General features: G+C 73.5%; 107 protein-coding genes, 1 tRNA gene, 2 pseudogenes and 1 riboswitch (2 of these 111 running past the window's edge). Of the genes and pseudogenes, 53 read left to right on the top strand and 57 right to left on the bottom strand.

Annotated elements, in window-relative coordinates:
- The 5 genes from AB0L74_RS08220 to AB0L74_RS08200 all read right to left on the bottom strand — a co-directional run.
- On the bottom strand, positions 1-1,590 hold the 5' portion of the coding sequence (locus tag AB0L74_RS08220; protein WP_365647171.1) for a biotin carboxylase N-terminal domain-containing protein. The gene continues 261 nt to the left of window position 1, outside the view; 1,590 of the gene's 1,851 nt are visible here — the first part of the coding sequence; it begins with the start codon at positions 1,588-1,590; its stop codon lies beyond the left edge, outside the window.
- A gap of 8 nt (positions 1,591-1,598) precedes the next feature.
- On the bottom strand, positions 1,599-3,197 hold the full coding sequence (locus tag AB0L74_RS08215) for a carboxyl transferase domain-containing protein (RefSeq protein ID WP_365647168.1): 1,599 nt from the start codon (positions 3,195-3,197) through the stop codon (positions 1,599-1,601).
- Positions 3,194-4,876, bottom strand: a complete 1,683-nt coding sequence (locus tag AB0L74_RS08210) for an acyclic terpene utilization AtuA family protein (protein WP_365647165.1) — start codon at positions 4,874-4,876, stop codon at positions 3,194-3,196. Before AB0L74_RS08210 ends, AB0L74_RS08215 begins: the two co-directional genes overlap by 4 nt.
- Entirely contained in the window at positions 4,873-5,667 is a 795-nt protein-coding gene (locus tag AB0L74_RS08205) for a TIGR03084 family metal-binding protein (RefSeq protein WP_365647162.1), read from the bottom strand. The genes AB0L74_RS08210 and AB0L74_RS08205 overlap by 4 nt, the downstream gene beginning before the upstream one ends.
- 240 nt (positions 5,668-5,907) lie before the next feature.
- Positions 5,908-6,900, bottom strand: a complete 993-nt coding sequence (locus tag AB0L74_RS08200) for a DJ-1/PfpI family protein (RefSeq protein WP_365647159.1) — start codon at positions 6,898-6,900, stop codon at positions 5,908-5,910.
- A gap of 162 nt (positions 6,901-7,062) precedes the next feature.
- Here AB0L74_RS08200 and AB0L74_RS08195 point away from each other — a divergent pair, with 162 nt between their 5' ends.
- Together AB0L74_RS08195 and AB0L74_RS08190 are read left to right on the top strand one after the other, a co-directional pair.
- Positions 7,063-7,653 carry a cysteine hydrolase family protein gene (locus AB0L74_RS08195; protein WP_365647156.1) on the top strand — a complete coding sequence of 197 codons (591 nt, stop codon included), beginning with the start codon at positions 7,063-7,065 and terminating at the stop codon, positions 7,651-7,653.
- A 1,114-nt stretch (positions 7,654-8,767) separates the two neighbouring features.
- Positions 8,768-9,937, top strand: a complete 1,170-nt coding sequence (locus tag AB0L74_RS08190; RefSeq protein ID WP_365647153.1) for a hypothetical protein — start codon at positions 8,768-8,770, stop codon at positions 9,935-9,937.
- 93 nt (positions 9,938-10,030) lie between these two features.
- Here the strand turns inward: AB0L74_RS08190 and AB0L74_RS08185 are convergent, their stop codons facing one another.
- Positions 10,031-10,720, bottom strand: coding sequence for a TetR/AcrR family transcriptional regulator (locus AB0L74_RS08185; protein WP_365647150.1), 690 nt, complete (start codon positions 10,718-10,720; stop codon positions 10,031-10,033).
- Between the two features lie 154 nt (positions 10,721-10,874).
- On the opposite strand from AB0L74_RS08185, the gene AB0L74_RS08180 reads away from it, so the two are divergent.
- Complete coding sequence (locus AB0L74_RS08180) at positions 10,875-11,825, top strand: MBL fold metallo-hydrolase (protein WP_365647147.1); 951 nt, start codon at positions 10,875-10,877, stop codon at positions 11,823-11,825.
- Between the two features lie 97 nt (positions 11,826-11,922).
- Here the strand turns inward: AB0L74_RS08180 and AB0L74_RS08175 are convergent, their stop codons facing one another.
- Positions 11,923-12,765 carry an EamA family transporter gene (locus AB0L74_RS08175; protein ID WP_365647509.1) on the bottom strand — a complete coding sequence of 281 codons (843 nt, stop codon included), beginning with the start codon at positions 12,763-12,765 and terminating at the stop codon, positions 11,923-11,925.
- Positions 12,766-13,128: 363 nt separating this feature from the next.
- Positions 13,129-16,017, bottom strand: coding sequence for an FAD-binding and (Fe-S)-binding domain-containing protein (locus AB0L74_RS08170; protein ID WP_365647145.1), 2,889 nt, complete (start codon positions 16,015-16,017; stop codon positions 13,129-13,131).
- Between the two features lie 141 nt (positions 16,018-16,158).
- Here AB0L74_RS08170 and serC point away from each other — a divergent pair, with 141 nt between their 5' ends.
- Complete coding sequence (gene serC / locus AB0L74_RS08165; protein WP_365647142.1) at positions 16,159-17,277, top strand: phosphoserine transaminase; 1,119 nt, start codon at positions 16,159-16,161, stop codon at positions 17,275-17,277.
- On the opposite strand, the gene AB0L74_RS08160 is transcribed toward serC, so the two are convergent.
- Entirely contained in the window at positions 17,256-17,825 is a 570-nt protein-coding gene (locus AB0L74_RS08160; RefSeq protein ID WP_365647139.1) for a DUF5753 domain-containing protein, read from the bottom strand. The two genes, serC and AB0L74_RS08160, sit on opposite strands and share 22 nt — an antisense overlap.
- Here AB0L74_RS08160 and AB0L74_RS08155 point away from each other — a divergent pair.
- Positions 17,814-18,110, top strand: coding sequence for an ATP-binding protein (locus AB0L74_RS08155; protein WP_365647136.1), 297 nt, complete (start codon positions 17,814-17,816; stop codon positions 18,108-18,110). The genes AB0L74_RS08160 and AB0L74_RS08155 overlap by 12 nt on opposite strands.
- Positions 18,111-18,475: 365 nt before the next feature.
- Here AB0L74_RS08155 and AB0L74_RS08150 read toward each other — a convergent pair whose 3' ends face one another.
- On the bottom strand, positions 18,476-19,324 hold the full coding sequence (locus tag AB0L74_RS08150) for a helix-turn-helix transcriptional regulator (RefSeq protein ID WP_365647134.1): 849 nt from the start codon (positions 19,322-19,324) through the stop codon (positions 18,476-18,478).
- Positions 19,325-19,343: 19 nt separating this feature from the next.
- Positions 19,344-20,111 carry a DUF6879 family protein gene (locus AB0L74_RS08145; protein ID WP_365647131.1) on the bottom strand — a complete coding sequence of 256 codons (768 nt, stop codon included), beginning with the start codon at positions 20,109-20,111 and terminating at the stop codon, positions 19,344-19,346.
- 197 nt (positions 20,112-20,308) lie between these two features.
- Between AB0L74_RS08145 and AB0L74_RS08140 the strand changes: the two genes are divergently transcribed.
- Together AB0L74_RS08140 and AB0L74_RS08135 are read left to right on the top strand one after the other, a co-directional pair.
- Positions 20,309-20,542: a DUF397 domain-containing protein gene (locus tag AB0L74_RS08140; RefSeq protein ID WP_365647129.1), complete on the top strand. Its 234-nt coding sequence runs from the start codon at positions 20,309-20,311 to the stop codon at positions 20,540-20,542.
- Between the two features lie 79 nt (positions 20,543-20,621).
- Positions 20,622-21,092, top strand: a complete 471-nt coding sequence (locus AB0L74_RS08135) for a hypothetical protein (RefSeq protein ID WP_365647126.1) — start codon at positions 20,622-20,624, stop codon at positions 21,090-21,092.
- A gap of 80 nt (positions 21,093-21,172) precedes the next feature.
- Here AB0L74_RS08135 and AB0L74_RS08130 read toward each other — a convergent pair whose 3' ends face one another.
- On the bottom strand, positions 21,173-22,162 hold the full coding sequence (locus tag AB0L74_RS08130; RefSeq protein ID WP_365647123.1) for a WD40 repeat domain-containing protein: 990 nt from the start codon (positions 22,160-22,162) through the stop codon (positions 21,173-21,175).
- Between the two features lie 87 nt (positions 22,163-22,249).
- Here AB0L74_RS08130 and AB0L74_RS08125 point away from each other — a divergent pair, with 87 nt between their 5' ends.
- Entirely contained in the window at positions 22,250-22,924 is a 675-nt protein-coding gene (locus AB0L74_RS08125; protein ID WP_365647120.1) for a GDSL-type esterase/lipase family protein, read from the top strand.
- On the opposite strand, the gene AB0L74_RS08120 is transcribed toward AB0L74_RS08125, so the two are convergent.
- Positions 22,912-23,688, bottom strand: coding sequence for an aminoglycoside adenylyltransferase family protein (locus AB0L74_RS08120; RefSeq protein WP_365647117.1), 777 nt, complete (start codon positions 23,686-23,688; stop codon positions 22,912-22,914). The two genes, AB0L74_RS08125 and AB0L74_RS08120, sit on opposite strands and share 13 nt — an antisense overlap.
- Before the next feature lie 229 nt (positions 23,689-23,917).
- On the opposite strand from AB0L74_RS08120, the gene AB0L74_RS08115 reads away from it, so the two are divergent.
- Positions 23,918-24,913, top strand: a complete 996-nt coding sequence (locus AB0L74_RS08115; RefSeq protein WP_365647114.1) for an aldo/keto reductase — start codon at positions 23,918-23,920, stop codon at positions 24,911-24,913.
- A gap of 158 nt (positions 24,914-25,071) precedes the next feature.
- Here AB0L74_RS08115 and thpR read toward each other — a convergent pair whose 3' ends face one another.
- The gene (thpR, locus tag AB0L74_RS08110) at positions 25,072-25,644 is read right to left on the bottom strand and encodes an RNA 2',3'-cyclic phosphodiesterase (protein ID WP_365647112.1); all 573 of its coding nucleotides are present in this window, start codon (positions 25,642-25,644) and stop codon (positions 25,072-25,074) included.
- Between the two features lie 116 nt (positions 25,645-25,760).
- Here thpR and AB0L74_RS08105 point away from each other — a divergent pair.
- Positions 25,761-26,356 (top strand): annotated as a pseudogene (locus tag AB0L74_RS08105) (Uma2 family endonuclease).
- A 76-nt stretch (positions 26,357-26,432) separates the two neighbouring features.
- On the opposite strand, the gene AB0L74_RS08100 reads toward AB0L74_RS08105, so the two are convergent.
- Both AB0L74_RS08100 and AB0L74_RS08095 read right to left on the bottom strand, forming a co-directional pair.
- The gene (locus tag AB0L74_RS08100; RefSeq protein ID WP_365647109.1) at positions 26,433-27,767 is read right to left on the bottom strand and encodes an MFS transporter; all 1,335 of its coding nucleotides are present in this window, start codon (positions 27,765-27,767) and stop codon (positions 26,433-26,435) included.
- Between the two features lie 26 nt (positions 27,768-27,793).
- Positions 27,794-28,231, bottom strand: a complete 438-nt coding sequence (locus AB0L74_RS08095) for a MarR family transcriptional regulator (protein WP_029382077.1) — start codon at positions 28,229-28,231, stop codon at positions 27,794-27,796.
- A 154-nt stretch (positions 28,232-28,385) separates the two neighbouring features.
- Between AB0L74_RS08095 and AB0L74_RS08090 the strand changes: the two genes are divergently transcribed.
- Entirely contained in the window at positions 28,386-28,568 is a 183-nt protein-coding gene (locus tag AB0L74_RS08090; protein ID WP_365647507.1) for a ribbon-helix-helix protein, CopG family, read from the top strand.
- 62 nt (positions 28,569-28,630) lie between these two features.
- Here AB0L74_RS08090 and AB0L74_RS08085 read toward each other — a convergent pair whose 3' ends face one another.
- A complete protein-coding gene (locus AB0L74_RS08085) occupies positions 28,631-30,082 on the bottom strand; it encodes an NCS2 family permease (RefSeq protein ID WP_365647106.1) in 1,452 nt (483 codons plus the stop codon).
- A 200-nt stretch (positions 30,083-30,282) separates the two neighbouring features.
- Between AB0L74_RS08085 and AB0L74_RS08080 the strand changes: the two genes are divergently transcribed.
- The gene (locus AB0L74_RS08080; RefSeq protein WP_365647103.1) at positions 30,283-30,558 is read left to right on the top strand and encodes a DUF2530 domain-containing protein; all 276 of its coding nucleotides are present in this window, start codon (positions 30,283-30,285) and stop codon (positions 30,556-30,558) included.
- 140 nt (positions 30,559-30,698) lie between these two features.
- A complete protein-coding gene (locus AB0L74_RS08075) occupies positions 30,699-33,092 on the top strand; it encodes an HAD-IC family P-type ATPase (RefSeq protein WP_365647100.1) in 2,394 nt (797 codons plus the stop codon).
- A gap of 12 nt (positions 33,093-33,104) precedes the next feature.
- Here AB0L74_RS08075 and AB0L74_RS08070 read toward each other — a convergent pair whose 3' ends face one another.
- The 3 genes from AB0L74_RS08070 to AB0L74_RS08060 form a co-directional block, all read right to left on the bottom strand.
- On the bottom strand, positions 33,105-33,878 hold the full coding sequence (locus AB0L74_RS08070; RefSeq protein WP_365647097.1) for a calcium-binding protein: 774 nt from the start codon (positions 33,876-33,878) through the stop codon (positions 33,105-33,107).
- Positions 33,879-34,066: 188 nt separating this feature from the next.
- Positions 34,067-37,216, bottom strand: a complete 3,150-nt coding sequence (locus AB0L74_RS08065) for a molecular chaperone Hsp90 (protein WP_365647094.1) — start codon at positions 37,214-37,216, stop codon at positions 34,067-34,069.
- Between the two features lie 189 nt (positions 37,217-37,405).
- A complete protein-coding gene (locus AB0L74_RS08060) occupies positions 37,406-38,320 on the bottom strand; it encodes a DUF3027 domain-containing protein (RefSeq protein ID WP_365647091.1) in 915 nt (304 codons plus the stop codon).
- A gap of 335 nt (positions 38,321-38,655) precedes the next feature.
- On the opposite strand from AB0L74_RS08060, the gene AB0L74_RS08055 reads away from it, so the two are divergent.
- From AB0L74_RS08055 to AB0L74_RS08040, 4 genes are read left to right on the top strand one after another with little or no spacing between them, the layout of a single operon-like run.
- Complete coding sequence (locus AB0L74_RS08055; RefSeq protein WP_365647088.1) at positions 38,656-40,041, top strand: MFS transporter; 1,386 nt, start codon at positions 38,656-38,658, stop codon at positions 40,039-40,041.
- Positions 40,042-40,100: 59 nt separating this feature from the next.
- A complete protein-coding gene (locus AB0L74_RS08050) occupies positions 40,101-40,589 on the top strand; it encodes a DUF2771 domain-containing protein (protein WP_365647085.1) in 489 nt (162 codons plus the stop codon).
- Positions 40,590-40,612: 23 nt separating this feature from the next.
- Positions 40,613-41,308, top strand: a complete 696-nt coding sequence (locus AB0L74_RS08045; protein ID WP_365647082.1) for a futalosine hydrolase — start codon at positions 40,613-40,615, stop codon at positions 41,306-41,308.
- On the top strand, positions 41,298-42,191 hold the full coding sequence (locus AB0L74_RS08040; protein WP_365647079.1) for a 1,4-dihydroxy-6-naphthoate synthase: 894 nt from the start codon (positions 41,298-41,300) through the stop codon (positions 42,189-42,191). Before AB0L74_RS08045 ends, AB0L74_RS08040 begins: the two co-directional genes overlap by 11 nt.
- A gap of 74 nt (positions 42,192-42,265) precedes the next feature.
- Here the strand turns inward: AB0L74_RS08040 and AB0L74_RS08035 are convergent, their stop codons facing one another.
- Entirely contained in the window at positions 42,266-42,649 is a 384-nt protein-coding gene (locus tag AB0L74_RS08035) for a cold-shock protein (RefSeq protein ID WP_365647076.1), read from the bottom strand.
- A 184-nt stretch (positions 42,650-42,833) separates the two neighbouring features.
- Between AB0L74_RS08035 and AB0L74_RS08030 the strand changes: the two genes are divergently transcribed.
- The gene (locus AB0L74_RS08030) at positions 42,834-43,106 is read left to right on the top strand and encodes a hypothetical protein (protein WP_365647073.1); all 273 of its coding nucleotides are present in this window, start codon (positions 42,834-42,836) and stop codon (positions 43,104-43,106) included.
- Here AB0L74_RS08030 and AB0L74_RS08025 read toward each other — a convergent pair.
- Together AB0L74_RS08025 and AB0L74_RS08020 are read right to left on the bottom strand one after the other, a co-directional pair.
- Positions 43,061-43,717 carry a haloacid dehalogenase-like hydrolase gene (locus AB0L74_RS08025; protein WP_365647070.1) on the bottom strand — a complete coding sequence of 219 codons (657 nt, stop codon included), beginning with the start codon at positions 43,715-43,717 and terminating at the stop codon, positions 43,061-43,063. The genes AB0L74_RS08030 and AB0L74_RS08025 overlap by 46 nt on opposite strands.
- A gap of 174 nt (positions 43,718-43,891) precedes the next feature.
- Positions 43,892-45,004, bottom strand: coding sequence for a hypothetical protein (locus tag AB0L74_RS08020; protein ID WP_365647067.1), 1,113 nt, complete (start codon positions 45,002-45,004; stop codon positions 43,892-43,894).
- Between the two features lie 138 nt (positions 45,005-45,142).
- On the opposite strand from AB0L74_RS08020, the gene AB0L74_RS08015 reads away from it, so the two are divergent.
- From AB0L74_RS08015 to AB0L74_RS08005, 3 genes are all read left to right on the top strand, one after another.
- The gene (locus AB0L74_RS08015) at positions 45,143-47,683 is read left to right on the top strand and encodes a helicase C-terminal domain-containing protein (protein ID WP_365647064.1); all 2,541 of its coding nucleotides are present in this window, start codon (positions 45,143-45,145) and stop codon (positions 47,681-47,683) included.
- Positions 47,684-47,897: 214 nt separating this feature from the next.
- Positions 47,898-48,026, top strand: a complete 129-nt coding sequence (locus AB0L74_RS08010) for a hypothetical protein (RefSeq protein ID WP_365647061.1) — start codon at positions 47,898-47,900, stop codon at positions 48,024-48,026.
- A gap of 115 nt (positions 48,027-48,141) precedes the next feature.
- Positions 48,142-48,372: a hypothetical protein gene (locus tag AB0L74_RS08005; protein ID WP_365647058.1), complete on the top strand. Its 231-nt coding sequence runs from the start codon at positions 48,142-48,144 to the stop codon at positions 48,370-48,372.
- On the opposite strand, the gene istB is transcribed toward AB0L74_RS08005, so the two are convergent.
- Complete coding sequence (gene istB / locus AB0L74_RS08000) at positions 48,350-49,600, bottom strand: IS21-like element helper ATPase IstB (protein ID WP_365647055.1); 1,251 nt, start codon at positions 49,598-49,600, stop codon at positions 48,350-48,352. The two genes, AB0L74_RS08005 and istB, sit on opposite strands and share 23 nt — an antisense overlap.
- Before the next feature lie 170 nt (positions 49,601-49,770).
- On the opposite strand from istB, the gene AB0L74_RS07995 reads away from it, so the two are divergent.
- Positions 49,771-51,414 carry a DNA repair helicase XPB gene (locus AB0L74_RS07995; protein WP_365647052.1) on the top strand — a complete coding sequence of 548 codons (1,644 nt, stop codon included), beginning with the start codon at positions 49,771-49,773 and terminating at the stop codon, positions 51,412-51,414.
- Positions 51,415-51,929: 515 nt separating this feature from the next.
- Positions 51,930-53,894: a UvrD-helicase domain-containing protein gene (locus AB0L74_RS07990; RefSeq protein WP_365647504.1), complete on the top strand. Its 1,965-nt coding sequence runs from the start codon at positions 51,930-51,932 to the stop codon at positions 53,892-53,894.
- A 107-nt stretch (positions 53,895-54,001) separates the two neighbouring features.
- On the opposite strand, the gene AB0L74_RS07985 is transcribed toward AB0L74_RS07990, so the two are convergent.
- The 5 genes and pseudogenes from AB0L74_RS07985 to AB0L74_RS07965 form a co-directional block, all read right to left on the bottom strand.
- Positions 54,002-54,691, bottom strand: coding sequence for a copper homeostasis protein CutC (locus tag AB0L74_RS07985; protein WP_365647049.1), 690 nt, complete (start codon positions 54,689-54,691; stop codon positions 54,002-54,004).
- A gap of 163 nt (positions 54,692-54,854) precedes the next feature.
- Complete coding sequence (locus tag AB0L74_RS07980) at positions 54,855-55,532, bottom strand: maleylpyruvate isomerase family mycothiol-dependent enzyme (RefSeq protein WP_365647047.1); 678 nt, start codon at positions 55,530-55,532, stop codon at positions 54,855-54,857.
- A gap of 143 nt (positions 55,533-55,675) precedes the next feature.
- Complete coding sequence (locus AB0L74_RS07975; RefSeq protein WP_365647044.1) at positions 55,676-55,879, bottom strand: DUF397 domain-containing protein; 204 nt, start codon at positions 55,877-55,879, stop codon at positions 55,676-55,678.
- A 191-nt stretch (positions 55,880-56,070) separates the two neighbouring features.
- On the bottom strand, positions 56,071-56,274 hold the full coding sequence (locus tag AB0L74_RS07970; RefSeq protein WP_365647041.1) for a DUF397 domain-containing protein: 204 nt from the start codon (positions 56,272-56,274) through the stop codon (positions 56,071-56,073).
- Positions 56,271-57,113: pseudogene (locus AB0L74_RS07965) on the bottom strand (helix-turn-helix transcriptional regulator). Before AB0L74_RS07965 ends, AB0L74_RS07970 begins: the two are co-directional and overlap by 4 nt.
- A gap of 109 nt (positions 57,114-57,222) precedes the next feature.
- Here AB0L74_RS07965 and AB0L74_RS07960 point away from each other — a divergent pair.
- Both AB0L74_RS07960 and AB0L74_RS07955 read left to right on the top strand, forming a co-directional pair.
- Positions 57,223-57,723, top strand: a complete 501-nt coding sequence (locus AB0L74_RS07960; protein WP_365647038.1) for an ATP-binding protein — start codon at positions 57,223-57,225, stop codon at positions 57,721-57,723.
- A 59-nt stretch (positions 57,724-57,782) separates the two neighbouring features.
- Positions 57,783-58,430 carry a hypothetical protein gene (locus AB0L74_RS07955; RefSeq protein WP_365647035.1) on the top strand — a complete coding sequence of 216 codons (648 nt, stop codon included), beginning with the start codon at positions 57,783-57,785 and terminating at the stop codon, positions 58,428-58,430.
- Positions 58,431-58,458: 28 nt separating this feature from the next.
- On the opposite strand, the gene AB0L74_RS07950 is transcribed toward AB0L74_RS07955, so the two are convergent.
- Positions 58,459-58,905, bottom strand: a complete 447-nt coding sequence (locus tag AB0L74_RS07950; RefSeq protein ID WP_365647032.1) for a helix-turn-helix transcriptional regulator — start codon at positions 58,903-58,905, stop codon at positions 58,459-58,461.
- Between the two features lie 162 nt (positions 58,906-59,067).
- Here AB0L74_RS07950 and AB0L74_RS07945 point away from each other — a divergent pair, with 162 nt between their 5' ends.
- Positions 59,068-60,135: a GNAT family N-acetyltransferase gene (locus AB0L74_RS07945; protein ID WP_365647029.1), complete on the top strand. Its 1,068-nt coding sequence runs from the start codon at positions 59,068-59,070 to the stop codon at positions 60,133-60,135.
- Here the strand turns inward: AB0L74_RS07945 and AB0L74_RS07940 are convergent.
- Positions 60,117-60,395, bottom strand: coding sequence for a DUF4031 domain-containing protein (locus AB0L74_RS07940; RefSeq protein ID WP_365647026.1), 279 nt, complete (start codon positions 60,393-60,395; stop codon positions 60,117-60,119). The two genes, AB0L74_RS07945 and AB0L74_RS07940, sit on opposite strands and share 19 nt — an antisense overlap.
- A gap of 7 nt (positions 60,396-60,402) precedes the next feature.
- On the bottom strand, positions 60,403-60,786 hold the full coding sequence (locus AB0L74_RS07935) for a hypothetical protein (RefSeq protein WP_365647023.1): 384 nt from the start codon (positions 60,784-60,786) through the stop codon (positions 60,403-60,405).
- A 55-nt stretch (positions 60,787-60,841) separates the two neighbouring features.
- Here AB0L74_RS07935 and AB0L74_RS07930 point away from each other — a divergent pair, with 55 nt between their 5' ends.
- The 4 genes from AB0L74_RS07930 to AB0L74_RS07915 all read left to right on the top strand — a co-directional run bounded on the left by AB0L74_RS07930 (position 60,842) and on the right by AB0L74_RS07915 (position 64,885).
- The gene (locus AB0L74_RS07930) at positions 60,842-61,789 is read left to right on the top strand and encodes a MurR/RpiR family transcriptional regulator (protein ID WP_365647020.1); all 948 of its coding nucleotides are present in this window, start codon (positions 60,842-60,844) and stop codon (positions 61,787-61,789) included.
- 145 nt (positions 61,790-61,934) lie between these two features.
- Positions 61,935-62,870, top strand: coding sequence for an N-acetylmuramic acid 6-phosphate etherase (murQ, locus tag AB0L74_RS07925; protein ID WP_365647017.1), 936 nt, complete (start codon positions 61,935-61,937; stop codon positions 62,868-62,870).
- A gap of 16 nt (positions 62,871-62,886) precedes the next feature.
- Positions 62,887-64,374: a PTS transporter subunit EIIC gene (locus AB0L74_RS07920; protein WP_365647014.1), complete on the top strand. Its 1,488-nt coding sequence runs from the start codon at positions 62,887-62,889 to the stop codon at positions 64,372-64,374.
- Positions 64,322-64,885, top strand: coding sequence for a hypothetical protein (locus AB0L74_RS07915; RefSeq protein ID WP_365647012.1), 564 nt, complete (start codon positions 64,322-64,324; stop codon positions 64,883-64,885). The genes AB0L74_RS07920 and AB0L74_RS07915 overlap by 53 nt, the downstream gene beginning before the upstream one ends.
- 21 nt (positions 64,886-64,906) lie before the next feature.
- Here AB0L74_RS07915 and AB0L74_RS07910 read toward each other — a convergent pair whose 3' ends face one another.
- Positions 64,907-65,386, bottom strand: a complete 480-nt coding sequence (locus tag AB0L74_RS07910) for a carboxymuconolactone decarboxylase family protein (RefSeq protein ID WP_365647010.1) — start codon at positions 65,384-65,386, stop codon at positions 64,907-64,909.
- A gap of 231 nt (positions 65,387-65,617) precedes the next feature.
- On the opposite strand from AB0L74_RS07910, the gene AB0L74_RS07905 reads away from it, so the two are divergent.
- Positions 65,618-66,115 carry a DUF2975 domain-containing protein gene (locus AB0L74_RS07905; protein WP_365647007.1) on the top strand — a complete coding sequence of 166 codons (498 nt, stop codon included), beginning with the start codon at positions 65,618-65,620 and terminating at the stop codon, positions 66,113-66,115.
- Complete coding sequence (locus tag AB0L74_RS07900; RefSeq protein WP_365647004.1) at positions 66,115-66,336, top strand: helix-turn-helix transcriptional regulator; 222 nt, start codon at positions 66,115-66,117, stop codon at positions 66,334-66,336. Before AB0L74_RS07905 ends, AB0L74_RS07900 begins: the two co-directional genes overlap by 1 nt.
- A gap of 61 nt (positions 66,337-66,397) precedes the next feature.
- Here the strand turns inward: AB0L74_RS07900 and AB0L74_RS07895 are convergent, their stop codons facing one another.
- From AB0L74_RS07895 to thrC, 6 genes are all read right to left on the bottom strand, one after another.
- On the bottom strand, positions 66,398-66,787 hold the full coding sequence (locus AB0L74_RS07895; protein WP_365647001.1) for a hypothetical protein: 390 nt from the start codon (positions 66,785-66,787) through the stop codon (positions 66,398-66,400).
- A 289-nt stretch (positions 66,788-67,076) separates the two neighbouring features.
- Positions 67,077-68,207, bottom strand: a complete 1,131-nt coding sequence (locus tag AB0L74_RS07890; protein ID WP_365646998.1) for an NADH:flavin oxidoreductase — start codon at positions 68,205-68,207, stop codon at positions 67,077-67,079.
- 240 nt (positions 68,208-68,447) lie between these two features.
- Positions 68,448-70,070, bottom strand: a complete 1,623-nt coding sequence (groL, locus tag AB0L74_RS07885; protein ID WP_365646995.1) for a chaperonin GroEL — start codon at positions 70,068-70,070, stop codon at positions 68,448-68,450.
- A gap of 329 nt (positions 70,071-70,399) precedes the next feature.
- A complete protein-coding gene (locus AB0L74_RS07880; protein ID WP_004986573.1) occupies positions 70,400-70,603 on the bottom strand; it encodes a cold-shock protein in 204 nt (67 codons plus the stop codon).
- Positions 70,604-71,065: 462 nt separating this feature from the next.
- Positions 71,066-71,341, bottom strand: coding sequence for a MoaD/ThiS family protein (locus AB0L74_RS07875; protein WP_029387398.1), 276 nt, complete (start codon positions 71,339-71,341; stop codon positions 71,066-71,068).
- 61 nt (positions 71,342-71,402) lie between these two features.
- Positions 71,403-72,683 (bottom strand): threonine synthase, encoded by a 1,281-nt coding sequence (gene thrC, locus AB0L74_RS07870; RefSeq protein WP_365646992.1) that lies wholly within the window; start codon positions 72,681-72,683, stop codon positions 71,403-71,405.
- An 18-nt stretch (positions 72,684-72,701) separates the two neighbouring features.
- Positions 72,702-72,843: riboswitch (SAM riboswitch) on the bottom strand.
- Between the two features lie 246 nt (positions 72,844-73,089).
- On the opposite strand from thrC, the gene AB0L74_RS07865 reads away from it, so the two are divergent.
- Complete coding sequence (locus tag AB0L74_RS07865) at positions 73,090-74,061, top strand: glucosyl-3-phosphoglycerate synthase (protein ID WP_365646989.1); 972 nt, start codon at positions 73,090-73,092, stop codon at positions 74,059-74,061.
- A gap of 189 nt (positions 74,062-74,250) precedes the next feature.
- Positions 74,251-75,639 (top strand): trehalose-6-phosphate synthase, encoded by a 1,389-nt coding sequence (locus AB0L74_RS07860; RefSeq protein WP_365646987.1) that lies wholly within the window; start codon positions 74,251-74,253, stop codon positions 75,637-75,639.
- 85 nt (positions 75,640-75,724) lie between these two features.
- Here the strand turns inward: AB0L74_RS07860 and otsB are convergent, their stop codons facing one another.
- The 3 genes from otsB to AB0L74_RS07845 all read right to left on the bottom strand — a co-directional run bounded on the left by otsB (position 75,725) and on the right by AB0L74_RS07845 (position 78,262).
- The gene (gene otsB, locus AB0L74_RS07855) at positions 75,725-76,606 is read right to left on the bottom strand and encodes a trehalose-phosphatase (protein ID WP_365646984.1); all 882 of its coding nucleotides are present in this window, start codon (positions 76,604-76,606) and stop codon (positions 75,725-75,727) included.
- Positions 76,607-76,659: 53 nt separating this feature from the next.
- A complete protein-coding gene (locus AB0L74_RS07850) occupies positions 76,660-76,956 on the bottom strand; it encodes a DUF3263 domain-containing protein (protein ID WP_365646981.1) in 297 nt (98 codons plus the stop codon).
- Between the two features lie 76 nt (positions 76,957-77,032).
- Positions 77,033-78,262 carry an extracellular solute-binding protein gene (locus tag AB0L74_RS07845; protein WP_365646978.1) on the bottom strand — a complete coding sequence of 410 codons (1,230 nt, stop codon included), beginning with the start codon at positions 78,260-78,262 and terminating at the stop codon, positions 77,033-77,035.
- Between the two features lie 188 nt (positions 78,263-78,450).
- Here AB0L74_RS07845 and AB0L74_RS07840 point away from each other — a divergent pair, with 188 nt between their 5' ends.
- The 3 genes from AB0L74_RS07840 (at position 78,451) to AB0L74_RS07830 (ending at position 81,606) form a co-directional block, all read left to right on the top strand.
- Positions 78,451-79,398, top strand: a complete 948-nt coding sequence (locus AB0L74_RS07840; protein ID WP_365646975.1) for an ROK family protein — start codon at positions 78,451-78,453, stop codon at positions 79,396-79,398.
- Complete coding sequence (gene nagA, locus AB0L74_RS07835) at positions 79,398-80,543, top strand: N-acetylglucosamine-6-phosphate deacetylase (RefSeq protein ID WP_365646972.1); 1,146 nt, start codon at positions 79,398-79,400, stop codon at positions 80,541-80,543. The genes AB0L74_RS07840 and nagA overlap by 1 nt, the downstream gene beginning before the upstream one ends.
- 133 nt (positions 80,544-80,676) lie before the next feature.
- On the top strand, positions 80,677-81,606 hold the full coding sequence (locus AB0L74_RS07830) for a 1-phosphofructokinase family hexose kinase (RefSeq protein ID WP_365646969.1): 930 nt from the start codon (positions 80,677-80,679) through the stop codon (positions 81,604-81,606).
- Positions 81,607-81,665: 59 nt separating this feature from the next.
- Here AB0L74_RS07830 and AB0L74_RS07825 read toward each other — a convergent pair whose 3' ends face one another.
- Complete coding sequence (locus tag AB0L74_RS07825) at positions 81,666-82,649, bottom strand: carbohydrate-binding protein (RefSeq protein ID WP_365646966.1); 984 nt, start codon at positions 82,647-82,649, stop codon at positions 81,666-81,668.
- Between the two features lie 119 nt (positions 82,650-82,768).
- Positions 82,769-84,430, bottom strand: a complete 1,662-nt coding sequence (gene cdgB / locus AB0L74_RS07820) for a diguanylate cyclase CdgB (RefSeq protein WP_365646963.1) — start codon at positions 84,428-84,430, stop codon at positions 82,769-82,771.
- Positions 84,431-84,839: 409 nt separating this feature from the next.
- Between cdgB and AB0L74_RS07815 the strand changes: the two genes are divergently transcribed.
- The gene (locus tag AB0L74_RS07815; RefSeq protein ID WP_365647501.1) at positions 84,840-85,358 is read left to right on the top strand and encodes a flavin reductase family protein; all 519 of its coding nucleotides are present in this window, start codon (positions 84,840-84,842) and stop codon (positions 85,356-85,358) included.
- A 59-nt stretch (positions 85,359-85,417) separates the two neighbouring features.
- Positions 85,418-85,885: a GNAT family N-acetyltransferase gene (locus AB0L74_RS07810; RefSeq protein WP_365647498.1), complete on the top strand. Its 468-nt coding sequence runs from the start codon at positions 85,418-85,420 to the stop codon at positions 85,883-85,885.
- 9 nt (positions 85,886-85,894) lie between these two features.
- Here AB0L74_RS07810 and arfB read toward each other — a convergent pair whose 3' ends face one another.
- Positions 85,895-86,332, bottom strand: a complete 438-nt coding sequence (gene arfB, locus AB0L74_RS07805; RefSeq protein ID WP_365646960.1) for an alternative ribosome rescue aminoacyl-tRNA hydrolase ArfB — start codon at positions 86,330-86,332, stop codon at positions 85,895-85,897.
- A gap of 180 nt (positions 86,333-86,512) precedes the next feature.
- Here arfB and AB0L74_RS07800 point away from each other — a divergent pair, with 180 nt between their 5' ends.
- Positions 86,513-87,088: a TerD family protein gene (locus tag AB0L74_RS07800; RefSeq protein WP_365646957.1), complete on the top strand. Its 576-nt coding sequence runs from the start codon at positions 86,513-86,515 to the stop codon at positions 87,086-87,088.
- A 61-nt stretch (positions 87,089-87,149) separates the two neighbouring features.
- Here AB0L74_RS07800 and AB0L74_RS07795 read toward each other — a convergent pair whose 3' ends face one another.
- Positions 87,150-88,565 (bottom strand): M1 family metallopeptidase, encoded by a 1,416-nt coding sequence (locus tag AB0L74_RS07795; RefSeq protein WP_365646955.1) that lies wholly within the window; start codon positions 88,563-88,565, stop codon positions 87,150-87,152.
- 231 nt (positions 88,566-88,796) lie between these two features.
- Here AB0L74_RS07795 and AB0L74_RS07790 point away from each other — a divergent pair, with 231 nt between their 5' ends.
- The 3 genes from AB0L74_RS07790 (at position 88,797) to AB0L74_RS07780 (ending at position 91,385) form a co-directional block, all read left to right on the top strand.
- Positions 88,797-90,002, top strand: coding sequence for a histidine kinase (locus tag AB0L74_RS07790; protein WP_365647495.1), 1,206 nt, complete (start codon positions 88,797-88,799; stop codon positions 90,000-90,002).
- The gene (locus tag AB0L74_RS07785; protein ID WP_365646952.1) at positions 89,999-90,637 is read left to right on the top strand and encodes a response regulator transcription factor; all 639 of its coding nucleotides are present in this window, start codon (positions 89,999-90,001) and stop codon (positions 90,635-90,637) included. The genes AB0L74_RS07790 and AB0L74_RS07785 overlap by 4 nt, the downstream gene beginning before the upstream one ends.
- 247 nt (positions 90,638-90,884) lie before the next feature.
- Positions 90,885-91,385 (top strand): hypothetical protein, encoded by a 501-nt coding sequence (locus tag AB0L74_RS07780; protein ID WP_365646949.1) that lies wholly within the window; start codon positions 90,885-90,887, stop codon positions 91,383-91,385.
- Between the two features lie 124 nt (positions 91,386-91,509).
- On the opposite strand, the gene AB0L74_RS07775 is transcribed toward AB0L74_RS07780, so the two are convergent.
- Positions 91,510-92,208, bottom strand: a complete 699-nt coding sequence (locus AB0L74_RS07775; protein ID WP_365646947.1) for a pentapeptide repeat-containing protein — start codon at positions 92,206-92,208, stop codon at positions 91,510-91,512.
- A gap of 194 nt (positions 92,209-92,402) precedes the next feature.
- On the opposite strand from AB0L74_RS07775, the gene AB0L74_RS07770 reads away from it, so the two are divergent.
- From AB0L74_RS07770 to AB0L74_RS07755, 4 genes are all read left to right on the top strand, one after another.
- Positions 92,403-93,383, top strand: a complete 981-nt coding sequence (locus AB0L74_RS07770) for a zinc-binding dehydrogenase (protein WP_365646944.1) — start codon at positions 92,403-92,405, stop codon at positions 93,381-93,383.
- A gap of 54 nt (positions 93,384-93,437) precedes the next feature.
- Entirely contained in the window at positions 93,438-94,940 is a 1,503-nt protein-coding gene (locus AB0L74_RS07765; protein WP_365646941.1) for an MFS transporter, read from the top strand.
- 205 nt (positions 94,941-95,145) lie between these two features.
- The gene (locus AB0L74_RS07760) at positions 95,146-96,036 is read left to right on the top strand and encodes an aminoglycoside phosphotransferase family protein (RefSeq protein WP_365646939.1); all 891 of its coding nucleotides are present in this window, start codon (positions 95,146-95,148) and stop codon (positions 96,034-96,036) included.
- Between the two features lie 9 nt (positions 96,037-96,045).
- The gene (locus tag AB0L74_RS07755) at positions 96,046-96,525 is read left to right on the top strand and encodes a GNAT family N-acetyltransferase (RefSeq protein ID WP_365646936.1); all 480 of its coding nucleotides are present in this window, start codon (positions 96,046-96,048) and stop codon (positions 96,523-96,525) included.
- A gap of 43 nt (positions 96,526-96,568) precedes the next feature.
- Here the strand turns inward: AB0L74_RS07755 and AB0L74_RS07750 are convergent.
- Positions 96,569-96,642: transfer RNA gene (locus AB0L74_RS07750), tRNA-Thr, on the bottom strand.
- 92 nt (positions 96,643-96,734) lie between these two features.
- A complete protein-coding gene (locus tag AB0L74_RS07745) occupies positions 96,735-97,145 on the bottom strand; it encodes a DUF3224 domain-containing protein (RefSeq protein ID WP_365646933.1) in 411 nt (136 codons plus the stop codon).
- Between the two features lie 116 nt (positions 97,146-97,261).
- Between AB0L74_RS07745 and AB0L74_RS07740 the strand changes: the two genes are divergently transcribed.
- The 4 genes from AB0L74_RS07740 to AB0L74_RS07725 all read left to right on the top strand — a co-directional run bounded on the left by AB0L74_RS07740 (position 97,262) and on the right by AB0L74_RS07725 (position 101,009).
- Positions 97,262-98,257, top strand: a complete 996-nt coding sequence (locus AB0L74_RS07740; RefSeq protein ID WP_365646930.1) for a WYL domain-containing protein — start codon at positions 97,262-97,264, stop codon at positions 98,255-98,257.
- A 200-nt stretch (positions 98,258-98,457) separates the two neighbouring features.
- The gene (ugpC, locus tag AB0L74_RS07735) at positions 98,458-99,546 is read left to right on the top strand and encodes a sn-glycerol-3-phosphate ABC transporter ATP-binding protein UgpC (RefSeq protein ID WP_365646927.1); all 1,089 of its coding nucleotides are present in this window, start codon (positions 98,458-98,460) and stop codon (positions 99,544-99,546) included.
- Between the two features lie 227 nt (positions 99,547-99,773).
- Positions 99,774-100,229 carry a hypothetical protein gene (locus AB0L74_RS07730; protein ID WP_365646924.1) on the top strand — a complete coding sequence of 152 codons (456 nt, stop codon included), beginning with the start codon at positions 99,774-99,776 and terminating at the stop codon, positions 100,227-100,229.
- A 48-nt stretch (positions 100,230-100,277) separates the two neighbouring features.
- A complete protein-coding gene (locus tag AB0L74_RS07725; RefSeq protein ID WP_365646921.1) occupies positions 100,278-101,009 on the top strand; it encodes a nucleotidyltransferase family protein in 732 nt (243 codons plus the stop codon).
- A gap of 88 nt (positions 101,010-101,097) precedes the next feature.
- Here the strand turns inward: AB0L74_RS07725 and AB0L74_RS07720 are convergent, their stop codons facing one another.
- The 6 genes from AB0L74_RS07720 to AB0L74_RS07695 form a co-directional block, all read right to left on the bottom strand.
- Complete coding sequence (locus AB0L74_RS07720) at positions 101,098-102,861, bottom strand: DoxX family membrane protein (protein WP_365646918.1); 1,764 nt, start codon at positions 102,859-102,861, stop codon at positions 101,098-101,100.
- Between the two features lie 150 nt (positions 102,862-103,011).
- The gene (gene rlmB, locus AB0L74_RS07715; RefSeq protein ID WP_365646915.1) at positions 103,012-103,953 is read right to left on the bottom strand and encodes a 23S rRNA (guanosine(2251)-2'-O)-methyltransferase RlmB; all 942 of its coding nucleotides are present in this window, start codon (positions 103,951-103,953) and stop codon (positions 103,012-103,014) included.
- An 89-nt stretch (positions 103,954-104,042) separates the two neighbouring features.
- Entirely contained in the window at positions 104,043-105,443 is a 1,401-nt protein-coding gene (cysS, locus tag AB0L74_RS07710) for a cysteine--tRNA ligase (protein WP_365646912.1), read from the bottom strand.
- A 167-nt stretch (positions 105,444-105,610) separates the two neighbouring features.
- Complete coding sequence (gene ispF / locus AB0L74_RS07705; protein WP_365646910.1) at positions 105,611-106,114, bottom strand: 2-C-methyl-D-erythritol 2,4-cyclodiphosphate synthase; 504 nt, start codon at positions 106,112-106,114, stop codon at positions 105,611-105,613.
- Positions 106,104-106,856, bottom strand: a complete 753-nt coding sequence (gene ispD / locus AB0L74_RS07700; RefSeq protein WP_365646908.1) for a 2-C-methyl-D-erythritol 4-phosphate cytidylyltransferase — start codon at positions 106,854-106,856, stop codon at positions 106,104-106,106. Before ispD ends, ispF begins: the two co-directional genes overlap by 11 nt.
- A 255-nt stretch (positions 106,857-107,111) precedes the next feature.
- Positions 107,112-107,594 carry a CarD family transcriptional regulator gene (locus AB0L74_RS07695; RefSeq protein ID WP_003953493.1) on the bottom strand — a complete coding sequence of 161 codons (483 nt, stop codon included), beginning with the start codon at positions 107,592-107,594 and terminating at the stop codon, positions 107,112-107,114.
- Positions 107,595-108,260: 666 nt separating this feature from the next.
- On the opposite strand from AB0L74_RS07695, the gene AB0L74_RS07690 reads away from it, so the two are divergent.
- A complete protein-coding gene (locus AB0L74_RS07690) occupies positions 108,261-108,950 on the top strand; it encodes a DUF461 domain-containing protein (RefSeq protein ID WP_365646905.1) in 690 nt (229 codons plus the stop codon).
- A 174-nt stretch (positions 108,951-109,124) separates the two neighbouring features.
- Here AB0L74_RS07690 and AB0L74_RS07685 read toward each other — a convergent pair whose 3' ends face one another.
- Both AB0L74_RS07685 and AB0L74_RS07680 read right to left on the bottom strand, forming a co-directional pair.
- Positions 109,125-109,805, bottom strand: coding sequence for a response regulator transcription factor (locus AB0L74_RS07685; RefSeq protein ID WP_030734890.1), 681 nt, complete (start codon positions 109,803-109,805; stop codon positions 109,125-109,127).
- Positions 109,802-111,130 carry an ATP-binding protein gene (locus AB0L74_RS07680; RefSeq protein ID WP_365646902.1) on the bottom strand — a complete coding sequence of 443 codons (1,329 nt, stop codon included), beginning with the start codon at positions 111,128-111,130 and terminating at the stop codon, positions 109,802-109,804. The genes AB0L74_RS07685 and AB0L74_RS07680 overlap by 4 nt, the downstream gene beginning before the upstream one ends.
- A 202-nt stretch (positions 111,131-111,332) precedes the next feature.
- Between AB0L74_RS07680 and phoU the strand changes: the two genes are divergently transcribed.
- A protein-coding gene (gene phoU, locus AB0L74_RS07675; protein ID WP_365646899.1) for a phosphate signaling complex protein PhoU crosses the window boundary here: on the top strand, positions 111,333-111,756 show its 5' portion. It continues 278 nt past the right edge of the window; only the first 424 of its 702 coding nucleotides appear in the window; it begins with the start codon at positions 111,333-111,335; its stop codon lies beyond the right edge, outside the window.

The following is a 111,756-nucleotide window of genomic DNA, read 5'->3' as shown; positions in this document are numbered from 1 at the left end:
GGCGGTCAGGGCGGTGGCGTTCACGTACACGCGGTCGCCGTAGCGGGCCACCTCGTAGCTGCGGCGGACGCCGTCGGTTTCGAGGACGACCAGGCCGGGGGCGGTGCGCACGACCCGTACGCCGTCGGCCTCCGGGCCCGTGCGGGTGTGCCGGTAGCGCACCTCGTGTTCCCCGTCCGCCATGGCGTATCGCTTGGTCTGCGGCTGTGAGGGCAGGTTGCGCCAGCCGCCGAAGCGGGAGCGGCCGCAGGCGTCGGCGAGGGCGGCGGCCAGGGGGGCGTGCGGGTCGGGCTCGGGCCGGGTCAGGGCGGCCAGGTGGCGGCCGTAGAAGCCGGTGTCCATGCGGCCGGAGACGAACTCCTCGTGGCGCAGGGAGCGCACGAGCAGGTCGCGGTTGGTGACCGGCCCGTGGATCACCGCCCGTTCCAGGGCGCCGGCCAGGGCGCGGATCGCCTCCGCGCGCGTGGGGGCGTGGGCGACGGCCTTGGCGAGCAGCGGGTCGTAGTGGACGCCGATGTCGTCGCCGTCGGCGTAGCCGGTGTCCAGGCGGACGGTGCCGGGGACGGCGAGGCGGTGCAGGCGGCCGGTCCGCGGGGCCCAGCCGCGGGCGGGGTCCTCGGCGTAGAGGCGGGCCTCGACGGCGTGGCCCCGGGCGGGCGGGGGCCCGGCGGCCAGGGCGTGTCCTTCGGCGACGCGGATCTGCTCGGCGACGAGGTCGACGCCGTACACCGCCTCGGTGACGGGGTGTTCGACCTGGAGGCGGGTGTTCATCTCCAGGAAGTGGGCGCGGGCGCCGGCGACCAGGAACTCCACGGTTCCGGCGCCGGTGTAGCCGACGGCGCGGGCGGCGCGTTCGGCCACCGTGCGCAGTTCCCGCGTGAGCTCCTCGGTCAGTCCCGGGGCGGGGGCCTCCTCGATCACCTTCTGGTGGCGGCGCTGGAGGGAGCAGTCCCGGGTGCCGAGCGTCCACACGGTGCCGTGGGTGTCGGCGAGGATCTGCACCTCGACGTGGCGGCCGCGCTCGACGTAGGGCTCGGTGAACACCTCGCCGTCGCCGAAGGCGCTCGCCGCCTCCGCGCGGGCGGCGGCCAGTTCGGCGTCGAGGTCGGCGAGGCGCCGTACGACGCGCATGCCGCGCCCGCCGCCGCCCGCGGCGGCCTTGACCAGCACCGGCAGGTCGGCCTCGGTGACCTCCTTCACCGGCTTCATGGGCTCGATGCCCAGCAGCCGTTTGGCGCGGGTCTTGGACGCCATCGCCTCGATCGCCTCCGGGGGCGGCCCGATCCAGGTCAGGCCCGCGTCCTGGACGGCGCGCGCGAAGCCGGCGTTCTCGGAGAGGAAGCCGTAGCCGGGGTGCACGGCGTCCGCCCCGGCGGCGAGCGCCGCCGCCACCAGCGCCTCGCCGCGCAGGTAGGTCTCGGCGGGTGTCGCGCCCGGCAGCCGGACCGCCGCGTCGGCCACGCGCGCGTGCAGGGCGTTCTCGTCGGGGTCGGAGTGGACGGCGACGGTGCGGATGCCCAGCGTGCGGCAGGTGCGGAAGATCCGGCAGGCGATCTCGCCCCGGTTGGCGACGAGCACGGTGGTGATCACGGGTTCCCTCACATCCGGAAGACGCCGAAGCCGCCGCGCGCGCCCCGGTAGGGCGCGGTGTGGACGGCGGACAGGCACAGGCCGAGGACGGTGCGGGTGTCGCGCGGGTCGATGACGCCGTCGTCGTACAGCCGCCCGGACAGGAACGCCGGCAGCGACTCGGTCTCGATCTGCCGCTCGACCAGGGCGCGCAGGGCGGCGTCGGCCTCGTCGTCGTACGGCTGTCCCCTGGCCGCCGCCGACTGGCGGGCGACGAGGGACAGCACGCCCGCGAGCTGCTGCGGGCCCATGACGGCGGACTTGGCGCTGGGCCAGGCGAACAGGAAGCGCGGGTCGTAGGCCCGCCCGCACATGCCGTAGTGGCCCGCCCCGTAGGAGGCGCCCATGAGGACGGAGAGGTGGGGGACCGTCGAGTTCGCGACCGCGTTGATCATCATGGCGCCGTGTTTGACGATGCCGCCCTGCTCGTAGTCCTTGCCGACCATGTAGCCGGTGGTGTTGTGCAGGAACAGCAGCGGGATGCCGCGCTGGTTGGCGAGCTGGATGAACTGGGCGGCCTTCTGCGACTCCTCGCTGAACAGCACCCCGCGCGCGTTGGCGAGGACGCCGACCGGGTAGCCGTGCAGCGCCGCCCAGCCGGTGACCAGGCTCGTCCCGTACAGGGATTTGAACTCGTCGAAGTCGGAGGCGTCGACGATCCGGGCGATGACCTCGCGCGGGTCGAAAGGGGTGCGCAGATCGCCGGGGACGACGCCCAGCAGCTCCTCGGCGTCGTACCGGGGCGGCTCGGCGGGCCCGGGATCCGGATACGCCTTGCGGTGGTTGAGGCGGGCGACGACCCGGCGGGCCTGGCGCAGCGCGTCCGGCTCGTCGACGGCGAAGTGGTCGGCGAGGCCGGACACGCGCGCGTGCATCTCGGCGCCGCCGAGGGACTCGTCGTCGCTCTCCTCGCCGGTGGCCATCTTCACCAGCGGCGGCCCGCCGAGGAAGACCTTCGCCCGCTCCCTGACCATGATCACGTGGTCGGACATGCCGGGGATGTAGGCGCCGCCGGCCGTGGAGTTGCCGAAGACGACGGCGATGGTCGGGATCCCGGCGGCGGACAGCCTCGTCAGGTCCCGGAAGATCGCGCCGCCGGGGATGAAGATCTCCTTCTGCGACGGCAGGTCGGCGCCGCCGGACTCCACGAGGCTAACGCAGGGCAGCCGGTTGGCGAGGGCGATGTCGTTGGCGCGCAGGGCCTTCTTCAGCGACCAGGGGTTGCTGGCGCCGCCCCGCACGGTGGGGTCGTTGGCGGTGATGAGGCACTCGACGCCCTCGACGACGCCGATGCCGGTGACCAGGGAGGCGCCCACGGCGTACTCGCTGCCCCAGGCGGCCAGCGGCGACAGTTCCAGGAACGGGGTGTCGGGGTCGAGCAGCAGCTCGACGCGTTCGCGGGCGAGGAGCTTGCCGCGCCGCCGGTGCCGCTCGACGTACTTCTCGCCGCCGCCCGCGAGCGCCTTCGCGTGCTCGGCGTCGAGGCCGGCGAGCTTGGCGAGCATGGCCTCGCGGTTGGCCCGGTACGCGGGGGAGGCGGTGTCCAGGGCGGAGGACAGGACCGTCACAGCAGCACCTCCGGGATGTCCAGCCGGCGGGAGCGCAGCCATTCGCCGAGCGCCTTGGCCTGCGGATCGAAGCGGGCCCGCGCGGCGGCGCCGTCGCCGAGGAGGCCCCCGACGAGGAAGTTCAGCGCGCGCAGGTCGGGCAGCGCGTGCCGGGTGACCGGCAGGTCGCGGGCCTCGGGGACGAGCTCCCGGAACCGCTCGGCCGTCAGCTCGTGGGCGAGCCACCGCCAGGCGTCCTCCGTACGGGCCCACACTCCGACGTTGGCGTCCCCGCCCTTGTCCCCGCTGCGCGCCCCGGCGACCAGCCCGAGGGGGGCGCGCCGCCGCGGGCCCGGCGGCAGCGGCTCGGGCGGCGGCGGCTCCGGTACGGCGGCCAGGGCGGCCGTGGCGGGGGGCGGGGCCACGGGGACGCGGCGGCCGTCGGGCAGGACGGCCACCTGGCCGACGGTGTCCTGGGGGACGTACGCGGCCTCGAACACCCCGTAGGGGTCGCCCTTGCCGGGCGGAGCGAGCAGATGGAAGCCGGGGTAGCCGGCCAGGGCCAGTTCGACGGCGGCCCCGCTCACCGCCCGCCCGGCGATGTGCTGGTCGGGGTCGCGGACGACGAGCCGCAGCAGGGCGGCGGCGGTCTCCTCGGTCGGCGCGTCCGGCCGGTCGGTGCGCACCAGCTCCCAGCGGGTCTCGGCGGGCGGCGCCTTGGCCAGCGCGTCGGCCATCTGCTCCCGCACCAGCGCGGCCTTTTCCTCGATGCGCAGCCCGGTGAGGACGAAGGTGATCTCGTTGCGGAAGCCGCCGAACCGGTTGACACCGACCTTCAGCGCGGGCGGCGGCGGCTCGCCGCGCACGCCGTCGATCCGTACCCGGTCGGGCCCCTGCGGGGTGAGCCGTACGGTGTCCAGCCGGGCGGTGACGTCGGGTCCCGCGTACCGGGCGCCGTCCGTCTCGTACAGCAGCTGGGCGGTCACCGTGCCGGGGTCGACGAAGCCGCCGGTGCCGTCGTGCTTGGTGATGACGCTGCTGCCGTCGGCGTGGAGCTCGGCGAGCGGGAAGCCGGGGTGGCGCAGCTCGCCGGGCCGCTCGTGGAAGAAGGCGTAGTTGCCGCCGGTGGCCTGCGCCCCGCACTCCAGCACGTGCCCGGCGACGACGGCGCCCGCGAGCCGGTCGTGATCCGCCGGGCCCCAGCCGAAGTGGGCGGCGGCGGGCCCGGTGACCAGGGCGGCGTCGGTGACCCGCCCGGTGACCACGACGTCGGCGCCGGCGCGCAGGCAGGCGGCGATGCCGAACCCGCCGAGGTAGGCGTGCGCGGCCAGGCTGCCGGGGTGGCGGGCGGTGAGGTCGTCGCCCTCGACGTGCGCGACCCGGACCGGGATCCCGAGCCGGTCGGCCAGCTTCCGCACGGCGTCCGCGAGTCCGGCCGGGTTGAGCCCGCCCGCGTTGGTGACGATCCGCACCCCGCGCTCGTGGGCGAGCCCCAGGCACTCCTCCAGCTGCCGCGGGAAGGTGCGGGCGTATCCGGCGGCGGGGTCCTTCAGCCGGTCCCGGGCCAGGACGAGCATGGTGAGCTCGGCGAGGTAGTCCCCGGTGAGGACGTCCAGCGGGCCGCCGGTGAGCATCTCGCGCATCGCGTCGAAGCGGTCGCCGTAGAAGCCGGAGGCGTTGCCGACGCGCAGCACCGTCATGGCGCTGCCCCCTTCGGCGGGCGGCCGGTGCCGGGCGGGCCCGCGAACGCCTGGGCGAGGTCCAGCCAGCGGTCGGCGTCCGGCCCGTGGGCGCGCAGGGCGAGGTCGGCGCGGTGGGCGCGCCGGGTGACCAGCAGGCAGAAGTCGAGCACGGGGCCGGTGACGCGCTGGGGGGCGCCCTCGGGCCCGTACGTCCATCTCTCGCCGCCAGGCCCGGTGAGTTCGACGCGGAAGGGGTCGGCGGGCGGGGTGCGGCCGTGTGTCCGGAAGGCGTGGTCGCGGGCCCGCACCCCGAGGCGGGCCACGTGCCGCAGCCGGGCGGTGGTCGCCCGCCGCACCCCGAGGGCGTCGGCGATGTCGCGGCCGTGGGCCCAGGTCTCCATGAGCCGGCCGGTCGCCATGGACGCGGCCGACATGGGCGGCCCGTACCAGGGGAAGCGGGCGCCGGGGGCGCGGGCGCGCAGCGCCTCGTCCAGGGCCGCCCGTCCCGTGCGCCAGGCGGAGAGCAGCGCGGCGGGCGGGAGCGCGGCGCCCTCCTCGGCGCCCTCGTCCACGAAGGAGTCCGGGGCGGCGAGGGCCCGGTCGGCCAGGGCGCGGAAGCCGTCCTGGTCGGTGACGGCGACCAGGGCCGCGCGGTCGGTCCAGGCGAGATGCGCGATCTGGTGGGCGATGGTCCAGCGGGGGGCGGGGGTGGGCAGCGCCCACCGCTCGAGGCTCAAGTCGGCGACGAGCTCGTCGAGTTCGCGGCTTTCCTCACGTAAGTCGTCGAGCACGGGGGTGGGCTCGGGCATGGGGGGAGCATGGCAGCGGGGGGAGAAACAAGCAAGCGTGCTTGCATGAATTGGCGGGATGGGTGTCCACCGGTGGTCGCCGTGCGTCCGTCGGTGGTCGCCGTGCGTCCGTCGGGGCCGCCGTGCGTCCGTCGGGGCCGCCGTGTGTCCGCCCGGGGCCACCGTGTGTCCGCCCGGGGCCGCCGTGTGTCCCTCGGGCGTCGGGGCCCCTGGGTGCGTTCCCCGGAGGCCCCGCGGCCGTCACCCGGGCACGGCCCGGAACCGGCGCCGGTACTCGGTCGGGGTCGTGTCGAGTCTGCGGCGGAAGGCGCGGATGAGGGTGTCCGTCGTGCCGAAACCGCACAGGCTCACGATGCGTTCGAGGGTGGCGTCGGTGGACTCGAGCTGGTTGCGCGCCATTTCGACCCGGGCCGACTCGATGTAGGCGCTCGGGGTCATGCCGAGTTCCGCCTTGAAGATGCGGGTGACCTGCCGCTCGCCCAGGTGCGCGTAGGCGGCGAGGTCCGCGACGGTGATCGGCTCGCCGATGCGGCGCATGATGTAGTGCCGGAGGTCCTCCACCCGCCGGGTCGTGGAGACGGGCTCCAGGGGAACGCTGAACTGGCTCTGGCCGCTGGGCCGCTTGAGGTACATCACGAGCTGCCGGGCGACCCGCAGGGCGACGGCCTCGCCGAAGTCGTCGGCGACCAGGGCGAGGGACAGGTCGAGGCAGGCGCTGATGCCCGCGCCGGTCCAGACGTCCCCTTCGCGGATGAAGATGGGGTCGGCGTCGACCTCCACCTCCGGGTGGTCGGCGGCCAGTTGCTGCGCGGTCGACCAGTGGGTGGTGGCGCGCTTGCCGTCGAGCAGTCCGGCGGCGGCGAGGATGTGCGCCCCGACGCAGACGGACGTGACCCTGCGGGTCCGGCCGGCGAGCTTCTTCACCCAGGCGACCACCGCGGGGTCGGTGAGGGCGTGGACGCGGCGCCGGCTGTCGATCTCGACCGAGCCGGGCACCAGAAGGGTGTCGATGCTCCGCCCGGCCACCTCCTCGAAGGTGGCGTCGGGCAGGACCCGCACCCCGGCCGAGGTGGTGACCGGATCCAGCGTTTCGGCGGCCAGGACGACCTGGTAGCCCGTCTCGTCCTCCGTCTCCCGCGCCACGAGGGAGAACACCTCCGGCGGTCCGGTGACGTCGAGCAGGTCGACCCCCTCGAACAGCACGATGACGATGAGACGCCTGACGGTGCCCATGAATCCCCCCTGGCCGAGCCCACACCGATGTCCGGATGTGCAGGTTAGATGACATTGCCGACGCCCTGGGCGGGCCGTAGGTTTCTGGACGTGGCCCTCACCGCGCGGAGGGCCGCGAACCGAGCCGAACCTTGGCACGCACATCCTGTGGGGGGAAATTCCATGGCCACGACGACTCTTCGGGCACTCAACGGCTTCGACGAGACGCCCGCCTCGCTCGCCGACTCGACCCTGATCCTGGTCGACTACCAGAACACCTACGTCGGTGGCGTGATGGAGCTGGACGGCTGGCAGGCCGCGCTCGACTCCGCCGCCGAGCTGCTGGGCCGCGCCCGGGAGGCCGGCGCGAAGGTCATCCACGTCATCAACGACGGCGGCGAGGGCACCCCGTACGACATCCGGGCCGAGATCGGCCAGATCCACCCGAGCGTGGCCCCGGTCGAGGGCGAGCCGGTCGTCGTGAAGACGGTCCCGAACGGGTTCGTCGACACCGACCTCGGTGAGCGCGTGGACGCCGCCGGCAACAAGGACGTCATCGTCATGGGCTTCATGACGCACATGTGCGTGCTGTTCACCACGCAGGGCGCGTTCCTGCGGGGCAACCGGCCCACCGTCGTCGCCGACGCCTGCGCCACCCGCCCCCTGCCCGCCACCGGTGCCGAGCTGCCCGCCTCCCAGATCCACGACGGCGCGCTCGCGACCATCCGCGACCTCTACGGTGTCGTCGTCGAGTCCGGCAAGTCCCTCGTCTGACCGCCGGGCCGGATGATCCGGCCCTCGGGGACCGTCCGTCCGGTCCATTCGGTCCGTCCGGTCCATTCGGTCCATTCGGTCCGTCCGGCTTGGAGTCCCGCACGCCGTGGCGGCGGCCCGCTCGCCGTGCGGTGGCGGGCCCGTGTCCCCTTCGCATCGCGGACGGCAGCCGCCGCGGCCCCTGACGGCCGCCGCGCGGACGCGTCCGTGACGACGGCCGGTCGCCGCCCGCGCGGTGACCGATCACCGCCCGGGTCCGTCACCGGCCACGGGCGGCGCACCGCTGCGCCGGCCACCGGCCGGTCACCGGTCCCGCACCCCTGCCCGCCCGGACACCGGCGGCAGTACCCGCGGCCCCGCCGCGCCCTGGTCCCGCCCGGACCGCGGCCGCGCGGTGCCTCTCCCCCGCCCCACCGCGCCCGTGCGCGGTGGGGGTCCTCTCCGCATCGCCCGCCGCACGACCGGCGGGCGGGCGGCCCCGGCAGCCCCGTCGCGGCTGCCCCGGCAGCGGCAGGCCGGATTCCCGCCCCACACCGCCGGCTGTGCCCGGCGGTCCTCGGGAGTCCGCTCGTACCCACACCCCCGCGGCCGGAGTTCCTTCTCCGTCCCTGACGGCCGTACCCCGCCTCGGCGGGCGGCGGTCCGTCGGACGGGCCCCGTCTCCTCCCCCCTTGTCGGCGGATGTTCCGCGTGCGCAGGAGACGGCTCACCTTCACGTCGCCGCAATGGCTCCGCCTCGTCGCGCTCGCACCGCGGCAGGCCGTCGGCCGGTCCCGTCCGCCCCGGCGCTCGTCACCGAGCTCCGCGCGCGGCAGGCCGTGCCGTCGCCGCCCGCCTCCCGGTCGTGCCGTGACACGGGCGCGTCCTCACCCAGAGGACCGTCCCGCGGGGCGGCCCCGGCACGGGCTCGTCCTCACCGGGACGCCCGGGCGCGGGGCGGCCCCGGCACGCCCGCGGATCCGCGGCCCGCTCCGTGACCTCGCGGTGCCCTGTCGCGCGCCGTCCAGCGCCCCGCCCAGCGCGGGAGGACACCGCACGCACCGTGCCCGGCACCCGGATCTTCTCGACGCCTTCCCGCAGAGCGGAGAACGGCGCCTTCACCGAAAGGCTGAACATGACCACGCGCAGAGGTTTCCTCGGCACGGCCACCGCCGCCGGAGCCGTGACCTTCCTCGGAAGCTCCACGGCCACCGCCGTGACCGCCGGTACGACCGGCACGGAACCGGTGGGGACCGCGGTGGAGAACGCGCGCGAATCCATCCTCGCGGTCAACCGCGGCATGCGGGCGAACTACGCCGTGCTGAAGTCCGACCTGATCAAGCACCTGAGCCCCGTCGTCGTCGTGCAGAACGACGCCAGGGGCGGCAAGTTCACCCTCATCTACAACGGAACGCAGGAATCCGCGAACCCCGTCTCCCCGGTCTTCGAGCTGGCGAAGTCGATCAGCCACGTGCCGCTCGGCATCTTCTCGACCATCGCCCCGTACCTGAGCGACAAGGTCCCGAACCTCCCCAACGCCGACCGGATCGACCCGCACGACCTGAAGATGGTCGCCTTCAAGGGGACCGGCACCACCGACTGGATCACGCCGCTCAAGAACTTCGCCGCCAACCTCACCGTCGCGCGCGGGAACCTCAAGGACGCGGCCCTGCCCGCGGAGATGGTGACCTCGTGCGGTCAACTGCTTGACGCGGCGCTGAAGTTCGTCGACACCTCGGTGGCGAGCAAGTCGTTTGACATGAAGTCGTTCGAGGACTTCTCCGGGAGCGTCTACCCCAACATCCGCACCAACATGAAGTACGCGGCCGACGCCCAGATCGCCGGTGTGCAGCAGATCATGAAGAAGTGGCGTGCCCAGATCGGCGAGGAGGAGTGGAAGGACCTGTACACCGTCGTCATCTCGCAGTGGACGACGTCCGTCCTCAACCAGAACACGATCATCATCAAGCCGTGCATGAACCCGGCCAAGGTGGACACCCACCTGATCGACCTGCCGGCCGTCGAGCCGCCCGCGGACCCGATCTTCGTCGCCCTGGACAACCTCGCCCGGATCGTGCAGGACAACATCGCGGCCGAGATGGTCTTCCCCGTGGACCACGTGGTCGCGGACGCGCTCAAGGGCCAGCAGGACCTGCTCTCCGACGAGATCATGGACCAGCTCGGCGGGACGGCGCCCGGTGCGCTGACATCCTCCGCGACGGCCTCGGGGCTCGCCGCCACCTCGGGCCTGGCCGCGTCCGGCGCCGAGGCCTGCCCCTTCCACCAGAAGGTCGCGCGGGCGTGACCCCCGGCCTCCCCGTCCGGGCGGACGCGCGCCGGCATCCGGCTCCGGGCGGGGAGGCCGCCCCATGTCTTCTCTCCGTCTCCGCTGTCTCCCTCACTCCTCCGGAGACGGGGGCGACGGCCGCAGCGCGCGGGCCAGGCGGTCGAGTTCGGCGCCCTCCACGGCGGCCGTGCCGGTGAGGGTGCCGACGAGTGCCTGGGCGAGGACGGTCGCGGTGCCGATCCGCGTGTCCTCCCGCTCGTCGCCGGTGACCTTCCCGATCACCGCGTCCCGCACCGACCGCGAGATGTCGGGGCCGCCGAACGGCTCGGGGAAGGACAGCGCCATCACGCACACGCCCACGTTGGCGGAGAGGATCGACCGGGCGGCCAGCTCCGGGGTCGTCCGCAGCCGCCCGGCGTCCCGGCACCGCTCCACGGCCGACCGGAGCAGGGCCTGCGCCTCCCCGATCGCCTGGGGCCTGGCGTCCGCCGTCGGCGTGAACATCAGCCGGTACAGGTGCGGGTTGGCCAGGGCGAACGCGACGTGGCTGTCCCAGGCCGTGCGCAGGTCCGCCACCGGGTCGTCGGTGAGCGGATTGCGCCGCTTGTTGGCGAGGAAGCGCTGGAAGCCGAGGTCGGCCACCGCCGTGAGCAGCCCCTGCTTGTCGCCGAACTGGCGGTAGATCTCCGGCATGCCGACCCCGGCCCGGTCACAGATCGCCCGGGTCGAGATCGCCAGCGCGTCCTTGGTGGCGAGGAGTTCCGCGGTGGCGTCCAGGATGCGCTCTCGTGCCGTCGACATGCCCCCACGATAACACCGCTCGATAGCAACGCTAACAGCCCTGACCTGCGAATATATCGAGAGGAGAAGCCCACCGGGACAGCGTCACGTTATCACCGCTTACGAACCGTGTTAGCGTTGCACACATCTTCGTAGCGAGAGAGTGGGTACTCCTGTGAACCGTTCGACGTTCCTCCGCGCCGCCTCGGCCGCCGTCGCCACCGCCGCGAGCGTGGCCCTTCTCGCCGCCTGCGGGGGCGAGGACTCCGCGGACGGCGGGGACAAGGCCGCCGCCGGGACGGCCGAGCCCAAGGCGGCCGCCGGCTCCGCGTCCCCGGCCGCGGCGGGCGGCTTCACCGCCACGCACGTGGGCGGGCCGACCACGATCCTGGAGATCGCCGGCGCGCGGCTGCTGCTCGACCCGACCTTCGACCAGCCCAAGAAGTACAAGAGCGGCCTGGAGAAGACGCAGGCTCCCGCGTTCGGCCCCGACCGGCTCGGGAAGATCGACGCCGTGCTGCTCTCCCACGACCAGCATGACGACAACCTCGACGACGCGGGCCGCGAGCTGCTGAAGGACGTACCCGTCGTCCTCTCCACGCCCGGCGCGCACAAGCGGCTCGGCGACCACGTCACGGGCATGAAGAACTGGCAGACCGAGGAGCTGAAGACCGCGCGCGGCACCATCGTGGTCACGGCCGTGCCCGCCCTGCACGGCCCCGACGGGGTGGACCGCGGCGCGGACGGCGAGGTGACCGGCTTCGTGCTGAGCGGCGAGGGCGTCCCCACCACCTACATCTCCGGTGACAACGCCTCGGTCAAGGTGGCCAAGCAGGTCGGCGACCGGGTCAAGAAGGAGATCGGCCCCATCGACACGGCCGTCCTCTTCGCCGGTGCCGCCCGCACCCCCGCCATCCTCGACAACGCCCCGCTGACCCTCACGTCGAAGAACGCCGCCCTGGTGGCGAAGGACCTCGCCCCCCGCCGGGTGGTCGCGGTGCACACCGACAGCTGGAACATCTACTCCGAGGACATGAAGTCCCTGGAGAAGGCGTTCCAGGACCAGGGCATCGCGGACAAGCTGGTCTCCCTGGAGCCGAACGGCACCCCGAAGAAGCTCTCCTGACCGGACGGCGCGGCGGGCGACGCGAAGCCGTCCCGACCGGGCGGCGCCGCGAGGGGCCCGAAGCCGTCCCGGCCGGACGACACCGCGGGGGACGCGGTTACGGCTTCCCCCCGCCGCCGCGCACCTGCGTCCGCACCGCCCCCATGCTCGCCGCCACGACCAGCGCGATGGCGGCGGTCTCGGGGGCGGTCAGGGCCTGGTCGAGCACGAGGAAGCCGGCCATGGCGGCGAGGGCCGGCTCCAGGCTCATGAGGACGGCGAAGGTGGAGGCGGGCAGGCGCCGCAGCGCGAGCAGTTCGAGGGTGTAGGGCAGGACGGACGAGAGCAGGGCGACCGCGCCGCCGAGCGCGAGCGTCACCGGGTCCACCAGCCTGGCCCCGGACTCGGCGATGCCGAGCGGCAGGAACAGGACCGCCCCGACCGCCATGGCGAGGGCGAGCCCGTCGGCCTGCGGGAAGCGGCGGCCGGTCCGCGCGCTGAAGACGATGTACGCCGCCCACATCGCGCCCGCGCCCAGCGCGAACGCCGCACCGGCCGGGTCGAGGCCGGAGAAGTCACCGCCGCCGAGGAGGGCCACCCCGGCGAGGGCGAGGGCCGCCCAGACGAGGTTGACCGCGCGGCGGGAGGCGAAGACGGACAGCGCGAGCGGGCCGAGCACCTCCAGGGTGACGGCCGGCCCCATCGGGATGCGGGCCACGGCCTGGTAGAAGAGGCCGTTCATCGCGGCCATGGCGATCCCGAAGACGATCACCGTGCCCCAGTCGGCGCGGGAGTGGCCGCGCAGCCGGGGGCGGCAGACGAGCAGCAGGACGACGGCGGCCACCAGCAGGCGGAGCGTGACGATGCCGAGCGCCCCGGCCCGTGGCATCAGCGTCACCGCCAGCGCGCCGCCGAACTGCACCGAGACCCCGCCGGCGAGGACCAGGCCGACCGACCCCAGGGCGCCCCGGCGGCCGGGAGAGCCGCCCGGCGCGGACGCCGCGCGGTCGGCGGCGCCCGCTGCCGCGAGCTCCGGGACGGGGACGACCGGTGGCGGGGTGCCGGGGGTGGCGCTGGGGCTGCTCACGGGACCTTCCGGGGCTGGTGGCTGTGGCTGTGGTTCCGACGGGGCGGCCGTCGTGACGGCCTCTTGGGCCCGCACGACGGCCGTACGTTCATCTCACTGTACTGCCTAGTCCATACCACTGGACTCGGACAGGTGCGTACACCTCTTATGCCACTGTCATGGCCGGGCCGGGCACCTGTCAACGGACATTCCCCGGCCGTGCGGGGAGACGAGCGCGCCGCACGGCGCCGACCGCCCTCAGCCCCGCTCCCCATCGTCCCGCTCCCCGCGCTCCAGCGCCTCCGCCAGCACCTCCGCCAGGTGCCGCCCCCGCACCCCGGCAAGCTGCTCCAGCTGGGTCCGGCAGGAGAAGCCGTCGGCGAGGACCACCGCCCCGTCCGGAGCGCCGCGCACCGCGGGCAGCAACCGCTCCTCCGCGCAGGCGGCCGACACCGCGAAGTGGCCCCGCTCGAAGCCGAAGTTCCCGGCGAGACCGCAGCAGCCGCCGCTCAGCTCGCCGGTCAGCCCCGCGGCAGCGCGCAGGCGGCGGTCGGCCGCGTCGCCGAGGACCGCGTGCTGGTGGCAGTGGGTCTGGCCGGTGACGGGACGGCCGACGGTCGGCGGCGCCCAGCCGGGGGCGTGGCGCTCGAGCGCCTCGGCGAAGGTGAGGACCCGGGCGGCGAGGCGGGCGGCCCGCGGGTCGTCCGGCAGCAGCTCCGGCAGGTCGGTGCGCAGGGCGGCGGCGCAGCTCGGCTCCAGGACGACGACGGGGGCGCCGGCGTCCAGCACCGGCTCCATCAGGTCGAGGGTGCGGCGCATGACCGCGCGGGCCCGGTCCAGCTGGCCCGTGGAGACGTACGTCAGCCCGCAGCAGACCCGGCCCCGGCGGGCCGTCAGCAGACCGGCCGCCGACCGGGACGCGCCGTCCCCGACGCCCCGGCCGCGCGTCCGCAGCGTCGGCGGCAGCACCACCCGCAGCCCGGCCGCCCGCAGCACCCGCACGGCGGCCCGGCCCACGGACGGCGACAGATGCTCGGTGAACGTGTCGGGCCACAGCACGACCAGCTCTCCGGGGCCCTGGCCGCCCGCCGCCCCGCGCCGGCGCCACCACCGGCTGAAGGTCTCCCCCGCCGGCCGCGGAATCTCCCGTTCGGCCGCGATGCCGCCGAGCCGCTTGGCCACCGCGGCCAGCGGGCGCACGGAGGCCAGCGCGCCGGCCACCGGCCCCGTGCGCGTACGAGCCGCCCACCGCAGCCACAGCGGCAGCCATCCCATCACGTAGTGCGCGGCGGGGCGGCGGCGCCCGGCGTAGTGGTGGTGCAGGAACTCCGCCTTGTAGGTGGCCATGTCGACCCCGGCCGGGCAGTCCGACCGGCACCCCTTGCAGGACAGGCACAGATCGAGCGCGTCCCGCACCTCCGCCGACCGCCATCCGTCGGTGACCAGCTCCCCGGCCAGCATCTCGTGCAGCAGCCGGGCCCGCCCGCGCGTGGAGTGCGCCTCCTCGCCCGTCACCCGGAAGGACGGGCACATGACGGCGGGCCCGGACACCGACGCCGTACGGCACTTGGCGACGCCGACGCAGCGGCGGACCGCCGCGGAGAAGTCACCGCCGTCGGCCGGGTAGCCGAAGGCGACGTCGACCGGCTCGCGCGGCAGGACCGAGAAGCGCAGTCCGGTGTCGAGCGGCGCGGGACGCACCAGCATCCCGGGGTTGAGCAGGTCGTCCGGGTCCCAGACGCCCTTGGCCCGCTCGAACAGGGCGACCATCCCGGCGCCGTACATCCGCGGCAGCAGCTCGGCCCGCGCCTGCCCGTCGCCGTGCTCCCCGGACAGCGAGCCGCCGTGCGCCACCACCAGCTCGGCGAGCTCCTCCGAGAAGCTCCGGAAACGGCCGATCCCCGCCTCGGTCAGCAGGTCGAAGTCGATACGGACGTGGATGCAGCCGTCCCCGAAGTGCCCGTACGGCGTCCCCCGCAGGCCGTGGGCGGCGAGCAGGCCCCGGAAGTCGCGCAGGTACGCGCCGAGCCGGGCGGGCGGCACCGCGCAGTCCTCCCAGCCCGGCCAGGCCTCGGAACCGTCCGGCATACGCGTCGCCGTACCGGCGGCGTCCTCCCGGATCCGCCACAGCGCCCGCTGCTCCCCGGGGTCGGTGACCACGAGCGAGTCGACGACACCGGCCGCCCGCACCACGGCCTGCGCCCGCGCGCGGGCCTCCCCGGCCGTCTCCCCGCCCGTCTCCACGAACAGCCAGGCCCCGCCGCGCGGCAGCCCGGCCGCCGACGGCACCAGATCGGCCGCCATGCCCTCCACCGTCAGCGGCTCCAGCGGCAGCAACCCGGCCGCCGCCTCGGCCGCCGCGCTCTCGTCGCCGTACCCCAGCACCGCCAGCGCCCGCGCGCGCGGGGCCTCGACCAGCCGCACGACCGCCTCCGTCAGCACCCCGAGGGTGCCCTCGGAGCCGCAGAAGGAACGGGCGACGTCCGCGCCCCGCTCCGGCAGCAGCGCGTCCAGCGCGTACCCGGAGATACGGCGGGGCAGCTCGGGGAAGCCGGTGCGCAGCCGCGCCAGGTCACCGTCCACCAGCTCTCGCAGCCCCTGAGGCGCCCCGGCCCAGCCACGCCCCGGCCGCAGCCGCGCCCCGCGCGCGGTGAGCACCGTCAGCTCCCGCACGTTGTCCGCCGTCGTGCCCCAGGCCACCGAGTGGGAGCCGCAGGAGTTGTTGCCGATCATCCCGCCGAGGGTGCACCGGCTGTGGGTGGAGGGATCGGGCCCGAAGCGCAGCCCGTGCGGCGCGGCGGCCTCCTGGAGCCGGTCCAGGACCACCCCCGGCTGGACGACGGCCGTGCGCGCCTCCGCGTCGAGCGACACCACCCGGTTCATGTGCCGGGTGAAGTCCAGGACCACCCCCGTGCCCGTGGCCTGCCCCGCGATCGACGTACCCCCGCCCCGCGCCACCACCGGCACCCCGTGTGCCCGGCACACCTCCAGCGCCGCCGCCACGTCGTCGGCGTCGCGCGGCGCGACCACCCCCAGCGGGACCCGCCGGTAGTTGGACGCGTCCATCGTCGTCAGCGCCCGGGAGGCGACGTCGAAGGCGACCTCGCCCCGGACGGCCCCGCGCAGTGCTGCCTCCAGTTCGGTCATGCGTCCAGGATGCATCCGACCACTGACAGTGACGATGACTCCGATGGCGTTGTAGATCTTCACAAGTCCACACGGCGGAGAACTCGTCTCATCGAACGGACACGTTTCCGTGCGGTTTCTCCGACCCGATACGCTCCGCTCGTGGCTGAGATCCAGATTCCTGCTGACATCAAGCCCGCGGACGGTCGGTTCGGCGCGGGTCCCTCCAAAGTGCGGACGGAAGCGCTGCAGGCGCTGGCCGCCACCGGCACATCCCTGATGGGCACCTCCCACCGCCAGGCCCCGGTCAAGAACCTGGTCGGCAGCGTGCGCGAGGGCATCCGCGAGCTGTTCCAGCTCCCCGACGGCTACGAGGTGGTCCTCGGCAACGGCGGCTCCACCGCGTTCTGGGACGTCGCGACCCACGGCCTGATCGAGAACAAGTCGCAGCACCTCAGCTTCGGCGAGTTCAGCTCGAAGTTCGCCAAGGCCGCCAAGCTGGCGCCGTGGCTTGCCGAGCCCACCGTCGTCTCCGCCGACCCGGGCACGCACCCTCAGGCGCGCGCCGAGGCGGGCGTCGACGTCTACGCGCTGACCCACAACGAGACCTCCACCGGCGTCGCCATGCCGGTCAAGCGCGTGGCCGGCGCCGACGAGGGCGCTCTCGTCCTGGTCGACGCCACCTCGGGCGCGGGCGGTCTGCCGGTCGACATCGCCGAGACCGACGTCTACTACTTCGCCCCGCAGAAGTCCTTCGCCTCCGACGGCGGCCTGTGGATCGGCGTCTTCTCCCCTGCCGCCATCGAGCGCGCCGAGCGGATCCACGCCTCCGGCCGCCACGTCCCGGAGTTCTTCTCGCTCCCCACGGCGATCGACAACTCCCGCAAGAACCAGACGTACAACACCCCGGCCCTCGCCACGCTCTTCCTCCTCGACGAGCAGCTGAAGTGGCTCAACGGCCAGGGCGGCCTGGACTGGTCCGTCCGCCGCACGGCGACCTCCGCGCGCACCCTGTACGGCTGGGCCGAGGACGTGAAGTTCGCCAGCCCCTTCGTCACCGACCCGGCCAAGCGCTCGCAGGTCATCGGCACGATCGACTTCACGGACGAGGTGGACGCCGCCGCCGTCGCCAAGGTCCTGCGCGCCAACGGCATCGTCGACACCGAGCCGTACCGCAAGCTGGGCCGCAACCAGCTGCGCGTCGCGATGTTCCCGGCCATCGACCCGGCGGACGTCGAGGCGCTGACGAAGTGCATCGACTACGTGATCGAGAAGCTGTAGCTCATCGCCGCACGACGACGAAGGGGCGCCCGGCGGATCATCCGCCGGGCGCCCTTCCTGTGACCCTGACGCTCAGAACTGCCGGACGTCCCGTTCAGCGCGGGAACCTTGGCAGCCACGACCGCCGGCTTCTCCTCCTTCAGCTTCGACTCCGAACCCAGCACTTGCACGGTGACGTTCTTGCGCTGCGCAACCTCAAGGATGGCAGCCAACTGCTCTCGGTGAATGTCGCCGCTCACCAGCGGCTGCGCCACCACCATTTCCCCAAGGATGGCGGTGTACGGCGTCCCGCCTTCCTGGATCTTCGTCTGCCGACCTTCCCGCACATTCACCAGTTGGGCGACCACTTCCGGAGCGATGTAGTCGGGCCCTCCGGTGATGACCGCCCGAGCGTAGGCCGGAGTTTGCAGCAGTCCGGGCACCAATACGGGCTGCCACTGGCGGATGTACGTCGCGTCATCCTCCAGCGCAATGTGATCCAAGTAGTCCGGCCGCAGATGTTCGGCGTGTTCGAGCCACCAGCCGCGCTTTTTGGAGTGCTTGGCCAACTCCTCCAGCTTGGCTCGTACTCCCGGGTCATCGACGCCGTACGCGTCCAGCAGCAGCCGTACCTCGATGACACGCGCGGTGACGTCCGCATCCCCACCCGCCGCCAGCACGTACCGGCGGCTCGGCACTACGTCCGCAAGGCGCTCGCGGACCGGGGCATCACCGATGACCTGGCAGACCGGGCGGTCCTGTCGGCGAACGAACTCGTCACCAACGCCGTGAGCCACTGCCGGATCTCCCACGCCCGGGCCGGGTCACGCTCATCCTCTGCGGCCGGGAGCTAATCCTGGAGGTCTCGGACCCCGACCGGGACCGGCTTCCCCGGCCTCGCCATCCCGGCCCCGACGAGGAGGGCGGGCGCGGACTCGCGCTGGTGGAAGCGCTGGCCGACGCGTGGGGGCACCGGCAGGGGCCATACACCAAGACCGTGTGGGCCCGGTTCACGCTCACCTCTGCGGAGGCGACCGGTGTTCCGGGCCGTACGTGAACCGAGACCCTACGACGCCCGGTGGCGCCGCTGGTTCAAGCGCTCCCGCGCCGCCGCCCGCTGGCTCCCGTTTCCCCGTGACGAGGAAGTGCTGGCAGTCGCCGTCCCCGGCACCGGCTCCCCAATGGGAGACCTCCGATGACGTCGTACGACCCTACGTCCTCAGACCTTGATGCTCCGCCGCACGCGGGCGATCACCTGCTGAGCCTCAGCGCCGAAGACGGCCGACTCCGCGAAGGTGTCCCAGACCCGACGGTAGAGGGCGATCGTTTCCGCGTCGTCCAGCCAGAGTTCGGCGTGCCAGTCCTCGACCACGACCAGGCGATCATCCAGCACATTGAACGAGTTGCCCATCGCGAGCGGCAGCGTGCCGTCCAACGGCAGGATTCCGAGGTTCACGGTGTCCATACCCACCACACCGAGCAGGCGGTCGAGCTGAGCGGCCAATGTCTCCGGTGGACAGATTCGCCCCCACAACACGCTCTCAGGCATGAGCACGTTCAACCGTCTGCCCGGCCGGTACAACCACTCCTGTCGCTTCAGGCGGGTCCGCACCGCGGCTTCGGCGTCCCTCGGTGATTTCCGCAGCGCGGCGTGTCTTTCGAAGAGGTGCCTGGCGTAGTCAGCCGTCTGGAGCATGCCGTTGACAGCGGCATTGCTCAGCGCGTGCACGGTCGTGGTGTTGGCCACGAGAGTGTTCCAGGTCTCCTGGACGGGAGCGTGTCCGGCCGCGAGCTGACGTCGCCAGGAACGAATGTGGCTCTCGAAGCCCTTCAGGCGTGCACGAAGTTCCGGGAACACGGCAGGCTGCCCCACAGCCCCGGCCCACGCCCGAAGGTCGTCGTCCGTGGGTGTCTGCCTGCCGTTCTCCAGCTTGCTGACCTTCGACTGCGGCCACCCCAGCCGCTGAGCGATCTGGCTGCCGGTGAGCCGGCCATCAGGGCTTGTGATGCGCAATTCCCTGAGCCTACGGCCCAGTTCCTCACGTGCCCTCTGATAGTCCGTACTCACCGGCCACCCGTACTCGCCCTTACGTGTTGCTCTGCATCTCCGCCGTGAACTGCTTCCACGGTACGGCGTAATGCCAAGCAGCATCCCGGATCATGGCGCAACGCACCACCTCCGCCGGTTCCGTGATCAGGTCCACGTGGGTGAGCTGATCGTCGTCGTCGAACCGCAGAAGCGCGATGAGGCGGCTGTCGAACAACCAGAAGTCCTCAGCGGGGAGCCGCAGCCGGTTCGCGTCGGCGCGCCACAGGTTGCGGATGTCCTCGCCGGAAGCGATGTTCCACCGGGCGCCGTCGAGGAGGTAGCGCTGCCCGGTGGTCGGCGGCTGGTCGACGATACGCACCCGCTCAACGCGCTTGCCCAGCGCGGTCTGCGCACGGATCGTGTTACGGAACGAGTTGACCGGCGCGCCTTCGGGCCAGTCCTCGACGACGCTCCCGGTCTCGATGAACCGCTCCCAGCGGTCACTGGCCTCATCGCTCGCGTACCGCCGTCGGGTCTCCAAACGCCATGCAGTGTGCTCGAACTTGCCGAAGAGACCGCTGAACTCCTCCAGACCGATCGTCCGGATCTGCCGCGTCCGCTCCTTCGGCGCCCAGTCCACCAGCAACTCACGCGGCACCACGACCGCGACCTCTCCTTCCGAGAGGTGCTGGAGCTGCGCCACGTCCTGGGCGTCGGTCAGCGGAGGACCATGCACGATCACCTCTCCGCTGTCCACATCCTCATGCACAGCCGGACACCCGTCACCGTCGCTTCCGGTCCCGTTGAATCGCAGCCTACGCACCATGCTCAACCACCCCCTGGGTGTGGACGATGTTCGTACGCCCAGCATTTCGGTGACGACGGGTGAATGTCCATGCATCCAGAGTGACCACGTGAGAATAACGAAGAATATTCTGCTCCTTGCTCCACGCCACCGCCCTACGGTCACCCCTCGGAACCACACCCACTGGGCTCCCGCAGCGGAGCAGGAAGGTGCCACCCATGGTGAACGGAAACGACCTGTACGCCCTCGACCTCAGCGGCGTCTCGTTCGTGACGGCGTGCGGGGGCAACACCCACCCGGACGGCGAGTCGTGCCTGGTCCTCGCCCGGATCGGCCAGGACGCCTGGGCCCTCGGTGACAGCAAGCGGCCCGACTTGGAGCCGCTGCGGTTCAGCACGGAGGAGCTGGCCGTGGCCGGGATCGACCCGGCCAGGTTCGGGCTGCCCGTCTGAGCCGGTCCCTCCTCCCACTGGTCCCGGTCAGGCACGGACCCGGCCGGGACCGGCCCACCCCGGCGAACTGGACGCGCCCGTGCACCACCACGCCTACCTCTGGACCGGCCCCAAGGACCGCTTCGACCGGGAAGCCCTGCGCCGGCCGCCCCACCCCGAGCCGCCCCCGCCCGGCAGCCGGCCCGAGCTGACCGCGCGATACCGCGAGGTGGCCGGGGCGTTCCCCACGTCGGAACTGCCCCCGCTGGAGACGGCGTACTGGCTAGTTAAGCCGCGTTCCCTGATCCAGGGCACCTGGGACGAGGCGAAGAACGCGACGGCCTGGCTCGGGGAGCGGCTGGCCGCGTACGCGCCCCGGTTCGCGTCCGGGGCGCAGCGCGACACCGGTCGCCTGGCCGCGCACGTCACCGCCGCCGCCGAGCGGCTGGCGGCGGGCGGCGACGTATCGCTCGGCTTCTACCTGGAACGCCCCGCGTTCCTCTCCCTGGCCCTGGTGACCTGCTCCCCCAACCGGGACCGGCCCGCCCTCGCGTGTCCGCTGGGGCCCTGAGGGATCGATCCTGTCCGCGACTCAGGGACGGCCTGGAGGTCCTGGTGGCGGCCCGCCGCGCGGAGCGGGAGCGGCCCGGGTCAGCCCCGCCGGAACACCCGGCGTAGCCCGTACAGCGCGGCCAGGGCCACCGCCACGGCGAGGGCCGCCTTGCCCGTGCCGCTGATGCCGCCCGTGCCGCCGCCCTCGCCCGCCTCCGCTCCGGAACCGGTCGCACTCGCCCCGGCCGACGGCTTCCCGGACCCCCCGCCCCCGCCCGGCGCGTCCTCCGCCCGCACCTCGCTGCCCTGGCCCTCGCTGCCGTAGAGCAGCTTCGTCCCGTCGGCGGAGTAGGTCACGGACTCCCCCTGCCGCTGGAGCGGCACGCCGAGCCGCCCCTTCCGCTCGATCCGCCCGCCGTTCCAGGCGTACCAGATCCCGCCGAAGTACCCGCGCACGGCGAGCCGCTCCCCGTCGGGGGAGAGCGCGGCGTCGGTGGCCCACAGGTCGACGGGGGCGACCGGGCGGAAGACGTTGGTGTCCGAGGCGGACAGCTCGGCCGGCCCCTCGTAGAGGTGCCCGCCGTCCTCCTTCTTGTCGACGATGTAGGCGCGCCCGGTCTTCGGGTGCACGACGAGCGACTCGGCGTCGCGCGGCCCGTCCGCGTACGTCACGACGTACTGGGTGGCCCGCACCGTCTGGTCCCGCAGCTCCTTCGGTTCGGGCAGCTCGTAGATCCACACATGCGGCCACCGGCCGCCGAAGTTGTCCCCGATGTCGCCGACGAAGAGGCGGTTGCCGGGCCCGATGGAGATCGCCTCGACGTCCCGGGGGGTGCCGATGCCGGTCAGGGTGACCCGGGCGACGGTCTTCCCCGTCGCGCCGTCCACGGCGTAGAGATACGGCCCGTCGTCGCTGTCGTTGTGCGTCCAGAAGATCCCGGGGTGCAGCCGGGAGGCGGCCAGGCCGCTTGACTCGGTGACGCGCGGATCCTCGATCGTGAACCCCTCGTCCCCGCCGGCGGCGGAGGCGGGCGCGGCGGACGCGCCCGCGAGCAGGGCGGCGGCGAGGAGGGCGAAGGGTCGGCGCATGCCCCAAGCCTGCCACCGCGTACGGGCGTTCACGGAGGTGTCCGGGCTCACATCGCGGACGCCCGCTGAATCGTCCATGATGACCGGATGCTCAGGTTCATGCCCGTCGGTGACTCCATGACGATCGGGAGCGCGGGGGAGCACACCTGGCGCTACCGCCTGTGGCAGCACCTGTGCGCGACGTACGGCGGCCCGTTCACGCTCGTCGGCCCGCGCGAGACGCTGTACGACAAGGAGGCCGAGGCCCCCGTCTCGTACGCGTACGCCGACCCGGACTTCCCCCGGGGCCACCTGGCCGGCTGGGGCGAGGGCTGGATCCACCTGGCCCCGCTGATCGGCGAGGCGGTCCGCGCCCACCGGGCGGACGTGCTGCTGGTCTCCCTCGGCCTGATCGACCTCGGCTTCTACACCGACGCGGAACAGACGGCGGACAACGTACGCGCCTTCGTCGCCGCCGCCCGCGCGGCCAAGCCGCGCGTCCGCATGGTCCTGCTCCCCGTCACCCCCAACATCCGGGCCGAGCACGACGCCCCCTTCGCCGCCCAAGTCGCCCGGTTCAACGAACTGCTGGCCAAGACGGCCGCCGACCTGGACGAGCACGCCTCTCCCCTGCTGCTGGCCCCGCCCCCGCCGTCGTACGACATCCACACCGACACCTACGACGGCACCCACCCGGGCGAGAGCGGCGAGCACAAGATCGCGGCGGCGTTCGCGGACGCGATGCACGAGGCGTGGGGCCTGGGCGCCCCCTACGAGGCGTAGTCCTCGGCGATCCGCGCGGCCAGGAAGTCGGCGCACGGCCGGACGCCGGGCAGCAGGTCGTCCCAGCGCTCCTCCGCCTCGCCGAGGTAGACGGCCCGCGCCCGGGCGAGGACCGGCCGGTGCCGGGCCGGCGTCCGGGCGAGCGCCCAGCCGGCCGCCGCGTCCTTGGACCGGATCTCCCCCGTGGCGAGCGTGCTCCAGATCCGGGCCAGGGTGAGCAGGACGTTGCGGGTGTCCGGCCCCAGTTCGCGCATCAGCTCCGGCACCCCGGCGACGATCGCCCGCCTCAGGTCGTCGTGCGGGACGGGGTCGAGCAGTTCGGCGGGGGGCGGGCCGTACAGCGGGGCGTCGGCGCGCAGCACCATGGTGAGCAAGGGCGCGAGGTCCGGGTCGGGCTCGGGGCCGGGCACCAGGCCCCGCTCGAAGCCGTCCCGCAGCCACTCGCCGTACAGGTACTCGCGGACCGGCGGATGGCGCCACGGCCGCACCTCCCCCTCCACCACGACGATCAGCTCGACCGGACGCTGCCCCGCACCCCCGGAGACGTCCATCAACTGCCGGGTGAGGTCCCGGCGTTGCGCGTACGTCGTGCGGTCCCGTACGACGGCCAGGACGTCGACGTCGCTGTGCGGGCGCAGGCCGCCGAGGGTGGCGGAGCCGTGCAGATAGGCGCCCAGGACGTTGCCCCCGAGGTGGCGGCGCACGATCCGGACGACGGTTCCGGGGTCGGGGCCGGGAATGGGCCCGGGGCCGTGTTCTGTCATCCGCGTGTCCTCTCCGTTCCTCTCCGTGTCCGGGTCCCCGTGCGTATCGTTGTACGGCGCGGCCGTACCCGTCGGTCGTCTTCGGCGAGGACGTGGACCTCACCGGCACCGCCCTCGACCTCACCCTGAGGACCGCCCGGTTCCCCCGCGACCGAGCCGCCCCCTCGCCGCGTCCGGGGGCGAGAGCACGCTTGCCTAGAGCGCACTCCAAGTCGTTGGCTGGTGGACCATGAAGTACACGCAGCTCGGACGCACAGGACTCAAGGTCAGCCGGCTCGTCCTCGGGACGATGAACTTCGGTCCGCAGACCGACGAGGCGGACAGCCACGCGATCATGGACGCGGCGCTGGACGCCGGCATCAACTTCTTCGACACCGCCAACGTCTACGGCTGGGGCGAGAACAAGGGCCGCACCGAGACCATCATCGGCAACTGGTTCGCGCGGGGCGGCGGCCGGCGGGACAAGGTCGTCCTGGCCACCAAGGTCTACGGGAACATGGGCCCGGACGGCGGCGAGGTCTGGCCCAACCACGACAAGCTGTCCGCCGTGAACATCCGGCGGGCCGTCGACGCCAGCCTCAAGCGGCTCCAGACCGACTACATCGACCTGTACCAGTTCCACCACATCGACCGGAACACCCCCTTCGAGGAGATCTGGCAGGCCGTCGACGTCCTCGTCCAGCAGGGCAAGATCCTCTACGCCGGGTCCAGCAACTTCCCCGGCTACAAGATCGCCCAGGCCAACGAGATCGCCGCGCGGCGGGGCGGAACCATCGGCCTGGTCAGCGAGCAGTGCCTGTACAACCTCGCCGAGCGCCGCGCCGAGATGGAGGTCATCCCGGCCGCGCAGGACTACGGCCTCGGCGTGATCCCGTGGTCGCCGCTGCACGGCGGGCTGCTGGGCGGCGTCCTCAAGAAGGAGGTCCAGGGCGGCCGGCGGGCCTCCGGACGGGCCGCCGAAGCGCTCGCCGACCCCGCGGTGCGGGCGCAGGTCCAGGCGTACGAGGACCTGCTCGACAAGCACGGGGTGGAGCCGGGCGAGGCCGCGCTGGCCTGGCTGCTGACCCGGCCCGGCGTGACCGGGCCGATCGTGGGCCCGCGCACCGCCGAACAGCTCGCCTCGGCGCTGCGCGCCGTCGAGCTGGAGCTGCCGGGCGAACTGCTGGCCGGGCTGGACGAGATCTTCCCCGGGCCGGGGCCCTCGCCGGAGGCGTTCGCCTGGTAATGCCGGGCATGCGGCATGGCGCATGCGCCGCATGCCGCAGCGGTGGGGGCGGCGGCCGGGCGCTATCCGACGGCCGCCGCCACCGCCACCACCACGAGCATCAGCACGAGCACACCGGCCATGATCCGGTTCCGGGTCTTGGGGTCCACGCTTCGAGCCTAACCGGACGCGCCGAGCGGCCAGCGGCCGACCGCCTCGTAGCGGGGCCGCTCGCCCGCCGTGCCGGACCCGGGCAGGTTGCTGCGGACCAGGACCAGCTCCGTCACGGTCCACGGCGGGCTGGAGAAGTCCGCGAGGGCGTCGACGTACGGGCGCGGGTCGATCGCCTCCCGGCTGCGCGCCACCGTCAGGTGGGCCTTGTAGCGGCGGTGCTCCCCCATCTCCACGCCCGCCCTGCGCCCGGCCGCCTCGGCCCGGTCGGCCAGCAGGGCCAGGGTGCGCAGGTCGCCCTCCGCCCCCGCCCACAGGGCGCGGCCCCGGCCGAACTGGCCGCCGCCGCACAGGGCCAGCCCGAAGGGCTCGGTACGGTGGGCGGCCCGCGCCAGGCGGTCCGACAGCTCCGGTACGAGGGTGTCGTCGACCTCGCCGTAGAAGGCGAGGGTGAGGTGCCATCCCGGGCGGCCGGTCCAGCGCAGCCCGTCGGCGCCCGGCAGCCGCTTCAGCCGGTCGACCTCGGCGGCCAGCGCCCGGATCGCCTCGTCGGGCGGCAGCACGGCGGCGAAGAGTCTCATGGGGCCAGTGTGCCCGTCCCGCTGCCCCCGGGTTCGGGCGTGTCCCGGTCACCGTGCGTATCGTTGTACCGCGCGGCCGCGCGTTCACCGAGGCGCGGCCGGGGAGGAGCGCCACGATGACCGTGCTCCCGGAATGCGCAGACAGGATCGAGATGGCCGAGAAGAGCATCGAGCTCACGCTGGACGTCATGTTCGAGTGGCTCGAGAAGATGCCCGTCCCCGAGGGATACAAGGCCGAGATCGTCGGGGGGAACATCTTCATGACGCCGCAGCGGGACACCCACTGGGACATCATCGCGGACATCTACGAGCAACTGCGCGCCACGTACCCCCGCAACCGCCTGAAGTCCGACGTCCGCATCGACTACCCGGGGCGTCTGAACGGGTTCGCCTCCGACGTGGTGGCGCTCGCGGAGGGCGCCACGCGGGACGGCAAGGGTCACTGGCGCCACGAGGACGTCGAATTCGTCGCCGAGGTGATCTCCAAGAACACCGCGGCCAACGACTACGGGCCGAAGAAGGACGCCTACGCCGCCGCCGAGGTGCCGGTCTACCTGATCGTCGACCGTACACCGGCGAGTGGCATCTGCACACCCTGCCGAAGGACGGCACCTACCACAGCAGCGTGCGATTCGGCTTCGGCGAGGACATCGACCTCACCGGCACCCCGGTCGGCCTCGTCCTGAAGACCGGCGAGTTCCCCCGCGACTGACGCCCCCCCCGGCACGGGACCGCGCCCCCGGCACGGGGTCACGCCCCCGGCACGGGGTCACGCCCCCGGCACGGGGTCACGCCGCCGGCGCCAGCTCCTCGCGCCGCTCGAATCGCACCCTCGGGTGGCCGTGGTCCCAGCCGACCGACAGGCGCAGATTGCCGACCCGGGCCAGGACCAGCGCGATCACCACGGCGGCGGTGGCCGCGATGGCGCCGCCGGCGGCGAAGCCGACCCGGGCGCCGTAGGTGTCGGTGATCCAGCCGACGATCGGCGCGCCGATCGGGGAGCCGCCGAGGAAGACCATCATGTAGAGGGACATCACACGGCCCCGCATGGCCGGGTCGGTGGCCATCTGGATGCTGGTGTTCGCGGTGACGTTGACCGTCATGCTGAAGACCCCGATCGGCGCCATCAGCAGCGCGAACAGCCACAGCGACGGCGAGAGCGCGGCCACGATCTCCAGCACGCCGAAGGCGACGGCCGCCGCTATCAGCACCCGCAGCCGGGCGCTGCCGCGCCGGGCGGCCAGCAGCGCGCCGGTGAGCGAGCCGACGGCCATGAGGGTGTTGAAGAGGCTGTACTCGCCCGCGCCCGCGTGGAAGACGTCGTCGGCGAAGGCGGAGAGGAAGACGGGGAAGTTGAAGCCGAAGGTTCCGATGAACCCGACCAGCACGATGGTCCAGGTCAGCTCAGGGCGCCCGGCGACATAGCGCAGGCCCTCGCGGAGCTGGCCCTTGCCGCGCGGGGCGCGCTCGACGACGTGCAGCTCACGGGCGCGCATCAGCAGCAGGCCGGTCAGGGGCGCGACGAAGGACAGGCCGTTGAAGAGGAACGCCCAGCCGGTGCCCACGCCGGTGATCATCAGGCCGGCGACCGCGGGGCCGACCAGGCGGGCCGACTGGAAGTTGGCGGAGTTCAGGCTGACCGCGTTCTGGAGCTGGTCACGGCCGACCAGCTCGGCGACGAAGGACTGGCGGGCGGGGTTGTCGACGACGGTGGCCAGGCCCATCGCGAAGGCGGCGACGTAGACGTGCCAGACCTGGACGTGGCCGGAGAGGGTGAGGACGGCCAGGAACAGCGCCGTGAGCGCCATCGACGTCTGGGTGACCAGCAGGGCGGGGCGCTTGCGCAGCCGGTCGACGAGGACGCCGCCGTACAGGCCGAACAGCAGCATCGGCAGGAACTGGAGGGCCGTGGTGACGCCGACGGCGGCCGAGGAGCCGGTCAGGGAGAGCACCAGCCAGTCCTGGGCGATGCGCTGCATCCAGGTACCGATGTTGGAGACGACCTGCCCCAGGAAGAACAGGCGGTAGTTCCTGACCTTCAGGGAGGCGAACATCGACGTCTTGCGGGGGGTGTCGTGGGTGGGGGGTGCGGGGACGGAAGCTGCTCCGGGACCCGTACTCAAAAGGCTTCGCCTCCTTGGATCGCGCGTTACAGGTGTGCGAGCTTCTCCAGCACGGGGGCGGCGGCGCGCAGGGACGCCCACTCGTCCTCGTCGAGTTCCTCGACCAGCGAGGCCAGGAACGCGTTCCGCTTGCGGCGGCTCTCCTCGAGCATCGCCTCGGCCTGCTCGGTCTGCGTCACGACCTTCTGGCGCCGGTCCTCGGGATGCGGCTCCAGACGGACCAGTCCCTTGGCTTCCAGCAGCGCCACGATGCGGGTCATCGACGGCGGCTGGACGTGTTCCTTGCGGGCGAGCTCGCCCGGGGTGGCCCGGCCGCAGCGGGCCAGGGTGCCGAGCACCGACATCTCGGTGGGGCTGAGCGACTCGTCGACCCGCTGGTGCTTGAGCCGACGGGACAGCCGCATCACGGCGGAGCGCAGGGAGTTCACGGCGGCCGCGTCGTCGCCATGGGTGAGGTCCGGCATGTCTTTAGCGTAACTCATTAGTCTGACGAAATACCAGCCGGGGCGGTACCCGCGGCCCGTGACTCCGGACACGTAGGCCCCGTATCACCCGAAGGAGTGAGCCGGTAACGGAAACCGCCCCGTGGCCTGGTCGTGTGAGGCGACCCTCGTCTCCATGGGGACCAGCGTGCTCAGCCTGCGGATAGACGGGGAGCTGCTCGAACGGCTCCGGCACCGCGCGGCCAAAAGAGGGATGAGCGTCCAGGACTATGTCGTCCGGACGCTCATCCGCAGCGATTTCGACGAGCGGTTCGAGGCCGCCGTCGAGGAGACGGAGCGCTTCTACGGGGTCACCTGACCCCCGCGGCCCGGGCCGGACCCTCAGGCCAGCCCCTCACGTCAACCCCTCCCGTCCGTGCCTCAGGTCAGGCCCAGGGCCGGCATCAGCCAGTAGAAGGCGAACACCGCCGACACCACGTACATCGCCGCCGGGACCTCACGGCCCCGCCCGGCCGCCAGGCGCAGCACCGCGAAGGTGATGAAGCCCATGCCGATGCCGTTGGTGATCGAGTAGGTGAACGGCATCATCATCATCGTCACGAAGGCCGGGATGGCGATCGTGTAGTCGGCCCAGTCGATCTCCTTGACCGAGTTCGACAGGATGAGGAAGCCGACCGCGAGCAGCGCCGGGGTGGCCGCCTGGGACGGGACCATGGTGGCGATCGGCGTCAGGAACAGGGCGACGGCGAACAGACCGCCGGTGACGACGTTCGCCAGCCCGGTACGGGCACCCTCGCCGACGCCGGCCGTGGACTCCACGAAGCAGGTGGTGGCCGACGCGGAGCTGGCACCGCCGGCGGCGACCGCGACACCGTCGATGAGCAGCACCTTGTTGATGCCGGGCATCTGGCCCTGGGCGTCGGTCAGCTTCGCCTCGTCGCTGACGCCCATGACCACGCCCATCGCGTCGAAGAAGCAGGACAGCAGGACGGTGAGGACGAACAGGACGCCGGTGAGCACCCCGACCTTCTCGAAGCCGCCGAACAGGCTGACCTGGCCGACCAGGCCGAAGTCCGGGGTGGAGACCGGGTTGCCGGGCCACTTCGGGGTGGTCAGACCCCAGGACGGCACCTTGGCGACCGCGTGGATGACGACGGCCACGACCGTCATGACGATGATCGAGATGAGGATGGCGCCGGGCACCTTGCGCACGATCAGCGCGAGCGTGAGCAGCGCGCCCAGGACGAAGACCAGCACCGGCCAGCCGTTGAGGTGACCGTCCGCGCCGAGCTGGAGCGGCACGGTGGTGTGGGCGGCGTCCGGCATCCGGGAGACGAAGCCGGAGTCGACCAGACCGATCAGCATGATGAACAGGCCGATGCCGATGGAGATGGCCTTGCGCAGGCCGTAGGGCACGGCGTTCATGACGCGCTCGCGCAGACCGGTGGCGACCAGCAGCATCACCACGAAGCCGGCCAGCACCACCATGCCCATGGCGTCCGGCCAGGACATCCGCGGGGCGAGCTGGAGCGCGACGACCGAGTTCACACCGAGACCGGCGGCGAGCGCGATCGGCACATTGCCGATGACACCCATCAGCAGCGTGGTGAACGCCGCGGTCAGGGCGGTCGCGGTGACCAACTGGCTGTTGTCCAGCTGGTGGCCGTACATGTCCTTCGCGCTGCCGAGGATGATCGGATTCAGCACGATGATGTAGGCCATCGCGAAGAAGGTGGCGAGACCGCCGCGGATCTCACGGGCGACCGTGCTGCCGCGCTCGGAGATCTTGAAGTAACGGTCGAGCGCGCCGTGGGGGCGCCGGTCCTCCGGCTGATCAGGCGCGGGGACCTGGGCGGTGGCCGAGGTGGACATGCGGGACCTCATCACCAGGAGACTCCCCCACGGCCTCTTGGTGTTTTCTACGAACGGAAGTGGACAAAGACAAACGGTTTCAGTATGAACGTACGACCGCGAAAGTGCCATCTCCGCGCGTAGACCCGTCGGACGTCGTGGTGGACCATGCAGAACCGGTCACCTCCGGTCCGCACCGAACGGCCTCGTAAGCTGTGCCCATGGCGAAGTGGACCCCGAAGCACGAGGCGCCGGAGCCCCTGGAGGGCCCCGTGGTCGCCACCATCACCGGCGGCACCCTCGTGTGGTTCGTCCTCTTCCTGGTGCAGCTGCCGTTCTACGGCTGGTTCGCCGACCACGGACACACCTGGTGGCTGTGGACCTGCCTGGCGGGCGGCGGCCTGGGCCTCATCGGCATCTGGTACGTCCGCAGGAGGGACGCGGCGATCAAGCGGGCGGCGGCCGACCGGGAGACGTCCAAGGACCTTCCCCGGTAGTCCGCGGTAGCCGCGGGGCCTGCCCCGGTACTGCGGGTGGTACCACGGCATCATGCTCTCCCCCTCCCCCGTCCTCCCCAGGTCGGATCTTCCCGGCATTCAGGGGGTGAACGCGCACCTTCGCACGTACCGTCGAATGCATGACGCACATCGACGCGGGCGCCGAGCTCGACCCTGTGCATCCGGTGCCGCCGCCGTCGCCGGCGGTCGGGCTGAGCGCCGCGCAGGTCGCCGAGCGGGTGGCGCGCGGGCAGGTCAACGACGTGCCGGTGCGCAGCAGCCGCTCCACCCTCGACATCGTCCGCGCCAACGTCTTCACCCGCTTCAACGCGATCATCGGCGTGCTGTGGATCATCATGCTGATCGTCGCGCCGATCCAGGACAGCCTGTTCGGCTTCGTGATCCTCGCCAACACCGGGATCGGCATCATCCAGGAGTGGCGGGCGAAGAAGACCCTCGACTCGCTCGCGCTGATCGGTGAGGTGCGGCCGACCGTGCGCCGGGACGGGGTGGCCGCCGAGATCGGCACCTCCGAGATCGTGCTGGACGACGTCCTCGAGATCGGGCCCGGGGACAAGGTCGTCGTCGACGGGGTGTGCGTCGAGACCGACGGGCTGGAGATCGACGAGTCGCTCCTGACCGGTGAGGCCGATCCCGTCGTCAAGCGCCGGGGGGACCCGGTCATGTCCGGGAGCTTCGTCGTGGCGGGCGGCGGGGCGTTCCAGGCGACCAAGGTGGGACGCGAGGCGTACGCCGCGCAGCTCGCCGAGGAGGCGTCGCGCTTCACCCTCGTCCACTCCGAGCTGCGCTCCGGCATCTCCACGATCCTCAAGTACGTCACGTGGATGATGGTCCCGACCGCGATCGGCCTGATCGTCAGCCAGCTCGTCGTCAAGGACAACGATCTGAAGGACTCCATCGCCCGCACGGTCGGCGGCATCGTGCCGATGGTGCCGGAAGGGCTGGTCCTGCTCACCTCCGTCGCCTTCGCGATCGGCGTGATCCGGCTGGGCCGCAAGCAGTGCCTGGTGCAGGAGCTGCCCGCCATCGAGGGCCTCGCCCGCGTCGACACGGTGTGCCTGGACAAGACGGGCACGCTGACCGAGGGTGGCATGGACGTCACCGAGCTGCGCCTGCTGAACGGGGCCGAGGAGTCGTACGTACGGCAGGTGCTGGGCGCGCTCGGCGAGTCCGACCCGCGGCCCAACGCCTCCCTCCAGGCGATCATCGACGCCTACCCGGACAGCGAGGAGTGGCGCTGCACCGAGTCGCTGCCCTTTTCCTCCGCCCGCAAGTACAGCGGCGCCTCCTTCAGTGAGGGCGGCGGGGAGTCCAGTACGTGGCTGCTGGGCGCGCCCGACGTGCTGCTGCCCCACGACGACCCGGCCCTGGCCGAGACGGACCGGCTCAACGAGCGGGGACTGCGGGTGCTGCTGCTCGCCCGCGCCGCCCGGGACCTGGACGATCCGCGCGTCGCCGAGGGCGCCGAGCCGGCCGCGCTGGTGGTACTGGAGCAGCGGCTGCGGCCCGACGCCGCCGAGACGCTGCGCTACTTCGCCGACCAGAACGTGGCCGCCAAGGTCATCTCCGGCGACAACGCCGTCTCCGTCGGGGCGGTCGCCGCCAAGCTGGGGCTGAGCGGCGCCACCGTCGACGCCCGGCGGCTGCCCTCGGACCGGGACGGCATGGCGGACGCGCTCGACGCGGGCACGGTGTTCGGGCGGGTCGGCCCGCAGCAGAAGCGGGACATGGTGGGCGCCCTCCAGTCCCACGGGCACACGGTCGCGATGACCGGTGACGGGGTGAACGACGTCCTGGCGCTGAAGGACGCCGACATCGGGGTGGCGATGGGCTCGGGCTCCGAGGCCACCCGGGCGGTCGCCCAGATCGTGCTGCTGAACAACAGCTTCGCCACCCTGCCCTCGGTGGTCGCGGAGGGCAGGCGGGTCATCGGCAACATCACCCGCGTCGCGACCCTGTTCCTGGTCAAGACGGTGTACTCGGTGCTGCTGGCGATCCTGGTGGTGTGCTGGCAGGTGGAGTACCCCTTCCTGCCCCGCCATCTGACCCTGCTGTCGACGCTGACCATCGGCGTCCCCGCGTTCTTCCTGGCCCTGGCCCCCAACAAGGAGCGGGCCCAGCCCCACTTCGTACGGCGGGTGATGCGGTACGCGATCCCGGGCGGGGTGCTGGCCGCGGCGGCCACCTTCGTGACGTACCTCGTGGCGCGGCATTTCTACCGCGGGCCGGGCGCCCTGGACGCGGAGACCAGCGCGGCGACGCTGACCCTGTTCCTGATCTCCCTGTGGGTACTGGTGATCATCGCCCGCCCCTACACCTGGTGGCGGATCGCGCTGGTGGCGGCGATGGGCGCGGCGTTCCTGGTGGTGCTGGTGGTGCCCTGGCTCCAGGACTTCTTCGCGCTGAAGCTGGTGGGCGTGACGATGCCGTGGATCGCGGTGGGCATCGCGGCGGTGGCGGCGGCCGCCCTGGAGGCGCTGTGGAGGTGGGTCGGCCGCCGCGTGCCCGCGTGAGCGGGCCGGGGGTTACTTCACGTCGATGAAGTCGGCCGTGGAGTTGACCGCCGGGGTGGTCGCGGTGCCCGCGAAGGCGTAGCGGAAGTAGCCGTCGGCGCCGGCCGTGACGGTGGTGCTCAGGTTGCCCTTCATGTCCGTCTTGATGGTCTTGAGGGTGGTGTAGGTGGTGGAGCCCTTCTTGCAGAACTGGAGCTTCACGGACTGGCCGCTGTAGCCCGCGTACTTCAGCGTCTCCCAGTTGGCGCGGGTGAGCTGGCCCGTGACCGTGATGGTCCTGCCCTTCTTCACCGGCTCCGGTGAGGCGTTGGCGGTCAGCTTCGAGGCGCGCTGGAACTTGAAGGACCCGGCCTTCTCCTCCCAGACGAAGTCGCCGTCCTTGGCCTCCACCATCGCGTCCACGTACCAGGTGCCGGCGTTGGCGTTGCTGAGGTAGTCGACCTTCGGGTCCACCGTCACCGAGGCCGTGCAGGTCGAAGTGGTGGCGCTGACCTTGGCGCAGACCGGCTTGCCGGACGTGAAGTAGCCGTAGTCGGGACCCGCGAGCGAGAACGTGTCGGCGCCGGCGATGCCGGAGTCGTCCTTCGCCGTCACGCTGACCTTGAACGTCTTGGCGGCGGAGGTGCCGACCGAGACCTTGTTGTCGCCGTCGACCACCACCTTGGTGATGGTGGTGTCACCGATCACGACGTCTTTCGGAACGGGCGCGGCCTGCGCGGCCGGGACGGCGAGGCCGGTGAGGGCCAGGGCACCGACGAGGGCGGCACCAGTGGCTCGTATACGCATGTGATCCCCCTGTGGGACGTGTGTGGGACGGGGCCCGGGCGGTCGTCGCCCCCCACGGCTCGTGTCACGCCAAGGGCCCCGGTGAACCGGGAGTCTGCCGACTCCGGTGATCAGATCACCGTGGGGGCCCGATGGTTGTACGGCGTGGAGAAAACGTGGAGAAGATCATCCGCGTCCGGTGCGCGCCGTCAGTCGAACCAGCGGTCCCGGGCCAGTTCGTCCGTGCGGGACGGGTCCTCCAGCAGGGCGGCCACCTCGAAGCGGCGGGGCCACTGGCCGGCCGCCCAGGCGAGACCGGCGGCGACGCCTTCCAGGGTGGCGGCGTGCAGCACGCCGTCGTCGGTGAGGCGCCAGTCGATCTCCACGCCGTCGACGACGAGCTCCTCGTGCTCGATGTACGAGGCGGGAGTGCGCGGGCCGAGCAGGGCGCGGACCGCGTCCGGTACCTCGTGCTCGCTGCCCTCGGAGTCGACCCGGCCGGTGACGGACTCGCTCAGCCGCCGGGTCTGGAACAGCTCCGCCAGTTCGGCCGCGAGCGCGGGGCGCACGGGCAGCAGCGGCACGCCCTCGGTGAACGGCAGCAGGTCCGGCGAGTCGCAGACCACCGCGTCGGCCGCGTCCACCACCTCCACCCGGCCGTCGACGACCGCGCGCAGTTCGTCCGGCAGGGTGACCTGCTCGGGGTCCAGCTCGGCCAGCGCGCCGTACAGGGCGTGCAGCTGGGCGGGCGTGACCTCGCGGCCGGGGTCGGCGAGGCGGTCCAGCAGTTCGGCCGCGCCGCCCGGCTCGTCCAGCAGCGCCGCGACCGAGGTGCGTACGCCCAGCGCGCGCAGCACCTGCTCGTCGTCGAAGCCGGTCGCGTCGGCCTCCTCGTACAGGCCGCGCAGCAGCGGGTCGCCGCCGGCCGCGCGCAGCCCGGCGGGGCGGCGGCCGTCGAGCACCGGGTGCCCGCGCAGCCACCACGCCGTGTACGGCCGTACGACCTCGTGGGTGCCGTCCGGCAGCAGGATCCGCACCGGCTGGACCAGCGCGTCCCGCAGCGGCGGCCGCGACAGCAGCGCCAGGGCCTGCGGCCACTTGTCGTCGTCCACCAGGTCCAGGTCGCGTACGGCGACGATCTCGGTGGCGACCGGCGGCACCGGACTGTCCGGGAACCGGTCGAGGATGTCCTCGCACCACACGTCGACGGCGTCCAGCAACCCGGCGTCGTCCGGCTCGGGGAAGTCCCCCTCGCGCGGCTCCAGTTCGTCGGGGTCGAGGACGACGTCGGTGGCGCGGACGAGGGCGAAGTCCACCAGCACGCCGCAGGCGGCCAGCGGCTCCGGCCCCCACTTCTCCGCCAGCTCCGCGTCGACGGCGGGCAGTTCGTCCTCCCGCATCACCTGGGCGAAGGGGCCGCCGGGGAAGACGAGTTCGCCGGCCGGTGACAGCTCGCCGTCCTCGTCGGGCAGGGCGAGCGCGCCGAGCCACGGCTCGTCGCCGGGCTCCAGGCCCGCGTCCCGGACGAGCGTGAGCACGGTGTCGGCGAGTTCGTCGGCGTCCAGGGCGTCCTCCTCCCAGGACATCCCGCCCTCGTCGTCCAGGGACGCGGCGACGGCCGCCCGCACCTGGGGCGTGGTGAGCACGGCCCGCGGGGTCGCCGGGAGGGCGCCGAGCTTCTCCAGCAGGGGGTGGGCGGCGACCGGGTGGGTGACCTTCAGGCCGAGACGGGCGAGGACCTCCGGGTCGAGGCCGGCCGCGTCCGGGGTGGGCAGCAGGACCTGCCGGGGCCCGATCGTCGTGCGACCTCCCCCAGAGCCGAAAGCCTGGGAGGTACCCCCAGCGAGCGGCACGGGCAGCCCGGAGAGCCGGTCCGGGTCGACACCCGCGAGGCTGTCGTACAGCCGCCGCCACCACTCCGGCTCCTTCTCCAGCCCCGCCAGCCGGTCGATCGCGTCGGTCAGCGGGACCCGTGCCACGCCCAGCGCGCGCAGCTCCGCGCGCCGCTCCAGCCCGGCGGGCAGCAGGGTCGGCAGTACGTCGGCCAGGACCCGTACGGTGTCCGCGCCCGCGCCCTCCACCACCTCGGCATCGCGGGGCCGCAGCGACTCGGGCAGCTCGGTGTCCTCCTCCCGCGGGGCGACGGCGGGCGGCAGGAAGGAGGTGCGGGGCAGCCGCTCCAGGATCGCCTGCCGCAGCGCGCCGTCCAGCTCGCCCTTGCCGAGCGGGCCGGGCACGAGGTCGATGATCCCGGCGGTCACCGGGCGCCAGTCGGCGAGGAGTCCGGCGTAGGCGTCCGCCGCGCGCCGCACCAGGAAGTCGGTCAGCGGGCCGGGCGCGGTGTGCCGGCGGGTGGAGTCCAGCGGGAACGACGCGATGAGCAGGGCGGGCACGCCGAGCGGCTCGTCGCTGGGGGTGGGCGCGTGGACGACCGGGGCCGTACGGGGGCGGGCCGGGGCGCCCTCGGCGTCGACCGGCACCGCCCAGGTGACGGACCAGTGGGGGCGCAGCCGCTCCTCCACCGGCCGGTCGGCGAGCAGGTCGGGGGTGAGGGGGCCGTGCGCGGACGCGGTGCGCCAGCGGGTGGTGCCGTCGCGGGAGTCCTCGACGACGATGACGTCGCCGTCGGCGCGGCGGCGCAGGGTACGGACCTCGTCCGTCTCGACGGCCACCTCCGCCAGGCCGGGCAGGGCCAGGAGCAGGGCGGCGTCGACGGCGTTCAGGAGCCGCTCGGCGAGGTCGGCGGCGGCGGTGTCGCGCAGCGGCAGGATGACCACCGTGTCGTACGGCTCGGGCGCGCTGCCCTCGGCGGCGAACGGCAGCCGCAGCAGCGGCACATGGCCGTCCCGGCGGCGGATCTCGTCCCCGAGGCCGGGGCTGTGCCGGGCGGTCTCGGCGGCCAGGTCGCGGGCCTCGGCCAGGGACCAGCGCACGCCGCCGTGCCGCCCGAGGATCGCGGGCTCGTCGGTGACCGCGAGGACGGCGGCGAAGCCGACGCCGAACCGGCCGACCGCTCCCTCGTGGGCGTCCCGCTTGGCGGAGGCCCGCAGCGTGGACAGCGACTCGACACCGGCCGCGTCGAGGCGGGCGCCGGTGTTCGCGGCGAACAGCACACCCTCGCGCAGGGTGAGGCGCAGCCGTCCGGGCACGCCCGCGCGGGCGGCGGCGTCGGCGGCGTTCTGGGCGAGCTCGACGACGAGCCGGTCCCGGTAGCCACCCAGGACCAGGTCCTCCTCGGCGTTGGCGTCCTCACGGAACCGGGCGGGGCTGGTGGCCCAGGCGTCCAGCACTCCGCGGCGCAGACGTGCCGTTCCGAACGGGTCGGCACCCTCGGCGGCGGGCCGCACGAACTTGCTCACGTTCACTCTCCTCCTCGGCGAGACCATTGAAGGTACCGCTCTGCGGGACCCGGCCACGCCGAGGAGCAGCGCCGGAGGGTCAGCCTCGGGACCGCCCTGCCGGAGCTCGATGAAGCGCGACGGTTCGGGCTCGGCTCACGGCCGTCCGCCGAACGCGCCGGGAGAGCGCCCTGCCGCCGTCCCCGATTCTCACGAGTGGCCCAGCTCCGCCGTCGAGGCGTCCTCCGTGACCGGGACCGAGCCGGAGTCGGCGGCCGGGCGCAGCGGGAACGGGTCGACGCGGGTCTCGTCGATCACCGGCGGGGCCGGCTGCGGCGGCTTCGGCATGACCGCGGCCTCGGAGTGGCCGCCGCAGCCGTAGGCCAGGGAGACCACGCGGCCGTCCGCCGGGGAGAACTCGTTGGCGCACACACCGAACGCCTGGCCGAGGGAGCCGCCGATGCGGAGCAGGAAGCCGCAGCTCACGCAGGAGGCGGGGGCCGCCTGGGCCATCGGGGTCTTGGGGCCGAACGCCTCCTCCCAGCGGTCGGCGGCGGTGTGCAGGCCGTAGCGGGACAGGACGCGGGCGCGGTGCACGCCGACCTCCTCGGCGACCGCGGCGATCGAGCCGCGCCGGGGCACGGCCGGGGGCCGGGTCGTGACCTCGGCGTCCTCGGCCTCCACGAGGTCGGCCATCTCCGCGGAGACGGCGGAGTTCGGCGGCGGCTCGTCCTCGCCGGTCCAGCCGGGCTCCAGGCGCAGGTCCTCGGCGTCGGTGGGCAGCAGGTCGCCCGGGCCCAGGTCGCCGGGGCGCAGCCGCTCGCTCCAGGGCACCCACTCGGGGGCGAGGAGGGCGTCCGGGCCGGGCAGCAGCACCGCCTCGTCGACGGTGACGATCCGGGCGCGGGAGGCGCGGGCGACGGTGACGGCCCAGCGCCAGCCGCGGTACCCGAGCTCCATGCACTCGAAGAAGTGCGTGACAACGCGGTCGCCCTCCGACACGAGCCCCACGTGCTCGCCGACGACGCCGGGCGCGGCGGCCTCCTCGGCCGCGGACCGGGCGAGGTCGACGGCCTCGGCGCACAGGCGGTCAGGGGTGCGGCTTCGCGTTGTCGCTGCGCTCACAGGTATCGCTTCTCTCCATACGCCGTCTCACAAGTGCGCCACTGCCGGCGGAAGGGGGGCGGACGGAGCGGACCCGGGGACCGCGTCGACGTCCGCGCCCGATCGCGCTCGGGCACGCCTACGTCATCCATTCTGCGGGATGCTCGTACGGCGCGCGGCCGAGAACGTTCGCCACGGCGCGCTACGCACGCTACCTTCTCCGGTCCGCTGGGCCTACACCGACGGCGGTTTCCCCTTCACCCCCGGACGCGTCCGAACCGGCTCGATCAGCTCCATCCGTGCGCCGGAGGCGCCGAACCGCCTTAGCCGGGCCCCACTCGGGGCACTATGACGAGGTGGCAGCCGCGCGGACGGAATTCAAGGGCGGGGGCCGGGGACAAGGTCCCGGGCGCTTCCGCGCCGTGGGCCGTGCCCTGCACCTGCCGGTGACCGGCGCCGCGCGCGGCATCCGCCGGGCCACGCACGCGCACGGCGCCGGCGAGTCCGGGCTCGGCAAACTGATCGAACTGCACGGGGTGAACGGCGCCGGCGACGTCATGATCACCGTGGCGCTCGCCTCCACCGTCTTCTTCTCCGTGCCCACCGACGAGGCCCGGGGCCGCGTCGCCCTCTACCTCGCCATCACCATGGCCCCCTTCACCCTGCTCGCGCCGGTGATCGGGCCGCTGCTGGACCGCGTCCCGCACGGGCGCCGCGCCGCGATGGCGGGCGCCATGCTCGCCCGGGCGCTGCTCGCCCTGGTGCTGTCCGGGGCGGTCGTGACCGGCGGCGTCGAGCTGTATCCGGCCGCGCTCGGGGTGCTGGTGGCCTCCAAGGCGTACGGGGTGGTCAGAAGCGCGGTGGTGCCCCGGCTGCTGCCGCCCGGTTTCTCGCTGGTGAAGGCGAACTCCCGGGTCACGCTGTGCGGGCTGCTCGCCACCGGCGCGGCCGCGCCCGTCGGGGCGGGGCTCCAGCAGATCGGACCGCGCTGGCCGCTGTACGGCGCCTTCGTGATCTTCGTGGCCGGAACGTTCCTGTCCTTCTCCCTGCCGCCGAAGGTGGACTCGGCGCGCGGCGAGGACACGGCGCTGCTCGCCGCCGACGAGCGGCACCTGCGCGGGCCGCGCCGGAAGCGGGCCAAGCGGCCGGGGCTGCGCACGGTCGGCCCGGCGGTCACGCACGCGCTGGGCGCCAACGCCGCCGTCCGGGGCCTGGCCGGGTTCCTGATCTTCTTCCTCGCCTTCCTGCTGCGCGAGCACCCGATGACCGGGCAGAGCGCGGCCGTCTCGCTGGGCGTCGTGGGCGTGGCGGCGGGGGCGGGCAACGCGCTGGGGACGGCGGTCGGCGCGTGGCTCCGGGCCCGGGCGCCGGAGATCATCATCGTCACCGTCGTCGCCTGCGTGCTCGGCGCGGCGGTCGCGGCCGCGGTGTTCTTCGGCGCGGTGCTGGTGGCGTGCCTGGCGGCGGTCGCCGGGTTCGCGCAGGCGCTGGCCAAGCTGTCCCTGGACGCGCTGATCCAGCGGGACGTGCCGGAGCCGGTGCGCACCTCGGCGTTCGCCCGGTCGGAGACGCTGCTCCAGATGGCCTGGGTGGCCGGCGGCGGCATCGGCATCGCGCTGCCGCTCCACGGCACCCTGGGGCTGTCGGTGGGCGCGGCGATCGTGGCCGCCGGATGGCTGGCCACCGCACGGGGGCTGATCGGGTCGGCGCGGCACGGCGGGACGCGGCCGGGGTTGGCGTGACGTACGGCACGCCGCACCCAGGTGGGAGGAGGGCTGGACGTGCCCGATAGCCTTCGCCCATGACCAGGTTGCAATCCGCTGTGCGACGCCGCCGCGCCGTCGCCGCCGCCGGCGCCGTTTCCGCCGGACTGCTCGTCCTGTCGGCGTGCGACAAGCCGACTCCCATGTCGACGATCACGGTCGGCGACTCCTCGATCAGCGCCGAGGCCACCTGCGGCGGTGAGGACAAGGCCCTTGAGACCAAGGACCTCACGAACTGCCTGAAGGACACCGGCATCGAGTCCATCTCGGTCGACCCCACCAAGACCGTGGGCTTCGGCGTGGACCCGGAGATCGCCGACCAGCGCTGGACCATCCTGATGAACGGTCAGCCGCTGGTCGACGACACCGACAAGACGTACCAGACCATCCCGGGCAGCGTGTTCTTCAACGCCCAGTACGGCGCGCAGGGCGACTCCACCCTGGTCTCGATCAAGGCCGGTGACGGGAAGAAGAACAGCAACGCGGCCACCGGGCTGTGGAACTTCCGGCTGAAGAAGGACGACTGACCACGTCCCCGCTGAATGTCCTCGTGGCCACCGCGGTCCCCGCCGAGCGGGACGCGGTGGCCCGCGCCGCGTCCGGCCCGGTGCGGGAGGTGTCCCGGCCCGGCGTGACGCTGTACCGCGCCCCGGGCGGCTGGGACCTGCTGGCCGCCGGGGTCGGCCCCGCGCTCGCCGCCGCCTCCGCCGCCGCCGCGCTGACCGCCGCCGCCTGCGCCGGCACCCCCTACGGGCTGGTCGTCTCGGCCGGCATCGGCGGCGGCTTCGCGCCGCACGCGCCGGTCGGCTCCCTCGTCGTCGCCGACGAGATCACCGCCGCCGACCTGGGCGCCGAGACCGCCGAAGGCTTCCTGCCGGTCACCGAGCTGGGCTTCGGCACCGTCACCCACCGCCCGCCCGGGGGCCTCGTGCGCGAGACCGCCGCCGCGACCGGCGCGCGCCCCGGCACCGTCCTGACCGTGTCCACCGTGACCGGCACCGCCGAGCGGGCCGCCGCCCTGCGTGCCCGCCACCCCCGCGCCCTGGCGGAGGCCATGGAGGGCTTCGGTGTCGCCGAGGCCGCCGCCGCGCACGGCGTGCCCGTCCTGGAGCTGCGGGCGGTGTCCAACCCGGTCGGCCCCCGCGACCGGGCCGCCTGGCGCATCCCCGACGCGCTCGCCGCCCTCGCGGACGCCTTCGGGAAGCTGGCGCCCGTCCTGGAGAGTTGGAGTCCCCATGAGCAGTGAGTCCCTGAACCCCCCGGAGCCCTCGGAGCCGTCGGAGCCTTCGCGGTCCCTGCGGATCGCGTACTCGCCCTGTCCGAACGACACCTTCGTCTTCGACGCCCTCGCCCACGGCCGCGTCCCCGGCGCCCCCGCGCTTCAGGTGACCTTCGCCGACATCGACATCACCAACGGCATGGCCGAGCGCGGCGAGTCCGACGTGCTGAAGGTGTCGTACGCGGTGCTGCCGTACGTCCTGGAGGAGTACGCGCTGCTGCCCTGCGGGGGCGCGCTGGGCCGGGGCTGCGGGCCGCTGGTGCTCACCCGCGAGGCCGGCATGGACCTGAGCGGCCGCACGGTCGCCGTGCCGAGCGAGAAGTCGACGGCGTACCTGCTGTTCCGGCTGTGGGCGGCGGACACCGTACCCGGGGGGGTCGGCGAGATCGTGGTGATGCCGTTCCACGAGATCATGCCGGCCGTGCGGGACGGCAAGGTCGACGCGGGCCTCGTCATCCACGAGGCGCGCTTCACCTACCAGGACTACGGGCTGCACAAGCTCGCCGACATGGGCGAGCACTGGGAGGCCACCACCGGGCTGCCGATCCCGCTGGGCGCGATCATCGCCAAGCGGTCGCTGGGCGAGGAGACGCTGACGCTGCTGGCCGACTCGATCCGGGCCTCCGTGCGCGCCGCGTGGGACGACCCGGAGATCCCCCGCCCGTACGTCATGGAGCACGCCCAGGAGATGGACCCGGCCGTCGCCGACCAGCACATCGGGCTGTACGTCAACGAGTTCACCGCCGCTCTCGGCGAGGACGGCTACGCGGCCGTGCGGGGGCTGCTCACCCGCGCGGCGGCCGAGGGACTGGTACCGGCCCTCGGCCCCGACGCGCTGTCCTTCCCGTAGGCCGCAGCCCGTAGGCCATAGCCCGCGGCCCGTGGCCCGTGGCCCGTAAGCAGCGGCAGGCCGTACGGAACGGCTCAGACGTCCAACTGGTCGGCGACCGCGCGGAGCAGCCCGGCGATCTTCTTGCCGGAGGACTTGTCGGGATAGCGGCCCTTCTCCAGCATCGGCGTGATGTTCTCGAGAAGGGTCGTCAGGTCCTGCACGATGGAGGCCAGCTCGTCCGGCTTCTTGCGCTGGGCGGCGGCGACCGACGGGGTCGGCTCCAGCAGGGTGAGCGACAGGGCCTGGTCGCCGCGCTGTCCGGCGACGACGCCGAACTCCACGCGCTGGCCCGGCTTCAGGGTCTCGACTCCGGCGGGGAGGACCGAGGAGTGGACGAAGACGTCACCGCCGTCGTCGCGGGAGAGAAAGCCGAAGCCCTTCTCATTGTTGAACCACTTGACCTTGCCGGTGGGCACGTCCGTCCTCGTCCTCGTACTCGTCGGAAAACTGCTGACTGCTGAATGCCGCGGCCGCCGGAAACGGCCCTTGATAGCACTCGGGCGGGCCGTCGGGACCCGCCGGTACCCAGGCTAATGCTCTTCAAGCCGGTGACAAGACGTCGCCCGGCCGTTCCTTCGCGGTGGGAACTACCCTGGTCGAGTGCGTGACAAAACCCAACCGAATTCCGCCGCGCCCGGTGACCGACTGATCCGCGCCGGTGCCGTCGTCTTCTTCATCGGGGCGGTGGCCACCGTGGTCACCGTGGCCCCGCTCTTCCTGGGGACGACTCCGTTTCCCGCCTACATGTTCGGACTGAGCATGCTCATGGGGGCCGGATTCCTGATCGCCGGGGCGGGGGTGCTCCGGTCGATCGCGGCGGGCCGCCGTCAGGCGCGCGCCGCGTCCGCCGTTCCCTCGGGCGCCTCCCGGTAGGCCGCGAGCCAGGCCGGGAACTCCGTCAAATCCGCCAGGACCGTGTCGGCGCCCGCGGCGCGCAGCTCCTCCACGCCGTACGGGCCGGTGGCCACGGCGACGGAGTGGGCGCCCGCCGCGCGCGCCCCGCGTATGTCGCCCAGGTGGTCGCCGACGTAGACGCTCGCGCCGTGCTCGCGCAGCGCCACCGCCTTCTGCTCGGCCCACAGGTCGCCGATGACCGCGTCCGGCTCGATGCCGAGGTGCTCCAGGTGCAGCTTGGCGTTGGGCTCGTACTTGGCGGTGACGACGATCGCCCGCCCGCCGGCCGCCCGGACCGCGGCGACGGCCTCGCGGGCGCCGGCCAGCGCGGGCGTGGCCGCGATGGCGGTCGCCGGGTACAGCGAGCGGTACAGATCGGCCATGGCGGCCACCTGCTCCTGCGGGAACCAGTGGGCGAGCTCCTGCGCCAGGGGCGGCCCGAGCCGCGTGACCGCCAGGTCGGCGTCGACGTGGGTGCCCGTCCGCGCCGACAGCTCCGTGTAGCAGGCGTGGATGCCGGGGCGGGAGTCGATCAGCGTCATGTCGAGGTCGAAGCCGACGGTCGGGGCGGTGCGGGTCGTGGAGGCCATGCGGTCCATTGTGCCGGGAGCCGCCGCGACTCCGTACACAGGTTGTGGACGACGGTGTGCGGGGTGTGCACGGCGGTGTCCTGGACTGGGCCGTGCCCCGGCTCGCCTTCGCGGCCGGGCGGGCCGGCCGGGTGCCCCGGGCGGCCCGCCGTCCCCGGCGTCATCCCGCCGGCGTCATCCCCGTGGGCGGCGGGCCCGCCACACCAGGTACAGCGCCGAGACGACGGCCGCGCCGCGCAGCACCCACGGCCACGACCCGGCGACGGCGTCACTCAGCCCGCCCTCGGCGACCGGCTCGCCCCAGCGGCCGTCCACGCGGCCCCACAGCCACACGGCCCAGGCCCCGGCGACCGCCCCCGGCAGCCCCAGCACCGCCCACTTGGTCTCGGCCTGGGTCAGCCGCCGGGAGAGATAGGCGATGAGCCAGCCCAGGGCCAGCGGCACGAGCCGGCCCAGCACGGCCCCGGCCACCAGCAGCCCGGCGGCGAGCAGCAGCAGCGGGCTGCCCATGCCGCCCTCGGGCCACAGCCGCCGGGGCAGGCGGCGCCACCGGGCGGCCCGCGCGGCGGGAGCGGTCTCCTCCGCGCCCGGCGCGAACGCGGTCGTCTTCGCCCCGGCCCCGTCCTTCTCCTTCGGCGCCTTCCCCGTCGGCGCCTCCTCCTTCGGCGGCGGGGGCTTGAGCAGCTCCGGGATCTCCACCCCGCCGACGAACCCCGGCACACCGTCCCCGGCGCCGAACGGGTCGCCGTCCTCGACCCGCCACCAGTCCGGGCGCTCCACGCGGTCCCCGAGCTCCCGGGCGCTCGCCAGGTGCGGCGGGGACGGCGCCGGGGGCGCGGCGGGCGGCACGGCGGGCCGGGGACGCGGGACGACCCGGCGCAGTCCCTTGCGCCGCCGCGCGCCGCGCGCCGGGTCACCGCCCGGGTCGCCCGCACCCTCCGTACCCCCCGTGCCGTTCACGTCGTTCGCGCCGGCCGCGCCGTTCGCACGGTTCACGCTGCCGGCGCCGTCGCGTTGCGCCGGGACCGAGGCGGCGGGCTCCCGCGGGGCACCGGTGGCGCCGCCGCCCGCGGCGTCCACGATCTCGTCGGGGCTGCCCATCCGGTCCAGGATGCGGCGCACGGCGGCGGGGCTGTCGACGACCGCCTTCGACCGCCGCCGGTCGATCTCGTTGCGCAGTTCGGCGACCAGGCGCATGCGGGCGGCCGACGGCAGCTGCCGCTGCTGCGCCACGTCGCCGACGCGGCTCAGATACTCGTAGACGACCTGATCGCTCTCGATCCCCACGGATCCCTCCGCGTGCGGTGGGTGATGCCTCGTCGGACGACCGTACCGCGTGTCCCGGGGCAGGCCCGTGTCCTCGGGGCGGGCTCACCCGTCCGCGACCCGCCCACCCGGCCGAGGGGAACCGCTAACGTTGGCCGGATGAGCACCGAGGAGAAGCCGGCAGCCCCGCGGTCCCTGGCGGAGGCCCTGCGCGCCCGCGACGACGCCGCCCTGGCCGCCCTCCTGCGCAGCCGCCCCGACCTCATCACCCCCGTCCCCACGGACCTCACCCAGCTCGCCACCCGGGCCGGCACCCGCGCCTCGGTCGTCCGGGCCCTGGAGCGGCTGGACCGGTTCGCGCTCCAGACCGCCCAGGCCCTGGCCGTCGCGGCGGACCCGGCCACCTACGACGACCTGCTCGGGCTGATGGCCGGGGACCCCGGCGAGAGCGCCGACCCGGCCGTCGCCGCCGCCCTGCCCCGCGCCCTGGCCACCCTGCGCGAACAGGCCCTGGTGTGGGGCGGCGACGACCGGCTGCGGCTGGTGCGCACGGCCCGGGAACTGCTCGCGCCCTCCCCGCAGCACCCGTCCCCCACCGGGCTGGGCCCCACCGCGCGGGAGGCCGCCGCCGGGATGTCCCCCGGCCGCATCCAGGAGATCGTCACCGCCGCCGGCCTGCCCTCGACGCACGACTCCGTCTCCGCCGTCGCCCAGCTCACCGCCCTGTTCACCGACCGGGCCCGGATGGCGGAGCTGCTCGCCGCCGCCCCGGCCGGCTCCCTCGACGTACTGGAGCGCCTGGCCTGGGGCCCGCCCTACGGCCAGGTCACCGCCGCCCCCGCGCCGCACCTGCGCTGGCTGCTCGACCGCGGCCTGCTGCTGCCGACCGCGCCCGGCACGGTCGTCCTGCCCCGCGAGGTCGCCCTGCATCTGCGCGGCGGGCGGGCGCACCGCACGCCCGAGCCGCTGCCGCCGCCCGTGACGGCCGCCGCCGCCCACCGTCCGGGGATCGTGGACGCGACCGCGGCCGGGCAGGCCCTGTCGGCGCTGGCCACCGTCGAGGAACTGCTGAAGGACTGGGACGAGGGCGGTCCGGCCGTGCTGCGGGCGGGCGGGCTCAGCGTCCGCGACCTGAAGCGGACCGCGGTCGCCCTGGACGCACCCGAACCGGTCGCCGCGTTCTGGGTCGAACTCGCCTACGCCGCCGGACTGCTGGCCTCCGACGGGGAGGCCGACGAGCGGTACGCGGCGACCCCCGCCTACGACGAGTGGCGCGAGCTGCCCCCCGCCGAGCGCTGGGCGCGGCTGGCGGGGGCCTGGCTGGCGGCCACCCGCACGGCCGGTCTGGTCGGCGGGCGGGACGCCAAGGACCGCACCCTGTCCGCGCTGGGCCCGGGACTGGACCGTTCGGCGGCCCCGGAGGTACGCCACCGGGTGCTGTCGCTGCTGGCGGGGCTGCCCGAGGGCGCCGCGCCGGACGGGGAGTCGGTGCTGGCCCGGCTGGGCTGGGAGCGCCCCCAGCGCCGGGAGGAGGACCTGCGGACCCGGCTGGCGCGCTGGACCCTGTCGGAGGCCGAACTGCTGGGCGTCACCGGGCGCGGCGCGCTGTCGGCGCCCGGGCGGGCGCTGATCGGCGCTCCCGAGGTGCGCCACGCGGCGGGCGGGGAACCGGCCGGGCCGGGCGACAAGCTCCCCGTGCACCACCGCACACCGCCCGCCTCCGCGCCCCTCTCCCCGGCCGAGCAGGCCGCCCGCACGGCCGCCGCCGCCCGCGTCCTCGCGCCCCTGCTCCCCGAGCCGCTGGACCATGTGCTGCTCCAGGCCGACCTGACGGCGGTGGCGCCGGGGCCGTTGCGGCGCCCGCTCGCGGACACGCTGGGCGTGCTCGCGGAGGTGGAGTCCAAGGGCGGGGCCACCGTCTACCGGTTCACCCCCGGTTCGGTGCGCCGCGCGCTGGACTCCGGGCAGACCGCCGCCGACCTGCACGCCTTCCTCGCCGCGCACTCCCGCACGCCGGTGCCGCAGCCGCTGGCGTACCTGATCGACGACGTGGCCCGCCGGCACGGGCATCTGCGGGTGGGCGCGGCCTCGGCGTACGTGCGCTGCGACGACGACGCGATGCTCAGCGAGATCCTCGCCGACCGGCGGGCCGCCGGGCTGGGCCTGCGCCGCCTCGCGCCGACCGTGCTGGCCGCGCAGGCCGGCCCGGCGGCGCTGCTGGAGGGGCTGCGCGCGATGGGGTTCGCCCCGGCCGCCGAGTCCGCCGAGGGCGATGTGCTGATCACCCGCGCCGACGCCCACCGCACCCCGCCGCGCACGCCCCCGGAGCCGGTCCCCGACGGTCCGCCGGTCCCCGACGACACACTGCTGAGCGCCGCGATCCGCGCCATCCGGGCCGGTGACCTGGCCTCCACCGCGCCGCGCAAGCCGAACCCGGGCGCCGGCGCCCCGGCCCCCGGCGAGCCGCCCCGCACCAGCGCCGCCGAGACCCTCGCCACCGTGCAGGCCGCGGTGCTGACCGGCGAGGCGCTGTGGATCGGCTACGTCAACGCCGAGGGCGCCGCCAGCCAGCGCGTCATCGCGCCGGTCCGGGTGGAGGGCGGCTTCGTCACGGCGTACGACCACACCGCGGACGAGGTCCGCACCTATCCGCTGCACCGGATCACGGGGGTCGCCGAGCTGGCGGACGACGCCGGCTGACGCAAGCCGATCGCGCATACTGCCCACTTTCGGGCGTACCGGCGCGTTCATGCGCGCCACGCCATGGATTTCCCCCGGTTGGGGGAGCTTGGCGTGGCTCTCGCATCGCCATGTGAACCGCCGGGCAGCCACCCGGTGTCCTCGACCGGGCCCGGGCGAGCGGAGACGCGAGCGGACAGCCGGGCCCGCTCACGCGCAACAGAGAGGAAGTGCCATGCGTGCCGTTCGCCGTGTCGCCGCCGTCCTGACCTCCACCGCCGTGCTGATCGGCCTCTTCGCCGGCCCGGCCGCCGCCATCAGCATCGACGTCGCCGGGCTGGTCGTGGAGACCCCGCAGATCTGAGGCGCGTCCGCCGACGCATCGGGCCGGTCCCGGCGACCCCGGGACCGGCCCGTTCGCGGCGCGCACATCCCGGTCACCGTCCGCGCTCACCGTCCGCGAAAGGCTCTGGTTCCCCATGCGTCACACGCTGCCCCCGTACGCCCGCTCCGCGCTCGCCGCCACCGGCACCGTCCTGCTGTCCTCGGCCCTCGCCACCGTCCTCGCCCCCGTGGCCGTGGCCGCGTCGGCGGCACCGCCCGCGCTGTCGCAGCAGGCCTCGGGCGCGGATCCGCTGATCTCCGAGGCCGTCACCATCGAAGGACCGCTGCTCGGCCTCGGCACCATCAATCTGCCCATGCTGAGGTAGCGCGACGCAGCCGGTAGCTGTCCCCGTCGATCCGCACGATCTCGGCGCGGTGCACCAGCCGGTCCACCAGTGCCGGCCCGGCCGGACCGGCGAAGACCTCGCCGAAGCGGGCGGGCGGCCGGTCGCCGGTCACCAGCAGCGAGCCGCGCTCGTAGCGGTGGGCGACCAGCTGGAACAGCAGCCGGGAGGCGTCCGCGTCGAAGGGGACGTACCCGACCTCGTCGACGATCAGCAGCGGGTAGGCGTCGAGCGCGGCCAGCTCCTCGGCGAGCCGCCCCGCCGCCTGCGCCTCCGCCAGCCGCACCGCCCACTGGGCGGCCGTCGCGAACAGCACCCGGTGCCCGGACTGGCAGGCGCGCACGCCGAGGCCCACGGCCAGATGCGTCTTGCCGGTGCCGGGCGGGCCGGCCAGGACGGCGTTGCGGCGGTCGGCGATGAAGTCCAGCTTGCCGAGCCGGGCCATGGTCTCCCGGTCGAAGTCGCGGGGGTGGCCGGCGTCGAAGTCCTCCAGCAGCTTGCGGGAGGGGAAGCCCGCGGCCTGGACGCGGGCCTCGGCGCCGGTCTCGTGGGCGAGGACGCCGGCCTGCCGGGGGATGGGCAGCGGGACGGTGGGGGCCGCCCGGTCGTGGGGAGCCCCGGGCGGTGCGGCATGCGCCTCGCCCGCCTCGCCCTCGCGGGGCGCGGGGTTCTTGGAGTGTCCGCCGTGTCCGCCGTGTCCGCCGTGCCCGGTCATCGGACCGGACATGTACGCCAGGATCGCCGCGGAGACGATGAACGCCATGTGGATCACCGTGCCCCACAGCAGGGCGTGGCGGTCGGTGTGGTGGACGTCCACGAACATCTGGAGCAGATGGACGGACGAGATGCCCACGATGGCCGTGGCCAGCTTCACCTTCAGCACGTTGGAATTGACGTGGGAGAGCCATTCCGGCTGGTCGCGGTGGCCCTGGAGACCGATGCGCGAGACGAAGGTCTCGTAGCCGCCGACGATCACCATGATCAGCAGGTTCGCGATCATGACGACGTCGACCAGCTTGAGGACGGCGAGCATGACGTACGTCTCGGTCGCCTGTCCGGTCACACATCGGAGGATTAACGCCCACAGCTCGTTGAAGAACTTGTAGACGTAGACGCCTTGGGCGGCGACCAGACCGAAGTACAGCGGTGCCTGGAGCCAGCGGGTGGCGAAGAGCGCGTATCCGAGCGTCGTGGTCGGCGTATTCTGCACGGTTCGCTATTCTTCGGGTTTTCCTCCAGAAAGACGAACCACACCACACGTTGGAATGAAAAGGCATTCTGTAGGACAAGGTGTGCGGAACACCGCGTCCCGCTGTCACGATCAGGCACACTGGACGTTTGGCCGAGCCGTCCGGCCGCGCTAGCGAAAGGGTGCCGCGCGTGAATGGTCCGCTGATCGTCCAGTCCGACAAGACCCTGCTCCTGGAAGTCGACCACGAGCGGGCCGACGACTGCCGTCGTGCCATCGCGCCCTTCGCCGAGCTGGAGCGGGCGCCGGAGCACATCCACACCTACCGGGTGACCCCGCTCGGGCTGTGGAACGCGCGCGCCGCCGGGCACGACGCCGAGCAGGTCGTGGACGCGCTGGTGGAGTACAGCCGCTACCCGGTGCCGCACGCGCTGCTCGTCGACATCGCCGAGACGATGGACCGCTACGGCCGCCTCACCCTGTCCAAGCACCCGGCGCACGGGCTGGTGCTGACCACCACCGACCGCCCGGTGCTGGAGGAGGTCCTGAAGTCCAAGCGGATCGCGCCGCTGGTCGGCGCCCGGATCGACGCCGACACGGTGGCCGTGCACCCCTCCGAGCGCGGCCAGATCAAGCAGGTGCTGCTGAAGCTGGGCTGGCCCGCCGAGGATCTCGCCGGGTACGTCGACGGCGAGGCGCACCCGATCGAGCTGCGCGAGGACGGCTGGACGCTGCGGCCCTACCAGAAGCAGGCGGTGGAGAACTTCTGGCACGGCGGGTCCGGCGTCGTCGTCCTGCCCTGCGGCGCCGGGAAGACGCTGGTCGGCGCCGGGTCCATGGCCCAGGCGAAGTCGACCACCCTGATCCTGGTCACCAACACCGTCTCGGCCCGGCAGTGGAAGCACGAGCTGGTCAAGCGGACCTCGCTGACCGAGGACGAGATCGGCGAGTACAGCGGGACCAAGAAGGAGATCCGGCCCGTCACCATCGCCACGTACCAGGTGCTGACGACGAAGCGGAAGGGCGTCTATCCGCACCTGGAGCTGTTCGACTCCCGCGACTGGGGCCTGGTCGTCTACGACGAGGTGCACCTGCTGCCCGCGCCGGTCTTCAAGTTCACCGCGGACCTCCAGGCGCGGCGGCGGCTGGGGCTCACGGCCACCCTGGTCCGCGAGGACGGCCGGGAGTCGGACGTGTTCTCCCTGATCGGGCCGAAGCGGTTCGACGCGCCGTGGAAGGAGATCGAGGCGCAGGGCTATATCGCGCCCGCCGACTGCGTCGAGGTCCGGGTCAACCTCACCGACGCCGAGCGGCTGGCGTACGCCACCGCCGAGGCGGAGGAGAAGTACCGCTTCTGCGCGACCACCGCGACCAAGCGGAAGGTGGCGGAGGCGATCGTCCGCCGGTTCGCCGGGCAGCAGGTCCTTGTCATCGGCCAGTACATCGACCAGCTCGACGAACTGGGCGAGCACCTGGGGGCGCCGGTGATCAAGGGCGAGACGTCCAACGCCCAGCGCGAGAAGCTCTTCGAGGCCTTCCGTCAGGGCGAGCTCAACGTCCTCGTCGTCTCCAAGGTCGCCAACTTCTCCATCGACCTGCCGGAGGCCACGGTCGCCATCCAGGTGTCGGGCACCTTCGGTTCCCGCCAGGAGGAGGCCCAGCGGCTGGGCCGGGTGCTGCGGCCCAAGGCCGACGGTCACCAGGCGCACTTCTACTCGGTGGTCGCCCGCGACACGATCGACCAGGACTTCGCCGCCCACCGCCAGCGGTTCCTGGCGGAGCAGGGGTACGCGTACCGGATCGTGGACGCGGACGAGCTGCTGGCGGAGAGCTGACCGCGCTGCTCCTCCCCGCCCCGGCGGGGAGGAGCAGGCGGGGACGCGGGCCTTGAGGGAGAGGGAGAGGCACGCCGCGGTGTGCCGTCGGGTCACCCGTGCCCCGGGGCCTCACCTGCGGCACGCGCCCGCTTCCTCGCCGTACTCAGGGGTGTCGGCGGGATCTCGCCCCGGGGACCGGCCGCCTCGTGGACGGCCGCTTCAGGGGCCCGGCCGCTTCGGGGGAGCGGCCGCGGAAATCATTGGCCTCCGCTCTTTCCGCTCCCCTACAATCTCCGCTCTTGCCCCGCCTCCCTCCCGGAGAGCCGCCGCCCGGACGGAAACCGGCCGGCACCGACCCGGCCGCCGGCCGACGCGGCCGCCACACCAGCAGGTCCCCCGGAGGCACCCCCTTGTCCACGCCGTCCACGCCGCCCACGCCCCCCGCGCCGTCCACGTCGTCCGCACCCGTCGACGACGACCCCCTGTCCCGGGAGCGCGCCCACCTCGCCGCGTCCCGCGCCGCGCTGCGCGCGATGCGGGCGGACGCCGAGTCCCTCGACATCCGCGACGTCACCGCGAACTGGGTCAACGCCCAGGTCCTGGAGCGGCAGATCGAGGAACGCGTCAAGGCGCTGGCCGACCTCGGCGACACCCCGCTGTTCTTCGGCCGCCTCGACTACCTGCACGCGCCCGGCGCCGACCGGGCCGAAGGGGCGGAGGGGGAACGGTTCTACATCGGGCGGCGGCACGTCCACGACGCCGACGGCGACCCCATGGTGATCGACTGGCGCGCGCCCGTCTCGCAGCCGTTCTACCGGGCCTCCAAGAAGGACCCGATGAACATCGCGCTGCGCCGCCGCTTCGGCTACACCGGCGGCGACCTCACGGCGTACGAGGACGAGCACCTGTCCGACCCGGCCGAGACGGCGAGCGCGGGCCGGCTCCTCCAGCAGGAGATCGAGCGGCCCCGCGTCGGCCCGATGCGGGACATCGTGGCGACCATCCAGCCCGAGCAGGACGAGATCGTGCGCTCGGGGCTGTCGGGCACGGTCTGCGTGCAGGGCGGCCCCGGCACCGGGAAGACGGCCGTCGGCCTGCACCGGGTCGCCTATCTGCTGTACGCCCACCGCGAGCGGCTGGCCCGCACCGGCACCCTCGTCATCGGGCCGAACCGCTCCTTCCTCCACTACATCGAGCAGGTGCTGCCCGCGCTGGGGGAGCTGGCGGTGGAGCAGGCCACCGTCGACGATCTGGTGGCGCGCGTCGAGGTGCGCGGCACCGACGACGCCGGCGCCGCCGCCGTCAAGGGCGACGCCCGGATGGCCGAGGTGCTGCGCCGGGCGCTGTACGCGCACGTGACGCTGCCCACCGAGCCGGTGGTGGTCGTGCGCGGGTCGCGCCGCTGGCGGGTTCCGGCGTACGAACTGGAGGAGATCGTCCGGGAGTTGCTGGGGCGCGGCATCCGCTACGGCGCCGCCCGCGAGGCCCTGCCGCAGCGCGTCGCGCACGCCGTGCTGGTGCAGATGGAACGGGCGGGTGAGGCCCCGGACGACCGGGTGCAGAACGCGGTGGCCCGCACCGGCGCGGTCAAGGCGGCCGTGAAGGAGATCTGGCCGGCCGTCGACCCGGCGAAACTGGTGCTGCGGCTGCTGGCGGACGCGGACTTCCTCGCCGCGCACGCCGAGGGGATCCTCACCGCCGAGGAGCAGAAGGCGGTCCTGTGGGCCAAGCCGGCCCGGTCGGTGAAGTCGGCGCGGTGGTCGCCCGCGGACGCCGTGCTGATCGACGAGGCCGCCGACCTGATCGAGCGCACCCCCTCCCTCGGGCACGTCGTCCTCGACGAGGCGCAGGACCTGTCCCCCATGCAGTACCGGGCGGTCGGCCGCCGCTGCACCACCGGCTCGGCGACCGTGCTGGGCGACCTGGCGCAGGGCACCACGCCCTGGGCGACGCGCGACTGGCGCCAGGCGCTGGCCCACCTGGGCAAGGAGGACGCGGTGATCGAGGAGCTGACGGCCGGTTTCCGGGTGCCGACGGACGTCATCGCCTACGCCTCCCGGCTGCTGCCGCACATCGCGCCGGGTCTGGCGCCGGTGCGGTCGATCCGCGAGAACCCCGGCTTCTTCGAGGTCCGGGAGGCCACCGGGACCGCCGACGTGGCCGGCGCCTGCCGGGAGCTGCTGGGCCGCGAGGGCTCGGTCGGCCTGATCGCCGCCGACGCCCGCGTCCCGGAGCTGGCGCGGGCCCTGGCCGAGGCGGGCATCGCCCACCTCGGCCCCGGCGAGGAGACGACCCGGGACACCCGCCTGACGCTGGTCCCGGCCTCGCTCGCCAAGGGTCTGGAGTACGACTACGTGGTGCTGGACGAACCGAGGGCCGTGGTGGACGGCGAGCCGGACGAGCGCACGGGCCTGCGCCGCCTGTACGTGACGCTGACCCGGGCCGTGTCCGGCCTGATCATCACCCACGCGGCGCCGCTGCCGCCGCAGCTCGCCTGACCGGCGCGGGGCCCGCGGGCGCGCGAGCACCCGCGGCGGCTTGCCGCGAGGGCCGCCGCCGCTCAACCGCCGGGGGCCCGCCGCTCAACGGGCCGGGTGGCCGTCGCTCAGCCGTCGATGGCCCGCCGCCAGCGGGCGACCGCCTCCGCCGACACCGGCCCGGCCCAGCCCTCCGGCCGGGCCGCCCCGCCGATGTGGAAGGCATCGATCCCGGCCGCCAGCAGGGCCGGAACGTGGTCCAGGCGCAGGCCGCCGCCCACCAGGAGCTGCTGCCCGTACCCCGGCTCCCCGCGCCGCCGCGCCTCCGTGCGCAGGACACCGAGCCCCTCGTCGACGCCGCCGGCCGCCCCGGCCGTCAGATAGGTGTCGAGGCCGGGCAGGTCGGCGAGCTGCTTGCGCAGGGCGTCGCGGTCGGCGGCCCGGTCGATCGCCCGGTGGAACGTCCACCGGCAGCCGTCCAGCACACCGGCGACCCGCTCCACCGCGGCCAGGTCCACGCCGCCGTGCGGGTCGAGGAAGCCGAGCACGAACTGGTCCGCGCCCGCCTCCCGCAGCTCCCCCGCGACCCGCGCCAGCCGCTCGACGTCCCCGGCGGCGAAGCCGTCCGCCAGCCGCAGCATCACCCGGGCGTCGATGTCGACGGCGGCCCGGATCGCGGCCACGGTCCGGGCCGACGGGGTGAGCCCGTCGGCCGCCATGTCGGTGACCAGTTCGAGGCGGTCCGCGCCTCCGGCCTGGGCGGCGACCGCGTCCTCGGCGTCGAGGGCGATCACCTCCAGGACTGCACGCTTGCTCATGGGACCCCATTCGTCGGATACGTTCGCCGGGTACGACGGCGGCTACAGGTCTAGTCCAATCTGGTCCAAGACTACGCCCCCGGGCCCCGCGAACCCCCCGGATCACGCGGGAAAAACGCCCGATCAGCGCCTGCCTCGCAGGCCACCGGCGTCCTCCGGTGACTCACCCGAAGATGTTCAGCTCCCTCTCCTCCACCCCCGCCAGCTCGTACGCCGCCCCGTCCGCCCGCCGCCCCGCGTAGAGCCGTACGAGCGTGGCGGCGTCGCCGATGAAGCGCCCCGGGGGCCGCTCGCCGCTCACCTCGCCCAGCTTCAGCGGCTCGTCCACGTCGTCGAGGTCGGCGTGGAGCGGCACATGGCCCCGGGCGCGGGTGACGGTGGCGAGCAGCGCCAGCGCGTCCGGCAGCCCGCGCCCCGCGTACGCCCCCGGCTCCCCGAGGGCCTCGCGCACGTCCCCGGCGTGCACCCACTCGCCGAGCGCCACCTGGTCCAGGGCGCCATCCGCGCGGGCGATCACCGGACCGGCCTCGGTCATGCCGCGCTCCAGCTCGTCGACGACCCGCTGATGCGTCCACCCGGCCCGCTCGGCGATGTCGCGGGCGTTGGACTCGGGCGAGAAGACGCCCTCCTCGAAACGCCGCTCCACCACCCGGATCAGCGCGGCCGAACAGTGCGCGAGCACATCCCGCACCGTCCAGCCGGGACAGGCGGCGACCGGCAGCGTGAAGTCCTCGTCGGGCCGGGAGCGCAGCAGCGGCACGAGCGCGTCCCGCTCGATGGTCAGGAGCCGCCCGGGCAGCTCGGGATCACGGACCTCGTTCACGTCGGCAGGTGTCGTCATGGTCTCCACGCTAACCCTCGTGCTTCGCCCGCAAACGGGCCAACGATTCCTCCCGGAAAACACTCGGGCCGCCCCCGAAGGGGCGGCCCCAGGACCTGGTGCGGCCATATGCACCTTGTTGTGTTTGCTATGCCGCTCTCCGGTCAGTGACGACGACCGGCATGGTCGACGAAGGCGGACCAGGAGGCGGGGGACACGGTCAGGGAGCCCCGGCCGGTGTCCTTGGAGTCGCGGATGTGGACGGAGTGGGGGAGAGCGGCGATCTCAAGGCACTCACCACCTGCGCCACCGCTGTAGCTGGACTTGAACCAGTGGAGCGACTGTGCCTGGGACTGCTCGGTGTTCATAGCTCTCCTTGCAGCAACTTCTCGATGTGACGCACGGATTCGGCAGGGGACAGCGCGAGTGCTCGCAAGATCCCATACCGGACGGCAAAAGCCGCGCACATCCCCGGCGTGCACCCACTCGCCGAGCGCCACCTGGTCCAGGGCGCCGTCCGCGCGGGCGATCTTGTTGTGTTTGCTATGCCGCTCTCCGGTCAGTGACGACGACCGGCATGGTCGACGAAGGCGGACCAGGAGGCGGGGGACACGGTCAGGGAGCCCCGGCCGGTGTCCTTGGAGTCGCGGATGTGGACGGAAGAACAAGCGGTGGCAACCTCAACACAGTCACCGCCAGATCCACCGCTGTAGCTGGACTTGAACCAAGGGAGTGACTGGCTCGTGGACTGCTCGCTTGTCATGAGTCTCCTTGCAGCAGCTTCTCGATGCGGCGCACGGATTCCCTCGGGGACAGCGCCTGAGCCCGGATGATCCCATACCGCGCCGCGATGCCACGCACGATTTCCCTGTCAGTGATGACCCGGCCGCTCCCCTGGCTCTCCAGGTAGGCAACCTGTTCTCCTCCTTCCGGCACCATGAGGGTGAAGGGACCGTCCACACAGGCATGGTCGGTTGCCAGAGTCGGCATCACCTGGACCTCTACGTTCGGATTCTGCGTCGTGAGGAGCAGGTGCTCAAGCTGTCCCCGCAGCACCTCTGCACCACCGATGGGTCATTGGAGGACCGCCTCTTCCAGAACGAAGCTGAGGACAGGGGACGGCCTGCGGCTGAAAAGCTTGTGCCGAGCCAGGCGGGCGGCCACCATCTGCTCGATCTCCGCCTCGTGGCGGCGCGGGCGCCAGACTGCGAACATCGTCCTGGCGTACTCCTCCGTCTGAAGCATGCCGGGCACGATCAGTGGCGCGTACTGATGGAACTCAACCGCGGTCTCCTCGATACGGGCCGCGTCCCGGAAGAATGCGGGATACCGCGCCAAGGCGATGGCCTGCTTCATGGCGATCAGCAGCCCGTCGCCGTCCAGCAGACTGTCGAGCCTGTCGATGGCCTCCGGCCGTGGAATCCGCCGCCCCTGTTCGATCGCGGCGATCTGGGCCTCGCTGTATCCGAGCCGTTGAGCCAGTGCGGCCTGGGTGAGTCCGGCCCGCTCGCGGAGGATCTTCACCTGTCTGCCGAAGCACCGCAGGAGTTCGTCAACGGAGTCCGCTTCCCGCGCCGCCGACGGCCCCGGAACCTGTGCCATCAACCGTCCCCTTCCCTGCCCCGACAGTTACGTACAACACCCCCACAGCAGCGCTGTGTAAGGGCGTCGTGACTGGTCACCGTACGGGTGGGGCACGAAGCTGCCCGGCATGACGACCGAAATTCCCCCGTTCGGGAAGACGGGGCACACCACCGGCTCCGAGGCGCAGTTCGCCATGACCTTCACCTCCACGCCGCGCGGGGCTCGCCTGGCCCGACGGCTCGCCTCCCACCGCCTGGACGCCTGGGGATTCCCGTACGGCTCGGAGGTGAACGAGACGCTGACCCTGGTCGTGGCGGAGCTCGCCGCGAACGCGGTGACGCATGGCCGGGTCCCCGGCCGCGACTTCCGGCTGAGCCTGACGCTGTCCGCCGCCCGCGATCGCGTACGCGTCGAGGTCACCGACACCAAGGGCGACCGCTTGCCGCCGGCCCGGCCGTGCGCCCCCGGGAGTCCCGAGGCGGAAGCGGGCCGTGGCCTGTGGTTGGTGACCTGCCTGGTGAGCCGGCTGTTCGTCGAGCCACGGAAGGGGGGCGGTCCCGGGAAGACGGTACGCGCCGAGGTGGATCTCCGCGGCGACGTGCACGGGGCCCAGGGAGCCACGGGCTGACCGGATCTCGCTGCCGGAGGAAGCACCGCGGGCCGGTCCGCCCCGGGGACAATGGCCCCATGGCCGATCTCGACGCCCTTCGCTCCCGTTTCGCCCGCGCCCTGGAGGCGGTCCGGGGACCCGGCTCCGGCCCCGACCCGGCGCCGTACGCCGACAACCTGCTGGCCCGGTGGCGGGAGCCGCAGCGCCGCTACCACACGCTCACGCACCTCACCGCCGTCCTGGACCACGTCGACGTCCTCCAGGAGTACGCCGACGATCCGGACGTGGTGCGGCTGGCCGCCTGGTTCCACGACGCCGTGTACCTGCCGGAGCGGTCGGAGAACGAGGAGCGGTCGGCGCGGCTGGCCGAGCGGGCGCTGCCCGAGGCCGGGGTGCCCGAGGAGAAGACGGCCGAGGTCGCCCGTCTGGTCCGGCTCACCGTCACCCACGACCCGGCCGAGGACGACCGTGACGGGCAGGTGCTGTGCGACGCGGACCTGGCGATCCTCGCCGCGCCGCCGTCCGCGTACGCCGCCTACACCGCGGCCGTCCGCGAGGAGTACCACTTCGTGCCCGGCGACGCCTTCCGCGAGGGCCGCGCCGCGGTCCTGCGCCACCTGCTGGAGTTCCCCCGGCTGTTCCGGACGCCGTACGGCCGCGAGAAGTGGGAGGCGACGGCCCGCTACAACCTCGCTTCCGAGCTGGACCTGCTGGCCGTGCGGTAGCCCTTCCCGGGCGGCGGGCCCGGCCCGGTCAGCCCGGTCCCGAGCCGGTCCGCTCCCCCGTCTCCCTGACCGGCCGGGTCACCTGCTTCGCCACGCACGGCGGCAGCCCCGCCGTCGCGCGGGCCGCCTCGCGCCGGTAGACGCTGGGCGGCATGCCGACCAGCTCGCTGAAGCGCGTGCTGAAGGTGCCCAGCGACGCGCAGCCGACCGCGAAGCAGACCTCGGTGACGCTGAGGTCGCCCTGGCGCAGCAGCGCCATCGCGCGCTCGATGCGCCGCGTCATCAGATAGCTGTACGGCGATTCGCCGAAGGCGGCCTTGAACGCGCGGCTGAGATGCCCGGCCGACATGTGCACGCCACGGGCGAGCGCCTCGACGTCCAGCGGCCGGGCGTACTCCCGGTCGATCCGGTCGCGGACACGGCGCAGCCGGGCGAGGTCGCCCAGGCGCTGGGCTTCGGTGGATCTACTGGCCACACGCGCGATGGTGCCACGCCGGGGCGGCGGTGAACACCCGCCACCGGCCCGCCGCCGAGCCCGCCGCCGGTTGAACCGCTGGACCCGGTTGATCCGCTTGAACCGCTTGAACCGCTTGAAATGCGGTCGCCTCCCGGACGCCCGCCCCGTAGCCTGCCGCCCATGCGGAACGTGGGCGGGGAACGAGTCGAAGAGGCCGTCGCGAGCGCCGTGGCGCTGCTGCGGACGGCGGTGGACCGGGACTGGGAGGGGCCGCGGGCCCACAGGCTGGAATGGAGCTGCCGGGCGACGGCGACGCATATCGCGGAGTGCCTCGTCGGCTACGCGGCCCAGCTGACCGGGCGGGCGGCCGACGGCTACATCCCGTTCGAGATCCGGCTGGAGGAGGGCGCCGGCAACGAGGGCGCGCTGCGGGTGATCGAGGCGACGGGCGGCCTGCTCGCCGCCGCCGTCCGCACCACCCCGCGGCAGGTCCGCGCCTTCCACCCCTACCCCTTCCGCAGCGCGAACCGCGAGGGCTTCGCCGCGATGGGCGTCACCGAGGTGCTGCTGCACACGCACGACATCGCCCGGAGTCTGGGACTGGTGTACGAGCCGCCCGCCGAGGTGGTCTCCTACGCGCTGACCCGGATCTTCCCGACCGTCCGGCCGGGCCCCGCCCCCTGGCCCACCCTGCTGTGGGCCACCGGCCGCGGTGAGCTGCCCGGCCGCGCCCCGGTCACCGGGTGGCGCTGGTCGAACAACCTGGTGATCCCGGCCGGCCGGCTCACCCTCGAAGGCGTCACCCCCGCGTCCGCCGCCGACCTGGGCGCGGGCGGCGACGGCGGATTCGCCTGGGCCGGGAGCGGGCCGCTGGAGGGCACCCGCGAGGGGGCCGGGATCGTGGTGAAGCAGTACGAGGAGGGCGTACTGCGGCCCGAGTGGGGGATGTTCGCGCTGGTCCGGCGGGAGGACGGGCTGGCGGTCGGCGCCATGGGCTTCCACGGGCCGCCGGACGAGGACGGCCGCGTCGAAGTCGGCTACGACCTCGTCGAGGCCGCCCGCGGCCACGGCTACGCCACCGAGGCGCTGCGCGCGCTGTCGGCGTGGGCGCTGGCCCGCGAGGACGTCGCGTCCGTGTGCGCGGCGACCGAGCCCGGCAACCTCGCCTCCCAGGCCGTCCTGGCCCGCGCCGGTTTCACCCGGGTCGCCGGGGACGGCGAGCGGCCCGCCTACGAACTGCGCGGCTGAGCACGCCCCTTGGGCCGCCGCAGTCCGGCCGCGCGCAGCAGCCGCACCACCTCGCGGCTGCCGACCCGCACGGCGCCGGCCCGCACCGCGTCGGCGTAGCGGTGCTCCGGGATGTCGTAGTGGTCGCGCTCGAAGGCCCGGCGGGGGACGCCCAGTCGGGCGGCGAAGGCGTGCAGCTCGGCGAAGGAGACGTCGCTGACGAGGTGCGACCACATCCGGCCGTGGCCCGGCCAGGCCGGCGGATCGATGTAGACCGTCACGGGAGCCTCACGAGGACGCCGTGCCGCCGGTGGCGGCGCCCAGCGAGCCCACCGCCGCCACCTTCACGCCGGCCTTGTGGCACACCCAGTGCGGGTCGGGCCCGAGTTCGGGCTCGACGTCCAGGGCGTGCGGGTCGCCGGAGCCGCACACCGGGCACAGGGGCCAGCGGCCGTACCGCTCCAGCAGCGCGTCCTGCACGTCCTGCGCGACCAGGCCGGCGACGTACTCCGCGCCGTCCGGCCACTGTTCGACCCACCACCGCCGCTGCGCCACGGAGTCCTCGACGAGGGACACCACGTCCGCCTCGGCGACCTCGCCCGCGACCAGATCGGCGAGCACGAGGGCGCGCGCCGCGTGCAACGCCTGCTCCAGGGGGCTGATGGGGTCCATGCACCCATTGTGCGCACTCTTGACCCCGGCACCGAACCGAAAATATCTTTCACAGGTGACCGAGAACGTGAAGGAAACTTTCGCACCGGCCACCGGCCGGGCGGGCAGGCGGGGTTCGGTCCCCGTGCCCGCCGCGCTCGTCGCCAAGGTGCGCACGCTGGCCCCCTCGATGACCCGGTCCATGCAGCGCGTCGCCGAGGCCGTCGCGGGCGACCCGGCCGGCTGTGCCGCCCTCACGGTCACCGGCCTGGCCGAGCGCACCGGCACCAGCGAGGCCACCGTCGTGCGCACGGCCCGCCTGCTCGGCTACCCCGGCTACCGCGATCTGCGCCTGGCGCTGGCCGGGCTCGCCGCCCAGCAGCAGTCGGGCGGCTCCCCCGCGATCACGACCGACATCGCGGTGGACGACCCCATCGCCGACGTCGTCGCCAAACTCGCCTACGACGAGCAGCGGACCCTCGCCGACACCGCGGCCGGCCTGGACACCGTCCAGCTCGGCGCGGCCGTCACCGCGCTGGCCACCGCCCGCCGCACCGACGTCTACGGCATCGGCGCCTCCGGCCTGGTCGCCCAGGACCTCACCCAGAAGCTCCTGCGCATAGGGCTGATAGCCCACGCCCCCGGCGATCCGCACCTCGCCGTCACCAACGCCGTCCAGCTGCGCGCCGGGGACGTGGCCGTCGCCATCACGCACTCCGGTTCGACCGGCGACGTCATCGAGCCGCTGCGCGTCGCCTTCGAGCACGGGGCCGCCACCATCGCGATCACCGGCCGCCCCGACAGCCCGGTCACGCAGTACGCCGACCATGTGCTCACCACCGCCACCTCCCGGGAGACCGAACTGCGCCCGGCGGCGATGTCGTCCCGCACCAGCCAGCTCCTCGTCGTGGACTGCCTGTTCGTGGGCGTGGCGCAGCGGACGTACGACACGGCGGGGCCCGCGCTGGCGGCGTCGTACGAGGCGCTGGCCCACCGGCACGGGGCGCGCCGCGCGAGACCGTAGGGCCGCGCGCCGCGCGGGACCGTGGGGCCGCCCCGCCGCGGGAGACCGCGGACGGTCGCGTCCGGCCGCGCCCCGCCCCGCTCCCGTGTTCCCGGGCACATCGCACCCGTCCCCCACCGGAAGTCACCGAAGAGAGCCGCCCGTCATGACCCTGCCCTCCCACCGCCCCGATCTGCGCGCCCAGTTGGAGCAGCTGGCCACCGAGGCGTTCCGCCCCGAGCTGTCCGGGATCGACCGCCTGCCCACCCTGGAGATCGCGCGGCTGATGAACGGCGAGGACGCCACCGTACCCGCGGCGGTCGCCGAGCGGCTCCCCGAGATCGCCGCCGCGATCGACGCCGTGGCCGCCCGGATGGCCCGCGGCGGGCGGCTGGTCTACGCGGGCGCCGGCACGGCCGGGCGGCTCGGCGTGCTGGACGCCTCCGAGTGCCCGCCCACCTTCAACACCGCGCCCGGCCAGGTCACCGGTCTGATCGCGGGCGGCCGGGAGGCCATGGTGTCGCCGGTCGAGGGCGCGGAGGACTCCGGGGACCTGGCGCGGGCGGATCTGGACGCCCTCGGTCTCACCCCCGAGGACGCGGTGGTCGGCATCTCGGCCTCCGGGCGCACCCCGTACGCGGTCGGCGCGGTCGAGCACGCCCGGGCGCGCGGCGCCCTCACCATCGGCCTCTCCTGCAACGCGGGCAGCGCCCTGGCGGCCGCCGCCGACCACGGCATCGAGGTCGTCACCGGTCCCGAGCTCGTCACCGGCTCCACCCGGCTGAAGGCGGGCACGGCCCAGAAGCTCGTCCTCAACATGATCTCGACGATCACGATGATCCGGCTGGGCAAGACCTACGGGAATCTGATGGTCGACGTCCGCGCCTCCAACGACAAGCTGCGCGCCCGTTCCCGCCGGATCGTCGCCCTGGCCACCGGTGCCGCCGACGAGGAGATCGAACGCGCCCTGGCCGCCGCCGACGGCGAGGTGAAGCACGCCATCCTGATCCTGCTGGCGGACGTCGACGGCCCGGCGGCGGCCCGCCTTCTGGAGGACTCCGGCGGCCATCTGCGCGCCGCGCTCGCCGCGGCGGAGGGCTGACCCGCACGCTCGGGGGGTGCACACCGACGCCCGCGCCCTCGCCGCCGCCCTCCTGCCCCTGGTCGGCGGAGCCGCCAACGTCACCTCCGCCGCCCACTGCGTGACCCGCCTGCGCCTGGCCCTGGCCGACCGCTCCCGCGTCGACGAGGCGGCCCTGCGGGCGCTGCCCGGGGTCCTGGGCGTGGTGGAGGACGGCGAGTCGTACCAGATCGTGCTCGGCCCGGGGGTGGTGGGACGGGTGACGGCGGAATTCGAACGGCTGCTGCCGGCCCGCGCGCCCGCCACCCCGCCCCCCAGCACCACGGCGGCCGCACTGGCGGCGCGCGGCGCGGAGTTGAAGGAGCGGCACAAGCGGCGCGGCGCGACCCCCGGCAAGGCGGCCCTGCGCCGCGTCGCCGACGTGTTCGTGCCGCTCATCCCCGCCCTGATCGGCTGCGGCATCCTCGCGGGCGTCGCGGGCCTGCTGGCCAACCTCGGATGGCTGCCCGCCCTCACCCCGGCCCTGTCCGCCCTCGCCACCGCCTTCATGGCGCTGATCGCGGTGTTCGTCGGCCACAACACCGCCAGGGAGTTCGGCGGCACCCCGGTGCTGGGGGGCGCGGTCGCGGCCGTCGTGGTCTACCCGGGCGTGGCGAAGGTGACGGCGTTCGGCTCGGCGCTCACCCCGGGCCAGGGCGGCGTGCTGGGCGCGCTGGCGGCGGCGCTGCTGGGGACGTACGTGGAGAAGTGGTGCCGCGCCCGCCTCCCCGGCACCCTGGACGTCCTGCTCACCCCCACCCTCACCGTCCTGGTCTCCGGCCTGGTCACGCTGTACGTCCTCATGTACGCGGCCGGGCAGGTCGCCTCGGCGACCGGCGCGGCGGCGACCTGGCTGCTCACCCACACCGGCGCCCTGGCCGGCCTGCTGCTCGGCGGCCTCTTCCTCCCCCTCGTCATGCTGGGCCTGCACCAGGCCCTCATTCCCCTGCACGCCACCCTCATCGAACAGCGGGGCCACACCGTGCTGCTGCCCCTGCTCGCCATGGCGGGCGCGGGCCAGGTCGGCGCGGCGGCGGCGGTCTACGTCCGCCTGCGCCACGACACCTCTCTGCGGACGACGATCAGATCGGCGCTCCCGGCCGGACTGCTCGGCGTCGGCGAGCCGCTGATCTACGGCGTCTCCCTGCCCCTGGGCCGCCCGTTCCTCACGGCCTGTGTGGGCGGGGCGGCGGGCGGCGCCTTCGTCGGCGCGTTCGCGATGCGCGGGGCGGAGACCGGGGCGACGGCGATCGGCCCCTCGGGCTGGGCCCTGTTCCCGCTGCTCACGGGCGACGCGGGCCCGGCCGTGGCGGCGGCGGTCTACGGCGGCGGGCTGCTGACCGGGTACGCGGTCGGGTTCCTGGCCACGTACTGTTTCGGCCTGAACGGCGCGGCAGGGGTGCCTGTCGGTGCCGTGTGCGACCCTGAGGGACATGAACCACGCCCAGCTGACCGCCCTGGGCCGCGCCCTGCGCCTCCTCGGTGAGCACGGCGAGGCCCTCACCGCCGACACCCCGGACGCCAGGCTGCACGAGGTCAAGGCGGACCTGAAACGCGCGCTGGACCTGCTGGAGGACAGCGTCACCACGGCGGCGCCGGCCACCCGCTGCCCCGAGCATCCGAACGGCCCGGTCGACACCGCCGCCCCCGACCTGTGCCTGCTGTGCGAGACCCGCCGCCGCGCCGCCCGCCGCGCCGAGTACGGCGGCGGCCCCGCCCGGCCCCGGCCCGCCGAGCCGGCCCCCTCCCGGTACGGCCTGCGGGGCGACCGCCCCCAGCCCCAGCAGCGCTGGCTGCCCGAGGCGTGGAACGGCCAGGCGTGGCAGCTGTGCGGCACCCCGCGCCGCGACCGGCGCGAGGCCGAGCTGTACATCGCCGCCCAGCTGCGCGGACCGCGCCCCGCCACCGCGTACCGTCTCGTGCACGAGTTCACGGACTACGAGGTGCTGCGGGTGTGGGGGACGCCGGTCCGCGTGGACGTGGAGCCGATGGGCTGAACACCCCCGGGCCCGCGACTCCTAGGCGAAGTTCGCGTACTGCCCGGGCTGGTAGTCGCCGGCCGGCTGCCGGGTGATGACGTTCAGCCGGTTGAAGGTGTTGATCAGGGCGATCTGGGCCACCAGCGCGACGAGCTGCTCCTCGTCGTAGTGCTTGGCGGCGTTCGCCCAGACCTCGTCCGGGACCCCGGCCCCGTCCGCGAGGCGGGTGCCCTGCTCCGCCAGCTCCAGCGCGGCACGCTCGGCCTCGGTGAAGACCGTGGCCTCCCGCCAGGTCGCGACCAGATTGATGCGCACGGAGGTCTCGCCGGCCGCCGCGGCGTCCTTGGTATGCATGTCGAGGCAGCCGGCGCAGCCGTTGATCTGGCTGGCGCGGATGTTGACCAGCTCCTGGGTCGCGGTCGGGACACCGGCCGCCTTGAGCGCGTGGCCCGCGGCGACGATGTGCTTCAGGAAGGTGCGCGCGGTCGGGCTGGCGAAGACGTTCAAACGGGCTTCCATGGGCCGTACTCCTCTGCCGTTTCTGCCGTGGTCGATGGCTACACCCCTACGACGGGACGGCCCGCCGCGATGTGACAGCGGCTCCGTGTGACGCGCCTCACCGCTGCGGCATCCGTTGTGTCATCTATCGTTTCTCGATAGATTTCCATCGTTGGACGATCGATTCCGTGGGTCGGCCGGGCCCGACGGCAGACAGACCCGAACGGGACGAGACAGGCAGAAGGAGGGGCGATGGGCAGACTGACGGTGCTGGCCCTGCGCGCCGTGCTCGTGGCGCTGCTGGCCGGCTCGGTGTTCACGCAGGCGGTGATGGTGCCGCTGCTCGGCGCCGACCTGGACGGGGCCGAGGCGGACTTGGGGTATCCGCCGGCCGCCTACCTCACGATCATCGTGCTGGGCGTCGTGGCGGCGCAGGTCGTCCTGGTCTGCGTATGGCGCCTGGTGACGATGGCACGGCGCGGCACGGTCTTCTCCCACGCCGCCTTCCGGTACGTGGACACCGTGATCGGCGCGTTCGCGGCGGCGGCGCTCCTGGTGTTCGCGTTCGCGGTCACCCTCGCCCCGGGCGAGGCCGTCGCCCCGGGCGTCGTCCTGCTGGTCTGCGGCATCTCCCTGGCGGTCCTCGGCGTCGCGCTGATCGTCCTGGTCCTGCGGGCCCTGCTCGCCCAGGCCGTCGCCCGCGACGTCGAGGCCGCGCGCATGGAGGCCGAGCTGGACGGGGTGATCTGATGCCGATCGTCGTCGACATCGACGTGCTGCTGGCCAGACGGAAGATGTCCGTCGGCGAGCTCGCCGAGCGCGTCGGCATCACCCCCGCCAACCTCGCCGTGCTCAAGAACGGCCGCGCCAAGGCGGTGCGCTTCACGACCCTCGCCGCGCTGTGCGAGGTGCTCGACTGCCAGCCGGGAGACCTGCTGCGCTGGGAGGCCGGGGAGACCACCGCCGGGTGACGCCGCTCCGCCCGGCGGTCCGGGCCGGGCCAAGCCCCGCACCAGGGCCCCGGCGGCCGGGTCACGTCCCCGCGCTCTGCCGGTTCGCCCACCGCAGCCGCGCCCGCAGCACCTCCTCCGGAGCCGCCGGGCCCACCGACTCCGCCGGGCACTCCCACGGCCGGCCGCCGGCCACGGGCCGCAACCGCACCGCCCCGCCGACGTGCTCCACCACCTCCCCCATCCGCCCGTCCCGCACGTCCACCACCGGCGTGCCGACCGCCGGACACTCTCCGCGCAGCACCGACGCCAGCCGCTCGGCCGTACGCACGCTGCACCGCCCCAGGTCGACGAGGGCGAACGGCTCGTCGCCCGCGCCGGTCGCGGGATCCACGCACAGGGACGGCAGGATCACACCGACGCCCGCGAGGGCCTTCCGCAGGGACTCCACGACATCTTCGGTCGATCGCACCCTCCACCACCTCCACGCTGAGTCGCACACTGGACACACAGCGTGTTTGCCCCGGGTCCGACCTGCCCATACAGGCGCCCGGCAACCCGCGCCCCACGGCCGGGAGTTGCCCTCGGGCCCGGCCCCGGGGACCACGCTCCGTCATCGCCCGCACGCGACCACGGGGCGACGCTCCGTCACGTGGGAGAGAGAGCCGGGCCGTTCACGACCGGGGCCGGACCGGGGCCGGGGCCGCCCCGGCGCCGGTGGGGGACCGGGGGTCAGCGCGGCGCCGCGGGCGGCCGGCGCGTCAGCTCAGCGTCCGCAGCGACGACGGGTCGTACGGCGCCAGTTCGGCGAAGCGGCCCGCGAGGACCTTCTGGGCCCAGTGCGGGTCCTGGAGCAGGGCGCGGCCGACCGCCACCAGGTCGAACTCGTCACGCTCCAGGCGGTCCAGCAGGTCGTCGAGGCCGCCGAGTTCGGCGCCCCGGCCCTGGAACGCCTCGATGAAGTCGCCGTTCAGGCCGACCGAGCCGACCGTGATGGCGGGCTTGCCGGTGAGCTTCCTGGTCCAGCCCGCGAGGTTCAGGCCGGAGCCGTCGAACTCCGGGACCCAGTAGCGGCGGGTGGAGGCGTGGAAGGCGTCCACACCGGCCGCGGCGAGCGGGGTGAGGATGGCCTCCAGCTCCTCGGGGGTCTCGGCGAGGCGGGCGTCGTAGGCGTCCTGCTTCCACTGCGAGTAGCGGAAGATCACCGGGAAGTCGGCGGAGACCGCCTCGCGGACGGCGGCCACGAGCTCCGCCGCGAACTTGGCGCGGGCGACCGGGTCGCCGCCGTAGGCGTCGGTGCGGCGGTTGGTGCCCGCCCACAGGAACTGGTCGATCAGATAGCCGTGGGCGCCGTGGAGCTCCACACCGTCGAAGCCGATCCGCTCGGCGGCGGCCGCGGCCTCGGCGAACGCGCCGATGACGTCGTCCAGGTCCTGCCGGGTCATCGCCTTGCCGGTGGGCTCGCTCTCGCCGATCCGCAGCCCGGAGGGGCCGACGGCCGGGGCCTCGGGGAAGGGCGGCTCGCCCTGCTTGCGGACCATGCCGATGTGCCAGAGCTGCGGCACGATCGTGCCGCCCGCCGCGTGCACGGCCTCGGCGACCTTCGCCCAGCCGGCGAGCTGCTCCTCGCCGTGGAAGCGCGGCACCCGGTCGCTCTGCCCGGCGGAGGGATGGCCGACGTAGGTGCCCTCGGTGACGATCAGTCCGACACCGGCGGCGGCGCGGCGCCCGTAGTACGACACGACGTCCTCGCCGGGGATGCCGTCCGGGGAGAACTGGCGGGTCATCGGCGCCATCGCGATGCGGTTCGGGACGGTCAGCCCGTTGATCACGGCCGGACGGGAGAGGAGGTCGGCCGCGCGGGAGGCGGCCTCGGAGGCGGTGACGGTCACGTGGGGCTCCTCGAAGCGGTACTGGACGGTATGTGCGCGTGCATGGAACGCACTCCCCCGTCAACCGGCCGCCGCCCGGACGGATTCCGTCCGCGCCACCCGCACCGCTGTGATCCCCGACACCCCGGCCGCCCGGCCGCCCGGGGGCGGCCGGGGCCCGGACGCGCCCGAGGGCGGCACCCCCTGTCTCCAGGGAGTGCCGCCCTCGGAAAGGACGGTCGATCAACCGGAACCGGTCGATCAGAAGTCCATGTCACCGCCCGGCATGCCGCCGCCGGCCGGGGCAGCGGCCTTCTCCGGCTTGTCGGCGATGACGGCCTCGGTGGTGAGGAACAGCGCGGCGATGGAGGCGGCGTTCTGCAGCGCGGAACGGGTCACCTTCGCCGGGTCGATGATGCCTTCCTTGACCAGGTCGACGTACTCGCCGGTCGCGGCGTTCAGGCCGTGGCCCGGGGTCAGGTTGCGCACCTTCTCCACCACGACACCGCCCTCGAGGCCGGCGTTGACGGCGATCTGCTTCAGCGGGGCCTCCAGCGCGAGCTTCACGGCCTGGGCGCCGGTCGCCTCGTCACCCTCCAGCTCCAGCTTCTCGAAGACCTGCGAGGCCTGGAGCAGGGCCACGCCACCACCGGCGACGATGCCCTCCTCGACGGCCGCCTTCGCGTTGCGGACGGCGTCCTCGATGCGGTGCTTGCGCTCCTTGAGCTCGACCTCGGTGGCGGCACCGGCCTTGATGACGGCCACGCCGCCCGCGAGCTTGGCCAGGCGCTCCTGGAGCTTCTCGCGGTCGTAGTCGGAGTCGCTGTTCTCGATCTCGGCGCGGATCTGGTTCACGCGGCCCTGGACCTGGTCGGCGGAGCCGGCACCGTCGACGATGGTGGTCTCGTCCTTGGTGATGACCACCTTGCGGGCCTTGCCCAGCAGGTCGAGGGTGGCGTTCTCCAGCTTGAGGCCGACCTCCTCGGAGATGACCTCGCCGCCCGTGAGGATGGCGATGTCGCCGAGCATGGCCTTGCGGCGGTCGCCGAAGCCCGGGGCCTTGACGGCGACGGACTTGAAGGTGCCGCGGATCTTGTTGACGACCAGGGTCGACAGGGCCTCGCCCTCGACGTCCTCGGCGATGATCAGCAGCGGCTTGCCCGACTGCATGACCTTCTCCAGGAGCGGGAGCAGGTCCTTGACGGAGGAGATCTTGGAGTTCGCGATCAGGATGTACGGGTCGTCGAGGACGGCCTCCATACGCTCCATGTCGGTGGCGAAGTACGCCGAGATGTAGCCCTTGTCGAAGCGCATACCCTCGGTGAGCTCCAGCTCCAGACCGAAGGTCTGGGACTCCTCGACGGTGATGACGCCTTCCTTGCCGACCTTGTCCATGGCCTCGGCGATGAGCTCGCCGATCTGGGTGTCGGCGGCGGAGATGGAGGCCGTGGAGGCGATCTGCTCCTTGGTCTCGACATCCTTCGCCTGCTCCAGCAGGGCGGCGGAGACGGCCTCGACGGCCTTCTCGATACCGCGCTTCAGAGCCATCGGGTTGGCGCCGGCGGCGACGTTGCGCAGGCCCTCGCGGACCAGCGCCTGGGCGAGAACGGTCGCGGTGGTCGTACCGTCACCGGCGACGTCGTCCGTCTTCTTGGCGACTTCCTTGACCAGCTCGGCGCCGATCTTCTCGTACGGGTCCTCGAGCTCGATCTCCTTGGCGATGGAGACACCGTCGTTGGTGATCGTGGGGGCGCCCCACTTCTTCTCGAGGACGACGTTGCGGCCCTTGGGGCCGAGGGTCACCTTGACGGCGTCCGCGAGCTGGTTCATGCCGCGCTCGAGGCCGCGCCGCGCCTCCTCGTCGAACGCGATGATCTTGGCCATGTGAAGTGGTCCCTCCAGGACTGGGGGTGATTCCTCCGGACCGCGCCCGCGCCCGCGACGGACGGCTCGCCGGCCTCGTGGTTCCTTGCCCCACCCGGCCCGCGGGCCTCACCGACCCGGTCCTTCGCTGTCACTCTCACCTTCAGAGTGCTAACGCAATGATTAGCACTCGGGCATGCCGAGTGCAAGCGCCTCTCGGGGTTCGGGCGGGGCGCGCGGCCGCACGCGCGCGGAGCGCGCGCCGGGTTCCGGACACGACGGAGGGCTCGCACCCGTGCCGGGTGCGAGCCCTCCCGAGAAGACCGTTTCGCTAGCGGTCGGTCGCGCGTTCAGGCAGTGACGCGGACCATGTCGGCCTGCGGGCCCTTCTGGCCCTGCGAGATCTCGAACTCGACCCGCTGGCCCTCTTCCAGGGTGCGGTAGCCGTCCATCTGGATCGCGCTGTAGTGGACGAAAACATCCGCACCACCGTCGACCGCGATGAAGCCGTACCCCTTCTCCGCGTTGAACCACTTGACGGTGCCCTGAGCCATGCCTAACTCCCCTATTACTGGCCCTTGCACAGATCCACACTTCGCGGACCCGGGTCAGACCTCACCCCCCAACGACTGGGGGCGTGCGCCGGAACGCGTCGACCGCGGCCGAATGTATCTGTCCAACTGCCGTCTGCAACAGGTCAATCGGACGAGAAATCTGGACGCGCGCGGTCCGGAATGTGGTGAGAATTCGGTGGAATGCCGGGCAAGTCGGGCTCCACAAAGGGAGTGAAAGCCACAAAAGACGCGCACACTTTGGCTACATCTTGTCGGGCGAGCGGCAGGAATTCACGGGTTTCCGATCGGGTGATCGGCAACGTGTTCCCCAACTGTACCGCGCTCAACCACACGGAATTGCCCCCTCCGCTTCTCTTGCGGAGGAGGCGATTTCTCTTGCGGAGGGGGCAAGGCGGGGAACCCGGGAACGCCGCCGTCACCGGAGGCGGCGGCGGGTTCCGGTCAGCCGCCGGCGACCGCCGGGATGATGGACACGCCGGCCCCGTCGGGGGTGGCCGTCTCCAGGCCCTGCTCGAAGCGGACGTCGTCGTCGTTGACGTAGACGTTGACGAAGCGGCGCAGCTTGCCCTGGTCGTCCAGGACGCGGGCGGCGATGCCGGTGTGGTTCTTCTCCAGGTCGGCGATGACCTCGGCGAGGGTCGCGCCCTCGGCGGTCACCTCGGCCTGGCCGCCGGTGTAGGTGCGCAGGATGGTGGGGATGCGGACGGTGACGCTCACGGGGGAATCCTCCGGTCGGGATGACGTACGGGGGGCGCGGACCGAGGTCCTGGGGCCCGGGTCAGGCGAGGCCGGCCTCGCGGAAGGAGTCGAGGGTGGGCCGGATCGTCGCGGTCAGGCCGGTGCCGGCCACCGCGTCGAGGGTCTTCAGGCCGTCGCCGGTGTTGAGGACGACGGTCGTCTTCGCCGGGTCCAGGAGGCCGTTCTCGATCAGCTTGCGGGTGACGCCCACCGTCACGCCGCCGGCCGTCTCCGCGAAGATGCCCTCGGTCCGGGCGAGCAGCTTGATCGCGTCCACGACCTGCTCGTCCGTCACGTCCTCCACGGCACCGCCGGTGCGGCGCGCGATGTCGAGGACGTAGGGGCCGTCGGCCGGGTTGCCGATGGCGAGGGACTTGGCGATGGTGTTCGGCTTCTGCGGCCGGACCACGTCGTGCCCCGCCTTGAAGGCGGTGGACACCGGCGAGCAGCCCTCGGCCTGCGCGCCGAAGATCGTGTACGGCCGGTCCTCGACCAGGCCGAGCCTGATGAGCTCCTGAAGGCCCTTGTCGATCTTCGTGAGCTGGGAGCCGGAGGCGATCGGGACGACGATCTGGTCGGGCAGCCGCCAGCCGAGCTGCTCGCAGATCTCGTACGCCAGGGTCTTGGACCCTTCGGCGTAGTAGGGCCGCAGGTTGACGTTGACGAAGCCCCAGCCCTCGCCGGCCGGGTCGCCGATCAGCTCGGAGCAGAAGCGGTTCACGTCGTCGTAGTTGCCCTCGATGCCGACGAGCTCACCGCCGTAGACGGCGGCCATGACGACCTTGCCCTGCTCCAGGTCGTGCGGGATGAACACGCAGGAGCGGAAGCCGGCGCGGGCGGCGGCGGCGCCGACGGCGCCGGCCAGGTTGCCGGTGGAGGAGCAGGACAGGGTGGTGAAGCCGAAGGCGCGGGCGGCCTCCAGGGCCTGCGCGACGACGCGGTCCTTGAAGGAGTGGGTCGGGTTGCCGGAGTCGTCCTTGACGTACAGGCCGCCGGTGACGCCGAGTTCATGGGCGAGGTTGTCGGCCTTGACCAGCTTGGTCCAGCCGGGGTTGAGGTTCGGCTTGCCGGCGACGTCGGCCGGGACGGGCAGGAGGGGGGCGTAGCGCCAGATGTTCGCGGGACCGGCCTCGATGCGCCGGCGCAGTTCCTCGGTGTCGTAGCCCGAGAAGTCGTAGGCGATCTCCAGGGGGCCGAAACACTCCTCGCACGCGAAGACCGGGCCGAGGGGGACGCGGTGGCCGCACTCCCGGCAGGAAAGCGCCGCGGCAGGCCCGAGGTCGACGGAAGGGGTGGTGCTTGCGACAGTCTGCACAGCCATGTGAGGCGAGGCCCTTTCTCCTCATCTTCCTCGCGGCGCACCTCGCCACGAGACGGATTTGGCACCTTCCCTAGCCGGGAGCCTCGCTCCTGAACGAGAACCGACTGGAGGGTTGCCGGGGCTTCAACGGGCCGTGTCCCTCTGCCCCTCTGGATGAGCTGTATGCGGTTGTGTGAACGCGGGCGAGCAGGGGTGCGACCCCCGACATGCGATGGTCATCCGCGTTGTTCAAGACTGTAACCGACGGCCAGGACAGTTGAGATAGTCGTCCGAACCGCGAGATGGATCACACCGGACCACCGGAAAAGACGCACCGGACCGGATCACCGGGAAAACCGGGCCGGAACCGGGCCCCGCCGGACCGGACGGTCCGGACCGCCTAGCAGACGCGAAGGAGCCACCGACCGTGCTGGAAGAAGTCGAGCGCTGGCTGCGCGCACGCTCCTGGTCCCTGGCCGACCGGCCGCTGCACCAGGTCCTCGCCGCCAAGCGCGCCACGGGGCAGTCGGTCAGCGTCGTGCTCCCCGCGCTCGACGAGGAGGCGACCGTGGGCGACATCGTCGCGGCCATCCGCCGCGACCTGATCCTCCAGGCCCCCCTGGTCGACGAGCTCGTCGTGGTCGACTCGGGCTCCACCGACCGCACGGCCGAGGTGGCCGCCGCGGCGGGCGCGCGGGTGGTCCACCGCGACGAGATCCTCCCGCGCATCCCGGCCGTGCCCGGCAAGGGCGAGGTGCTGTGGCGCTCGCTGCTGGCCACGCGCGGCGACATCGTCTGCTTCGTCGACGCCGATCTGCGCGAGTTCTCCTCGGACTTCGTCACCGGCATCGTGGGCCCGCTGCTCACCGATCCGGACGTGCACCTGGTCAAGGCGATGTACGACCGTCCGCTCACGGTCTCCGGCGCGTCCGCCGACCGGACGGCCGCGGCCGGGCAGGGCGGCCGGGTCACCGAGCTGATGGCCCGCCCGCTGCTCAACATGCACTGGCCGCAACTGGCCGGGTTCGTCCAGCCGCTGGGCGGCGAGTACGCGGCCCGCCGCTCCCTGCTGGAGCAGCTCCCCTTCCCCGTCGGCTACGGCGTGGAGCTCGGCATGCTCGTCGACGCCCTGCACCTGGTGGGCCTGAACGCCCTCGCCCAGGTCGACGTGGGCGTGCGCAAGCACCGCCACCAGGACGGGCAGGCGCTGGGCCGGATGGCCGCCGCCATCTACCGCACCGCCCAGCTCCGGCTGGCCCGCGGCCATCTGATCCGGCCGTCCCTCACCCAGTTCGAACGCGGCGAGGACGGCTTCGAGCCGCGGACGTACTCCGTGGACACCGAGGAGAGGCCGCCGATGGTGGAGGTCGCGGAGTACGCGCGGCGGCGGGTGGCGTGAGCCGGTACGGCCCCCGGCCTCCCGCGCCGGCCGGTGCCGCCGCCCGGCCGGCGCCGGCGTGCGCCCCGCCGCCGGCGGACTCTCCCGTGGCGCCGCGCACGCCCGGCACACGAGTGACCGCGGTGAAAAGCCGCCGGGGCGCCGCGTGGGCACGTTTGAGCGATCGGGACCCGGGCTAGGTTGAGGCGTATGGCTTCAACGTTCGGTGCTGCTCAGGTCCTGGTGGCCTCCAACCGTGGGCCCGTCTCGTACCAGGTGGAGGAGGACGGCTCGCTCACCGCCAAACGGGGCGGCGGCGGGCTGGTCTCCGGGCTGTCGGCCATCGGGCCGGACGCGGGCGCCCTGTGGGTGTGCTCGGCGCTGTCCGACGGTGACCGGGAGGCGGTGCGGCGCGGGGCCGGCGAGGACGGCGTGCGGATGCTGGACGTCCCGGCCGACGTGCACGCCGACGCCTACAACGGCATCGCCAACTCGGTGCTGTGGTTCGTCCACCACATGCTGTACCAGACGCCGCTGGAGCCGGTCTTCGACGCGGAGTTCCGCCGGCAGTGGGCGGCGTACGAGCGCTTCAACCGGGCCTTCGCCGAGGCGCTGGCCGAGGAGGCCGCCGAGGGGGCGGTCGCGATCGTCCAGGACTACCACCTGACGCTGGTGCCGGGGATGCTCCGCGAGCTGCGGCCCGACCTGCGCATCGGGCACTTCTCGCACACCCCGTGGGCTCCGCCGGAGTACTTCCGGATGCTGCCGGACGACGTGGCCGGGCAGGTCCTGCGGGGCATGCTGGGCGCGGACCGGCTCGGGTTCCTCACCCAGCGCTGGGCGGACGCGTTCACCGCCTGCTGCGAGGCGTTCGCCGGGGGGCTCGGCGACACCCGTGTCGGCGTGCACGGGCTCGGCGCGGACGGGGACTTCCTGCGGCGGCGGTCGCACGAGGCGGACGTGGACGAGCGGATGGCGGCGCTGCGGGCGGAGATCGGCCCGGGCCGGAAGACGATCGTGCGGGTGGACCGCACCGAGCTGTCGAAGAACATCGTGCGCGGCCTGCTGGCCTACCGGCACCTGCTCGCCGAGCGCCCGCAGTGGCGGGAGCGGGTCGTGCACGTCGCGTTCGCCTACCCGTCGCGACAGGATCTGGCCGTGTACCGCGACTACACGGCCGAGGTACGGCGGCTCGCCGAGGAGATCAACGCGGAGTACGGGACGGCGGACTGGACGCCGGTCGTCCTGCACGTCGAGGACGACTTCGCCCGCTCGCTGGCCGCCTACCGGCTGGCCGACGTGGCGCTGGTCAACCCCATCCGGGACGGCATGAACCTGGTCGCCAAGGAGGTGCCCGTCGTCTCCGACGAGGGCTGCGCGCTGGTGCTGTCCCGGGAGGCCGGCGCGTTCGAGGAACTCGGCGAGGACGCGGTGCCCGTCAACCCGTACGACGTGGTCCAGACGGCCGAGGCCCTGCACACGGCGCTGTCGATGCCCGCCGGGGAGCGGGCGGAACGCGCCAAGCGCCTGTCCGCCGCGGCGACCGCCCTGCCCCCGGCGCGGTGGTTCCTGGAGCAGCTGGAAGCCCTGCGGGACTGACCGACCTCGGCGGGCCGGACTCGGCCGGCCCGCCGACGCGCGTCCGGCCGGACCGCCTCTCCCCCGACCGGGCCGCCGGCCCCCGTCAGGCGAGGCGTGCCGCCAGGTGCCGCAGCAGGCCCACCACGCCCGCCGGGCCGTCCACGACGAGGTCCGCCCGCTCCCGCAGCCGCGTCACCTCGTCGCTGCCGCTGCACACCAGGACGCCGGGCGTACCGGCGGCGCGCAGCTCGTCGACGGCCGCGTAGGCCGGCAGGTCGCCGAGGTCGTCGCCCGCGTAGAGGACGCACTCCGCCCCGATCGCGCGGACGTACTCGGTCAGGGCGACGCCCTTGTCCATGCCCGGCGGGCGCAGTTCCAGGACCATCCGCCCCGGCTCGACGATGAGGCCGTGGCGGGCGGCCAGGTCGGACAGGGGGGCGCGCAGGGCCTCGAAGGCGGCCTGCGGGTCGGCGGCGCGGCGGGTGTGGACGGCGAACGCGCGCCCCTTCTCCTCGACCCGCGTTCCCTGCCCGGGCCCGGCCCCGGCCTTCTCCAGCAGGCCCGGCAGCTCGGCGCGGGCGGCCGCGACGCCGGGGTCGGGGGCGGGCGAGGTGACCTCGCCGGTGGCGGCGTCCCAGCGCTCGGCGCCGTAGTGGCCGAGGACGACGAGGTGTTCCAGGCCGGGCACGCCCGCGAAACCGCCGTACCGGACGGCGACCTCGGCCGGGCGGCCGGTGATCACCGCGACGGCGGCCAGCCGGGGGGCGAGGGCCGCGAGCACCGGTACGGCGTCGGGGTGCGCGCGGGCCTGGTCGGGGTCGGGCACGATCGGGGCGAGCGTGCCGTCGAAGTCCAGCGCGACCACCGCGCGGCCGGGGCGCGCGAGGAGGGCGTCCAGGCCCTCCCGTCCGGCCTCGGTCGCGGGCGTCGGCGGGTCGTCCAGGGGATGCGAGGGGACGTCGGTGGAGTCCTTGTTGCTGCCCATAGGGCGAACCTATCCCCGACGGGCCGCCGCTACGCCCCCCGAGCCCGCCCGCCTCAGCGCGCCGCCCGGCGGGCCTCGCGGACCCGGCGCAGCCGGTTGACCGTCACCGGGTCCGCGGCGAGGGCCCGCGGGTCGTCCAGCAGGGCGTTGAGCACCTGGTAGTAGCGCACCGGGGCCAGCCCCAGCTCCTCCCGTATCGCGCGCTCCTTGGCGCCGGGGCCGGGGAAGCCACGGCGTTCGAGGGCGAGGACACGCAACTCGCGTTCACCGAGCCGACCGGGCGCGCCGCTCCCGCCGGGCCCACCCGTCCCGCCGGTTCCGCCGAGCTCTTCGGGCTGCTCCTGCTCCATGCCCGCCACCGTAACGCGCGGCACCGACAGCGGACGGCCTCCGGCCACCACCCCGCCGCCGGTCCTCCGCCGCTCGCTACTCCGCGCTCTCCGCCCGGGTCGCCGTGGCCTGGATGGAGCCGAGCACGGCCTCCGGGCTGCCGCCCGGGGCGACCGCCCGGCCGATCCGCTTCTTGATCTCCGCGCTGACCTCGGCCCAGGAGACCTTGCCGACCGGGTAGAGCTCGGACGACAGCAGCTCGTCCAGGAAGGGCCGCAGCTCCTTGTCCTGGGCGGCCGTGCTCATGGCCTCGGACGCGGAGGTGGTGACCGGCAGCAGGTCGTACTCACGGGAGAAGCCGAGGACGTTCTCGTCGCTGTAGACGAAGTCGAGGAAGTCGCCGACCTGCTCCTGGTGGCCGTTCTGCTTGAAGGCCGTCATCCAGTCGGTGACACCGAGGGTCGCCTTGCTCGGGCCCTCAGCGCCCGGGGTGGGCACCATGCCGAACTTGACGCCCTTGGCGGCGGCGATCTTCATCAGCGAGGGATGCCCGTTGAGCATGCCGACGTCGCCCTGGGCGAACGCGGTGAAGGCTGCGGCCCGGTTGAGCTCGCCGGGGGCCACCGGTCCGGTGAGGTCCTTGCCGACCAGCTCGTCCTTGAGCCAGGCGAAGGTGGCGACGTTCTCGGCGGAGTCGATGCGGTAGGAGCCGACCGACTCGGTGTAGCCGCCGTCGCCGCTGAGCAGCCACTGGAGCGTCTCGGCCTGAGCCTCCTCGGGGCCCAGCGGCAGCGCGTAGGGGTACTTCACGCCCTGCGCCTTCAGCGCCTCGGCGGCCTCGGCGAGGTCGTCCCAGCTCTTGGGCGGGGTGATCCCGGCCTCGGCGAAGAGGGTCTTGTTGTAGAATAGCACGCGGGTGGAGGCCGCGAACGGCATGCCGTACTGCACTCCGTTGACCTGGCCCGCGCTCTCCAGCTGGGAGACGAAGTTGGCCTGTACGGGGATGGAGAGCACGTCGTCGGCCCGGTAGAGCAGGCCCTTGTCCGCGTAGTCGGCGTAGGCGCCGATCTGCGCCATGTCAGGCGCCTCGCCCGCGTCGACCATCTCGCGGACCTTGCGGTCGACGTCGTTCCAGGAGTGGACGGTGACGTCGATCCTGACGTCGGGATGCTCGGCCTCGTACGCCTTCACCAGTTCGTCCCAGTACTTCTGGGAGCTGTTGGCCTTGCTGTCGCCGTAGTCGGCGGCCACGAGCTTCAAGGTGACCTCGGAGTCGCCGGTGAGACCACAGCCCCCCAGAACCGCCGTCATGCCCAGTGCGGACATCACCGCGATCGTTCCTGCCTTCAGCCGCTGCACCGATCCGCCCCAAACGTTGCCGTGCCTCGCGCGAGAACCAACAGAATCGGACTCTGTTGCTCCGAAACGCGAAAATTTTCGAAACCGCAGCCCTAAGGTCTACACCACACCAGTGGACTAGACCTCTTGCGGGTGGACGGGCCACACTGTCCCCCGTGAGACATGTCATCGCCCTCGATGTGGGCGGCACCGGGATGAAGGCCGCCCTGGTCGGCGCCGGGGGCGAACTGCTCCACCAGGCCCGCCGGGCCACGGGGCGCGAACGCGGACCCGAGGCGGTCGTCGCGGACATCCTCGACTTCGCCGCCGAGCTGCGCGCCGTGGGAGCCGACCGGTTCGGCGAGCCGGCCCGCGCCGCCGGCGTCGCCGTCCCCGGCATCGTCGACGAACGGCACGGCACCGCCGTCTACGCGGCCAACCTCGGCTGGCGCGACGTCCCGCTGCGCGCCCTGCTCGGCGAGCGGCTGGGCGGCCTGCCGGTCGCCCTCGGGCACGACGTGCGCACCGGCGGCCTGGCCGAGGGCCGGGTCGGGGCCGGGCGCGGCGCCGACCGGTTCCTGTTCGTGCCGCTGGGCACCGGCATCGCGGGCGCCATCGGCATCGACGGCCGGGTGGAGGCGGGCGCCCACGGCTTCGCCGGGGAGATCGGCCATATCGTCGTACGGCCCCAGGGCCTGCCCTGCCCGTGCGGGCAGGCCGGCTGCCTGGAGCGGTACGCCTCCGCCGGCGCCGTCGGCCAGGCGTGGGCCGCGGCCTGCCAGGATCCCGGCGCGGACGCGGCCGACTGCGCCAAGGCCGTCGTGTCCGGGGACGTACGGGCCGAGCGGGTGTGGCGGGAGGCCGTGGAGGCGCTCGCCGACGGGCTGGTCACCGCGCTCACTCTGCTGGACCCGCGCACGCTGATCATCGGTGGCGGCCTGGCCGAGGCGGGGGAAACCTTGTTCACACCGCTGCGGGACGCCGTCCGGCGGCGCGTCACCTTCCAGAAGCTGCCCGAGATCGTCCCCGCGGCGCTGGGGGACACCGCCGGGTGCCTCGGTGCCGGGCTCATGGCCTGGGACCTGCTGCACACCCCTACGACTCCCCCGGAGGTAACCACCTGATGGCTCCCAGCAAGGTTCTCGCCGGCGCCCGGGTGGTACTGCCCACCGGCACCGTGGACGACGGCCGCCTGGCCGTCGACGGCACGCGCATCGCCGCCGAGGCCCCGCCCGGCGCCGAGACCGTCGACCTGACCGGCCACTGGGTGGTCCCCGGCTTCGTCGACCTGCACAACCACGGCGGCGGCGGCGCCTCCTTCACCTCCGGGACGACCGAGGAGGTGCTCCGGGGCATCCACACCCACCGCCTGCACGGCACCACCACCCTCGTCGCCTCCGCCGTCACCGGCGACCTGGACTTCCTCGCCCGCCGCGCCGGGCTGCTGGCGGAGCTGGCCGAGCAGGGCGACATCGCCGGCATCCACTTCGAGGGCCCCTTCATCTCCCCGTGCCGCAAGGGCGCGCACTCCGAGGAGCTGCTGCGCGACCCCGACCCGGCCCTGGTCCGCAAGCTGGTCGACGCCGCGCGGGGCCACGCCAGGATGGTCACCCTCGCCACCGAGCTGCCCGGCGGCATCGACTCCGTGCGGATGCTCGCCGACCGGGGCGTGATCGCGGCGGTCGGCCACACCGACGCCACCTACGAGCAGACGGTCGAGGCGATCGAGGCGGGCGCGCGCGTCGCCACGCACCTGTTCAACGCGATGCCGCCGCTCGGCCACCGCTCCCCGGGCCCCATCACCGCCCTCCTGGAGGACGAGCGGGTGACGGTCGAGCTGATCAACGACGGTGTCCACCTGCACCCGGCCGCGCTCCGGCTGGCCTTCCACCACGCGGGCGCCGCCCGCGTCGCCTTCATCACCGACGCGATGGACGCGGCCGGCTTCGGCGACGGCCGGTACATGCTCGGCCCGCTGGAAGTCGAGGTCGAGGGCGGGGTGGCCCGCCTGGTGGACGGCGGCTCGATCGCCGGCTCCACGCTCACCCTGGACCGGGCCTTCAAGCGGGCGGTGACCGTGGACGGGCTCCCGGTCGAGGACGCGGTGGCGGCCCTGTCCGCCAACCCGGCCCGGCTGCTCGGCCTGTCCGACCGCGTGGGCTCCCTGGAACCCGGCAAGGACGCCGACCTCGTCGTCCTCGACGCCGCCTTCGACGTGAAGGGCGTGATGCGCCGGGGTGCGTGGGTGGTCGATCCCCAACTGGGCTGATCCGTCCCCCGGTCACCGCACGGTGGCCGGTTACGGGACTGGGCCGCCCGCCGTCTCTTTGGCATGATCGGCCTTCCGGAAACACCCTCCGGAAACCACATGTCGGGCGAGTCAACCGGGGGAGGCAGGCCCAGTGATCCTCACGGTCACGCTGAACACCGCTCTCGACATCACCTACCGCGTACGGGCCCTTCGGCCGCACGCCTCCCACCGGGTCTCGGAGGTGACCGAACGCCCCGGCGGCAAGGGGCTGAACGTCGCCCGGGTCCTCGCCGCCCTCGGGCACGAGGTGACGGTCACCGGTTTCGCGGGCGGCGCCACCGGCCGGGAGGTGCGGGAGCGGCTGATCGGCACGCCGGGGATCGCGGACGCGCTGGTCCCGGTGTCCGGCGCGACCCGGCGCACCATCGCCGTGGTGGACGAGGACGCCGGCGACACCACCCAGCTCAACGAGCCCGGCCCGGCCGTGACGCCCGCCGAGTGGCACGCCTTCCAGGAGGCGTACGGGGAGCTGCTCGCCGGTGCCCGCGCGGTCGCCCTGTGCGGCAGCCTGCCGCCGGGCGTGCCGGTGAACGCCTACGCCGGACTGATACGGACGGCCCGCGCCGCCGGGGTTCCGGTCCTGCTGGACACCAGCGGCGAGCCGCTGCGCCGCGGGGTCGCCGCCCGCCCCGACCTGATCAAGCCCAACGCCGAGGAACTGGCCGAGCTGACCGGCTCCCACGAGCCGCTGCGCGCCGCGCAGGACGCCCGCCGCCGCGGCGCCCGCTCCGTGGTGGCCTCGCTCGGCGCCGACGGGCTGCTGGCGACGACTCCCGAGGGCCGCTGGCGCGCCGCCCCGCCCGCCCGGGTCCGGGGCAACCCGGCCGGCGCCGGCGACTCCGCGGTCGCGGGTCTGCTGTCGGGCCTGGTGGAAGCCCTGCCCTGGCCGGACCGGCTGGCCCGCGCGACCGCCCTGTCGGCGGCGACCGTGCTGGCACCGGTGGCGGGCGAGTTCGACCGGGCGGCCTACCGGGAGCTGCTGGGACGGGTGGCGGTGACGGCGGAGGCGACCGCGGCCTAGGGTCTTCCGCTTGGACCAGGCCGGACCCCGCGGGCCCGGCACGATCCGAGCGAGAGGCCCTACCTGCGCTTGACCTGGCCTTCCTTCAGCCAGAGCTGGTCCAGCAGGACGTTGCACTTGTCGCCGTCCTGGCAGGACAGCGTGATCGTGTTGGTGCCCTTGTTGAGGGTCGGCCAGGCGTAGGTCTCGGTCCAGCCCTTGGCGAAGTCGCCGTCCTGGGCGCGGGCGAAGTTGCCCAGGTTCAGCTTGTTGCCGAACTCCTTGCCGTTGACCGTCAGCGTCATCGACTGGTCCTCGCCGGCCGCGCTGTAGCGGGCGAAGACGGTGTAGGCGCCGTCCTTCGGGATGCCGTTGACGGTCCAGGTGACCGAGGCGCCGGGCTGGTTGAGGTTGGCCACGTAGATGCCGCCGTCGGACTCGGCGCCCGCCACGTCCGAGGCGAGGGTGGCGCTGCCGCCCAGCCGCAGCGCCTTGGCGTCGATCGTCGGCAGCTCGACCTGGCTGTCGGCGCTGCCGCTGCTCGACGGGGCCGGTTCGGAGGTCTGCGACTGGGTGGGAGCCGTGCTCGGGCCGGCCTGGTCGCCCTTGTCGTCGTCCGAGTCGCTGGTCGTCATGGCCACGCCGATGCCGATCACGACCGCGGCGACCACCGCGACCGCGCCGATCAGCAGTCCCTTGGTGTTGGGCCCGCGGCCCCGGCCGCCGCTCTGGCCGCCCGCGCCGTGCGGCGCCGGGCGCTGGGCCGCACCGTGGCCGCCGGGGACGCCGGGGCCGCCGGGGCCGCCCGGGAGCGTCTCCGGGGCGGCGTAGTGCGGGTTGGGCCGGCCGTACGCGCCCTGCTGCTGCGGCGCCTGGCCGTAGGGGGCGGCCTGGCTCTGCTGCCCGTACTGCCGGGAACCGACGGTCCGCACGCGGTTGACCGAGTGGGGGTAGCCGTAGCCACCGGACGGCGGCTGGGCCCCGTTGGCCTGCCCGTCGGCGTACAGGTAGCCGAACGGGTCGTCGTCCTCGGGCGTGCTCGCGCCGTTGTTGCCGGGCGTCATCCCTAGGTCTCCTAACCAGATGCGGTGCGATTGCGGTACGGGTGGTGAGAGAGCGAGCCTACCCGCTTCCGATCCCCCGAAGAGGTGACCGATCTCGCGTCAGGCCGCCGACCTGGGGCTCAGCCGGCCCGCCGGTGCTGTTTGGGACGAGATCGTTTCTCGACGTACATCCGTTCGTCAGCGGACTTCAGGACTTCGTCGGCGGTCATGCCGCAGTGCGCCCACCCGATGCCGAAGCTGGCGCCGACCCGGACGGCCCGCCCCTCGGCGCGGATCGGCTGGATGATCTCGTTGCGCAGCCGTACGGCGAGGTCCTGGGCGTCGGCCCGGCCGAGCCCGTCGGCGAGGATCACGAACTCGTCGCCGCCGAGCCGGGCGACGGTGTCGCCGTCCCGCACGCCGTTGCTCAGCCGCCGGGCGACCTCGATGAGGACGGCGTCGCCCGCGTTGTGCCCGAACCGGTCGTTGATCGACTTGAAGCCGTCGAGGTCGCAGAAGAGGACCGCGAGCCCCTTGGTGCCGTCGTCCCGGTCGCCCTCGGGGGCGACCGCGTGCACATGGTGGTCGTAGGCGTCGTACGGATCGGCGCCGGCCGGGAAGTCGAAGGGGTGGCCGCCGGAGCCGGCGACGGGATGGGCCCACGCCGCGTCCATGGCGTCGACCGCGGTGGGCTGCGCGGCCGGCGGGCGCGTGCACAGCCGCGCGGAGAGGCGGGCCCGCAGCTCGGCGGAGTTCGGCAGGCCGGTGAGGGAGTCGTGGGAGGCGCGGTGGGCGAGCTGGAGCTCGCGGCGCTTGCGCTCCTCGATGTCCTCGACGTGGGTGAGCAGGAAGCGGGGGCCGTCGGCGGCGTCGGCGACGACGCTGTTGCGCAGGGACACCCAGACATAGCTGCCGTCGCGGCGGCCGAGGCGGAGTTCGGCCCGGCCGCCCTCGGCGGAGGTACGGAGCAGGGTGCCTATGTCCTCGGGGTGGACGAGGTCGGAGAAGGCGTAGCGGCGCATCGCGGAGGCGGGCCGGCCCAGCAGGCGGCACAGGGCGTCGTTGGTGCGCAGGATGCGGCCGTGCTGCTCACCGCCCATCTCGGCGATCGCCATGCCGGAGGGAGCGTATTCGAACGCCTGCCGGAAGCTTTCCTCGCTCGCCCTGAGGGCCTGCTGCTCCCGCTCCAGCCGGACCAGGGCGCGCTGCATGTTGGCGCGCAGCCGGGCGTTGCTGATGGCGATGGCGGCCTGGAAGGCGTACATCTGCAAGGCCTCGCGGCCCCAGGCGCCGGGGCGCCGCCCGTTGCGCGGGCGGTCCACGGAGAGCACGCCTATCAGCTCGCCGCTGGACCGGCCGCCGTGCGGGCCGGGCGCGTACATGGGGGCGAAGAGGCGGTCGGCCGGATGCCACTCGTCGGCGAAGCGGGGCTCGGGCCCGTCGGTGTACCACTGCGGGACGTCGTCGTCGTCGAGGACCCAGCCCTCGGTGTGCGGGATGAACACCAGGTCGCCCCACCGCTCGCCCATGCCCAGCCGCCGGTCCCACGCCTCGCGGGAACCGACGCGGCCGGTGATGAGGGCCTCGGCCGCCGGGTTGCCGGTGAACGCGGCGACGACGAGGTCGCCGTCGGGGCGCACCAGGTTGACGCAGGCGAGTTCGTAGCCGAGGGCCTGGACCGCGCCGTCGGCGACGGTCTGGAGCGTGTCCGCCAGACTGCGGGCCGTGTTCATGTCGGCCATGACCTGGTGCAGTTGGCGCAGGGACGCAAGACGGACGTACGGTTCCGACTCGGTCTCCATGCTCGCCCTCCCCCCGAGACATCGCAGCGAATCAAGGGATCTGTCCGGCGCCGTTTCCGGGTGGTGCCCTCGCGGCTCCCCCGCCACTGAATCACAGCGCGCTGCCCACTCGGTACACAGGGTCAACAATTATTGCCCCTTGTGACTCAAGTCACAGGTAAACGTGAACAATTGAGTGGTGTTCCTGCCTTCACCCCGTGCGGAACCCGAAGGCGTTGTTTGTCCGGCATGCGCGCGACTCGTGCCGAGGTCCTAGGTCCCGGCTGGGACCGGGGCCCGATGCGGGCCGCCGGGGGCGGCCATTAGCGTGACGGACGTGCCGAACACCTCCTCTGTCACCGCCTCCCCGACCGCCTCCCCCGTCGTCGCCTCCTCGCCGACGCCGTCCGCCGCCGGGCATGCTGAGGGGGTGAGCAACGACGAGTTCCGCGCCGCCATGTCGCGGCTGGCCTCGGGCGTGGTCCTGGTGACCGCGCAGGAGCCGCCGCTCGACCCGGACGACCCCCAGGCGCCACTCGGCGAGTACGCCGGCATGACGGCCACGGCGTTCGTCTCGGTCTCCCTGGACCCGCCGCTGGTCCTGGTCAGCCTGCGCGAGGGCTCCCGCATGGACGACCTGCTCGCCGAGCAGCCCCTGTGGGCGGTCTCCGTGCTCTCCGAGAGCCAGCGCCACATCGCCGGCCGCTTCGCCATGAAGGGCAGGGTCAGCGACCGCCTGCTGTTCGAGGACATCCCCTACACCCGGGGCGAGGCGACCGGCGCCCCGCTGGTGGGCGGCGCCCTGGCCACCCTGGAATGCCGCACCGAGCAGCGCGTGCCGGCGGGCGACCACACCCTGGTGATCGGCCGGGTCCTCACCGCCCGCGTGCCGAGCGCCGAGGGCGGCCCGCTGACGTACTTCCGGGGGCGGTACCGGCAGCTGGGCTGAGCCCGGAATCTCCGTGGCGGCCCGGCGGGCGGCCCGCCTACCGTGCAGGGATGACCTCCATGCCCGCACCCGCGCCCCGACTGGAAGAGATCACCCCGCACAACATCGACGCCGCGCTCGCCCTCCGCGTCCGCCCCGACCAGGAGCACGCGGTCTCCCCCGTGGCGAAGTCGCTCGCCGAGGCGTACGTCCACCCCGGCGTCGCCTGGCCCCGGCTCATCGTCGACAGCGGCCGGCCGGTCGGGTTCCTGATGGCGTTCTTCGGCATCGACTGGAACGGTGACGGCACCCTCTTCCGCTCCGGGCTGTGGCGGCTGAACATCGACGCCGGGCAGCAGGGCCGCGGCTACGGCCGCTTCGCGGTCGACGCGGTGGCCGCCGAGATCCGCCGCCGCGGCGGCGACCACCTCCACGTCTGCTGGCACCCCGGCCCGGACGGCCCGGAGGGCTTCTACCTCGGGCTGGGTTTCCGCATCACGGGCGAGACCAGCGGGGACCAGACGGTCGGCGTCCTCGACCTCGCCTGATCGGGCCGGTCAGGACCAGTTCTTCGGCGACCGGCCCCGCTTGGTCTCCGCCCGCTGCCTCTTCTCCCGCAGCCGGCGCTCGTTGATGCCGCGCGGCACCCGGGTCGGCCTGCGCGGCTTGGGCGGCGGCGCGGTGGCCTCGGCCAGCAGGGCGGCCAGGCGTACGGCGGCGGCCTCGCGGTTGCGCCACTGGGAGCGGTGCTCGGCGGCGCGCACGGTGACCACGCCGTCGGTCAGGCGCCCGGCGAGCCGCTCCAGCGCCCGCTGCTTCCACACCTCGGGCAGGGCCTCGGTCCGCGCCAGGTCGAAGCGGAGCTCCACCTGCGTGTCGGTGGTGTTGACGTGCTGTCCGCCGGGCCCCGACGACCGGGAGAAACGCCACATCAGCTCCGCCTCCGGAAGGGAGACCGAGCCGCGGATGACATGGGGACCTGGCATGCCGTCCATGTTCCCGGCTCCGTCCGGTCCGCGTCACCCGAATATCCGCGCGCCCCGCGAGGCGAGGTGAGACGCCGGGAAGATGCCGGTAAAGAAAGTAAAGACACCTGGAACCTCGCGTACCCCTCTCGTCGTTCCTTGGGGTAGCTGTAGCTTCTTGCGTACGTAAACGAGGAAAGGACTCCCGCAATGGCTGTAAGCCTGTCCAAGGGCGGCAACGTCTCGCTCACCAAGGAAGCTCCGGGCCTGACCGCCGTCACCGTGGGCCTCGGCTGGGACGTCCGTACCACCACCGGCACCGACTTCGACCTCGACGCCTCCGCGATCGCGGTCACCGCCCAGGGCAAGGTCTATTCCGACGCCCACTTCGTCTTCTTCAACAACAAGCAGACCCCGGACAACACGATCGTCCACACCGGTGACAACCGCACCGGCGAGGGCGCCGGCGACGACGAGGCGATCAACGTCGACCTCGCCGCGCTCCCGGCCGACATCGACAAGGTCGTCTTCCCGGTCTCCATCTACGACGCCGAGAACCGCGGCCAGAACTTCGGCCAGGTCCGCAACGCCTACATCCGCATCATCAACCAGGCCGGCGGCACCGAGATCGCCCGCTACGACCTGTCGGAGGACGCCGCCACCGAGACCGCGATGGTCTTCGGCGAGCTGTACCGCAACGGCGCCGAGTGGAAGTTCCGCGCGGTCGGCCAGGGATACGCCTCGGGCCTGGTCGGCATCGCCCAGGACTTCGGCGTCAACGTCTGACGGACGCCCCGCGGTGACGGGCCCCCGGCCGGGCAGGCCGGGGGCTTCGCCGTGTCCGCCGTCAGGGCCGCTCCGGCTTCCCGTCGCCGTACAGCCACTCCTCCCAGATCCCGTCGAAGTCGTGGCCGGGCGCCTTCTTCTCGACATAGGCCGTGAAGTCGCCGGTGTCCGCGGTGCCGTGGCGGTGGGCGCTCGCCCAACTCCGGGCCAGGCCGAAGAAGGCGTCGTCGCCGACCGTCTGCCGGATTCTGTGCAGCACCATCGCGCCGCGCAGGTAGACGGGGCCGGCGGAGACGTGCTCGGCGTCGGGCGGGTTCGCCGGCGCGAAGGCCCAGAGGGCCTCCCCCTCCTCCGCGTCATCAAAGTGCGTGCCGTCGTAGAGCGCCTCGAAGGTCTCCTGCGCGCTGTCGCCGCCGTGGTCCTCCTCCCACAGCCACTCCGCGTACGTGGCGAAGCCCTCGTTGAGCCACATGTCCCGCCAGCTCTTCGGCGTGACGGAGTCGCCGTACCACTGGTGGGCGAGCTCGTGGACGAGGAGGACCACGTCGGGGGCGCCGGGGAAGACGGGCCGGCTCTGGGTCTCCAGCGCGTACCCGGCGTCCTCCGGGTCCTCGACGATCGCGCCGGCGGTGGCGAACGGGTAGGGGCCGAACAGGTCCCGGGCCCATTCCAGGACCTCGGGGATCCGCGCGAGGACCGCCCGGCTCGCCTCGGCCTGGTCCGGATCGACCGCCGTGTACACGGGCACGCCGTCCCCGGTGGCGGAGCGCGCGATCTCGTAGTCGCCGATGGCGAGGGTGGCCAGGTAGCTCGCCATGGGCTCGGCGGTGTGCCAGGTGAAGGACGTGCGGTCCCGGCTGGTCCGCTCGCCGGTCAGCTCGCCGTTGGAGACCGCCCGCAGGCCCTTCGGCACGGTCACCTCGATGTCGTACGACGCCTTGTCGGAGGGGTGGTGGTTGCCGGGGAACCAGGCCATGGAGCCGGTGGGCTGGCCGAGCGCCACCGCCCCGTCGTCCGTGCGCAGCCAGCCCTCCTGCGAACCGTCCGGGTCGGTGATGGTCTCCGGGGCGCCGGAGTAGCGGACGGCGACGCGGAACTCCGCGCCGTCGCCGATGTCGTCCGGCGGCCGGACGGTCAGCTCCTGGCCGGCGCGGTTCCACGGGGCCGCCTTCCCGTCCACGGTGACGCGCCGGACGTCGAGTCCCTTGAGGTCCAGATTGAACGCGGAGAGGTCCTGGGTGGCGCGGGCGGTGAGGGTCGCGGTGCCGGTGAGGCGGTGCGCCCCGGGGTCGTAGGCGAGGTCGAGGGCGTAGTGGGTGACGTCGTAGCCGCCGTTGCCGGCCTTCGGGAAGTACGGGTCGCGCACCCCGGAGCCGCCGGGGGTGCCGTGGACACCGTCCCCGCCGCACGCGGTGAGCGCGGCCAGGGCGGCGGCGACACCGGCGGCGACCGGAACGAGCAGGCGAGGAGAGCGCACCCCGTGATCCTATGGGCGGGGTGCGCGGCGCAGACGGCGTAGGCCGCGTAGGCCGCGTTCCGCGCGGGTCGGGCAGGGCGGGGCGGGCAGCGGGCGTTCGAAGGTGCCGGCCGGCGGGCCGGGGCGGGGTCGTCCGATCGGTTGACCCCGAGGGCGGGCCGGGCGGCGACAATGGTGGTGTTTGCCCAGTTCGACGCGGTGCGCACGGGCCCCTGGAAGGAGGTGCGCCGGATGGCCGAGCCGTACGACCACGCCCCGGACGCCCGGTGGCTCGGCGCCGTCCTGCACGCGGCGTTCTTCCTGCTGCTCGGCGGTGCCCTCGCCCGCTTCCTGCTGCGCCACCCCGGCGAGCCCCGCACCCCGTGGATCGTCGCCCTGTCCGTCGTCCTGGCCCTGCTCCACCTGCTCGGGCCCGCGCTGGACCGCCCCGGCGCGCTGCCCGGCCCGCGGCGGCCGGCCTGGCTGGGCCTGGTCGTCGCGGTGTGGCTGGTGCTCGTCGTCCTCGCGCCCAGCTTCTCCTGGTGCGCGGTGCCCCTCTTCTACACCGGCCTGCGCACGCTGCCCGCGCGGGCGGCACTGGCACTGGCCGGTGTCCTCACCCTGTTCGTCGTCGCCGCGCAGCTCCGGCTGGCCGGGCGCCTCGACCCCGACCTGCTGCTCGCGCCGCCCGCCGTCGCCGCCCTGGCCACGGCCGTCTTCCTGCACACGGAACGCCAGGCGGCCCGGCAGCGCGCCCTGATCGACGACCTGATCCGCACCCGCCGCGAACTGGCCGCCTCCGAACGCCGCGAGGGCACCCTCGCCGAACGCCAGCGCCTGTCCATGGAGATCCACGACACCCTCGCCCAGGGCCTGTCGAGCCAGCGGATGCTGCTCCAGGCGGCCGAGCGGGTGTGGGAGGCGGACCCGGCCAAGGCACACGCCCATGTGCGGGCCGCCGCGTCCGTCGCCGAGCACAACCTCGCCGAGGCCCGGCGCTTCGTCCACGACCTCGCCCCCGCCGACCTCGCCCGCGGCGGCGGCCTCGCCGCGGCGCTGCGCGCCCTGGCGGAGCGGGAGTCCGGCGAGCACCTGACCGTACGCGTCCACGTCGACGGCGGCGGCCGGACCCCGCTGCTGCCCGACCGCGTCCAGTCCGCGCTGCTGCGCGTCGCCCAGGGCGCGCTGGCCAACGTCCGCGAGCACGCGGGCGCGACCACCGCCGCGCTCACCCTCACCCTCCTCGACGACCAGGTGGTCCTCGACATCGGCGACGACGGCCGCGGGTTCGACCCGGACGCGCCGCCGGGCGCCGGCTCGTCGGCCGGGGTGCGCGGCCACGGCCTGCCCGCCATGCGGGCCCGGCTGCGGCAGCTCGGCGGCACCCTGACCGTCGAGTCGGCGCCCGGCGAGGGAACCGTCCTGTCCGCCGCCGTCCCCCTGGAGAACCCCCGATGACCGCTCCCGGCCCCGTGCGCATCCTGGTCTGCGACGACCACGTCGTCGTCCGCGCCGGGCTGCTCGCCCTGCTCGACAGCGCCCCCGGCATCGAGGTGGCGGGCGAGGCGGGCACCGGCGAGGAGGCGCTCGCGCTGGCCGCGAAGCTCGCGCCGGACGTGGTGCTGATGGACCTCCAGCTCGGCGAGGGCATCGACGGGGTGGAGACCACCCGCCGCCTCACCTCCGGGCCCGGCCCCCGCCCGCACGTCCTGGTGCTGACCACCTACGACACCGACGCCGACATCACCCGCGCCATCGAGGCCGGCGCCACCGGCTACCTGCTGAAGGCCGAACGCCCCGAGGAACTGTTCACCGCCATCCACGCCGCCGCCCGGGGCCGCACCGCGCTCTCCCCGCCGGTCGCCAGCCGCGTCATGGCCGGCCTGCGCAACCCGCGCCCCTCCCTCACCGGCCGCGAACGCGAGATCCTCGCCCAGCTCGCCCGCGGCCTGGGCAACCGCGAGATCGCCCGGACCCTGTTCATCAGCGAGGCCACGGTCAAGACGCACCTGCGCCGGATCTACGACAAGCTGGGCGTCGACACCCGCGCGGGCGCCGTGGCGGTGGCCAAGGAGCAGCGCCTGCTGCCGTGACGGGTCCCGGCCCGGGCGGCCCCCGGCCCCCGAGCGGCAGCCCGCGTACGGCCCCTCGGCTCCCCGGTCCCGGCCCGCGTACGGCGGCCCCCTCGGCGCCCCTCCCCTGCTCGCGCAGGCCCGCGCACCCGAGCGCCGTACCGCCCGCCGCCGGGGGTCCGCCGGTGGCCCGTCCTGCGCCGGCCACCGGCGGACCGCCGCCCCCTCCGCCGCCGCGGGACCGCCGTCGCCGTGACACCATCAGCCCGTGCTCGACATCGGTTACGCCCTCTCCCTCCGCTTCCCCGACCCCCCGCAGACCGACTACCGCCGCGCGGACGTCCACGCCCTGCGGCACGACCTGTTCTGCGGCGACGTGTACCTCGCCGACACCGAGTCGGACCGGGAGATCTCCACAGCCTGGGGATGGGTGCCGGTACTGGACTTCGCGTGGGCGCTGTGCGACATCGTCGAGCTGATCGACCGGGACCCGGCCGGCTCCCGCGCCTCCCGCCCCCAGCACGCCGAGCTGGACTTCACCGAGTCCACCGACCGCCTGCTGTTCGAGCGCCGCTTCGGCTGGGTCGACATCGAGGCGGAGTGGCTGCCGCCGGCCGAACCGCCGCTGACCTTCTCCCACTCCGTACTGCGCCGGGAGGCGCGGGACTTCCTGCACGACCTGATCGCCGACCTCACCGACCTGCACGAGGACCTCGCGGACAACCCGGCGATCTGGACCCTCCAGGCACGCTTCCCGCGCGTACCGTGAACGGGCCCGACAACGCCGTACGGTGAGCCGGGCCCGGACGGCGCCCTGCCGTGAACCGGGCCCGTAAGCGCCGCACCGTGAACCGGGCCCGGACGGCGCCCTGCCGTGAGCCCGGCCGCCGCGTTCAGTCCACCACCCGGATCCCCAGCTCCGCCGCCAGCAGCGGCGCCAGGTCCATCAGCTGGACGGGGCTGATCACCGCCCCCGCCAGCCGGTCCACCCCCCGGGCGATGTCCAGTGCGGCGACCCGCCGCAGGTCGACGTCGCGCAGGGTGACCCCGCTGAAGTCCGCCCCCTTCACCGCGCAGTCCACGAACTCCACCCGCTCCAGGCGTGCGCCCGCGAAGTCGGGCTCGACCAGCACGCAGCCCTCGAAGACGACGTCCCTGAGCCGGGCGCCGCGCAGGTTCAGAAAGTCGATCTTGCCGCCGCGCACCAGCACCCGCTCCAGCGCGGCACCGTGCAGCTGCGTCCCGCCCAGCCGCGCGTCGGCCAGCTCGACATCGCGCAGCGTCGCCTCGGCCAGCCCCGTCCCCACCCCCCGTACCCCGGTCAGGACCGTGTCAAGGAGCCGGGCGTGCGGCAGCGACGTCCCGTCCAGAACGCATTCGGTCAGCGCGCAGTCCAGGAAACGGGCGCCCGCCCCCGCCTGCCCCGCGAGATCCGTACCCCGGAACTCCAGCCCGTCGTAGTCCCCGTCCGGCTCCAGCGCCCGGTCGCCGAACGGGACCAGCGGCGGCAGCCGCACCGCCGGCCGCCGCGCCGCCCGCACCTCCGTACCCGCCGCGCCCCGCTTCCCGCCCCCCGCAACCGTCCTCGCCATGCACACCATGCTGCACGGCCCCACTGACAATCCCCGCCGCGCACCGGCGGAGGCTTGACCTCAACCTCGCTTGAGGCTGAAGGCTGGGTCCCGCCACGCGGACCGGGTGAGCCCGCCCCGATCGACGCCCTCGCCTCGATCCACGGCACCGGCCCCCGACCGGCGACACCGCGCCCGAACGCAAGGGGGACCCCATGCACGCCATCCGACTGCACGCCTTCGGCCCCGCCGAGAACCTCGCCTACGAGGAGGTCGAGGACCCGGCGCCGGGCCCGGGCCAGGTCCGCGTCGCCGTCCGCGCGGCCGGCGTCCACCTGCTGGACACCGCCCTGCGCGAGGGCATGAGGGGCCCGCTGCCCGAACTGCCCGCCCTGCCCACCGTCCCCGGCCGCGAGGTCGCCGGTGTCGTCGACGCCCTCGGCGAGGGCGCCCCCGGCACCTGGCTCGGCAAGCGGGTCGTCGCCCACCTCGGCTTCGCCCCCGGCGGCTACGCCGAACTCGCCGTCACCGACGCCGGCCGGCTCCACGAGATCCCCGCGAACCTCGACTTCGCCCAGGCCGTCGCCATGATCGGCACCGGCCGCACCACGATGGGGATCGTGCAGTTCGCCGAGGTGGGCCCGGACTCCGTCGCCCTCGTCCCGGCCGCCGCGGGCGGCATCGGCACCCTGCTCGTGCAGTACGCCAAGAACGCCGGCGCCACGGTGATCGGCCTGGCCGGCGGCCCGGAGAAGACCGCCCGCGTCGCGGCCGGCGGCGCCGACCTCGCCGTCGACTACAAGGACCCCGCCTGGCCGCACAAGGTCCGCGCCCACCTCGGCGGCCGGACCGTCACCATCGTCTTCGACGGCGTCGGCGGCGACGCCGCCCGGGAAGCCGTCGCCCTGCTCGGCCCCGGCGGCAAGCACCTCGTGTTCGGCTGGTCCGCCGAGGGCCTGCGGGGCGGCGAGCCCTACCTCGTCGACGGCGTCTCCGAGCAGGTCCTCGGCCCCGTGATGCTGCACAAGGCCGGCGGCGCCGACCCGATGCGCACCCTCGAACTGCGGGCGCTCACCGAGGCCGCCCGGGGCCGTCTCACACCCGCCGTCCATCGCTTCCCGCTCGCCGAGGCCGCCGCCGCCCACCGCGCGCTGGAGAACCGGGGCACCACCGGCAAGGTGGTCCTGGAGCCATGACCCGGGAGCAGCACAACGGATGCGACAGGCCCCGGTCCGTGTTCTTCTGGCCAGATGAGTGCCACCCGGACAGGTGAGCCGGCCACGCCGACGGACCCCGACCCCCACCGCTGGTGGGGGCTGGTGGTCATCGCCCTGGCCCAGATGATGGTCGTCCTCGACTCCACCATCGTGAACATCGCGCTCCCCTCCGCCCAGCGGGACCTGGGCATGTCCGACGGCAGCCGGCAATGGGTGATCACCGCCTACACCCTCGCCTTCGGCGGCCTGCTCCTGCTCGGCGGCCGGATCGCCGACCTCGCCGGACGCAAACGCACCTTCGTCATCGGCCTCGCCGGCTTCGCCGCCGCCTCCGCGCTCGGCGGCGCCGCCACCACCCCCGGCATGCTCTTCGGCGCCCGCGCCCTCCAGGGCGTCTTCGCCGCCGTGCTCGCCCCCTCCGCCATGTCCCTGCTGAGCACCACCTTCACCGTCCCCGGGGAACGCGCGAAGGCGTTCGGCATCTACGGCGCCCTCGCCGCCGGCGGCTCCGCCACCGGCCTCATCGTCGGCGGGGTCCTCACCGAGTACCTCGACTGGCGCTGGTGCCTGTACGTCAACGTCCCCGTCGCCGTCGCCGCGGTCTTCGGCGCGCTCGCCCTCCTCCGCGACCGCCCCGGCCACGGCGGCGCCCACCTCGACATCCCCGGCGTCCTCCTCGGCTGCGGCGGCCTGACCGCCCTCGTCTACGGCTTCGCCGAGGCCGAGCCCCGCGGCTGGACCGACCCGCTGGTCCTCGCCCTGTTCGCCGCCGCCGTCCTCCTGCTCGCCGCCTTCGTGGCCTGGCAGAAGCGCGCCCCCGGCCCCCTGCTCCCGCTGCACGTCGTCAGCGACCGCACCCGCGCCGGCTGCTTCCTGGCGATCATGCTCGCCGTCGTCGGCATGTTCGGCCTGTACCTGTTCATGACCTACTACTTCCAGGTCGTCCTCGGCTACTCGCCCGTTCGGACCGGCCTCGCCTTCCTGCCCATGACCGCCGCCATCGTCACCGGCTCCACCCAGATCTCCGCCCGGCTGCTGCCGCACCTGCCGCCCCGCCTGCTCATGGTCCCCGGCATGCTCCTCGCCTGCGGCGGCATGCTGCTCCTCACCCGGCTGACGGTCCACTCCGCCTACGCCACCGAGATCCTGCCCGCGCTGCTCCTGATGGGCTTCGGCATGGGCCTCACCTACATGCCGGTCTTCTCCACCGCCACGGCGGGCATCGCCCCCCGGGACTCCGGCGTGGTCTCCGCCACCGTCAACACCTCCCAGCAGGTCGGCGGCTCCATCGGCACCGCGCTGCTCAACACGGTGGCCACCACCAGCAGCGCCTCCTACGTCACCGCCCACCTCGCCGCTCCCGCGGAACGCGGCGGGATCGTCCGGGAGGGCATCGTCCACGGCTACACGGTCGCCCTCTGGCCGGCCGCCGGCATCACGCTGCTGGCGGGCCTGGTCGCGGGCCTGATGGTGACGGCCAAGGCCCCCAAACACGGCGCCCGGGCCGAGACCCTGGTACCCGAACCGGCGACCTGAGAGGCGAAACAAGCCCCGCGCACCACCCCCTCACCGGCTCCGCCGTCCCTTCCCCACCGCCCGCCCGGACCGACGCCGGCCCACACCCGGCGCGCGCCCCCGCCTTCCGAACCCGCCACGACTCGCGCCCGGCGTACGCCCTCCCCACCGCCCGAACCCTCCACGGCCCGCACAGGACGCCCGCCAGCCGCTACCGTCCCGACCCGTGATCGACATCCCCCGAGCCTTCGCGACGGCCCAGCTCCGCCACAACGGTGAGGCCGGCCGCGCCTTCGTCACGGCCCTCCCCGCTCTCGCCGACCGCTTCCTCGACCACTGGCACCTCCGGCTCGACGGCCCCCCGATGCACGGCTGGGCCGCCCTCGTCCTGCCCGTCGTACACCGCCACGACGGCACCCCCGCCGTCCTCAAACTCCAGCTCCCCGACGAGGAGACCGAAGGCGAACCCCTCGCCCTGCGCGCCTGGAACGGCGACGGGGCCGTCCGCCTCCTCGCCCACGACGAGACCACCGGCACCCTGCTCCTCGAACGCCTCGACCCCGCCCGCACCCTCACCCACGTCGAGAACGTCCACGAAGCCGTCCTCGTCCTCGCCCGCCTCCTCGCCCACCTCACCGCCACCCCCGCCCCCACCGGCCTGCGCCGCCTCGCCGACATCGCCCCCGCCCTCCTCGACCGCGCCCGCCGCGCCCTGCCCCGCGTCTCCGACCCCGCCGCCCGCCGCCTGGTCGCCGACTGCGCCGCCGCCGTCCGCGAAGTCGCCGGCGACCCCGGCGACCGCCTCCTGCACTGGGACCTCCACTACGGCAACGTCCTCGCCTCCGCCCGCGCACCCTGGCTCGCCATCGATCCCAAGCCCCTCGTCGGCGACCCCGGCTTCGAGCTCCTGCCCGCCCTGCGCAACCGCCACGACCCCGCCGACACCCGCTGGCGCTTCGACGCCCTGACCGACGTCCTCGGCCTGGACCGCGCCCGCGCCCGCGCCTGGACCCTCGGCCGCGTCCTCCAGAACTGCCTGTGGCACATCGAGGCCGGCGCCCCCCTGGAGGACGAGCAACTCGGCATCGCCCGACGCCTGCGCGACCACGCCGACTAACCTGCGCCCATGATCCGCACCGCGACCCCGGCCGACGTGCCCGTCATCCACACCCTCATCCGCGAACTCGCCGCATACGAAAAGGCCCTGCCCGAAGCCCAGGCCACCCCCGAGCAGCTCCACGAGGCCCTCTTCGGTCCCCACCCCGCCGCCTACGCCCACATCGCCGAGGACGACACCACCGGCGCCCCCGTCGGCTTCGCCCTGTGGTTCCTCAACTTCTCCACCTGGCGCGGCGTCCACGGCATCTACCTGGAGGACCTCTACGTCCGCCCCGAGGCCCGCGGCGGCGGCCACGGCAAGGCCCTGCTGACGGAACTCGCCCGCATCTGCGTCCAGCGCGGCTACAGCCGCCTGGAATGGTCCGTCCTGAACTGGAACACCCCGACCATCGCCTTCTACGAGTCCCTCGGCGCCCGCCCCCAGGACGAATGGACGGTCTACCGCCTGACAGACGAGGCCCTGACGAAACTGGGCACCCAGGCATAACAGAAGCCCAGGTCGCACACTATGTGCGACCTGGGCTTCCACGAGCCCCCTGTCGGATTCGAACCGACGACCTTCGCTTTACAAGAGCGGCGCTCTAACCAGCTGAGCTAAGGAGGCACCGCGCGATCACCACACCGCTCGCGCAGGCTGCTCCACTGTACACAGAGCCCGTTTCCCCGATCCACGAAGTTCCGTCCGCCCGCAGTAGCTCACTCCACCTCGTACTCGAACGAGTAAGCCACCGCCTTCTCCCCGTGCCGTGCGGTGAAGCCGCCGCTTCCGCGCAGGCCCGTCAGGCCGCCGGTGCCCGAGCCGGGCACCACCTCGAAGCGGCAGTGCACCGTGCCGTCGGCGTCGAAGGTGCCCCGCTCCTCCAGGGCGAAGGCGCCCTCCCGTCCGTCGAGCCGGCCCGTCAGCAGTTCCACGCCGGTGAAACTGCCGGTCTGGTCCGCGAGGTAGACGATCGCGTACTCGCAGAGCGTCCCGGCGGCCTCGATGCCGCCGGTGAAGGCGTTGGTGACCGAGGCGCGGGCGAGCCGGGGGCTGGTGTCCTCGGGGCCGACGGGGTGCTCCGTCCAGTCGGCGAAGGTGAAGTGGCCGGTGGTCCGGGTGCCGGGCATGGGTCTCCTGTCGTCCGGTGGCCCGCGCCGTCGCGCGGGCCGTGTGCGCCCACTGTGGCGGCCGTACCCTGACATCTCCTGTCAGGTACGGCGCGGGCGCCCCGACAATGGCCGCCATGCGCGCCGACCGCCTTCTCGCCCTCCTCCTGCTGCTCCAGAACCGGGGCCGGATGACCGCGCCCCAGCTCGCCGCCGAACTGGAGGTGTCGGTGCGGACGGTGTACCGGGACATCGAGGCGCTGGGCGCGGCGGGGGTACCGGTGTGCGCCGATCGCGGGCCCGCCGGCGGGTACCGGCTGCTGGACGGTTACCGCACCCGGCTGACCGGGCTGACGGACGCCGAGGCCGGTTCGCTGTTCCTGGCCGGGATGCCGGGGCCCGCGCGGGAGCTGGGGCTGGGGGCGGTGCTGGCGACGGCCCAGCTCAAGCTGCGGGCCGCGCTCCCCGCCGAGCTGGGCGAGCAGGCCGGCCGGGTGCAGGAGCGGTTCCATCTGGACGCGCCGGCCTGGTTCCGGGACGCCGAGCCGGTGCCGCATCTGGCGGCGGTGGCGCGCGCGGTGTGGGAGCAGCGGGTGCTGCGGGCGCGCTACCGGCGCTGGCGGGGGGAAGTGCGGCGGGAGCTGCGGCCGTTGGGGCTCGTGCTCAAGGGCGGGATCTGGTACCTCGTGGCGTCGTCGGACGACGGCGGGGCGGGGACCGGCGCGGCGGTGCGGTCGTACCGGGTGTCGCGGTTTTCGGAGGTGGAGGCGGCGGGCCAGGGCTTCGAGCGGCCGGCCGGTTTCGATCTCGCCGCCTACTGGACGGAGTCCTCCCGGCGGCTGGAGGCCGCGCTGCACCAGGAGACCGCGCGGCTGCGGCTCTCGCCCCGGGGCCGGAAGCTGCTGCCGATGCTGTTCGGGGCGGCGGGGGCGCGGGCGCTGGAGGCGGCCGGCCCGCCCGGCGGGGACGGGTGGGTGGAGGTGGAGCTGGCGGTGGAGTCGCGGGCCGTCGCGGTGGGAGACCTGCTGCGGCTGGGCACGGAGGCGGAGGTGCTGGGCCCGAACGGGCTGCGGCGAGCGGTGGCGGAGGCGGTGGCGGTGCTGGCCCGGCGGTACGCCGGGGTGTCGCCCTGAGGGGCGGTTCCGAGAATTTCGGCGAAGTTCACATGCCCGCGGGTACTGACAGACCGGGTGAACGCCAGGTACCGTCTCGGCCAGTTCACCTGTGTGGACTACACCACAAACGGACACCACAACGGAATCCCGTCGTGGCACCGCCTTCCTACAACGGATCGTCCGGCACGTTCCTGCCGGTAGAAGGGGGCCCATTCACCATGGCCACTGTCACGTTCGACAAGGCGACCCGGATCTACCCGGGTTCCGACAAGCCCGCCGTCGACGCCCTGGACATCGAGATCGCGGACGGCGAGTTCCTCGTCCTGGTCGGCCCGTCCGGCTGCGGCAAGTCCACGTCCCTGCGGATGCTCGCGGGCCTGGAGGACGTCAACGGCGGCGCCATCCGCATCGGCGACCGCGATGTCACGCACCTGCCGCCCAAGGACCGGGACATCGCCATGGTGTTCCAGAACTACGCCCTCTACCCGCACATGACGGTCGCCGACAACATGGGCTTCGCGCTCAAGATCGCCGGCGTGCCGAAGGCGGAGATCCGGCAGAAGGTCGAGGAGGCCGCGAAGATCCTCGACCTCACGCAGTACCTGGACCGCAAGCCGAAGGCGCTCTCCGGCGGTCAGCGCCAGCGTGTGGCGATGGGCCGCGCGATCGTGCGTGAGCCGCAGGTGTTCCTCATGGACGAGCCGCTGTCCAACCTGGACGCCAAGCTGCGTGTGTCCACCCGTACGCAGATCGCCTCGCTCCAGCGCCGTCTGGGCATCACCACCGTCTACGTCACCCACGACCAGGTCGAGGCCCTGACGATGGGTGACCGCGTGGCGGTCCTCAAGGACGGTCTGCTCCAGCAGGTCGACACCCCGCGCAACATGTACGACCGGCCCGCCAACCTGTTCGTGGCCGGCTTCATCGGCTCCCCGGCGATGAACCTGATCGAGGTGCCGATCACCGACGGCGGCGTGAAGTTCGGCAACTCGGTGGTGCCGGTGCAGCGCGACGCGCTGTCCTCCACCACCGACAAGAAGGTCACCGTGGGTGTCCGTCCCGAGCACTTCGACGTGGCGGGCCCCGACTCCGACCTGGGTGTCGCGGTCACCGTCAACGTCGTCGAGGAGCTGGGCTCCGACGCGTACGTCTACGGCACCGCGGAGGTCGGCGGGGAGGCGAAGGACCTCGTCGTCCGCGTCGGCGGCCGTGAGGTCCCGGAGAAGGGCAGCCGGCTGCACGTCGTGCCGCGCTCCGGCGAGACCCACGTGTTCTCGACCTCCACCGGTGAGCGCCTCTCCGACTGAGCGGCGATGAGCCCCCGTCCCCGGCCGTCACGGCCCGGGGGCGGGAATCGGTGAGCAAGGGCCCCGCAGAGCGCTGCGGGGCCCTTCGCGCTGTCGACAAATACCCCGGCACACCGGGCATTTCGAGCAGTGTGCGTCAACGCCTTACCCACTTCCGGGCCCCTCTTCACCCCCCATAAGGGTGACTAAATGTCTCCAAATCACTACGGGGCGCTACCCTCACCTGCGTGAAGCACTCCACCACCCCACAGACGCGACGCGGCCGGGGCCCCGCCCGCCGGATCGGCCGCTCCCTCGCCTTCGTCCTGCCCGTCGTCCTGGTGCTCTCCGGGACCCTCGCGGTCACCCGAGTCAACTGGTCGGGGGATTCCTCGAGCCCGGTGCTCACCGCGGCGGACGCCTCGGTGTCGAAGGCGTCCTCCCGCGCCGCCGCGCTGGCCCCCCACGAGGTCCTGCGCGGACGGCTGCTGACCGAACTCCAGGAGGAGGACCCGGGCGTCGCGCTCACCCACCTCCAGGAGGCGGTCGACGACCGCCCCGCACTGGCCCGGCACTGCGCGTCCATCGCCCGCTCCCTGGGCCGCGCCGCGGTGCGGGTCTACGGCCCGACGCGCGCCCAGTCGTACTCCCGCCCCGTCTGCGACACCTCCTACGCCTCGGGCGTCCTGGCCGCGCACGGCTGACGCCGCGGCCGGCGCCGGGCCGGGCGGGGCGCCACGTACAGTGCGGTCATGACCGATCCGAGCGCTGCGTCCCGCCCCGTGCAAGCCGTCGTCCTGGCCGGCGGCCAGGGTTCCCGGCTGCGTCCCTACACCGACGACCGGCCCAAGCCGATGGTCGAGATCCCCGGTACGGGAACCCCGATCATCGGCCATCAGCTTTCCTGGCTCGCCGAGGAGGGCGTGACGGACGTGGTGGTCTCCTGCGGCCACCTCGCCGAGGTGCTGCAGAAGTGGCTGGAGAGCGCGGATCTGCCCCTCTCCGTGACCACCGTCGTCGAGAACGAGCCCCTCGGCCGCGGCGGCGGCCTGAAGTACGCCGCCGCCCGTCTCCCCCACCCCGACCGGCCCTGGTACGCCACGAACGGCGACATCTGGACCCGGTTCTCGCTGCGCGACATGGCGGACTTCCACACCGAGCGGGACGCCGTCGCGACCCTCGCCCTGGCCCGCCCGCGCCTTCCCTGGGGCGCGGTGAAGACGGACGGCTTCGGGCACATCACCGACTTCATCGAGGCGCCCCCGTCGACCTTCGAGATCAACGCGGGCGTGTACGTCTTCTCCCCCGGGTTCGCCGAGATGCTGCCGGAGCGCGGCGACCACGAGCGGTCCACGTTCCCGCGTCTGGCGCGTGAGCGCCGGCTGGCCGGCTTCCCGATCCCGCAGGGTTCCTACTGGCGGGCGATCGACACCGCGAAGGACCTGACGGAGGCGGCGAAGGAGCTGGCGGCTTCGAGCCGCTGAGAGCCCGCCGTATACGGCGAACGGGGTCCCGCACACCTTCTGGTGTGCGGGACCCCGTTCGTACGGGCCGTGCGTGCCGTGGGCGGTGTCAGCCCAGCAGGCCGCCGACGAGCCCCGGCTGCCCGGAGGAGGACGAGCCGCCTCCGCTGCTGTCACCGCCGGTACCGGTGCCGGTACCGGCGGTCGAGCCGCTGCCGGCGTCGCCCCCGGTGGGGGTGCCGCCGCTGGTCGGGCCCGAACTGGTGCTGGGCGCCTGGCCGGCCGTGGAGGGCTGCTGCGGCGGGGCCTGCCCGGTGGTGCCCTGCGTCTGGCTGGGCGATCCGCTGGTGGCCGTGCCGGCGTCGCTCGTGGCACCGGTCGTGGAGCCGGCACCGGCGGTCGGGGCGGTCGTGCCGGAGGTGGCCTCCTGGGTGGGCGAGGCGGAGACCTCCGGGGCCTGCTCCCGCCGCCGCTCGCCGGGCTCCACGGGGAGCGGGGAGCCGGGCTGTTCGTTGCGCGGGGCCTCGCCGGGGCCGGGGACGACCACGCGGTCGGCGTCCCGGACGGCGCCGCCGAGCAGCGAGCCGACCAGCAGGGTGAGGCCCGTGACGACGAAGGTGACGAGAGCGCCCCGGCGCAGCACGAAGCGGCGCAGGTCCCACAGGGGGGCGCGGGGCCCGAGGCGCCGCCAGGCGCTCCCGGCGAGGCGGCCGTCGACGGAGTAGACGGGGGCGCCGGCGATGATCAGCGGGGACCAGGCGGCGAGGTAGATGATGTCGGGCGCGTCATAGGCGGGGACGCTCTTCCAGCTGACGGTGACCAGCAGCGCGGCGGACAGGCCCGCGCCGATCACGGCGGCGACGCGCTGCCAGCAGCCCAGCACCGTCAGGACGCCGACGATGACCTGGAGGAAGGCGATGACGAGGCCGGAGCCGACCGGGTGCTGGAGGGCGAACTGGCGCAGCGGCTCGGCGACTTCCCACGGGTGCAGGGTGTTGAGCCACTTGACCATGGAGCCGCGTTCGCCGCCGTCGAAGTAGACGGGGTCGCAGAGCTTGCCCATGCCGGCGTAGATGGAGATGGCGCCGAGGAAGACCCGCAGCGGCAGCAGGACGACGCCGAGGTTCATCCGGCGGCCGGGGTAGTAGGCGTGCCGTGCCGGGTCGTCGCCGTGGCGGCGGCCGGACGGTTCGCCCGCGGCCCGGCCGTCGAGGGTGCCGTCGGCGGTGTCGTCGTCGAACTCGTCGTCCGGGCCGGCGGGTTGGCCGTAGGCGGGGCCGGCGCCGCGCATGGCGGGCAGCAGCCGGGTGTCCTCCGCGCCGGGGGTGCGCTGGGGGCCGACGACGGGGGTGGGGAGGGTCTGGGTGGCGAGCTCGTCGTAGTCGTCATGGCCGCCGTACCCGTCACGGCCGTCACGGCCGTCACGGCCGCCGCGGCCGTCGGGGTGCGGGCCGCCCGGGCCGAGGCCGACGCGGGGGATGACCTGGGTGGCCCCGGCGTCGGCGGCGGGCTCCGCGACGTGGTGGCCGGTACCGGCCCGCACGGCTTGCAGCAGCCGGTGGGCGCCGGTGTCGTCCGGCTCGGTGTGGCCGCTCCATACGACCGGCCGCCGGCGGGCGAGGCCGGCCGTGTGCTCGGCGGAGCCGGCGACGGGCATGGGGGCGGTGTCCTGGGTGGCGCTCAAGTGCCGCGCGACCCGCGGGGACCGGGTGCGCCGCGCCGAGGCGCCCAGCTCGACGCGGAAGCTCGCATTGTTGACGATGACCTGCGCCGGATCGCTCGGCACCTTCACCATGCTCAGCGCGGGAGCGTCGTCGATTCCCGACGAGCGGTCCCCCGTGGGTGTGCGGGGTGTTCTGGTGTCCACACTCATCTAACCGAGTGACGTGTCGTTAGGACACTGCTTTGACCCGCCGGAACTGTCCGGACCGCGTCAAGCTGCTCCGGGCTGCCCGGAACACCCCGTTCGGGTGACGGCGCGGCACATCCGTTCGCGCCTCCCGGGGACGCGCCGCGCCTTACCTCACGAGCGCTTGCGCGCCGCCTCGTACAGCACGATGCCCGCCGCCACACCGGCGTTGAGCGACTCGGCGCCGCCGGGCATCGGGATGCGCACCCGGAAGTCGCAGGTCTCGCCGACGAGCCGGGACAGGCCCTTGCCCTCGCTGCCGACGACGATGGCGACGGGCCCCTCCAGGGCCTCCAGCTCGCCGAGCTCGACGTCTCCGTCGGCGGCGAGGCCGACCACCACGACTCCAGCCTTCTTGTACTGCTCAAGAGCGCGCGTCAGGTTCGTGGCGCGGGCGACGGGCGTCCGGGCGGCCGTCCCGGCGGAGGTCTTCCAGGCACCGGCGGTCATCCCGGCCGCGCGCCGCTCGGGTACGACGACGCCGTGGCCCCCGAAGGCGGAGACGGATCGGACGACGGCACCCAGGTTGCGCGGGTCGGTCACCCCGTCGAGAGCGACGATCAGCGGGTCCTCGCCCTCGTCGGCGGCGGCGTCGAGGAGGTCCTCGGGGTGCGCGTACTCGTACGGCGGGACCTGGAGGACCAGGCCCTGGTGGTTGAGCCCGTTGGTCATCCGGTCGAGCTCGGGACGCGGCGCCTCCATCAGGTTGAGGTTGCCGCGCTCGGCCGCGAGCTGGAGCGCCTCGCGCACCCGCTCGTCGTTGTCGATGAACTGCTGGACGTAGAGGGTCGAGGCGGGCACGCCCTCGCGCAGCGCCTCGACGACGGGGTTGCGGCCGACGACGAGCTCGGAGGTCGACCGGCCGCCGCCGCGCCTGCCCTGCGTGCGGCCCTGGGCCCGGCGGGCCTTCGCCTGTGCGGCGCGCTGCTTGACGTGTCCCTTGCGCATCTCGGCGGGGGGCGTCGGGCCCTTGCCCTCCAGGCCCCGGCGCCGCTTGCCGCCGCTGCCGACCTGCGCGCCCTTCTTGCCGGACATGCGGCGGTTGTTCGCGGCCATGAGTTACCCGTCTCCGTGAAAGTGGTCGTACATACGTCTTATGCAGTGTGCCGCCCGGAGCCCCGGGCGGCACAGTCGATCTACGGTGGTCAGCGCGAGCCGAGGCTCCAGCGCGGCCCCTGGGGGCTGTCCTCGATGACGAGCCCGGAGGCGTTGAGCTGGTCGCGCAGCGCGTCCGCGGTGGACCAATCCTTGCGGGCGCGGGCGGCCTCGCGCTGGTCGAGCACCATCCGTACGAGGGTGTCGACGACGCCGCGCAGATCCTCGCCCCGGTCGCTCTCCCCGGCCCACATCGGGTCGAGCGGGTCCAGGCCCAGGACGCCGAGCATGGCGCGCACCTCGGCGAGGCGGGCGACGGCGGCTTCCTTGTCGTCTGCGGCCAGCGCGCTGTTGCCCTGCCGCACCGTGGTGTGCACGACGGCGAGCGCCTGCGGCACGCCCAGGTCGTCGTCCATGGCGTCGGCGAAGGCGGGCGGCACCTCGGCGGCGGGCTCGACGGGACCCCCGGCGAGTTCCACCACCCGCTGCGCGAAGCCCTCGATCCGCGCGAACGCCGCCTCCGCCTCGCGCAGCGACTCCTCGCTGTACTCGATGGTGGAGCGGTAGTGCGGGGTGCCGAGGTAGTAGCGCAGCACGATCGGGCGCCATTGCTTGACCATCTCGGAGACCAGGACCGAGTTGCCGAGCGACTTCGACATCTTCTCGCCGCTCATGGTGACCCAGGCGTTGTGCACCCAGTACTGGGCGAAGTCGTCGCCGAACGCCTTGGCCTGGGCGATCTCGTTCTCGTGGTGCGGGAAGACCAGGTCCAGTCCGCCGCCGTGGATGTCGAAGGCGCTGCCGAGGTACTTGTGCGCCATCGCGGAGCACTCCAGGTGCCAGCCCGGACGGCCGCGGCCCCAGGGGGTCTCCCAGTCGGGCTCGCCGGGCTTGGCGGCCTTCCACATGGCGAAGTCGCGCGGGTCCCGCTTGCCGGTGATGCCCTCCTCGGCGGGCTGCCGCATCTCGTCGAGGTCCTGCTTGGACAGCTCCAGGTACGCGGGCCAGGACCGGACGTCGAAGTAGACGCTGCCGTCGGCCTCGTAGGCGTGTCCGCGCTCGATGAGCGTGCGCATCATCTCGACCATCTCGGGGACGTGTCCGGTGGCGCGTGGCTCATAGGTGGGCGGCAGGCAGCCGAGTGCGGCGTAAGCGTCGCCGAACGCCCGTTCGTTGGCGTAACCGATGGCCCACCAGGGGCGGTTCCGCTCCGCCGCCTTGTGAATGATCTTGTCGTCGATGTCGGTGACGTTGCGTACGAACGTGACGTCGTAGCCGCGGTAGGCGAACCAGCGGCGCATGATGTCGAAGTTCAGCCCCGACCGGATGTGCCCGATGTGCGGGGGGGCCTGCACGGTGGCGCCACACAGGTAGATCGAGACACACCCGGGCTGGAGGGGGGTGAAGTCGCGGATCTGCCGGGCGCTGGTGTCGTACAGGCGAATAGTCACGTGTCCAGGGTAGTGGGCGCCGGGCAGTGCCCCGCGACCTTCCGCGCCGGGGCCGCGCAATCGTGATACCGGGGGGCCAGGGCGGTCCAGGCCGGGGACCGGACGTCCAGGCCGGGGGCCGGGCGGTCACAGGCGGAACCGGACCGCCCGGATCCCGTCCGTCGGACTCAGCCCGTCCGTACCACGAGGGCCGTCGCCACCGCCATCAGCCCTTCGCCGCGGCCGGGGAAGCCGAGACCGTCCGTGGTGGCCCCGGAGACGGAGACCGGGGCGCCGGCGGCCTCGGAGAGGATCTTCTGCGCCTCGTCCCGCCGCTTGCCGATCTTGGGACGGGCTCCGACGACCTGGACGGCGACGTTGCCGATCCGGAAGCCGGCCTCGCGCACGATCCGCGCCGCCTCCGTCAGCAGGGTCACCCCGGAGGCGCCGGACCACTCGGGCCGCCCGGTGCCGAAGTGCTGCCCGAGGTCACCGAGCCCGGCGGCGGAGAACAGCGCGTTGCAGGCGGCGTGCGCGACGACGTCCGCGTCGGAGTGCCCGGCCAGGCCGGGCCCCTCGCCCTCCCACTTCAGGCCCGCGCACCACAGCTCGCGGCCCTCCTCGAAGGCGTGGATGTCGGTGCCGATGCCCACCTGGGGCAGGGCGGGCGGCGCGGGCGTCTCAGAAGCCATCGTTGAGCCTCCTGCGGGCCAGTACCGCCTCGGCGAGGACGAGGTCCAGGGGGCGGGTGACCTTGAACGCCTCCTCGTGGCCGGGCACCGCCACGACCGGCACGCCGAGCTGCTCGACCATGCCGGCGTCGTCGGTGACGGCGCCGGTCACCGTCTCATGGGCGCGGATCAGCGTGGCGCGGTCGAAGCCCTGCGGGGTCTGCACAGCGCGCAGCAGGGAGCGCTCCGGCGTCGCCACCACCGGTTCGGGACCGCCCGGCGTGGCGGCGGGCTCGACCTGCTTGACGGTGTCGGCCGGCGGGAGGGCCGGGACGACGGCGGGGGCACCGTCGCGGACGGCCTCGATGACGGCGTCGACGGTGTCGACCGGCACCAGCGGCCGGGCCGCGTCGTGCACCAGGACGATGTCGTAGCCGGGCGGCAGCGCGTCGAGGCCGAGCTTCACGGACTCCTGGCGGGACGCGCCGCCGGGCACCACGAGGAAGTCCGTCCGCTCGGGGAGCGCGTGCGCGTCCAGCAGGCTCTTGACCTCGGCGGCGCCGTCGGGCGGGGCGACGACGACCACCAGGGAGACGGCGCGGGAGGCGGCCATGGCGCGGACCGCGTGGATGAGCATGGGGGTTCCGCCCAGCGCGCGGAGCGCTTTCGGGGCGCCCGGACCGAGGCGCACGCCCCGACCGGCGGCCGGAATCACGGCGGCGGTCGGCGCCGCGGCGGGTGAAGGACGCGAATCGTCAGACATCGGTTCCTGTCAGGTTTGTGTGCTCGGCCTACGTGGGTATGGCCTGGGCGTGCGCCCCTGCCCACCACGCGGGGACGTGCCGGGCGCTCCGCCTCGACCAGCCCCTTCCGTGAACTGGTCGGGCCGGGGGCACGCCCGGGGGGTCAGCGGGCGGACGGCGCCGGGGTGCGGACATGCCGCAGCGCCCGGCGACAGCGAAGGCGTCATCGGGCACCGCGGCATTTCGTGTGCTGAACCGAGCGGGTCCGCCTCGGGTCAGGAGGCGAGGACCTCGTCGAGCAGGGCTTCGGCCTTGTCCTCGTTCGTGTTCTCCGCGAGGGCGAGCTCGCTCACCAGGATCTGGCGGGCCTTGGCGAGCATCCGCTTCTCACCGGCGGAGAGTCCGCGCTCGCGCTCACGGCGCCACAGGTCGCGCACGACTTCCGCGACCTTGATGACGTCGCCGGAGGCGAGCTTCTCCAGATTTGCCTTGTAGCGACGCGACCAGTTCGTGGGCTCCTCGGCGTACGGCGCGCGCAGCACCTCGAAGACCCGGTCCAGCCCGTCCTGACCGACCACATCACGCACGCCGACGAACTCCGCATTGTCCGCTGGCACACGTACCGTCAGGTCACCCTGGGCGACCTTCAGCACCAAGTAGGTCTTGTCCACGCCTTTGATCTGGCGAGTTTCGATGGCCTCGATCAGCGCGGCCCCGTGATGGGGATAGACCACGGTGTCGCCAACCTTGAACGTCATGTGACAGGTACCCCTTCCGTGGCTATCCAGGGTAACACGGATACGGCGTCTTCTGAATGGCGTTTTCGCAGGTCAGGGCATATCTCAGGGCTTGACAACAGCGACAGGGACGTGCTGCGGAGGGGCGGCGGAAGGAGGTATTCGCAGGTCGGAGGCGCTCTACAGGGCGGTCGAAACACGCACGTCACACGCCCGCGACACCCCCCTCGGGCGGCCGAACCACCCGATATGTCCGGTTCCAAGTGCTCGACTTCCGCTACTCCGTTCGGGCTCCGGAGTGAGCTTCCGGACGAATCCGCGAATTGATCACCCGGCGTCCGAGGGCCCCGGACGGGTGATCAATTTCTCGTCCGGTGATGCATTCCTTCACGCGGAATTCGCATGCCGGGCGGCCGCGCGCGGCGAAGCTATCGGGGCTATCGGGCGGCCATCTCCGAGCTGCTTATGTGAATGCCGGACACGCAGGGGGCGAATGTGACCGACGAGTCACTTGTGGCGCCCTGTGGCGCCTGGCCTACCGCCTGCCGAGCGAAGCCGACGGCCTCTGGGGGAGGGTCGGGTGCGGCGGCCCGGGAACGGCTCGGTAACCTAAGGCCGCTGACAGTCACTTAGGGCGGCTTTATCACGTGGCCGCCGCCTCGCTCGAGTCAAGGAGTTGCCGCCGCCGTGAGCAGCAGCCTTCGACGCGGCGCCCTCGCCGCCGCCGCCATCGCGTTCTCCCTTCTCCCGCTCGCCGCGTGCGGCGCCGGCAACAACGCCCAGACGCTCCAGATCCAGCCGGACCACGCGGCGACGACCGTCGGTGACATCAAGATCCAGAACGCGGTCGTCATCACGCAGCCCGACCGGGAGTCGACGGGCCCCGCCGCGGTCTCCGCCACCGTGTTCAACACCGGCAACACCGACCAGAAGCTGGAGTCCGTCACCGTCGAGGGCGCCGGCCAGGCGGTCGAGCTCAAGCCCGCCAAGGGCCGGAAGGACCTGACCGTCCCGGCCGGCGGCTCGCTGATCATCGGCGGCAAGGACAACGCCGGCGCCGTGCTGCCCGAGGGCCGCGAGGCCGTGCGGGACGGCGACGCCCAGAAGGTCACCTTCAGCTTCAGCGAGGCCGGCGACGTGAGCCTGCGCGCCTTCGTCGTCCCGGCCTCCGGCTACTTCTCCGGCTGGGGCCCGAGCGAGGTCCCGGCCGCGCCGGGCGCCTCGGCGAGCGCCTCCCAGGAGCCGTCGCACGGCGCCTCGGCCACCCCGAGCGGCAGCGCCTCCGCGCCGGCCGGCTCGGCCACCCCGGGCGCCGGTGCCTCCGCGAGCGCGTCGGCCGGCGCGTCGGAGTCGCACGAGGCGGCGGCCGGTCACTGACCGTCGTACCGCGCACCACGTGCGGAAGGGCGGGGCCTCCCCCAAGGCCCCGCCCTTCCGCACGTCCGGGCCGAGCCCGGCGGACCCCGCCGTGCGGCCCGCGGCTCAGACCGCCGTATGGCCCTGCGGCTCGCGACCGCCCTGCGGCCTACGGGTTCGGACCGCCCGTACGGCCTACGGCTCGAACTTGTAACCGAGTCCGCGGACCGTCACCAGATACCGCGGCGCGCCCGGGTCCGGCTCGATCTTGGCGCGCAGGCGCTTAACGTGGACGTCGAGGGTCTTGGTGTCACCGACGTAGTCGGCGCCCCAGACCCGGTCGATGAGCTGCATGCGGGTCAGCACCCGGCCGGCGTTGCGCAGCAGCATCTCCAGCAGGTCGAACTCCTTCAGCGGCAGGTCGACCTTGCTGCCGCCGACGGTCACCACATGCCGGTCGACGTCCATGCGGACCGGGCCGGCCTCCAGCGCGGCCGGGGCGACCTCCTCCGGCTCGCCGCGGCGGCGCAGCACCGCCCGGATGCGGGCGACCAGCTCCCGCGAGGAGAACGGCTTGGTGACGTAGTCGTCGGCTCCTATCTCCAGTCCGACCACCTTGTCGATCTCGCTGTCCTTGGCGGTCACCATGATCACGGGAACATTGGAGCGGCCGCGCAGCTGGCGGCACACCTCGGTGCCGGGCAGGCCGGGGAGCATCAGGTCGAGGAGGACGAGGTCGGCGCCGTTGCGCTCGAACTCGTCGAGCCCGTCGGGCCCGGTGGCCGCGACGGCGACCTCGAAGCCCTCCTTGCGGAGCATGTACGACAGTGCGTCGGAGAAGGACTCCTCGTCCTCGACGACGAGCACACGGGTCACGGAAGGACCTCCGGAGCGGGAAGCGTTGCGTACGGGGATGGAGCGGTGTGGGGGGAAGCTGTGGGGGTGGACCGCCCGGCTTCGCCACCGGCGCGGGCGGATCGCGGCTGGGCCCGGTCGCGGGACCGGCCCGCCTCCGGCAGCCGCAGGGTGAAGGTGGAGCCCTGGCCTTCGGCACTCCACACCGTGACCTCCCCGCCGTGCGAGGCGACCACGTGCTTGACGATGGCGAGTCCGAGGCCGGTGCCGCCGGTGGCCCGGGAGCGGGCCGGGTCGACGCGGTAGAAGCGCTCGAAGATGCGCTCCTTGTCCTTGTCGGAGATACCGATGCCCTGGTCGGTCACCGCGATCTCGATCATGTCCCCGCCGGGTGCCGCCACCCTGCGGGCGGCGATGCCGACGCGGGTGCGGGCGGGCGAGTAGTTGACGGCGTTCTCGACGAGGTTGCCGAGGGCGGCGGCGAGCTGGCCGCGGTTGCCCCACACGTGGAGGTCGGCCGTGCCGCCGGCCCGGCGCGCGCCGGTGCCCGGATCGAGCCCTTCGGGCATCCCCACGTTCGTGGCCATGGTGATCTGCTTGCTGCCGGCCGCCTGCCGGCAGCGGTCGATGGCCTCGGCTACCAGTTCCTCCACCCGGACCGGCTCGGCGTCCTCCAGCGGATCGTCGTTCTGCACCCGGGAGAGGTCGATGAGCTCCTGCACCAGGTTGGTCAGCCGGGTCGCCTCGATCTGCATCCGCCCGGCGAAGCGCTGTACGGCCTCGGGGTCGTCGCAGGCGTCCATGACGGCCTCGGAGAGCAGGGAGAGCGCGCCGACCGGGGTCTTCAGCTCGTGGCTGACGTTGGCGACGAAGTCGCGCCGCACGGCCTCGATCCGGCGGGCCTCGGTGAGGTCCTCCACGAGCAGCAGCACCAGCCGCGAGCCCAGCGGCGCGACGCGCGCGGAGACGGCCAGGGCGTCGCCCCGCCCGGTCCCCCGCCGCGGCAGGTCCAGCTCGACCTGCCGTATCTCCCCGTCGCGCCGGGTGTCGCGGGCCATCTGGAGCATCGGCTCGACGGCCAGCTTGCCGCCGCGGACCAGTCCGAGGGCGTACGCCGCCGAGCTCGCCTTGACCACGGCGTCCTCCTCGTCGAGGACGACGGCGGAGGAGCGGAGCACCGACAGCACGGTGTCCACGCCGGGCGGGAGCATCGGGTCGACGTGCAGGGAGGTCCGGGTGGGTCGCTTCTGGTCGCGCTCGCTCCAGCGGAACGCCAGCATGGCGATGACACCGGTGAGCACTCCGGCGATCGCTGCCGCTGCGGCGACCGCCGCGTTCACGTCCATGCCTCCAGGTTAGGCACGGGGAAGGGCCCGCCTACAGCCATCGGAGTGCGAGCTCGAACACTCGTCGCTCAGAGTTCACCTGGGGGCCAGGGATGGTTCATTCGGGATGCCGGAAACGGACGCGTGCGGGCCGGAACGTGGAAACGTGGGGGTGAAGCGAGGGGCGCGAGCTCCCATTCGAAGACGTACGAGAGGAACCCTGATGCGGGACGCGTACCACGAGGAACTGGACTCGATCGGCGACGGTCTGGTGGAGATGGCCCGGCTGGTCGGGTCGGCGATCGGGCGCGCCACGACCGCCATCCTCGACTCCGACCTGAAGCTGGCGGAGCACGTGATCGAGGCCGACGCCAAGGTCGACCAGCTCCAGCACGACCTGGAGGCGCGGGCCATAGCCCTGCTGGCCCGGCAGCAGCCGGTGGCGACCGATCTGCGGATCGTCGTCACCTCGCTGCGCATGTCCGCCGACCTGGAGCGCTCCGGCGACCTCGCCCAGCACGTGGCGAAGCTGGCCCGGCTGCGCTACCCCGAGCGGGCGGTCCCGCACGACCTGCACGCCACCATCCTGGAGATGGGCCAGCTGGCGCAGCGCCTGATGGCGAAGGCGGCCGAGGTGATCATCACCA

The sequence above is a fragment of the Streptomyces sp. NPDC052020 genome (assembly GCF_040680575.1).
In the GTDB taxonomy this organism is placed as follows: domain Bacteria; phylum Actinomycetota; class Actinomycetes; order Streptomycetales; family Streptomycetaceae; genus Streptomyces.
The sequence above is the reverse complement of the archived record's forward strand: the minus strand, read 5'-3'. Positions and strand labels throughout refer to the sequence as shown.

Bases quoted from the DNA above. Each gene is read 5' to 3' on its own strand.
- AB0L74_RS08210 (WP_365647165.1), bottom strand. From the start codon at position 4,876: ATGACGGTGCTGCGCGTCGGCAACGCCTCCGGCTTCTACGGCGACCGC.
- AB0L74_RS08205 (WP_365647162.1), bottom strand. From the start codon at position 5,667: ATGCCCGAGCCCACCCCCGTGCTCGACGACTTACGTGAGGAAAGCCGC.
- AB0L74_RS08200 (WP_365647159.1), bottom strand. From the start codon at position 6,900: ATGGGCACCGTCAGGCGTCTCATCGTCATCGTGCTGTTCGAGGGGGTC.
- AB0L74_RS08195 (WP_365647156.1), top strand. From the start codon at position 7,063: ATGGCCACGACGACTCTTCGGGCACTCAACGGCTTCGACGAGACGCCC.
- AB0L74_RS08190 (WP_365647153.1), top strand. From the start codon at position 8,768: ATGACCACGCGCAGAGGTTTCCTCGGCACGGCCACCGCCGCCGGAGCC.
- AB0L74_RS08185 (WP_365647150.1), bottom strand. From the start codon at position 10,720: ATGTCGACGGCACGAGAGCGCATCCTGGACGCCACCGCGGAACTCCTC.
- AB0L74_RS08170 (WP_365647145.1), bottom strand. From the start codon at position 16,017: ATGACCGAACTGGAGGCAGCACTGCGCGGGGCCGTCCGGGGCGAGGTC.
- AB0L74_RS08145 (WP_365647131.1), bottom strand. From the start codon at position 20,111: ATGGTGCGTAGGCTGCGATTCAACGGGACCGGAAGCGACGGTGACGGG.
- AB0L74_RS08140 (WP_365647129.1), top strand. From the start codon at position 20,309: ATGGTGAACGGAAACGACCTGTACGCCCTCGACCTCAGCGGCGTCTCG.
- AB0L74_RS08130 (WP_365647123.1), bottom strand. From the start codon at position 22,162: ATGCGCCGACCCTTCGCCCTCCTCGCCGCCGCCCTGCTCGCGGGCGCG.
- AB0L74_RS08125 (WP_365647120.1), top strand. From the start codon at position 22,250: ATGCTCAGGTTCATGCCCGTCGGTGACTCCATGACGATCGGGAGCGCG.
- AB0L74_RS08120 (WP_365647117.1), bottom strand. From the start codon at position 23,688: ATGACAGAACACGGCCCCGGGCCCATTCCCGGCCCCGACCCCGGAACC.
- AB0L74_RS08115 (WP_365647114.1), top strand. From the start codon at position 23,918: ATGAAGTACACGCAGCTCGGACGCACAGGACTCAAGGTCAGCCGGCTC.
- thpR (WP_365647112.1), bottom strand. From the start codon at position 25,644: ATGAGACTCTTCGCCGCCGTGCTGCCGCCCGACGAGGCGATCCGGGCG.
- AB0L74_RS08095 (WP_029382077.1), bottom strand. From the start codon at position 28,231: ATGCCGGACCTCACCCATGGCGACGACGCGGCCGCCGTGAACTCCCTG.
- AB0L74_RS08090 (WP_365647507.1), top strand. From the start codon at position 28,386: ATGGGGACCAGCGTGCTCAGCCTGCGGATAGACGGGGAGCTGCTCGAA.
- AB0L74_RS08085 (WP_365647106.1), bottom strand. From the start codon at position 30,082: ATGTCCACCTCGGCCACCGCCCAGGTCCCCGCGCCTGATCAGCCGGAG.
- AB0L74_RS08080 (WP_365647103.1), top strand. From the start codon at position 30,283: ATGGCGAAGTGGACCCCGAAGCACGAGGCGCCGGAGCCCCTGGAGGGC.
- AB0L74_RS08075 (WP_365647100.1), top strand. From the start codon at position 30,699: ATGACGCACATCGACGCGGGCGCCGAGCTCGACCCTGTGCATCCGGTG.
- AB0L74_RS08070 (WP_365647097.1), bottom strand. From the start codon at position 33,878: ATGCGTATACGAGCCACTGGTGCCGCCCTCGTCGGTGCCCTGGCCCTC.
- AB0L74_RS08050 (WP_365647085.1), top strand. From the start codon at position 40,101: ATGACCAGGTTGCAATCCGCTGTGCGACGCCGCCGCGCCGTCGCCGCC.
- AB0L74_RS08040 (WP_365647079.1), top strand. From the start codon at position 41,298: ATGAGCAGTGAGTCCCTGAACCCCCCGGAGCCCTCGGAGCCGTCGGAG.
- AB0L74_RS08025 (WP_365647070.1), bottom strand. From the start codon at position 43,717: ATGGCCTCCACGACCCGCACCGCCCCGACCGTCGGCTTCGACCTCGAC.
- AB0L74_RS08015 (WP_365647064.1), top strand. From the start codon at position 45,143: ATGAGCACCGAGGAGAAGCCGGCAGCCCCGCGGTCCCTGGCGGAGGCC.
- AB0L74_RS08010 (WP_365647061.1), top strand. From the start codon at position 47,898: ATGCGTGCCGTTCGCCGTGTCGCCGCCGTCCTGACCTCCACCGCCGTG.
- AB0L74_RS08005 (WP_365647058.1), top strand. From the start codon at position 48,142: ATGCGTCACACGCTGCCCCCGTACGCCCGCTCCGCGCTCGCCGCCACC.
- AB0L74_RS07990 (WP_365647504.1), top strand. From the start codon at position 51,930: ATGCGGGCGGACGCCGAGTCCCTCGACATCCGCGACGTCACCGCGAAC.
- AB0L74_RS07985 (WP_365647049.1), bottom strand. From the start codon at position 54,691: ATGAGCAAGCGTGCAGTCCTGGAGGTGATCGCCCTCGACGCCGAGGAC.
- AB0L74_RS07980 (WP_365647047.1), bottom strand. From the start codon at position 55,532: ATGACGACACCTGCCGACGTGAACGAGGTCCGTGATCCCGAGCTGCCC.
- AB0L74_RS07975 (WP_365647044.1), bottom strand. From the start codon at position 55,879: ATGAACACCGAGCAGTCCCAGGCACAGTCGCTCCACTGGTTCAAGTCC.
- AB0L74_RS07970 (WP_365647041.1), bottom strand. From the start codon at position 56,274: ATGACAAGCGAGCAGTCCACGAGCCAGTCACTCCCTTGGTTCAAGTCC.
- AB0L74_RS07960 (WP_365647038.1), top strand. From the start codon at position 57,223: ATGACGACCGAAATTCCCCCGTTCGGGAAGACGGGGCACACCACCGGC.
- AB0L74_RS07955 (WP_365647035.1), top strand. From the start codon at position 57,783: ATGGCCGATCTCGACGCCCTTCGCTCCCGTTTCGCCCGCGCCCTGGAG.
- AB0L74_RS07945 (WP_365647029.1), top strand. From the start codon at position 59,068: ATGCGGAACGTGGGCGGGGAACGAGTCGAAGAGGCCGTCGCGAGCGCC.
- AB0L74_RS07935 (WP_365647023.1), bottom strand. From the start codon at position 60,786: ATGGACCCCATCAGCCCCCTGGAGCAGGCGTTGCACGCGGCGCGCGCC.
- murQ (WP_365647017.1), top strand. From the start codon at position 61,935: ATGACCCTGCCCTCCCACCGCCCCGATCTGCGCGCCCAGTTGGAGCAG.
- AB0L74_RS07915 (WP_365647012.1), top strand. From the start codon at position 64,322: ATGAACCACGCCCAGCTGACCGCCCTGGGCCGCGCCCTGCGCCTCCTC.
- AB0L74_RS07910 (WP_365647010.1), bottom strand. From the start codon at position 65,386: ATGGAAGCCCGTTTGAACGTCTTCGCCAGCCCGACCGCGCGCACCTTC.
- AB0L74_RS07905 (WP_365647007.1), top strand. From the start codon at position 65,618: ATGGGCAGACTGACGGTGCTGGCCCTGCGCGCCGTGCTCGTGGCGCTG.
- AB0L74_RS07900 (WP_365647004.1), top strand. From the start codon at position 66,115: ATGCCGATCGTCGTCGACATCGACGTGCTGCTGGCCAGACGGAAGATG.
- groL (WP_365646995.1), bottom strand. From the start codon at position 70,070: ATGGCCAAGATCATCGCGTTCGACGAGGAGGCGCGGCGCGGCCTCGAG.
- AB0L74_RS07880 (WP_004986573.1), bottom strand. From the start codon at position 70,603: ATGGCTCAGGGCACCGTCAAGTGGTTCAACGCGGAGAAGGGGTACGGC.
- thrC (WP_365646992.1), bottom strand. From the start codon at position 72,683: ATGGCTGTGCAGACTGTCGCAAGCACCACCCCTTCCGTCGACCTCGGG.
- AB0L74_RS07860 (WP_365646987.1), top strand. From the start codon at position 74,251: ATGGCTTCAACGTTCGGTGCTGCTCAGGTCCTGGTGGCCTCCAACCGT.
- otsB (WP_365646984.1), bottom strand. From the start codon at position 76,606: ATGGGCAGCAACAAGGACTCCACCGACGTCCCCTCGCATCCCCTGGAC.
- AB0L74_RS07850 (WP_365646981.1), bottom strand. From the start codon at position 76,956: ATGGAGCAGGAGCAGCCCGAAGAGCTCGGCGGAACCGGCGGGACGGGT.
- AB0L74_RS07845 (WP_365646978.1), bottom strand. From the start codon at position 78,262: ATGTCCGCACTGGGCATGACGGCGGTTCTGGGGGGCTGTGGTCTCACC.
- nagA (WP_365646972.1), top strand. From the start codon at position 79,398: ATGGCTCCCAGCAAGGTTCTCGCCGGCGCCCGGGTGGTACTGCCCACC.
- AB0L74_RS07825 (WP_365646966.1), bottom strand. From the start codon at position 82,649: ATGACGCCCGGCAACAACGGCGCGAGCACGCCCGAGGACGACGACCCG.
- cdgB (WP_365646963.1), bottom strand. From the start codon at position 84,430: ATGGAGACCGAGTCGGAACCGTACGTCCGTCTTGCGTCCCTGCGCCAA.
- AB0L74_RS07810 (WP_365647498.1), top strand. From the start codon at position 85,418: ATGCCCGCACCCGCGCCCCGACTGGAAGAGATCACCCCGCACAACATC.
- arfB (WP_365646960.1), bottom strand. From the start codon at position 86,332: ATGGACGGCATGCCAGGTCCCCATGTCATCCGCGGCTCGGTCTCCCTT.
- AB0L74_RS07800 (WP_365646957.1), top strand. From the start codon at position 86,513: ATGGCTGTAAGCCTGTCCAAGGGCGGCAACGTCTCGCTCACCAAGGAA.
- AB0L74_RS07790 (WP_365647495.1), top strand. From the start codon at position 88,797: ATGGCCGAGCCGTACGACCACGCCCCGGACGCCCGGTGGCTCGGCGCC.
- AB0L74_RS07785 (WP_365646952.1), top strand. From the start codon at position 89,999: ATGACCGCTCCCGGCCCCGTGCGCATCCTGGTCTGCGACGACCACGTC.
- AB0L74_RS07775 (WP_365646947.1), bottom strand. From the start codon at position 92,208: ATGGCGAGGACGGTTGCGGGGGGCGGGAAGCGGGGCGCGGCGGGTACG.
- AB0L74_RS07770 (WP_365646944.1), top strand. From the start codon at position 92,403: ATGCACGCCATCCGACTGCACGCCTTCGGCCCCGCCGAGAACCTCGCC.
- AB0L74_RS07765 (WP_365646941.1), top strand. From the start codon at position 93,438: ATGAGTGCCACCCGGACAGGTGAGCCGGCCACGCCGACGGACCCCGAC.
- AB0L74_RS07755 (WP_365646936.1), top strand. From the start codon at position 96,046: ATGATCCGCACCGCGACCCCGGCCGACGTGCCCGTCATCCACACCCTC.
- AB0L74_RS07745 (WP_365646933.1), bottom strand. From the start codon at position 97,145: ATGCCCGGCACCCGGACCACCGGCCACTTCACCTTCGCCGACTGGACG.
- AB0L74_RS07740 (WP_365646930.1), top strand. From the start codon at position 97,262: ATGCGCGCCGACCGCCTTCTCGCCCTCCTCCTGCTGCTCCAGAACCGG.
- ugpC (WP_365646927.1), top strand. From the start codon at position 98,458: ATGGCCACTGTCACGTTCGACAAGGCGACCCGGATCTACCCGGGTTCC.
- AB0L74_RS07725 (WP_365646921.1), top strand. From the start codon at position 100,278: ATGACCGATCCGAGCGCTGCGTCCCGCCCCGTGCAAGCCGTCGTCCTG.
- AB0L74_RS07720 (WP_365646918.1), bottom strand. From the start codon at position 102,861: ATGAGTGTGGACACCAGAACACCCCGCACACCCACGGGGGACCGCTCG.
- rlmB (WP_365646915.1), bottom strand. From the start codon at position 103,953: ATGGCCGCGAACAACCGCCGCATGTCCGGCAAGAAGGGCGCGCAGGTC.
- ispF (WP_365646910.1), bottom strand. From the start codon at position 106,114: ATGGCTTCTGAGACGCCCGCGCCGCCCGCCCTGCCCCAGGTGGGCATC.
- ispD (WP_365646908.1), bottom strand. From the start codon at position 106,856: ATGTCTGACGATTCGCGTCCTTCACCCGCCGCGGCGCCGACCGCCGCC.
- AB0L74_RS07695 (WP_003953493.1), bottom strand. From the start codon at position 107,594: ATGACGTTCAAGGTTGGCGACACCGTGGTCTATCCCCATCACGGGGCC.
- AB0L74_RS07680 (WP_365646902.1), bottom strand. From the start codon at position 111,130: ATGGACGTGAACGCGGCGGTCGCCGCAGCGGCAGCGATCGCCGGAGTG.